Origin of the sequence: Thermoanaerobacter kivui, from assembly GCF_000763575.1 — a bacterium.
Lineage (GTDB): Bacteria > Bacillota > Thermoanaerobacteria > Thermoanaerobacterales > Thermoanaerobacteraceae > Thermoanaerobacter > Thermoanaerobacter kivui.
Window position 1 is genome coordinate 721,667 of sequence record NZ_CP009170.1, and the last position, 115,343, is coordinate 837,009.

The window sequence follows — 115,343 nt, forward strand, 5'->3', positions numbered from 1 at the left end:
TTTTATGTGCGCCCGGCATGGGCTAAAGCTTAAGCGGTGAAAGTCCGCTATGGGCATGGAATTAAACCTGTCAAAGGCAAAGGTGTCCATCGTGAGATGGAATCTGAAGGAAGCCGGCGGCAAAATCCCGGCCCGATGAACAAACCACATATGAGGCTGAATTGGAGTGGACGAGTTTGCATAACGAAACGAAGTCCAACACTGCCCGAACTCCAAGCAGTAAATGTGGCGGTATATGGGAGGAAAGTTATCGCTCTTACCCGGGAAGGTCTTTAAGATACGCTGTGGAAGAAACAGAATACATTTACAAGCGGAACATTTCTGGAGAACTTTTAGAAATTTATAAAAACAACATTTTGTTCAGGAAAACCTGAATTAAGGATTTTTAAAGAAATGTTAACCTTATAATAAATATAAGTTGACAATTAAGTTCGAAGTGAGTATAATTAGAGTAAGCAACAAATTATGGCAAAAACAAAAATAACCAAGCAAAGAAAATAAACCTATCAGGGGAGGAATGTATTTGTTTAGATTTTTAGAGAAGGAGCTGGAGTTACTAAAAGAGAGCTCACTTTATCGTCAGCTTCCTGGACCATTAGAGGAGTTTAATGGTTCCAGGGCAATCATCAACGGACAGGAAGTGCTTCTTTTTTCTTCCAATAATTACCTTGGCATGTCTCATCATCCCCGTGTTAAGGCTGCGACCCTAGAAGCTGTGGAAAGGTGGGGGACAGGAAGTGGAGGTTCTCGTTTGACTACTGGTAATTTTGTTTTGCACCGTCAATTAGAGGAGCGCATTGCACGATTTAAAAGCACGGAGGATGCTATTGTGTTTAGTTCTGGTTATCTGGCCAACTTGGGAGTGATTTCAGCCCTGGTGGGCCAAGGAGACCTGGTGCTCAGCGATGAGCTAAACCATGCCAGCATAATTGACGGCTGCCGCTTGAGCCGAGCCACAGTTAAAGTTTTCCGCCATAAGGATGTAGCCCATCTAAAGGATATTCTCCTGGCGGAACGTAACTCATACCGTAGGTGCCTTATCGTTACCGATGGTGTTTTTAGTATGGACGGGGATATAGCTCCTTTGCCCCAACTGTTGCAGTTGGCCGAGGAGTTCCAGTCCCTTCTCATGGTGGACGATGCCCATGCTACTGGGGTTTTGGGCAAGAGGGGGGCAGGAACAGTGGAACATTTTGGACTGGAAAATAAAAATATTATCCAAGTAGGTACATTAAGTAAAGCCCTTGGGAGTGAAGGTGGGTACGTAGCTGGCAATGTTATTTTAATTGATTATTTACGGAATCGTGCTCGCAGCTTTATTTTTTCTACTGCTCTTTCTCCACCGATAGTTGCTGCTGCTATAGCGGCCCTGGATGTCTTAGAAGAAGAGCTGTACCTCCTTGATCAGCTACACGCTAACGTCCGCCAATTTTACAAAGGCTTAAAAGAATTAGGCTTTGAGGTGTTACCCACGGAATCAGCTATTATTCCCCTGATGGTAGGGGAATCCCATCGGACACTGGCTCTTTCGTCAGCTCTGGCGGAAAAGGGTGTATTTGTGCCGGCCATTCGCCCGCCTACAGTACCGGAAGGCACTAGCCGTTTAAGGATTACTGTCATGGCTACCCACAAACCGGAAGATATTCAAAGGGCTTTAGAAGCTTTTTTATGGGCCGGGAAAAGGGTGGGACTCATTTAAAAAGTAGGGGAGGAGGTGAGACCAAATACATAAAACAAGAGGATCACTTAGGGAGGTAGTAAGAATTGCCTTACTGGCAACATTCATTATTGTTAGTGGCTCTTTTAAGTTACCCGGTATCATACCAGGTACCGAGTTTCAACTCTCGGCTCCTATTGCGGTAGCCATTGCTGCCAACTTTGGCTTTAAGCGCTATTTTTTAGCTGGGCTAGTGGCCAGCGTTGTTTTATACAGCATTGGGGTGCACAATTTCTTTAATGTGATAGTGTCCATAGTTTTTCGTTTGGTAGCTGGCGGTATCATTGCGATTTTAGGTCCCAGTTTCTTTGTGGTTACCATTGCTGGTCCCCTGGGTTCTGTAGCTGCCCGTCTGGTTCTTGCTGGCCTTTTGCACAAGGGGGTAAGTGTTTTGTTGGTTGCTGCTTTGCCTGGGATGTTCTACACGGCTTTAACGGCCTGGCCTTTAACCAGACTTATGGACAGAGTTAAGAAACAAATTAAGGGAGGGACTTTTTTTGGAGAAAGTGGTATATAGCGTCCGAATGAGGGCTGCCCAGGGAGCTCCCCACGAAAAAGGAGGGCGACACATATCGGGGGCGGAAAGGATTGTTTCTGCCCAGGAGGTAGCTTCTATTGTCCAGAAAATGTTCTTTCGTGCCAAAAACCATGCCCTGGGTGAACCTGATTTTATAAATATCAGCATCGAGCGCCTAGAGTTTTCTGAAATAAAGCAGATTGCTGCTTTGCCGCTTGTAACGGTAAAAGCTAATGACCATGGGCAAGCGCTTTTTTGTGCACGGCAGCTTCTTTTGGCTAGCGGGGTGGAAGAGCAGGTTATAGAAGAGGCTATAGAAATGCTTGCCCGAGGACCTTCGCCTGACGGGCGAAACATGAGAGGGGCGGTAATCATGGATGCCCAGAGTGGTCGGCGTCTGGAGCCCGACTCTTGGCGAGGTGTACGTGCCTCCCATATGGATTATACTCCACAGGCTGCTAAGCAGTTATCGTGTCTGCTAGAGCCGCTGGGGTTAGATCATTTCCGGGTCAAGGAAGCCCTGGCTCTGGCCTCTAAGGTTATCTGGAGCGGAACTCTGGCTGAAATATGTTGTTCGGATGACCCCCATTATACCACGGGTTACGTTTCTTCCCGGCGCCTGGGCTATGTGCGTATACCCCATTTAAAGCATCCCTCATTTAAAGGAGGGCGGGTGTTCTTTGTTCGTCTCAAGGATGTGAATCTTACGGAGTACATAACCAGGCTTGAGGAGGAACCAGTTTTGATAACTCAAATCAGCGCTGTGCGGGGTGTAAAAGATCTTACATCATTACTAGAGGAGGGACACCAATGGACTATGCCAGAAAGGGTTACTTCATAACCGGAACGGATACTGGCGTGGGAAAAACAGTAGTTACCGCTGGCCTGACGGGTGTTTTTCGCCACCATGGTATTGACGCCGTAGCTATCAAACCTGTGCAAACCGGGGCAGTTATCAAAAACGGGAAATTAATTCCCGAAGATGCGTTCTTCTATCGCCTGGCAGCTGACCTTCCCCAACCCATTGACCAATTAAACCTTTACCGCTTTGTTCCGGCGTTATCTCCTCACTTGGCAGCCAAACTTTGTGGGGAAAAGATAGAACCCGAAAAAGTAGTAGCTTTTTGCCGACAGACCCTTTTGTGCCACCAGTTGACTTTTATTGAGGGGGCTGGAGGACTGTGTGTGCCTCTTTCTGGCCCTAACTTTACCGTAGCTGATTTGGCCCGGGAACTTTCCTTACCCCTAATTGTAGTGGCCAGGACTGGTTTGGGAACCATTAATCATACAGTTCTCACGGTGGCTTATGCCAAAAGCCTCGAACTAGAAGTAGCGGGGATAGTTTTTAATGCCTTAGGGCAGCAGCAATTAGGTCCTGCCGAAAGTGACAATCTCGAAATTATTGCCCAGATGACCGGTGTACCGATCCTGGGTATCTTACCCCACCTGTCGAGGGTGAACGTGGAAGGTGGGGCTGTTGAAGGACTGCTGGAGGCGGTGGAAGAATCTGTTTCCTGGAGTCAGTTGGCTCCATGGCTTAAACCTAAAGCATAAACGATATGGAGGTGTTTCTATTGAGCAACTATGATCCTTCTCTTCTGGAACAATGGGACAAACAGTATGTTTGGCATCCTTTTACCCAAATGCAGCAATATCTCCGGGAAAAACCCCTGATCATTGAGCGGGGAGAGGGCAGTTACCTGATTGATGTAGAGGGGAACCGCTATTTGGACGGTGTATCCTCCCTTTGGGTTACTGTCCACGGCCATTGTCACCCGGAATTAAACCGAGCCATTAAGGAACAATTAGATAGCATCGCTCATTCAACCCTCTTAGGTATTGCCAATGTACCGTCTATCTTGTTGGCTAAGAAATTAGTGGAAATTACCCCGCCAGGATTAAATAAAGTTTTTTACTCTGATAATGGAGCTACAGCGGTGGAAATTGCCCTCAAGATGGCCTTTCAGTATTGGCAACAAAAGGACGGCGGTCGTTATCGTAGAAAAACCAAGTTTATATCTTTGGTCAATGCTTACCACGGAGACACTATTGGTTCAGTAAGTGTCGGGGGTATACCCCTTTTCCATAACATTTTCAAACCACTACTCTTTGAGTGTTTACACGCCCCTGCGCCATATTGTTACCGGTGCCCTTTGAGTTTAGAAAGGGAAAGTTGTAAGATGGCCTGTCTTAATCAGTTGGAAAGGTTGATGGAAGAGCACTGTGAGGAGGTTGCTGCCCTCATCATTGAGCCTTTAGTCCAAGGGGCGGCGGGCATGATCACTGCTCCGGATGGTTTCCTTCGCCGGGTGCGGGAATTGTGTTCAAAGTATAACATTCTGCTCATTGCCGACGAGGTAGCAGTAGGTTTTGGCCGTACAGGTCGTCTCTTTGCCTGCGAGCACGAAGATGTAACTCCCGACTTAATGTGCCTAGCTAAGGGTATTACTGGAGGATATCTTCCCTTAGCTGCTACCTTGGTCACCGATGAGATCTACAGAACCTTTTTAGGCGAGCCGGAGGAATGTAAGACTTTTTACCATGGACATACCTACACAGGTAATCCCTTAGCCTGCGCTGCGGCTTTGGCCAACATTGAGCTCTTTGAAAAAACAGACTTGTTAGCCTCTCTCCAATCTAAAATTGAACTTTTACGCCGGGGGCTAAATAAATTCTGGGATTTACCTCATGTAGGAGATATCCGTCAACGAGGTATGATGGTAGGTATTGAACTTGTGGTAGATAAAGAGACCAAAGAGCCTTATGACATCAAGGAGCAAATAGGTCACCGAGTTATCTTGGAGGCTCGTAAGAGAGGGCTCATCATTCGGCCCCTGGATAACATCATTGTTCTCATGCCTGTGTTGTCCATCTCTAAAGAAGAACTAAACCGCGTTCTAGAGATTGTTTATGAATCTATAGAGGCAGTAACTGGTAAATGAGAGGAGGAATGGGTGCATGGAAAAGAATCTGATGTGGAAGAAGATTAAAGAAAAGACTCTTCAAGGAGAAGGTATATCTCAAGAGGAAGCGTATTACCTGGCTAGCTGGCCAATGGAAAAATTAGGAGAGATTTTTTATCTTTCTCGCCAAGTTCGGGAACGCTTCGGAGGGAGAAATGTAGAACTATGTGCCATTATCAATGCCCGTTCGGGTTTATGTAGTGAAGATTGCCACTTTTGTGCTCAATCATCACGTTTTAAAACTGGTGTGGAAGTGTATCCCCTTATTGATGTAGAAAAAGCTTTAGAAAAAGCCCAGCGCATGGAAGCTGCTGGAGTAAAGCGTTTTGCTTTAGTTACCAGTGGTAAAGGCATCGGTGAAAGGGATTTTGAAAAGGTATTAGAAATCTACCAGGTTCTAAAAACTAAAACTCGCCTAAAGCTGTGTGCTTCTCTGGGGATTATTGACGAAGAGAAAGCTCGTCGTTTGAAGGAGGTGGGGGTTACTTCCTACCACCATAACTTAGAAACTGGACGAAGCTATTTTTCTAAGATTTGTACTACTCATACCTTTGAAGAGAGAGTGGCTACTATTCAAGCCGCCCGGAATGCGGGGCTAAATATATGCTCTGGAGGAATTATTGGATTGGGGGAAATTATGGAACATCGACTGGAAATGATTTTTGAGCTAAAGAAGCTGGGAGTGATGTCAGTGCCGGTGAACATTTTGAATCCCATTCCTGGTACACCTCTTGCTAATCAGGAACGTCTTTCAATAGAAGAAATTCTCAAAACCTTAATTCTTTTTCGCCTTATTATTCCGAGAGCTGTTTTTCGTTTATGCGGTGGTAGGGAGCGAGGGTTAGGAGAGAACCAAAAAGAAGCCTTAGTAATGGCTGTAAATGGCTTGATGGTTGGCAATTACCTTACTACTTGGGGCAACAGAATCCAAGAAGACTTGGATATGATCGCTGAGGTAGGTTTAAAGGTGTTAGTTTAATTTCTCTCTGCAAGAAGGATTAGAAAAAGTTGTTACAAGGAAATCCTGGTAAGTGACCAACACTCTAATTTGATAAATTTGAAATACAAGGTAATAGTAAAGACTTGTTATAGAAGTGATATATAGAGAGGAGTTTGAATGCAATACAGAAGAATAAATAACAGTGTAGTGTTGTAAAAGTCAATATATTTTGTACAAAAAGTGGCATATAATTTTGTACAAAAAATGTACTAAGATACATTAGAAGAACTGTTAAAATATTCAACTTTTGACTTTAATCTATATGAAGGCCCTTTTATTGATATAACATGCGAATAATGAAGTAATCTATCTGATATTGCGTTAGCTATTGTCGCTGATCCAAATACCTCTGCCCTATCATTACTTGGTAGCGGAGATAGATACTCCTTTTCTTTTTCCTTCCAATCTACCTGGGTTTGTTTCCCAGCAGGAGTTTCAAATCTTGGATGACCACTTGCCTTTTTAGTAGGTTTCAGTCCCTTTCTCTTTACATATTTGTTGAAATTAGAATATGTTCCAATATCATAATTTTTAGAAACAAAGTATTCGTATACTCCCTTTACCGTAACCCCCTTTATCTCAAGCTTTGCTTTTATTTCATCATAATATTTATCTAATTTGCTTGCTTATTTCTTGTTTTTGGTTTGCCTTCATATCCTTCATAATACTTTTTAACAAAATAATTATTTACTTCCTACTTGATTTATGCCATATTATTTATTTATCGAAAATTATTTTCTACATTCAAGCAGGATTTTTAAAATTTATAAAGAATATATAATGTATAGATAGGTGGTGTTGGGTATGGGAGAAAATGGGAATGTTTTAATTAAAGACTTAGAGAAAAAAGATAAAAAGATATTTTCTTTTTGGCTTCAAGATGTAAATGTAGTTAAGTTTTTGATTGATTTGTTTAAAATATCCCGAGAGAAAGACAATGTTTTAAATATACCATTTGGGAAAAACAGAAAGATGTTTGTGTTAGAAACCAAGGAAGGTTTTAAATTGGGATTTTGTGTGCTTTACGATATTGATTGGCAACAGAAGAAATGCAGTATGTATATTTATATTGAAAAAGGAGAAAATGTCAATCTTGAGACTGCTCAAGAAATAATCAATTCTCTGTTAAAAAAAACTGTTTTGAAGTACAATTTAAAGGATATTGAAGTTCATACAAAAGATGACGTTTTAGCTAAATGCTTTAACAATGTGGCGGACTTTAAAAAAGGAGAAGATGGATATAGCTTTAGAATAGCTTTAGATGAAATAAAACTTCCTGTAAATATGGCCCAATAGGGCCTTTTGATTTTGCGTTTTTTGTATTATAATTTATATTAAATTTGGCAGGTAGAGGTGTTTAGATGAATATACCAAATTTTCTTACACTGGTTAGATTTTTTCTTATACCGCTTTTTGTATACACTTTTTTTTATGTGCCTAATGGCAATACATATGCTGTGGCGATTTTTATATTGTCAGGAATTACAGACATTTTAGACGGATATATAGCGAGGCATTACAATCAAATAACTAAGATTGGGACTTTGCTTGACCCTCTTGTGGACAAACTTATGATACTTACTGTTCTCACGAGTCTGTGGTTTAAGGATATAATTCCTTTTTTCATCATTTTTATTTTGATGATAAAAGAGCTGTCAATGATAATAGGGGCGGCAATACTTTATAAAAAACAAGAAGTTGCCATCCCTGCTAATAAATACGGCAAGGCTGCAACAGCTTTCTTTTATGTTGCTATAATTTTTTCAATCTTTGAATGGCCCTATGGATTTACCTTGATGATTATAGCACTGCTGTTAGCTATTTTAGCCTTTTTTATCTATGCTTTTGAATTTTATAAAAGGAGCAGAAAAAATTAAACTTTTTATGGGAAAAAGTCGATATAAAAATAATATAACACATTTGGGGGGAGATACATTGAAAAAAGCTATAAAATTCAAAAAAAGACGTGATATAGATGCACTACTAAACCTAAAAAAACAGGTAAGACTCTCAAGCTTACAAACAAAATTGAGTTTAATGATTATAATTATTGTGATTTCATCTTTAGCATTGAGTGGGTACATATTTTAGATTTTCTTCTAAGGAAATCACTAATGCAACTTTGTCTAATATGGCTAATAGGGTTGGTTCAGTAAATAAAGAGTTAGCTCTTTATTTAGAAGGAGTTGCCAATAAACTCAATTATTTCGCAAAAGATGATTCTAATTTGATGATTAAAGGAAATACAGGAGAAGAAACAGCTGACCGCATAAATAACGTGCTCATTAAATTAAAAAATATGACTCCAGATGACGCTTTGATTTATTATGGGACAGCTGATAAGAAGATTTTCACATTTCCTCACGTGGATTTAAACCCTGATTTTGATCCCATTATGCAGTCGGCAGATAAAAGTATTGAGAAGCAAAAATCAAGCTGTAAAGGATACGCAAAATGCTTTTGGCGAATTTGAGAATTTTATAAACAGCATTTCTGAAATGATAAATAACATAAATTCCTTAATGAATAGCATGGAAAAGGAGAAAAACGAGATTGTTCAGTCGATGGAAAACATCTCTGGAATTTCAGAAGAAACGGCGGCTTCTACTGAGGAAGTAAGTGCTTCTACGGAAGAGCAGCTTTCAGCTGTGGAAGAACTTAAAGAATCTGCAAAGAATTTAGAAGAAGTGGCTTTAAAATTAGATGAAGCTGTGAAGATTTTTAAAATTTAAGATTTAGGAGCGCTTAGAAGCTTTTAAGCTTTTAAGCGCTTTTTTATGCTTAATTTTGTTTATAACATCTTGTATGATAAAATAGTTTATGCGTAATGGAGTCTCTATACCATAGGGGGGTGTTAATTATAAATACCAAGGATAAATTGCAAAAGTTAAAAGACTATATACATAATTTGGATAACGCATTGATTGCTTTTTCTGGAGGGGTAGATAGTACTTTTTTGGCTAAAATAAGTTACGATGTCTTAGGAGATAGGGTATTGGCTGTTACTGCTACTTTTCCAATGTATTCTAAAAGCGAATTAAAAGAAGCTATAGACATTGCTAAAAAAATAGGAATTCCCCACTTGGTTGTGGAGTTTAATGATATTCTTGAAATAGAAGAATTTAAAAAAAATCCTTTAAATAGGTGCTATATATGTAAATCCAATTTATTTTCGAAATTTAAAGCTATTGCTAAAGATAGAGGCCTAAATTACGTTTTGGAAGGGACAAATGCTGATGATGTGTCTGATTTTAGGCCGGGAAGAAGGGTTTTAAAAGAATTGGGAATTTTGAGCCCTTTGCTGGAATGTGGTATAAAGAAAGAAGAAATAAGAATTTTGTCAAAAGAGATGAATCTTCCAACTTGGGATAAGCCTTCTTACGCTTGTCTTGCTTCCAGAATTCCTTATGGTGAAGAGATAACTTATGATAAGCTTTCTATGATAGAAAAAGCAGAAGAGGGTTTGAGAGATTTAGGTTTTTCAGGATTTAGAGTGAGATACCATGGAGATGTTGCAAGGATTGAACTTCCAAAAGAGCAGATGGATGCAATATTTGAAAAGAGTGTAAGGGAGGAAATTGTAAAGAGGCTTAAAAATGCTGGGTTTAAGTATGTAGCACTGGATTTAGAAGGATACAGAACTGGTAGCTTAAATGAACCGCATGTGAGGGTGGTAAAAGATGTACAGTGAGAAAATATTACAAGTTTTAACACAGTTTAAACAAAATAAAATAACAACAGAAGAAGCATTGGAGGCTTTAAGAAAGCTCCCTTATGAGGATTTGGGTTTTGCAAAAATCGATTATCACAGGGAGATAAGAAAGGGATTTCCTGAAGTAATTTTTTGTGGGGGAAAGACTCCACAGCAAGTCAAAGAAATCGCTTTTAATATGTACAAAAATGGGAGCGATGTTTTAGGGACAAGAGCTTCCCACGAGCATTTTGAGGCGGTAAGAGAACTTTTAGAAAAAGCAGTGTATTATGAGACAGCGAGAATTATTTCTATAAGAAATACTCCTCCTAGAAAGACAAAGGGGATAATTGGAGTGGTGGCTGCCGGCACTTCTGATTTAGCGGTTGCTGAAGAAGCTGCAGTTACTGCAGAGCTCATGGGCAATACCGTAAAAAGGTTTTACGATGTAGGAGTTGCAGGTTTGCACAGGCTTTTGGATAAGATTGAGGAGATTAGGGAATGCCGCGTGATAATCGCAATTGCTGGCATGGAAGGGGCACTTCCTACTGTGTTAGGAGGTTTAGTGGGCTCCCCCATAATTGCTGTACCTACCAGCGTGGGATACGGTGCAAATTTTCACGGTTTGTCCGCTCTTTTGGCTATGCTTAACTCCTGCGCCAGTGGAGTGAGTGTTGTAAATATTGACAACGGTTTTGGAGCGGCGTATTCTGCCAGTTTGATAAATAAAATAGGGGAGGAAGGAAAGTGAAAGTAGTGTATTTTGATTGTTTTGCAGGAATTTCTGGCGATATGACTATTGCTTCACTATTATCTCATGTTGATGTTGGGGAATTTAAAGATAGATTAAAAGGAGTAGCTTTAACTAATTTTGATGTAGAAATAGGAGAAACACAGAAAAAAAGCATTAGTGCCAAGACATTTAAAGTGATATACGATGAGACCCATCACTATCATCACAGACATATGAAAGACATAAGAGAGATTATTGAAAAGAGCGACTTGGAAGATGAAGTAAAGAGGATGAGCATTGAAATGTTTGAAAATCTGGCAAAAGCAGAGGCAAAAGTGCATGGAAAATCTCCCGAAGAAGTGCATTTTCATGAGGTTGGAGTGGTAGACTCTATAGTGGATATAATAGGTACGGCGATACTTATAAACATGATAAAACCGGAGAGAATTATTTCTTCGCCGATTCCGATAAGTTCGGGATTTGTAATGAGCCAGCACGGTCTTATGCCTGTACCTGCTCCAGCGACAGCAGAGCTTTTAAAGGGAATACCTGTGTATCAAAGCGATGTAAAAGGTGAAATTGTGACTCCAACAGGTGCTGCTATTGTAAAAACTTTGGCAAATGAATTTGGCGGTATGCCCGATATGACGATAAATTCTGTTGGATATGGTGCTGGTACAAAGGATTTAGAGATACCAAATGTTTTGAGGACGTATGTAGGAGAGGAAGAAGTAAAAAAAAACCTGAGACATTGATGGTTTTGGAGACAAATATAGATGACATGAATCCAGAGTTTTATCAGTATTTGTTTGAACTGCTTTTTAAAAATGGAGCATTAGACGTGTTTTTGACTCCTATTATAATGAAAAAGCAAAGGCCGGGAACACTCCTGACTGTAATTTGTGAAAATGAAAATGCAGATAAATTAAAAGAGATAATATTTAGAGAAACTTCTACTTTTGGCATAAGATACTACGAAGCTTTAAGGCACAAGCTTGATAGAGATTTTTCAGTTGTGGATACTCCTTACGGGAAGATAAGAGTGAAAAAAGGCTATTTAAATGAAAAACTTATTAAGGCGTATCCTGAGTATGAGGATGTTAAAGCTATTGCTGAAAAGACTGGAATTTCAATTAGCGATATTTATAGAAATGTGATAAGACATATTGATTTGCTATTTTTTAAAGATTGAAAGCGGGGTTAACCCGCTTTTAATGTGAAATAAAAAGTGGTGCCTACTCCTTCTTGACTTTCTATTCCATATTTGCTGCCGTGCAATGTCAATATTTCTTTTACTATTGCAAGGCCAAGGCCTGTTCCTGATTTGTTTCCTTTGTAATATCTGTCAAATATGTGTTCCAAATCTTTTTGAGGGATGCCGCATCCTGTATCTGATATTTTAATTAAAACATTTTTATCCTGTGGTATTGCCTCTATTGAAAGAGTTCCTTTTTTTGTCATGCTCGCTATAGCGTTGCTTATTATATTTATAATGGCTCGCTTTATCATTTCTCTATCTGCCATTACTTTGAGTTTGAGATTGTTCACTTTTACATTGATATTTTTTTCCAAAATTTGAATTTCAAATATGTCTAAAATCTCAGAAATCAGTTTTTCTAAATCTATATTTTCTTCTTTTATCTCTACCATTCCTGACTGAAGTTTAGAAAGTTCTAATACATCGTCTACTAATTTAGACATTCTTTCTGTCTCTTTGATCATCGTATTTAAGTATTTTTCTCGCTTTTCTTTGTCATCTCCATAGTAGTCCAAAAGCATTTCAGAATATCCCCGTATAAGGCCAAGAGGTGTTTTTAAGTCATGGCTTATGTTTGCAATCAAATCTTTTCTGAATTTATCTGTAATAGACAGCTGCTTTACCATTGTGTTCATAGATTTTGCAAGGTCTCCTAATTCATCTTCTTCTTTGTAATTTATTTTGACATCTAAATTTCCAGAAGCGATTTGGTGAGCAGCGTTTTTTAGTATTTGTATGGGTCGAGTAAATTTTTTTGACATATAGACGGATATAGATAATATGGCAATTAGTGTGATGACAAAAATCCACCAAAAAACTTGCTTAAAAAGATTGACAGAATCGTTTATAGCGGCGATAGGAATGCTCATTATTAAAGTAGCGGGTTTTCCGTTATATAAAAAAGGTCTTATGATTGAAAGGTATTCTATGTGCAAAAAAGGGTGTTCATATTTTACCACTTTTACGCTGTCGCTGGGGCGCAAAAGTGCTTCAGGGATTCCGAAACCTCTGCCGTATCCTCTATTTCCAGCTATTATTATGTTGTTTTCAGAAATGGCAATGACTCGAGCATTTGACTTGTCAATGAGTTCACTCATTAGTCTTTCGTCATTATTGTTTATTGCTTCAACGATTTTTTCACTGTAACTTTTAAGCTGGTTTATTTTGTAATAAGAGTATATCTTATTAATAAAAACTACCTGTGTCAACCAAAACAGTGATAATATGATGCCTCCAATCAAAAGATAAGAGATAAAAAGTTTCTTTTGTATTCCCTTCAATTTATTCACCATCCAATTTATAACCTATCCCCCATACTGTTTTTATGAGTTTACGCTTTTCTCCTAATTTTTCTCTCAACTGTTTTATATGGGTATCAACTGTTCTTAAATCTCCATAAAAATCATATCCCCATACTTCATTAAGGCACTTTTCGCGGGATACAACTTTTCTTTTATTATCTATTAAGAGTTTTAAAAGGTCAAATTCTTTTGGCGTAAGGTCAATTTTTTCTCCATCAACCGTGACTTCTCTAGAACTTACATTTATAGAAATTCCTTCATATTCTGTTTTCCCATCTTCTTCTGAAGCTCCATAAGTTCTTGACAAAATTGCTTTAACTCGAGCAACTACTTCTTTAGGGCTAAAGGGTTTTACGACGTAGTCGTCTGCTCCTAATTCAAATCCTAAAAGTTTATCATATTCTTCTCCTCTTGCTGTTATCATCATTACGGGCACTTTTGACTTTTCTCTAATTGTTTTTAAAAGGCTCCACCCACTTATATCTGGAAGCATTATGTCTAAAAGAATTATGTCTATATCTTTATGATGATTATTAAAATATTCAAGCCCTATTTTGCCATTTTCAGCTATCAGTACTTCGTATCCATTATTTTCTAAATAAGTTTTTAAAATATCTCTCATTCCTTCTTCGTCTTCAATTACTAAAACTTTTTGCATAAAAAACCACCTCCCATCTCTAGTTTAATTATTTTTTAATCAGTTTACAATATTTAAAATTAAACTTCACACTTTTCTCACAAATTATATAAAATTACTTCAAACTATTTGGGTATCATAAAGAATGAAAAGGAAAAATTTAAAAGGAGGTATCCATATATGAAGAGAAACAAATGGTTAATAGTTTTAGCAGTTGTATTGGCTTTGGCAATTCCTTTGACAGTTTTTGCAGCAAATACTGATTCACCACTGACAAACAGCATAAAAGGTTTTTTTGGAATTGACACATCAAAGCTTACACCAGAGCAAGAGCAAATAATTACAGATTACAACAAAAAATAGCCGACCTTGAAAAAGAGTTTATAAACAAACTCTTATCAGAAGGGCTTATAACTCAACAACAAGCAGATAATATAATTAAAAACATTGATAGCAAAGTTACGAAAGCAAATCAAGACAATGTTCCCTTCTTTATTGGTGGTGTAAGAGGATTTGACAAAGGATTTTTTGGAATAGGCCGAATTGATACTTCAAAGCTCACAGAACAGCAAAAAGCAGCTTTAACAGAAATATACAAACAAATGGCAGCACTACAAAAGAATGTAGTAAATAAGTTGACATCAGAAGGATTATTGACTCAAGATCAAGCAAACAAAATCACAAGCAAAATAGATAATATTGTGGCTAATATAGATAAAAATGGATTTAGCAGTTTTAAAGGCCTATTTGAAGGAAAAGATGGATTAGGGTTTATCTTAAGAGAAGTTGATCCTTCTAAGCTTACAGAACAGCAAAAAACAGAGCTGATGAATTATTTTAAACAAATGGCGCAGTTACAAAAACAATTAGTTGATAAATTTGTAAGCTTTGGAGTTATTACTCAGGACCAAGGTAATACGATTAAAAATAGAATTGATACAATGGTGAAAAATATGGAACAAAACGGATTGCCTCAAGGATTTTTCAAACATTTTGAAGGAAGAAGAGGAGATTTTAAAGGTAAATGGCAAAATGAAAATTGGCAAACCAATACTGCTCCTCAATGATATAGTAACCCTCTCTAATTGAATTTTTTGAATAAAAAGAGATGGTTAAATGCCATCTCTTTTCTATTTTTTTTGCATAGTAGGAACCCTCATATTACTCTAAAAAAATGTTCACACATCCTTCACAAATCCAATATAGTTATCTCAAACTAAAGGGTTATTATATAAATGTAGCAAATAAAAAATCAAAAAAGGAGTGTGGTTTTAAATGAATCTCAAAAAGGTAGTAGCAGTAGTACTTACAGGAGGTATGCTTTTAAGTGGAATAGCTGCTTATGCAGCCACAACTGGCAATACAACTGGTTCTTCAACGCCACGTCAATATTCTACGACAGCACCAAGATATGGAATGAGTAGAAATGCAGATTTTCTTGCAAAACTGACTGGCAAGACGACAGATGAAATTTTAAGTGAACTACAAGCAGGGAAGACATTAGTCCAAATAGCAGAAGAGAATGGCATAACACTTGACAATCTGAAAAAAGCTTTAATTGAGCAAAAAGAAGGGGTTATAGACCAATTAGTCAAAGATGGGAAAATAACTCAGGATAGAGCTGACACAATCAAAAAAGCCATTGAAGACAGAATAAATTCCTGGGATGGAACATGTCAATATGGTAAAGGTTCAGGTGCTGGCTTAGGTCTTGGATTTGGAAAAACAGGATTAGGAGCAGGTTTTGGTGCTAAAGGAGCACATAAAGGAGTAGGTTATAGGGGAGGAAACTTTGGACCAACTGTTCAGCAGTAGGGAAAAAAGGCAAGGGTTTAACCTTGCCTTTTTTCATAGGACTCTACAATAGGCTTTAACTTTAAAGTGAGATACGAAGCGATACTTGCCTTGATTAAATCGCCAGGTATAAAAGGAAGTGCCCCGACTAAAATGGCTTTTTTAAATGGCATTCCTGTAACAAAAGAGAGCTGAGTTACTCCTAAAATATAAACAAAAATTATTGCAAATAAGAGATAGCTTATAAAAATATTAATAAAATTTGCTTTTTTATTTTTTAAAGTCAAAGAAATTAAAAAAGCTGCAAAGGGCCAACTTAAAATATATCCTCCTGTAGGTCCTACTAAAACATTAAAACCTCCTGTAAGTCCAGAAAAGACAGGTATTCCAATTGCACCTAAAAGGTCAAAAATAAGAAGGCTTAAAAATGCTGATGTAGGATTTAAAAGTCCTCCAGCTAACATTACTGCAAAAGTCTGTCCTGTGATAGGTACTGGAGAAAAAGGTAAGGGTATTTTTACAAAACCCATTATAAAAGTAATAGCAGCAAAAAGAGAAGCTAAAATCATGTCTTTAGTTTTTATCATATTTTTCCTCCTCATTGTATTATTACAACAATTATTATATTTTTTTTAAAAAGAATTGTCAACTATTTTTGTATAATGGTTAACAATTCTTTAAAAAGTGGCCCTCTTAAATTTTTAAGAGGGCCAGTAGAATTTTAACTATCGCCATCATCAAATTTTAAATCTGCCATATCATAAGTGAATTCCGCTAAACGAACATTTATGAAAATCGGTATATCAGTTCGCATTGCTAAAGCTATCGCATCACTAGGTCTTGAGTCTAATTTTATAACTCTATCCCCTTGTTTTATATAAAGCTCTGCATAATAAGTGTCATCTTTTAAATCAGTAATTACAACTTTTTCAGGTTTTCCTCCAAGTTCTTCAATAGCAGATTTTAAAAGGTCAGGGGTTAAAGGGCGAGGCGGTGTAATTCCTTGAAGAGGGATAGCTATGTTTTGAGCTTCCAGTGGACCTATGACTATAGGCAAAACTTTCTTTTCCTCTTCATCTGTCAATAGGACGGAGAAATTTCCTTCCACGTCCATCGTAATTGCCTTAACACGAAATTTTAACATTTTTTACACCTCGATTTAAAACATCTTCTTATTATCATTATATCATACTTATGCGAATTTAATCTGATTGTTTTTACACAGTCCGAGAACTCGATATAAATTCAAAATCGACACTTTCGTTCCAAAATAAACAAATTTTATAAATTAAGTGATATAATATAAAAAATGGGCGAAAAGTATGTTAAATTTTGTTTTAAGCCAAAAAATGGTAAAGTTGTTAAGGCACTTGCAAAGTCCATCAAAATACAGGAAGTGATAATTAATGAGGTGATGGCTGGTGCTGTCGCAACGGGTGCCGGACAATATACATTACAAGCAGGGATAGGTGGAGCAATTGCTGGTGGAATCAATTATTATTTTGAACATCCAATGCCAACCTACTTTTTTGTGATATATTAAAATTTTGATTTTTTCTATCAATCTTTTATTTTTTGTAAGATAATTTTGACGAAAAGTTAAGTAATAATTTGAGGAAATTGCATATAAAATAATTTTAAAAATATGCAATTTCCTCATAAATAAATTTTTAAAAACTATTAATATAAACTCTTGTGAATAATGTCAAATTTTGTTCCACTTTATAATCTAATTAAAAATGGAAATGGCAGGGTATTTGTTATAATTGATATGCTTATAAGCTGACTCATCTATAAATTATTTATTATCAGGGCTATTATACAATTTATTATAACTTTTAATTTTTATACTTGAGGAGAGAATGGATGTTATGAAAAATTCTGATAAAAAAAATTATTATGTTGTTGGTATAATTTCTGGAACACTTACTTATTGGTTAACTAAAAACATAAATTCTTATTTATCACTAGTTGTAGCTGTTTTAATTGGTTTTGGCGTAGGATATTTATATAGAATTATATCTGAATTTATCGAGAACAAAAAACATAAAAAATGATTTTTAAATAACAAAAATAGCGGAATAACTTTTGTAACGAGGCTTTTTATAACATATATTTAACAAAATCTTATAAGGACATAACTTCAGAAATATAAAATTTAAGGTGAAAAGTAAGTTGGCCCTTGAAAGAAGCAAATAGAAATTTAGAGGTGTAAAATAAATGAATTAAATAAAATGTAAAGCTTATGAGAAAGTTTTAAAACTTTCTCATAAGCTTTATTAAGTAAAAAAATAGAAACTTAAAAGGTGGTTAAATGTATAAAAATCAAGATTATTTATTAAAAAGTTTAATGGTATTGCTATTAGCAATAATTATGATAGATATCTATAAGAGTACTTTGATGAAGGATAATGCAATGTTTTCAAATATAATGGCTTTATGGATTTTATTTACTTCTTATATTGTCTATAGAAAATATAATAATAGTTTAACTCCTAAAATGGGTATTATTTTTGTTTCAATAATATCAATCACAAATTTATTATGCTATTTATTTCCTGATATAAATTATTCTTTTGCAGGAGAGATTATTTATCATATAGTTTTACTTATTGGATTGGGTTTATTAATTTATGCTTCATATAGCGATTTTAAAAACGTGTTTAACAAAAAGTGAATATAATCCGTAGTTAAGTCTATATAATTGTGTAAAAAGTTGAGACATTCCTCTTGTCTAAGATACATTAAATTATTATTGTAATTTTAATTTTTGATATTATTAGAGGGATAGTAAAAAATTAGGTAAAAAAGGGGAATAAAATACCATGAAAAATTTAAGTTATACAAATTTTTTTATTTTTGGTATGATTGTTGGGCTAGTTTCAGCTTTGTTAACAGAAAATATGAATTATTATTCACGAATGATAGTGTCAATATTAGTTGGGTTAAGTGTAGGTATTGTGTATAGAATTGTATACAATTTTTATTGGAGGCAAAAAAAGTCAAAATAAAAAGTTAAGTCTATATAATTAAAACTTGAATTCAGCAAGTGAATTTATAAAATACCCAAATAGAGCCATTTGAGGGCCAAATTAAGCGAAAATTTTTTACAAAAAATATATGGAGATTGCTCTTTTTCCTGATAAAATTTAATGTTAACTAATCATGCTTAACAAAGCACAACCATGGATGAAAATCTATTTTCGCATAAAATATAGGGAAAATAGAGTAATTCTTATAATAGTTAGGAATGGTAAGTACATTGTCTGGAAGGGAAATAAACAATAACCCTACATTTTCTTTAGCTTAGATTAAAAAAACGTGAAACTACAGAAAAATGTAGTAGACAACGAAAAAAATTTTATGCTAAATTAGAGGTAAGATATAGAAATGGATGTGAATTCAAGAAAAATTAAGAAAGAAAAGCGAGTTTCTTACATATTGCCATGCATGGCAGGTTAAAATAGATGAAAATCGCGCGATTGGAGTCAGAAAGGAGAGGAGGGAAAGGAATGGAAGCCGTAATACCAATGAATGAATTTATGGAATTGACAGAAGATGATTTAATAGTTGTTGATGGTGGAGATATAAAAGCTGCAGCTGAACACTATCTTGAAGGCCTTGCTGGAGTAGCATTAGGTGTAGAGATGATTGGGGCTTCAGTAAAACAAAAAAATGGGGTTAGAAGAGTTGGAGAAGTTGTAGGTGGCATTGGTGCAATATTGTCTGGTGTTTATTTAATGGGATACGGTGTCGTAGATCTTTTTAGATAATTCAAAAGAGGGGGATTTTTTACCCCCCTTCTATTAATGCAAAGGAGAGATATTTCATGTTAAAATTAAACAAAAATAATATTTTTAATATCATACTATTACTGGTATTTATTTTAATTATAATAAATATTTATAAAAGCATTTTAAAGAAAAATGATTTGTTTCCTTATATTGTATCACTTTGGATACTTTTTGCTTCTTATGTTTTACGGTATAAATTTAAAATGAAGTTTTCTTCAACTGCAGGTACAATTTTTGCTTCTATAATTAATATAACTCATATTATGTCATATGTATTTCCAGTAATATTTGAGAGATATTCTTTTATTAGTACAATATATATTATTTTATTAAGTGTTAGTTTATTTTTGATTTTTTACGGATCATATATAGATTTTAAGAATCCGCCCAAAAAAGATTTTAGCCAGTTATAGGCTATATAAATATCCAGAATGAATGATATAAAGAAAGACAGAGTTAAATCTATAATAATTGTGTAGGGATGTGAAAAATTAATAAAAATAATTATGACCAAAAGCTAAAATATGTATAACATACAATATATAGTAATTGGAATGACCAATCAAGCAGAAAGAAAGTGACAAGTGAAAAGAAAAGAACGAAAGAGGTGCCAAAGAAGGACATAAATATCCTGTAGAAGTCAAATGTTAAAAAATGGCCTGAACTAGATTCAGTGAAAATTAAGCCGATTGCATCAGACCACTAAGAGATTTAAACTCATCAAATTTACCCAGTTTAATAGCTACAATAGCGACAGTAAGCAAAGTAATATGGCCAAAAGTATTAACGTTGCTGACAGAATTAATATTTCTAACATAAGCCTTTTCAAAATCCAGAGCTTTAAATCTAAATTTATCTTTTTGATTCTACTCTTAGTCTATAGACAGCCTTAAAATATAGGGAGTCTCTATTAATAGAAGACCTATAATCAGAAGATATAATAACATACTTAGTACAGCCTCTATGCTTTTTGCCATTAAAATATTTAGGATGCTGAATAGGGCAAGCAGAGTCATCTTTAGAATTGCAGAACTTGCAAACAAATTTTTGCTTAATAAAACCATCAAAATATTGCTTGCCGTCTTTGAGCATTTTAATACCCGCTTCACAAACGATATAACCATCATCAGTCAGAGGGGGATTTTTAGAATTACGCTTGTTAAGAGGAATAAAACAATGACCATGGAGAGTATTTCTAACATAATTATAGAGTTTCTTAACGTCATAACCTTTATCAGCGATAAAATTAGTACCAGTCAGTTTAAACCAATTATTAGTATCAGCAAGTAAAGACAAAGCGACATCAAAATCAGGGACATCAGCAGGAGTAGTAGTTTCAGCGATAGGTAATCCAGAGATAGCATCAACAATAATATGATTTTTATAGCCCCAATAAAACTTATAACGTTTATTAGAAGAATCATTAGAAGCAGAATAAACGCCTAATTTACAATCCTTATCAGATTTAGGCTGATTATCTTTAGAGAATTTATTTTTAGAAAAAGACTTAGGGTTATTTAACTTAGTGTTAGCTTTAATAGGGGTAGAGTCCATGGAAATAAACTCACCAGAGATAATACCCATATTTTTGAGGATATTGACTTGATTTTGAAAGATAGTGGTTAAATAATCATGAGAGAACTCATTAATAAAACGGCGGAAAGTCCAATAAGAAGGAAGAGGTTTAAGGATGTTAAAGCCACAAAGATGAGCAATGATAAGATTATTGCGGAGATAATCTAAAAGGTCAGAAATTGTACCGAATCTTAAAGCTTAATAACAATAAAAGCTCTAAACATTGCATGATGAGAATAACCCTTACGGCCATGACTAGAGGAAGGGAATTCAGGTATTGAAGACAAGTCTAGATTTTTAAACATAGAAAAATAAAAGTCTATTTTAGACTGGAAGTAAAAAGTTCAGGTATATTTAAAAGTAATTGAAGCTGGTACATGTAGGATTTCCTCCTCCTTAAGAAATATTTTCATGCTGTATATATAATAATTCGACAAATGGGAGGAGAAATCCTACATAAAAGATAAAAAATTCAAGAGTGATAGAAAAAAAGTATGTCTCCAGAATCGCTTAAATGAAGGCTTTTGAATTTTGCACAAGTCTAGTATAACTTCATAAGGAGTTATCTTAATAAGAACCCTGCTATTAGCATACTTTGGAGCAGTAGAGTAAATATGTTTTCCACCATTTAGACTGAATTTCCCATAAGCATTGGTTTTGACTGTTACATACTCAGCCACATCAAAGGGGTTACTAGGTAATTTGAGCATGGCCTTTCTGTCTTCTCTGAAAAGTTCGGCATGAGTTCCTTCTTTCCGATAGTGTTCCCGTTCCATGTCCTCATCGCATAATCGTAAAAGTTCAACATTAAAGTCCTCTAACTTTTCAAACCGAGGAGGTGGCACTAGAAAGTTACGCCTGTGATACCCTACTTTGTTCTCTACATTTCCTTTCTCATGCCCGGCATTTGAATTGCAAAATGTAACTTCAAAACCGTAGTGCTGTTTAAACCTTAGAAATGCATCTGTAAGTTTTCTTTCACTATTTTTTAATAGCTTCACAATATTACTGGCATTATCAAACCACAGCTTATGCGGTACCCCACCGATATGTTCAAATATGTTTTTCAATCCCTGGAATAAACATTCCTGATTTTCTCCCTTGAAAAGCTGTGTATAACCTACATTGCTATAGGGGAATGATAGATTCAAATAAAATCCATGATACAATGTTCCATTCTCATAAAAATCAGCTTCACCAAAATCTACTTGAGCCTCCCCTGGTATATGTTCTAATGGTAAACGGCATGAGTTGTTTTGATACAGCTCTTTTTCTTCATAGCCACATATCCTGCTACAGTGCGATAAGAACAATTAAATTTATCACCATATTTTTCGCACAGCCTATCATAAACCCGTTTGGCAGTATGCCTTTGTTTTCTTCGGGCTTTTTTGTCTTCTTCAAGCCATTGATCTATATCTTCTTTGAAAGGCTCAAGTTTTGGAAATACCTTTTTCGCTTTGGTGTCAGTTGAAGCATTCCAGTCTTCCTGGTAAACATATTTGCGCACCGTTTTCCGGTCAACTTTAAATTTCCTTGCTATTTCACTGATATTTAACCCTTTAAAAAAGAACGCATTTCTGATATCATCTATTTGGGTCATTGTGAGCATCCTCCATTCCTCCCTTGCAGTTAAGAGTTTCCCTAACTACAAGGATAATGGTTTTTATGGGTGCCTGCAATGACCCTTTGCAAATCTGGGGATTTTTGAGTTGCAAAAGTGGGGATTTTTCTTTGCAACTTTGTCCATTTTTATTTTACAATAAACAAGCTAGCGCGGCCCTTGACAGAACCAATAGAAATTATGGAGGTAAAATAAATGGATGGTGTCAATTTTTTGATGGAAAAATTAAATAATTTTCCTGTAATTAAGGTTTCTTTGTTGTTTATACTAGTTGCTCTTGTAGTATTAAGCGGAATAAAAATAGGAGAAATAGTAGGAAAATTTGTATATTATATACTACACTAGATGTTTTAATAGCACAGTTAGTTGGGAAAGCACAGTAATATGGTGAAAGTATATACTTTCACCATATCAGTTTGTTGACAAAGCAAAATTTTAGCCCCTGTTTTCTTAGTACCGAAAGCAGGGGCTGTATATATCTGGATAAAATTTTCTTTAAAACTCCAAATAATGGATATTTTAACTTGGATTCGGCAAGTGAATTTATGAAATACCCAAATAGAGCCATTTGAGGGCTAAATTAAGCGAAAATTTTTTACAAAAAATATATGGAGATTCCCCTTTTTTTGATAAAATTTAAGTGACAAACAAAAACATTAACAGAAAGGAGAATCTCCATAGTATGAGTTTAACACTTAATCTTACAAAAGAAAAGGGGTTTTCAAAATATATTTTGCCAGCAACTTTTGATAATTTTACAGTATCAAACAATGTAACTTTCACCTATATCCAAGCATTTAAAGAAAAAATCGGCTTTAATAAAATTCTTTCAAGCATATTATCCTTTAAAAAAGCACCAAATGCTGTTTTTCAACCAGCCGAGATTATTGACTTTATGATTGATTCTGTAATTCAAGGGAATACCCGCTTTCTTCACATGGACCAACTAAGATATGCTAATGCATACACAGAAATTAAAGGACATAAAGTTCCCAGCGAAAAAGTATGCAGGGACTTAATTAAAGCCATGCCTGAAAGTTCTCTTGAAGAATTAAGACTTATTAACAAGACTTTGCTTTCCTTGCAATCTAAAGGAACGAAACATGAAGTCATTATGAATTTTGATGATACAGTTTGTACTATATTTGGAGAGCAGGAAGGTGCTTCAGTAGGTTATAATCTAAGGTACCATGGTCGACCATCTATCAGGCTATAGTAACGAACATTGAATACATGACACCTGAACAGATATTTCATGAATACAACCAACGCTGCGACATTGAAAACAAAATAGATGAACTAAAAGAAGGATTTGCTTTTTCAAAAAACAGTCAAAGAAACAAATTTTGCAACGAAATATTTTTGCTTATCAAAATGATCGCTTACAATCTCCACAATTGGTTCAAAAGGACTATCTTGCCAGAGTTTATGAGTCATCATGAGATAACCACAATAAGGCGAATATTATATAATGTACCTGGTAATCTTGTTGGGAAAGGACGTTATAGGCATATACGTTATCCTAATAATCCATTTCTTAAAACTGTGATAACATATATACGAAAAGCACTAATGGTATTTTTTAAAGGCAAAAAACATTTTTCTCAAATTATCACAACCTGATTAAAAAATTTTCTCACTTTCTGAGAACATTACAGCTAAGATATATTAATATCTGTTATTGATAATTTGGATTAATTGACGTATAATAGAGTAGAATGAAAGTAGTGAGAACTACTACTCTCATAAACTGATTTCATTTTGTGCCTGGTAAACTGCTTCTTTGGTAAGAATAGGGGGTTAATTTAAAATGTCAGAAAAACATGATTTATATTTTCAACCTGAACCTGGCTTTACCGCGGAAGAGGCTTATGAAGAGGCTTCTCGCTGTTTGAATTGTAAAATTCCTTCCTGTCAGAGAGCCTGCCCTTTAAAAGTAGATATCCCAGGCTTTATTAATGCCATTAAGGAAAAAGATCTGGAAACGGCTATGATGATTATTAGAGATCGTCATCCCTTGCCCGCTATGTGTGGTTATGCCTGCCCCAGCAGTAAATTTTGTGAAGGGCATTGTGCTTTGGCTAAAAAAGGCAAGCCTATTGCAATAGCCAAGCTAAAACGTTTTGTAGCTGATTGGGAATATGCTAACAGTATCAACGCTCAAAGATGGGCAAAACCTAGAGATGTTGCTGTTGTAGGAGGTGGACCGGCTGGAATCACTGCTGCCTATGAACTTTTGAAACTGGGGCATAGAGTGACCATTTTAGAAGCTAGTAATTTATTAGGAGGACTTTTAAGAAAGGCTTTGCCTGATTTTCGTTTGCCCAGGGAATTGGTGGATATTGAAGTTCAGAGGATAAAAAGATTTGGGGTTAGAGTAGAGACAGGAGAGATTTTGGGCAAAAACATCACCTTAAAAGATTTAAAACGTGTTTATGATGCAATTTTAATTGCCGGCGCCCCATATAAATCTAAAAAGTTAAATATTCCTGGAGAAGAACTACCTCAGGTATATTCCGGTATAGAATTTTTGATAAAACTTAAAAGTCTTCAATTGGATGAAGTGGATAAAATAAAGGTTGGTGAAAAGGTAGTTGTCATCGGTGGCGGGAATGTTAGTATAGACGTTGCGAGGTCATGTTTGCGCTTAGGAGCTAAGGAAGTGATAATTATTTATCGTAAAGGACCTGAAGAAATGCCTGCCTTAAAAAAAGAGGTAGATAAAGCTTTAGAAGAAGGAGCGAAAATCGTTTACTGGAGTACTCCGATTGAGATTAAAGGAGAGAATGGAAGGGTAACAGCAATAAACATTCAAAACCCTAATGGACAAGAAACTCTCCCGGTGGACGAAGTTTATGTAACTATTGGATACACCCCTAACCCTGAAAGCTTTAAAATTCCTGAATTAAAGCTGACAGAAAAAGGCTTAGTTGAAATAGATCCAAACACTTGTGAAACCTCCATCGAAGGGGTTTTTGCAGCTGGAGATGTAGCCTATGGTCCTTCCACTATTGCTGAGGCTATGGCTAGTGGCAAAAAGGCTGCTTGGGGTATCCATAAATATTTATCCCGAAAATAAAACACTAACAAAAAAGACAAAAAACAACAACTACTCCTAATGCCTCTAGCTTTTTGATGGACTGTTTCACAATTGCTTCTTTCTTGCGTTCTTCATAATAGGTTATTCCTAAGTCGCTATATGTTTCTTTTCGCTTCAATAAATAATGCACAATTGTAAGAATGCTATGGGCAACAGCAACTGCAGCGCGATTGGCTCCTCGCTGGGCAGCTATACGGTGATACTGCGCTGATAAATATGTATCTTTCGTGTGAGCAGCAGCTCTTGCAGCTTCTACTAACACAGACCGTAATTTTTCGTTCCCTTTTCGTGTTCTACCCGATTTTCTTTTCCCTACACTTTCATTTTACCTGGAGCTACCCCCGCCCAGGAGCAAAGATGAGCTGCAGAAGGAAATTGCTCCATGTCAAGTACCAATCTCAGCTATAATGTGTTTAGCTGTGCGTCTGCCCACTCCTGGAATAGTGTCTAAACGCTCCAGGTCCTCCTCAAAAGGGAGCATTCGCCTCTTTATCTCTTCATCCAATAAGGCTATTTGTTCATCGAGAAAATCTATATGTGCCAGCTGTGTCTTTAACATTAATCTTTGATGTGGCCCTATTAAACCATTTAAAGCTTTCTTTAGTTCTTCTTTCTTATTCTTTAATCGTTTCTGAGCCAATTCGGATAAAATGGCAGGATCTTCTTCTCCATTAATTATAGCTTCAATCATCGCACGTGATGATTTCCCCAGTATATCTGTAGTTACAGAAGCAAGTTTAATATTTGCTCCCTCTAATACTTTTTGCATCCGGTTTATTTCTCTGGCACGTTCTTCTATTAAGCTCCGTCGATATCTTATTAATTCCCGCAATTCCCTCTGCTCTCTTGAAGGTATATAACTGCCCTGCAGTAAACCATGCTGCAATAGCCCTGCAATTCACTCTGTCAATGGTAATGTAATATTTTATAGGCCCCTTTTTCATATACACCTTTATGAAAAACAAATGCAAATTCATTCCTTAATTTCTTCTATGAAGTTAGTCACAATATCAATATATTCGTTAACTAACTCTATAAGGGTTTTTATAATTGTCAAAAATTATTTTGTGGTTTATATCTTCATACTGGTGAACAATTCTATTTCTTACACCAGTAAAAGAGGCAAGCTGTTTTGAAACTTTGTTAGGTAAAATCTTTTTATCCCCAAGTATTATAAAAGATTCATAATAACTTTTAGGAGGTCTTAACCCTTTGTATTCTATAATTAAAGAATTTATATCCATGCAGGTTTCTATTATAAGCTGTACCAGTCTTTCACCAGTATAATAAATGAAGTAATTGCTTTTTATTGATAAATCGAGTTTAAGTTATAAATAGTTTTTGATATAGTTTTAAAATACGTTTGTTATGCGAGGGGAAGTACATGTTTTATGAGATAGATGGCATTTTTTACGACAAAGAAAAATTAAATGAATTTGTTAACAAATATAATCCATCATTAATCTTGATATTTGGCTCCTATGCAAGAGGAAGAGTACATGAATTGAGCGATTTAGATATTGGAATAAAATTTGATAAAAACATAGAAATGGCTTTGTATAGCTCAATATTAAAAGAGCTTGTAGAAATTTTCAATAGAGAGGATATTGATGTTGTAATTTTAAACTATGCTGATCCACTTTTGCGTTTTGAAATTATAAGTAGTTGCAAAGTGTTGTATCAGGCTTATCCTGAAGCATACCTAGATTTTTATTTGTATTCTGTCAAAGGTTATGATGATGTGAAAAGATTAAGAAAATTGGAAGAAAATTATTTAAAAAAGGGGATAAAAAATGAATTACAAAGATGTCATCCGCCGCAAATTAATAAGCCTCTCTAATTATGTAAAACAACTTCTGCCAATAACTGAATATACTTATGAGGAATACATAAAAGCCTTAATATTTCAAGTCCCATACCTTCTAAATTGCTCTTTGTACCGCTTCCAAAAAGTACGCTAAAAGGATTTGGCGTTGTATAATATTTTAACACAGGTTTGTCTTTTATGCCTGCCTCTTCCGCAGCAATATCTACTGCATCATAAAAATCTCCCAGTTTATCCACAAGACCAATTTTAAGGGCCTGCCTTCCTGTAAATATTCTTCCATCTGCTAATTCTTTTACTTTATCTATAGGCATTTTTCTTCCTTAAGACACAATCTCTAAAAACTGTTGAAAAGTGTCGTCTATTATCCCCTGCAATATTTTCTTTTCTTCAGGAGTCAAATCCCTTGTAGGAGAACCCATGTCTTTGTGAACGCCACTTTTTATAGTCACTTCTTTTAACCCCAATTTGTCGTAAAGCTCTTTATAATTGGTATACTGCATAATAACACCAATGCTTCCTGTTATTATAGCAGGGTTTGCCACTATTATGTCTCCTGCACATGCTGCCATATATCCCCCTGAAGCTGCAGTATCTCCCATTGAAACTATGACTTTTTTACCGGTTTCTTTTAATTTTTTAATCTCTTTGTAAATTTCTATTGATTTTGCAGCAGAACCACCTGGACTGTTTATTTTAATTATAACGGCTTTGACAGTGTTATCTTCTTGAGCTTTCCTTATCTGTTCAACTGGGTCATTTAAATTTTGCGGTATTCCCAATAAATTTGTTGTCTCTCCAATAATACCTTCAATTGTTATAACGCCTATTGTGTTGGAAGTCAATGGCACATTTTTGTTCTCTTGAGGCATTGTAAGAAAAATAGAGGCAATAGAAGTACCGATTATCAAGACAATCACAATTAGTCCTATTAAGGCTTTTTTACTCATTTTTTCTCCTCCCTCATTCTCCTTTATATAATCTCTCCACAAAGCTTTTTGCCATTAAATACACCACAATATTTAATGCGATAAACAAACCCTCTATTACCGAAGCAATTATCACTTTAGCATTAGCAAAGCCAAACTTTTCAAATAGCCCAATAATCGCAAACATACAACCTATCAAAAAAATCGTAACAATCATGCAAAAGCACATTTAAATTTCCCTTCATAGCCTTTTGAGGATTCTCCCATTCAAAGGAAGGCTTCATGGCGTCTATCAAAAGGCTTAGTATATTTACTGCGGAAATGCCTATAAGCATTAAAACAATCAGTATTACCATACTTAAAAGGTGTATTTTAAAAAGATACCAGCCCAATACATATATAGGAAGTATAATCACTATTGTAATAATTATACCAAAAATCCATTTTGCTTTTAACTGTAGTGCCGGCTCAACTGGCATCAACTTTGATATGTAAAACATTTTTCCTTCCCTTGAAAAGGAAGTAGATGAAAGGCTATTGCTTCCTGCTACAAAAAGCGAAAAAGCAAGTCCTATCATTGAAACCCAAAACCAGCCGTTAGGAGCTGACGTATAATTTGTGATATTTTCAAGTCCAATTTTTGTATTTTCTATAAAAGAAACAATGAATATAAAAGGAATTATTATAGCAACTGGCAGTACATTCATAGCATACACAGGTACTCTTGTAAAAAGCTTTCATTCTCTTAAAGGCAAAGCCTTTAATACGCTTGACTTTACTATACTCTTTTCAAGGAATATTTTCTTTCTTTTCGCTTCAACTTCCTGTCCTGAAATTACCGCTTTAAAATACATTTTTTGAGCAGAAACAACTAAAATACCTGTAAACAGTGCTGATACGGCAATAAACATCAAAAGATTCAAAAATCCTGACATAGTATTGTAGTCAGTCATAGAAACAGCTTCCCATAGAGCAGGAGGAAAACTTCTGGATATCATCTTTGCAATATTAACATTTTGCAAAATAAAACTGTCTATTGCCTGCTGTCCGCCATTCTGTGGCATTCTATTTATGACAAATTGTATCCCAAAGGAGAAAATTAACGCAAAAACACTCACTATAACTGTATATAAGTCCTTTTTCTTTCTTAAATTCACAAACCTCATCATTAAAACAGAGACAATTGCCGCAAGCGAAAGAGGTATTACAGGTGTAAATATGAATACAATAAATGAAACGAGGTAGTATAAAATTCCTGCCTGTGTGCCAATGCCGTAAATGAAAATTGCCGGCAGCATCAAAAATGCCAGTATCACATACTCATTTAACAAAATTATGCAATATTTTGACAAAAGTATTTTATAAGGTTGTATGGGAAGGGGTATTAAAATATTCGTGTCATCAGAAAAATAAAACACAGAAATAGTCCAAAAAAAGCCGAATACCAATGTCAAAAGCTGAGCTAAAAGAAGGACTGTCACAGGCATAAGCTGAGGCTGGTTAATTAACATGCTTGCTACATACATGCTGTTTAAATACATTATGTACATAAAAAGCAATGTTCCCCCGCCAACAGCCATTCCAAATAGAGCAAGCACTATTTCCCATAAATCTTTCTTTTTAACAAAATATTTATATCTCATTGCCGAAATGCCATAATAAACTTTCATTTGTGTTTTTAAAAGGGAGATAAACTCTTTCATTTTTCTGTCAACTCCAGGAATATTTTCTCTAAAGATTCCCATTCATGTTGGCTCTTTATCTCTTCCATAGTACCATAAGCTATAATTTTGCCTTTGTTTATTATCGCTATTTTATCGCACAGCCTTTCTGCAACTTCCAAGACGTGTGTTAAAAAAAAACACAGTAAAACCTGCTTTTGTATGTTCTGCCATAAGCTCTTTAAGTAAAAAGGCAGATTTTAGGTCCAGCCCTACCATGGGTTCATCCAAAATCCAAACAGAAGGATTGTGAATAAGTGCGGCTGTAATGAGGAGCTTTTGTTTCATTCCATGAGAATAACTTTGTATTAAGTCTCCAATGGCATTCTTTAGATCAAAAGCCTCCAAGAAATATTCAATCCTCTCTTTCCTGTCTTTTTCAGATACGCCGTATACATCTGCAATAAAATTGAGATATTCTATGCCTGTCAGTTTGTCATAAATATCAGGGCTGTCTGGAACATATCCTATGCGCTTTTTAACCTCTATAGGATTTTTGTCGATATCAATTCCGTCTACTTTAATTTCTCCCGTATCGTGAGACAGAAGACCTACTATCATTTTTATCGTAGTAGTTTTGACAGCACCGTTAGGACCTAAAAATCCAAATATTTCACCTGGATTTACAACAAGGTCAATGTTGTCGACAGCTTTTATTATATCATAAATTTGTTCAAAATTTGCCAATTAAATTAATAAATTTTATCATTTTTTCTTGTATTTTCAGCCAAAAGGTAGTATTAAAAAACTTTTAAACTTCATATTATTATTTTGAATTACATTAACAGGGAGGAGAGCTATTGGACACCAAAAAATATTAAAACCAATTCTCCTTTTACTAGCACTCATTTTTTTAACTTACTTTTCTATTTCCTTTTTCAATAAAACCATAGAGACAGTTGCAGACAATAAAGAAGAGATAAAAACTGTACTGGATGAATTTTTTAAAAGAAGAGGAAGTGTACTTTTAAGCGGCGACATAAGAGAAATAGAAGGTTTTTACGACAAGTCATCTACATACGGCAAATGGGCATTGGACCATGAAAGGAGGCGAATCGAATACGTTAAAGGATGGTCTGAAAAGAGAGATCTTAAGTTTACAGAAGCAGAGTCTTTTTACAGGATAAAAAGCGTAAAAGCTGGTGAAAACTCTATTTGGGTGTATCTTGTTGAGACGATGAAAATGGGATACGCTTACAACATAAAAAGCGATGTAATAAATTACATGGGATTAGGTATACGGCATTCCATACAGTTCGTAAAAGTTGATGGAAAATGGCTTATAAGAAGAGATTGGTATTATGACCCACTTGACGAAGACTCTGCCTATATAGACGCTACTCCCGCCGAAATACTTCCGATAGATATCATGTCCCTTTCGACTTAGGATGGGATAAGAGGGTAATTTATAGATTTATACATATAAATGATTAAAAGATAGAGAAAAAATCCTCTATCTTTCAGACTGTTGACAAAATATCGGGAACCCGTTATGATGAGAAGGGTTCCTTGTTTTTTTAACGGTACAAAGCAAAAGAGGAGAGGAGAAGAAAGATGTTATCAAAGAAACAGGATGCCAGACATCAAATAGAATTTGTAAGCATAGATCAGTTAGTTCCAAAAGATCACCTTTTAAGGAAGATAGAAAGAGTTATAGATTTTAGTTTCATATATGATTTAGTAAAAGAGAAATATTCCGAAGATCACGGCAGACCAAGCATAGACCCAGTAGTACTCATAAAAATACTTTTCATTCAATATCTTTTTGGTATACCATCGATGAGGAGGACAATAGCAGAAATAAAAACAAATGTAGCGTATAGATGGTTTTTAGGGTATGGGCTGACAGAAGAAATACCTCATTTTTCAACATTTAGTCAGAACTACATAAGAAGATTCAAGGGGACGGATATATTTGAAAAAATATTTACGAAAATTTTAGAAGAAGCAATAAAACATGGGCTAGTAAATGCAGAGGAAGTATTCATAGATTCAACCCATGTAAAAGCAAGTGCCAACAAGAAGAAATACACCAAAGAAATAGTAGAAAAAGAAGCCAGGACTTATCAAGAAAAACTAGAAGAAGAAATAAACAAGGATAGAGAGGCTCATGGCAAAAAGCCATTAAAGAAAATCAAGAAGATAAAGACGAAAGAAGTGAAAGTAAGCAAAACAGACCCGGATAGCGGAATGTTAAACAAAAACGGAAAAGAAAAAATCTTTGCATATTCTTTTCACACAGCCTGCGATAAAAACGGATTTGTATTAGGAGTAAAAGTTGAAGCTGCAAATGTACACGACAGTGTGATGTTTCAAGAAGTATTAGAAGAAGTTGAAAAGAGGGTAAGAAAACCGAAAGCAATAGCAGTAGACGCAGGCTATAAAAATCCGTACATATTAAAGACAATATTTGATAGACAAATAATACCATCAGTGCCGTATACAAGGCCAAAAACAAAAGATGGTTTCATGAAAAAACATGAATTTGTTTATGATGAATACTATGACTGTTACATATGCCCGCAGAATGAAATATTAACATATGTTACAACCAACAGAGAAGGATATAGAGAATACAAATCAAACCCAGAAAAATGTAAAAACTGTCCTCTAAGAGAAAAGTGTACCCAAAGTAAAGACTACACAAAGAGGATATTCAGGCACATATGGGAAGGATATGTAGAAGAAGCAGAACACCTAAGGCATACACCTTACTGTAAAGAAGTATATGAGAGAAGGAAAGAGACAATAGAGAGAGTATTTGCAGATTTAAAGGAGAAGCATGGTTTGCGATGGACGACGTTAAGAGGGAAGGAAAAATTGTCCATGCAAGCGATGCTTGTTTTTGCTGCCATGAATTTAAAGAAAATGGCCTTATGGTTATGGAGGAAGGGCAAAGGGCCCTTTGACATTTCAAAACTTTATTCATTATTTGGAGTTTTAAAGAAAATTTTATCCAGATATATACAGCCCCTGCTTTCGGTACTAAGAAAACAGGGGCTAAAATTTTGCTTTGTCAACAAACTGAAAGATAGAGAAAAAATCCTCTATCTTTAATTTTCTTTATCTGCTTCCTGAAGTTTTATAACATCTTCGTCTATAGAATTTTTGTCATGGTGATGCCTTACAATATCGACTATTCTCTCATTTAATCCAATTTCTTTACAAATTTGTGCACCATATTCTGCATGATTATAATACACTTTTAAAAAATATACATACCTTTTGATAAAATTACTCAAAAAAAAGGAATTTTATTCAAAATCACTGCTATGGCTTTTTTTGTAGGAGTAATTTTTGTTTTTATTTTTCCAATATCATGAAAAAGAGCCGCTTTTAAAAGGTCATATTCCTCTACCCTATATTTATCAATAAGATAATAACACACATCTAAAAAATGCCTTTTTTCATACACAGGCAATTTATTAAAGTATTCTAACTCTTTTTCATTTAAAAAACCCATTAAAAATTTATAATCTTCCTTATAAATTTTGGCCTTTTTCGCTTTAAAATATTGTTTTATCCTATTCATAAAATCACCTTTATTCTAATATTATTCCTTCTTTTTCAAGAGCCTCTAATACTTTATCTGACTTTATAGTATCAAAACAGGCATTTATGTCAATATAAAGTTCCCTATCTTCTTCCAATGGCTTAACATATTTTCTTACTAAATCATATATTACTTGTGTTCCTTTTCCTTTTTTAAAACCTTTCTTGAACTCCATTGCCTGTAAAGCTGCCATAAGTTCTATTGCTATAAACCCTAAAAAACCTTTTTCAGATATTACAGGAGTTACTCCATTTTACGTTAATTCTTTATCGCAATAAAACAAAAAACACGAGAGTTTTTTCTCTCGCGTTTTATTATTAAATTGTAAAATTTTTCTATCATTTTTTAACCCCATACTCAAAACTCTTAAAATTAAATTATAAACTATAGATGAGAAAATTTAATAACAAATATTACCATTAGATAGATACACTTTATCTAAGCCAATTTTAGTTGCTCAAAAATCTCATCGATAGGTATATTATTTTTAGCTTGATCATAGTTCCATTGAATACGCTGCTTTTGTACATCTTTACGAACTATAACTATTCCACAACCAAATTGACAATATTTATCACTTGAAACTGTACAATACAGGTATGTCAATGATATAAGACATAATAACCTATCTATTGATTTTGTAGAGCGTACTCGATATGTATTTAAGCCAAGGTTGTTCTTTGTCTGCCTGAAAAAAATCTCTATGGGTCACCTCTGACTGTAGTAATTTAGAATAGTCTCAGTATTTAGTTCAGTATCAGTGCATAAAAATGCATGTAGAGCTTTTTGATTTTTAAAAGCTTTTTCAGGCCAGCATATTAGAACTACAGCATTATCTATCCCATTTAAAGCACCTTCATAACGATATACCCAGTAATTAGAACCTTTCACTGTAACGAGGTGAACTTCGTTCTTATCAATATACTGGGCAAAGTCTTTTATCTGGATGCGAATCCCTTTGAGATATATAATGCGGTTGATTTTAAGCGCACCAATAAGATGATAGCCTTGCTTAAAGTGTGCATTAATTACTTTTTCATTTGCAAACCAGGAATCACAAAGACCATATGCTGGCCCTTTGGGTATCGGGAGTGTTGATACCATAATGTAGTATGGCAATACTATTCTGCCACAAGATATCACCATAGCAAGAAATTGATGGTCCCAAACCTGTTTTCCTTTTAAATGCGATTGATGAAATCCTGTTGCTTGAATAGGATGTTTAGCCTGTAACGAAGGTATCAAACAATGTAACTTTCACATACATACAAGCATTTAAAGAAAAAATCGGCTTTAATAAAATTCTTTCAAGCATATTATCCTTTAAAAAAGCACCAAATGCTGTTTTTCAACCAGCCGAGATTATTGACTTTATGATTGATTCTGTAATTCAAGGGAATACCCGCTTTCTTCACATGGACCAACTAAGATATGATAATGCATACACAGAAATTAAAGGGCATAAAGTTCCCAGCGAAAAAGTATGCAGAGACTTAATTAAAGCTTTGCCTGAAAGTTCTCTTGAAGAATTAAGACTTATTAACAAGACTTTGCTTTCCTTGCAATCTAAAGGAACGAAACGTGAAGTCATTATGAATTTTGATGATACAGTTTGTACTATATTTGGAGAGCAGGAAGGTGCTTCAGTAGGTTATAATCCAAGGTACCATGGTCGACCATCTATCAGGCTATAGTAACGAACATTGAATACATGACACCTGAAGAGATATTTCATGAATACAACCAACGCTGCGACATTGAAAACAAAATAGATGAACTAAAAGAAGGATTTGCTTTTTCAAAAAACAGTCAAAGAAACAAATTTTGCAACGAAATATTTTTGCTTATCAAAATGATCGCTTACAATCTCCATAATTGGTTCAAAAGGACTATTTTGCCAGAGTTTATGAGGCATCATGAGATAACCACAATAAGGCGAATATTATATAATGTACCTGGTAATCTTGTTGGGAAAGGACGTTATAGGCATATACGTTATCCTAATAATCCGTTTCTTAAAACTGTGATAACGTATATACGAAAAGCACTAATGGTATTTTGCTTAACATAGTAAACACATAGAATATACCAAAAAATATACCAAATGATAGAAACCGCCATATCAAGTAGACGGTTAGCTTTGCTATACCTTAAAAGAGTAAATTAACTGTAAAAAAGGATATAGCTTTTATTCTTTCAATGTAAATATGCAGTTATCAAAGTGCAAAACTTATAACAAAACACCTGTTTTTTTACATTCATGGAAATTGAATTTTTAATTTGCTTGCTACTTGCCGAATTCAAGTTTATATACCTGCTATTGTTGGATTTATTATGGGTGTTTTGGGATCAACTATTTATATTATAATTAGCAAAAATAATAAACGAAAGGGTTAAGTGTAAGATACTATATTATAAAAAGTTTAAATTAAAAATTATAGAGGCGAATAAAAGATGAAGGAAAAAGCAAGTAAGTTATTAATTATAATAACTGGCTTTGTTATTTCAGCGTGTGGTTTATTAAATCTTATTATACTGTCGGATTCCTCAAAAAAGATTTTTCTTATTGTGGGTCCTTTATTGATAGTTTGCGGAATAATTGCAATAATATTTGGATTTAACATACTAAAGAAAGGGAACAGTAGGAGAGTGTTGGAAAAGTTCCATCAAATTGGAGGATAAAGGTGCGATTCTGGGTGCCGAGCAAAGCCAGGTGCTAAAGAAGTGCTAAAGCGAATGTGGTACAATGTTTTTCCAAGGAAAAGCAAAGAGTTTTTGAGAGTTATTGCAAGTATTCTCTAAAATTAGGAAATTATCTTATTAACTTTCCGGGATGGGATCTAAAAATAGAAATGTTGATTTAGGTAATTTTTCTGAAAGAGGATTACAAGATATAACATCTGAGCAAGAACTTCAAGAAATAAATTGAGGTGCTTTGCCAATTCTTGCAGTGGCTGGGGCAGTAGCAGCAGTAGGAGGAGTAGTTTATCTAGGAATTCAAATTGGTGAATATGTAGGAAAAGCTATTTATTATGCTACACATCCATGATTTAAGCTATAATAAAAGTGAGAGGAGGCATAACAAAAAATGGAATTAATGAATGTTGTTGGATTTAATGAAATTTCTGAAAATGAATTGTATGATATTAACGGTGGAATAGCTCCTGTAGTTATAGCAGGTATTATAGTAGGGGGAGCTTTTGTGATAGGCTTAGGCATAGGAGCTTATGTAGGATATAAAGAAGCAGAAAGAGCAGATAGAAAATAGAAAGGTAGTATCTGTCAAGGGTAGAGGCTTTGCCCCAGCTAGCGCTGGCCCTTGACAGAACCAAATAGAAATTATGGAGAGGGTAAAATAAATGGATGGTGTCAATTTTTTGATGGAAAAATTAAATAAATTTCCTGTAATTAAGGTTTCTTTGTTGTTTATAATAGTTACTCTTGTAGTATTAAGCGGAATAAAAATAGGAGAAATAGTAGGAAAATTTGTATATTATCTACTACACTAGATGTTTTAATAGCACAGTTAGTTGGGAAAGCACAATAATGCAGTATGGTCTTAAAATACCTATCTCGAAAATAAGAGAAACTGCAGGAACAGATAAACAGGTTACAAGTGCATAATATAAAATTTAAGTGTTTTAAAATATTTCTAAATATTTTAAAACACTTAAAAATAGCTCTTTTACATAAAAAATAATGAAAAACCAAGTAAAAGAGAGGAAATGTAAGCAAATAATAGCAAGCAGGAGCTAATTCAAAAAAAAAAAAAAAAAGAACAGATAAAAATGAAGCTTTTTGAAGGTTGAACGTATTTACCAATAGAGGTAAACTATTCTTATAGAGAAACACATAAATAAAGAATTATCAGTTGAGCAAATTTTACATAAACATCTGGAATGGTCGTAATTTCTAAGTCATCAGTGCTGTTCATTATTTTTAATACTTATTTTGTAAAAAGATTTACCATGGTATTTTAAAATTTAGATGAAAATCGGCCGATTGTAGTCAAAAAGGAGAGGAGGGAATAAGATGGAAGCAGTATTACCAATGAATGGATTTATGGAATTGACAGAAGAGGACTTGATGATGATTGACGGTGGAAAAGGCTTTTTGCATGGTGCTGGATTTTGGATTGGTTTAATAGATATGGCAATAGATTTTGGCAATGGGGTTGTTGATGGTTTTAAAGATGGATTAAATGCTTGGAAGTGAGAAAGAAAGATTTTTTGAGAGGAGGTATAAAATGGATAGCGAATTTAAAGTTTTAAATGAAACGGAATTAAGAGATGTTAATGGTGGAGGTATACTATATTACATTGGGTATGCTGTTGGATATATAGGGGGAATGATATTTAATGCTCCTATTGATTATCCACCAGCTTCGATGAGCTCAAATACAGTTTGGGGTAGTGTTTTTAATCAAAATTAATAGTTTAGAAAATATCACAAGAGAAGGAAATATTCCTTCGCTTGTGATATCTAAAATATGAGTTACTACTTAGCTATCATTGCTGTTTTGCTATGGGGACTTGTACAGTGTCGTCTTTTTGGTGTTTTATTACATTCAGTGAACGCTGTACCAGTAATCATGACTCTGCTTTTTATATACAATTTATAAATTAGCTGGGTAGTAACAAATATAATAGATGAAATTATACTTAAACTTATTTTTGAGAAAATGGAGCGAATTATATGAATAAAGATAATCAAATTTTTGAGAATATAATTATATATTTAGGAATATATTTTCTTTGTTCACTATTAATTGCGGGAATTTTGATGGTATTTATAGGTAATATAGATTTTAATATAATGACTTTGTTATCGTCAATATTAACAATAGTATGTTTATTTTTACTTTTTAAAAATAGAAATATAAGCTTATACAGATATTGCTCATTCAAAAAAATAAAATTTAGTGAATTGATATTATTAATATTTATGGGTTTAATTTTTAACATGGTTTTAGAAATAATGAATTTTACATTAGAATTATACAAGCATTTTCCTGATTATTATAAGTACCAAGATTTTTATAACAAAATAGGGAATTATAAAGTAAATTTTCTAACAGTTTTTTTATCTGTTGTAATCATAGCACCAATAGTAGAAGAAATAATTTTTAGAGGTTTAATTTTTAATGAATTAAGAAAAGAATTATCAATTTATACGGCAATAATAATACAGTCAGCTATATTTGCTATAATTCATGGTTCATTATACCAAGGCTTTTATGCATTTTTACTAGGCATTTTTTTATCAGTTATGTATTATTTAACTGGATCAATTTGGGCTCCTATTATTATACATATATCTTCAAATTTAATTGGATTATTAGGAGGATTGTTTGATAATATAATTCATAATATGAATAAGATAGAATCAACATTTTATTTTTTTCTTGGCTGTATTTTATTAATTATAACAATTAAATTTTTTTATTCTCAAAGAAAAAAGTGCTATATGTAAAAATATGTTATTTAATTAATAATGATTTATATAAGATGAAAATATATTATAAATTATCGAGGTAATAAAATATGTCAATCTTCACTCATTTCATATGCATAAAACAACACGATATAAAAGATTGTGGTGCAGCATGTATTGCAACAATATCAAAGCAATATGGGCTTAATACCTATGTCAAAAATACGAGAAGCTGCAGGAACGGATAAACAAGGGACAAGTGTATATGGCTTGATAAAATCAGCCGAAAAGCTTGGCTTTACGGCAAAAGGAGTTAAAGCGAATAAATCGGAAGATATTTTTGGTTTATGACAATTATTAGTATACTAAAGTATACTTTTTGCAGAAAAATTTATTTAAAAAAATTAAAAATAGTATACTTTCGGATATTGAAAAAATGAACAATTTTATATTATTATAAAGAAAACGTAAATATGAAGATGCATGGACATATAGTCGGTACATAATTGTATGTTTTTTAAAACTTAAGTCAGAGGAAATTGCACTTAAAACAAACAATTAGGATAATTAATGTAAAATTAAGATAAATTAAGGAAACGTGAGCAAATTCAAAAAAAAAAAAAAAAAAAAAAACGGATAAAAATGGAGCCTTTTGAAGGTTGAACGTGTTTATCAATAGAGGTAAATTGTTCTTATAGAGAAACACATAAATAAAGAATTATCAGTTGAGCAAATTTTACATAAACATCTGGAATGGTCGTAATTTCTAAGTCATCAGTGCTGTTCATTATTTTTAATACTTATTTTGTAAAAAGATTTACCATGGTATTTTAAAATTTAGATGAAAATCGCGCGATTGGAGTCAGAAAGGAGAGGAGGGAATAAGATGGAGGTTGCATTATCAATGAATGAATTTATGGAATTGACAGAAGAAGATTTGATGGTTGTTGACGGCGGTGGACCAATGCTTGCTGCATATCCTGTTGATTGGAAAGGTTTATATAATGAGGTAGTTGGTGGGTTTCTAGGTGGAGCAGCTGGGGCTATAGCAACTGGTAATATAGAAAAAGCATTGGTATCAGGAATAGGGGGTGCAGTTGCTGGTGGAGTTAAATATTATGTTAAAAACCCATGGCCAACATACTTTTTCATGATATATTGAAGCTTTGCTTATAAAATTTTGTTAAAACTAAATATATCCATAACTATGTTATTTTAATTATATTAAAAAACTCCATGTAGTGAGAATAAGTATGAGGGTAATTACGTTAAATTCTCACTACATGGAGTTATCATTAAATAAATTAAGAATGTTAGTTGAAAAATATGTAAGTTTTTACTCAAAGATTCTTGCTTAAATTTTTTCTTGTTTTGTTTAGGATATTTATAAATAAGATTATGAGAGAAAATTTTTTATTTTGTTTAAGATACATTAAATTATTATTGTAATTTTAATTTTTGATATTATTAAAGGGATAATAAAAAATAAGTTAAAAAGGGGAATAAAATACTATGAAAAATTTAAGTTATATAAATTCTTTTATTTTTGGTATGATTGTTGGGCTAGTTTCAGTTTTGTTAACAGAAAATATGAATTTTTATTCACGAATGATAGTGTCAATATTAGTTGGGTTAAGTGTAGGTATTGTGTATAGAATTGTATACAATTTTTATTGGAGGCAAAAAAAGTCAAAATAAAAAGTTAAGTCTATATAATTAAAACTTGAATTCAGCAAGTGAATTTATAAAATACCCAAATAGAGCCATTTGAGGGCCAAATTAAGCGAAAATTTTTTACAAAAAATATATGGAGATTGCTCTTTTTCCTGATAAAATTTAATGTTAACTAATCATGCTTAACAAAGCACAACCATGGATGAAAATCTATTTTCGCATAAAATATAGGGAAAATAGAGTAATTCTTATAATAGTTAGGAATGGTAAGTACATTGTCTGGAAGGGAAATAAACAATAACCCTACATTTTCTTTAGCTTAGATTAAAAAAACGTGAAACTACAGAAAAATGTAGTAGACAACGAAAAAAATTTTATGCTAAATTAGAGGTAAGATATAGAAATGGATGTGAATTCAAGAAAAATTAAGAAAGAAAAGCGAGTTTCTTACATATTGCCATGCATGGCAGGTTAAAATAGATGAAAATCGTGCGATTGGAGTAAGAAAGGAGAGGAGGGAAAGGAATGGAAGCCGTAATACCAATGAATGAATTTATGGAATTGACAGAAGATGATTTAATAGTTGTTGATGGTGGAGTTGATTGGGCTGCTGTTGCAGCAGGTACAGGCATTGTATTAGGGGCTGCAGGTTTAGCGGTTAGTGCTGGACTTGCTTTTATACCTGTAGCTGTTATCTTAGGAGCTGGAACAGCAGGTGAAATTGCACTTGCGGGTTTGACAGTTGCTGCATCTGGTATAGGTGGTGCAACAATTGGCTATGGTTTTAGCCATTAATCTAATTGAACTTCGAGTTATCAGCAAGTTTATTTGCTGATAACTCGAAACTAAAGAAATGAGGTACGATAAAATGGGTTCTAAGAAAATGGAAAAACTATTGTTTTTTTTGACTTTTTTAATTTCTATAATTGCAGTTTTGTCTTCTTTGATATTTTTAATGAACTTATTGGTTTCAGGTAATATTGCTAATACAAATATTATAGTGGTAATAGCTTTGATATTTGATCCGTGTGTAATTTTAATACTTAATTATATAGTATACACTAAGAATTACAAGTATTCCCCGTTGAAACAACCTGATGAAGTGAAAGAAAAAATAATTATAGGATTTATCTGGGCAATTTCAATAGTAGTTTTGCTAACAATAGTTCTTGCTATTATTACAAATTTGAGTTTTTAGGTTTTTAAATAATGATTTTTAAATAACAAAAGTAGCGGAATAACTTTTGTAATTATGAGAACAATAAGTGCATTTAATAATGATTTTGATTATTCTATTAAAGAATGGAAGGAAAATAAAAAGCACCCTTATATTTTTCTATAGTTTGGAGTAAAAAAATACAAAAACTACAGAAAAACGTAGTAGTAGGTTTAGGAAAAACAAAAAAGAAAAGCGGGTTTTTTACATATCGTATAGTTGATAAAAAATTTGCCATGCATGGCAGTTTAAAATAAATAGGCGAAAGCTGTTGGTTTAAGTCAAGTTAAAAAGAAGGAGGGAGGAAGATGGAAGCTAGTTTAAACCAACCTAATTCTAATATGTTGTATTTAACTGAAGATGAGTTACAAAAAATAAATGGAGGCAATCCATGGGAAACTTTAGGGAAATTAGGTACTCTAATAGGAATAATTGATGCAGTGTATGATTTTGGGAAGGGATTTGTTGATGGTTTTAAGGCAGCTTATGCTCGGGACCGTGATAAGTAAAATATATAAATAATGAAATTAGAATGTTCATTTTTCGCGTTAAAGTGGGTATCAAACCGAAAAAAGGAGTGTGAAATAAATGAATACAATAAAAGAAGAAGAATTACTCACTATTAATGGAGGCGATAATGGTTTTTTTTCTAAAGTTGGTTTCGTAGCAGGATATTTAACTTATTATCTAATGAAGGGTGCTTCTTATACGCAACCCAGTGCTTTTGAAATAATGAAAAAATCAAGAGAAAAAGAAAGAAATAAAGAACTTTTACTACAGGGATTGGTATAAGAGAGTGTAGTTTTTTAATGACAAATAGGTTATAAGCAGCTTTCGCCTATTTTAAAAATTTTTGTCTAATAACTAATATAATCTAATTTGCACTATATCATTATAGTTTTATGAAAAAATTTAGAAAAGAATTATGTTATTTTTTGTATTTTATGAAAAAAGGAGTATTTTAATTGATGAGTATCAATAAAAAGATTCAAGATTACCTAAATAATGTTTCAGATTATTCTTATATTTTGATAATGGTGATGTTTACATGGATGGCAAATGTTTTGACAGGATTATATACTAATATTTTTAATATTCCTTTTAAGAGGCCGCAATTCGGTATGTCGCCAATATTGATGCTTATTTTAGTAGGAATAGTAGGACCAATAATAGAAACATACCTTTTTCAAGTTGTTTTAATTTATTTTTTAAAAAAAATAAATTATTTAAATAACAACAAAGCTTTGCTTGTAATTGTAGCTTCAATAATTTTTGGGATATTGCATAATTATAGTTCTGATTACATAATTTTTGGTTTCCTCTTAGGGGTGATTTTAAATTATTCGTATTTAATATATAAAAATAAAACTCTGAGTTCATTTATTATTGCTCTAACTATACATATCATTTATAATATACTAGTTCTACTAGTTTTTTATTTATAATAACAGTCCTCACAAAACAACTAGTGTTTAAAAGTTAGATCTAAATGTTTGAAAAACATGAAAAGTTAAAGGAGTATTTTAATGAATATATGTAAAAAAATTCATGACTATTTAAATAACCTTTCTGATTTATGTTATATTCTAATAATGATAATACTTTCATAATTTAATAGATAACTTAATGGTCTTGTATGCTAATATTTTCTAATATTGATTTTAGTGGACCTGAATTTAATATGTCACCAATATTAATGTTTATTTTAGTAGGAATAATAGGTCCAGTATTAGAAACATACCTTTTCCAAGTTGTTTTACTTTACTTTTTAAGCAAGATAAACTATTTAAATAATCACAAGGCCTTACTTATAATTGTGGCTTCAATAATCTTTGGAATATTACATAGCTATAGCTTATTTTACATGATTTCAACTTTTTTAGCGGTAGTAATTTTAAATTATTCATATTTGATTTATAGAAATAAAACCCTAAGTTCATTTGCGATTGTTTTATCTATTCCTAGTATTCACAATATAATAGATGTACTGCTCTTCATAATTACCAATAGAAATACGTTAATATTTAACTTGTAATCTTATGATTGATTTAATGATGTTAGTGATAATTTTATAAAAGGTGAGATATTATGAACATATTTAAGCGCTATGTATGCATTAAACAACATGACATAAAAGATTGTGGAGCTGCATGTCTTGCAACAATATCGAAACAGTATGGATTAAAAATACCAATATCAAAAATAAGAGAAGTTGCAGGGACAGACAAACAGGGCACAAGTGCTTACGGTTTAATAAAAGCAGCAGAGAAACTTGGTTTTACAGCTAAAGGAGTTAAAGCAAACAAACCCGAAGATATTTTTAATGAATTTCCACTTCCTGCAATAGCCCATGTGATTATTGACGGGAGATTACTTCATTATGTGGTAATACATAAGATAACTAAAAAAGAATTAATTATTGCTGACCCTGCAAAGGGAATCGTAAGATATACTCCTAAAGAATTTTTTAAAATATGGACAGGCGTACTCATTCTTATGGTGCCAACAGTTCAATTTAAAAAAGGTGATGAAACGCAAGGACTATTTTCAAGATTCTTTTCATTATTAAAACCTCAAAAAAGACTGATAGTACACATATTTTTTGTATCCCTAGTATTTACTATTTTAGGAATTATAGGCTCATTCTATTTCAAATTCTTAATGGACTCCATACTTCCAAATGGCTTAGTTAAAACTCTTAATATGTTCTCAATAGGAATTATTGTATTATACATTTTTAAAATTTTACTGAATGCCTTTAGAACGCAGTTACTTTTATATTTAAGCCAAAATATTGATATACCATTGATGCTTGGATACTACAACCATGTCATTGAATTGCCTATGAATTTCTTTGATACGCGGGAAGTAGGAGAAATAATATCTCGTTTTAATGATGCAGCAAGGATAAGGGAAGCTATATCAGGAGCGACTCTTACTGTAATGATAGATACGTTAATGGTTATAATAGGTGGTGCTATATTATATAGTCAAAACCACATGCTATTTGGTATAACCCTTGTTCCTGTTATTTTATATGCTATTATTGTCTGGGTATTTAACAATCCTTTAAAAAACATAAATAGAACAATGATGGAAAATAATGCAAAATTGACATCTTATCTTGTAGAATCATTAAACGGGATTGGAACTGTAAAAGCATTCAATGCAGAACGGAAGGTAAATTTTGAAACAGAAAAGAGATTTATAAAATTTATAAAAAGTGCTTTTAAAAATGGATGGATGAATAATTTACAATCCTCATTAAAAAGTGGAGTAAAAAGTGTATTTGGAATTGTTTTACTATGGGTTGGAGCCAATGAAGTAATACATGGCAGGTTGTCCATAGGTGAACTTTTAACCTTTAATGCTTTACTTGCTTACTTTTTAGAGCCTATAGAAAATCTTATAAATCTTCAACCCCAAATACAGACAGCCTTAGTTGCAGCAGACCGATTAGGTGAAATACTAGATTTAGAAATAGAAAAGAGCAAAAATGAAGATAAAAAGATCAATCCTGCATCATTAAGAGGAGATATAGACTTTGTAAATGTAACTTTTAGGTATGGAACAAGGCAGAAGGTTTTAGATGACATAACTTTACACATCTCTTCAGGAGAAAAAATAGCACTTGTTGGTGAAAGCGGTTCGGGTAAAACAACTCTGGTAAAGCTCCTAATGAGTTTTTATCAACCGGAGAAAGGCGAAATACTTATAAATGGATATAATATAAAAGATATAAATTTAGAAGTTCTAAGAGAAAAAATTGCGTACATATCACAGAATGCTTTTTTCTTTAATGGCACTATCAGAGAAAATCTTACTCTTGGATCAGATAATATAGAATTTGAAGAAATAATAGAGGCTTGTAAAAAAGCCCAGATTCATGATTTTATTAATAGTCTACCTTTACGATATGAAACTATGTTAGAAGAAAATGGTGCAAATTTGTCTGGTGGGCAAAAGCAAAGACTTGCAATAGCAAGAGCAATCTTGAAAAAGCCTGATATATTAATAATGGATGAAGCTACTAGTAATTTGGATAGTACTACCGAAAAAACAATACATGATATGATAGATGAATTCAGTAAAGATATTACTACTATAATAATTGCTCATAGATTAAGTACTATTATGAGAAGTGATACTATATATGTTATGGATAAAGGAAAAATCGTAGAAAGTGGTAGTCATGAAGAATTAATGAGATTAGGAGGAAAGTATTATGAATTATGGAAGGACCAAATTCCAATATCTAATTACGAACTTGGAGATGAAGAAGCAGCAGCTTCTAATTCGATAGGAGCGTGACCTTTGTGAGAGAGATAGTACAAAATATAGAAGAACTTACAGACAGCAGAGAACTTTTAGAATCCAAACCGCATCCTATTGCGAGTGTTTCTGTTTATATTTTATTGCTTCTTATTATATCTTTCTTGATATGGTCTTATTTTAGCGAGAAAGAAATAGTAGTTAAAGCAAACGGAATTATAAGACCTTACAAAGAATTTATCATCTCAAACAAAGTGACAGGCAATGTGGAGAAAATATATGTTACAGATGGTCAAAAAGTGAAAAAAGGAGATGTTTTATACGTAATAGAGCATAAAAACTTAGAATTACAAAAATCCATATTAGAAAAACAACTTGCTAATAAGATTAGTGAAGTAGAAAATTTAAAAAAATTAAAAAATAGTATTCAGGATGGAAAAAACTATTTTGATAAAAGTTCTGAGAATGAAATGTATTATTACTATAAGTATTTAGATTTTTACATAAATAAAAAAGCCATAGAAAGCCAACTTTACGGTATTAATGTTCAGGCACAGAATATAGATAACATATTGGAGAATTTAAAAAATTTAAAAAAATCCATAGACCAAAATGAAAATAAGATAAACAATGACACTTCTTATTACAACCAATTTGTTGATTATCAAATGAATATTAATCAGAGACAGGATAAAATTGAGCAATTGCAAAATGCCTTAACTCAAAAATATTATGATGCAGAAAATACAGTTCAAAATGCAAAAGATGACCTTATAAGTTATCAAAATCAATATATGCTTAGCCTCAAGTCAAATATCGAGCAGAATGAAGAAAAACTCAAGGAAATCAAAGCTAATTTGAATAATGTAAATGTAGAAAAATTCACAGCAGATACCATAGCTCAAATAGAAGATAATATCTACTCCGATGAAAAAGAAATAGAGAAATTAAAAGGAGAACTTCAGAATATAAATCTTGCAATTGAGGATTATATAATAAAGTCTCCAGCAAACGGCAAAATTGATATGATAACGAGTATAAAAGAAGGAGATTTAATACAAAGTGGATTAGAAATGGTTAAAATTATTCCAGATAATTCAGAATATATAGTAAAACTTTATATTCCTAACAAAGATATTGCAGATATAAAAGTTGGCCAAAAAATAAAATATCATATTTTAGCTTTGCCTTATCAAGAATACGGAGAGCTGTCAGGTGAAATAGTAAAATTAAGTATAGACTCGAGATTAGACAAACAAAGTGGGCTTAATTACTATGAAGCAGAGGCGACCATTGATAATAAACCTCTGTATAATCGTAAAGGAGAAAAGAAAAACATAAAGGTGGGCATGATAGTAGAAGCCCATGTTATTGGCCATAGGGAAAAAATGCTTTACTATCTTTTAGAACAACTCAATTTGAAAGATTAGTTGAGTTCCTTTAACCTGTAGGGAATTAACTGTTGACAATTCATGAGATTTTATATATATTATATATCAAATGGAATATGAGGCTATGAAAGAGAGGAGTAAGTGTATACTGGCTAAAGAGAGGGATATCCCATGGGCTGAAAGGATTCCCGCCAAAGGTACACTGAAGGTAGCTCTGGAGCCTGTAAACCGAAGTTTAGTAGGTTTAAACGGGTCTGCCCGTTATAGCTTGAGTGATAAATGAAGGTGGTACCGCGAAATGCCCTTTCGCCCTTTGTGGGTGAAAGGGTTTTAAAATTCTGTAGAAGGAGTGTGAGGAATGAAAGAGATAGCTAAAACCTACAATCCAAAGGAATTTGAAGATAGAATTTATGCTTTTTGGATGGAAAAAGGATATTTTACTCCTAAAATAGACCCTGAAAAACAGCCATTTACCATTGTTATACCGCCTCCAAACATAACAGGGCAATTGCACATGGGACATGCACTTGATAATACTTTGCAGGACATATTGATAAGATGGAAAAGAATGCAGGGTTATGCAGCTTTGTGGATACCTGGCTCAGACCATGCCAGCATTGCGACGGAGATAAAAGTTTTAGACACGATAAGAGAAGAAACGGGGCTCACAAAGGAAGAAATAGGAAGAGAAGAGTTTTTGAAAAGGGCATGGGCATGGAAGGACAAATACGAAAACCGTATTTTAAGCCAATTAAAAAAGTTGGGTTCTTCTTGTGATTGGATAAGGACACGCTTTACTATGGATGAAGTATGTTCAAGGGCGGTAAGAGAGGTTTTTGTTTCACTCTATGAAAAAGGGCTCATATACAGAGGTGATAGGATAATAAATTGGTGCCCAGACTGCAACACTGCTTTATCTGATGCGGAAGTGGAACATAAAGAGCAAAAAGGGCATTTGTGGTACATCAAATATCCCATAAAAGGGGAAGATGGATATGTAGTTATAGCTACTACAAGGCCAGAGACGATGCTGGGGGATGTAGCAGTTGCTGTAAATCCTGATGATAAAAGGTATAAGGATGTGGTAGGTAAGACTTTGATACTGCCACTTGTGGGAAGGGAGATACCTGTAATTGCTGACAGCTACGTTGATCCTTCATTTGGAACAGGTGCTGTTAAAGTTACACCTGCTCACGACCCAAATGACTTTGAGATGGGGACAAGACACAATCTTCCATTTATCAATATAATGAATGAGAATGCGATAATCAATGAAAATGGGGGAAAATATAAAGGGCTTGATAGATATGAGGCGAGAGAAAAGATAGTAGAAGACCTCAAAAATCTCGGACTACTTCTAAAAGTTGAAGACCACGTTCACAATGTGGGACATTGTTACAGGTGCGATACGGTAGTTGAACCTCTACTTTCCAAGCAGTGGTTTGTAAAAATGGAGCCCTTAGCAAAACCTGCTTTAGAAGTTGTAAAAGAAGGAAAAATTAAGTTTGTCCCTGAAAGATTCGAAAAAATATACACTAATTGGTTAGAAAACATAAAGGATTGGTGTATTTCCAGGCAATTATGGTGGGGACACAGAATTCCTGCCTGGTACTGCGATGACTGTGGTCATATAACTGTATCGCGTAAAGACCCGCAAAAATGTGAAGCGTGCGGAAGCATACACATACATCAAGACGAAGATGTATTAGATACTTGGTTTAGTTCTGCACTTTGGCCTTTCTCTACTATGGGTTGGCCAGAAGAAACAGAAGATTTAAGATATTTCTATCCGACAGATGTACTTGTTACGGGATATGACATAATTTTCTTCTGGGTTGCAAGAATGATTTTTATGAGTTTGGAATTTATGAAAGAAGTGCCATTTAAGCATGTTTTGATACATGGTTTAGTCAGGGATGCTCAAGGTAGAAAAATGAGCAAATCTCTTGGCAATGGAATAGACCCGTTAGAGGTTATTGAAAAGTATGGAGCAGATACTTTAAGGTTTACATTAGTTATAGGAAATGCTCCAGGAAACGATATGAGGTTTAGTCAGGACAAAGTTGAACTCAGCAGAAACTTTGCAAATAAATTGTGGAACGCTTCAAGATATGTGTTGCTGAATTTAACTGATAATGATACTAATCTTTATACAGAGGGGTTAACTATTGCTGATAAGTGGATTTTGACAAGGTATAACAATATAGTAAAAGAAGTGACAGAGAATTTAGAAAAATTTGAGTTAGGAATAGCCGCGACAAAGCTTTATGACTTTGTGTGGAGCAAATTTTGTGATTGGTATATAGAGCTTAGTAAACCTGTGCTATACAGTGATAACCTTGAAGCTAAAAAGGTTACAAAGTCTGTTTTAAGATATGTGCTTGACAATACTTTGAGGCTTTTGCACCCCTTTATGCCTTTTATAACTGAAGAAATATGGCAGAATTTACCTCATGAGGGCGAGAGCATAATGATTGCTGAATGGCCGAAATACAAAGAAGAACTGGATTTCACTGAAGAAGCGAAAAATGCTGAGATTATAATGGAAGCTATTAGGACCATTAGAAATTTAAGAGCAGAAGCAAATGTTTCCCCTTCTAAAAAAGCAAAAGTTATTGTGGCTGTTGAAAATGAAAATTATGTAAAGGTGTTTGAAGTGGGTACAAATTATATAATGAAACTTGCAGGTGCTAGCGAAGTTGTAATTGAAACAGATAAAAGTAAAATTCCTCATAAAGCTTTGAGTGGAGCAATAGAAGGAGGATTGGTGGTACTTCCACTTGAAGATTTAATAGACTTAGAAGAAGAGATAAAGAGGCTTAATGAAGAAAGACAAAAAGTGATAAGCGAAATTGAAAGAGCACAAGGGCTTTTAAATAATGAAAATTTCGTCAAAAAAGCGCCAGAAAAAGTAGTAAATGCAGAAAGAGAGAAATTAGAAAAATACACTGCAATGCTTAAAAACATAGAAGAAAGACTTAAGTTATTAAAGAGTTAACCTCTAGGGGTATTTGTATGTTATCTTTGTTTAAAAGGCCAAAAAAAGAGTCTCACCTGGTTATAAGAGAAGCTAAGATAAAAGATGCGAGGGGGATAATAAAGCTTTTAAGCAGTGTTGGAAGAGAAAAATTGTATATGGTGTCAGAGACATTTAACTGGTCTGAAGAGGAAGAAAAACAGCTTATAAAAAATTTAGACCGCAACAAAGATTTGATTTTGGTGGCAGACTACGGTGGAGAAATCATAGGCTGCCTTACTCTCTTTCGTTATTATGGAGGAAGGTCTCCTAAAGTACAACATGTAGGAGAAATAGGTATAAGTATAGACGCTCGATTTAGGAATGTAGGAATCGGGACAAAATTGTTTACGGAAGCTATTAATTGGGCAAAAAGCAAAGGTTATGAAAAACTTTGCCTCAGTGTTTTTAGTACAAATGAGGTGGCAATACACCTTTATAAAAAATTTGGCTTTGAAGAAGAGGGCAGAAGAAGGCGGCAGTTTAAAATTGGAGATGAGTATGTAGATGAAGTTTTAATGGGATTGTTTTTGTAAAATCAGTCTGTATAGGAGATGAGCTTGAATGAATTATGAAGAGGCGATTAACTACATACACGGTACTTACAAATTTGGCGTAAAATTAGGACTGGAAAATATAAAAAGATTATTAAGTTATATGGGAAATCCTCAAAAAAAACTTAAAATTATCCACGTTGCTGGTACAAATGGAAAAGGCTCTACATCAGCTTTTATAAGCAACATTTTGCAGCAGGCTGGGTACAAAGTAGCTTTATATACTTCGCCTTTCCTGGAAGAATTTGAAGAGAGAATGAGAATAAACGGAGAAAATATTTCCAAGGAAAAGTTGATTTATTATGTTGAATATATAAAGCCTATAATATCTCGCATGGTGGAGGAAGGATACAATCATCCGACGGAATTTGAAGTGGTAACTGCAATTGCTTTTAAATATTTTTATGATGAAAAAGTGGATTTTGTAGTGTTGGAAGTGGGGCTTGGGGGCAGATTTGATGCAACAAATGCTATAGATTCTTCTTTAGTTTCTGTCATAACGACTATTGATTATGACCACACAGACAGATTAGGGCATACTTTAGGAGAAATTGCTTATGAAAAAGCTGGAATCATCAAACAAAATGGAGTTGTCGTAAGTTTTTATCAACATCCTCAAGCGATGAAAGTTATCATGGAAGCATGTGAAGTGAGGAACGCATATTTGACTGTTCTTGAAAAAAGCAATGTGGTTATAAAAGAACAAAATGCAGATTTCCAAGTTTTTGACTATAAAAAACATAAAGATTTAAAAATCACTATACTGGGAGAACATCAGATTTATAATGCTGCTTTGGCGATAGAGGCTGTTAAAAAGTTAGAAATGTATGGATATAAAATAACAGAAGAAGATATAAAAAAAGGGCTTTATAAAGCGAAATGGGCAGGAAGATTGGAAGTCATGAGGAAACAGCCTTATGTGGTGATAGATGGAGCTCATAATCCTCAAGGAATTTCTGTGCTAAAAAATTCTTTAAAGCTATTTAATTACGACAGACTGATTCTTGTGGTAGGGATGCTTAAGGACAAGGACACTCAAAATATGCTTAATATAATTGTGCCAAAGGCGGATGTAATAATAACGACGATGCCAATAAGTGAAAGAGCTTATAGGGCAAGTGAACTTGCACAAAAGATAGATAAAGAAAACGTAATTCCAATTGAAAATATTGAAGAGGCGGTAAAATACGCCTTGGATATAGCTAAGGAAGAGGATATGGTGCTTTTTTGTGGGTCACTCTACATGATAGGTCATGTGAGATCATTACTTAAAAAGGTAATATTTAAGGGAGGGTTTTAATATAATGTAAGGTGTAAAGGACATAATAAGAAGGTGGTTGTTATGGAAATAAATAATACTACGTTGCTACAGGAGATAGATAAGGCACTAAAGGTTATGAAAGAAGCAGAGAGAAATTTGGAGATGATAGAAAATGACAACTACCTTAAGACGAAATTGGCGAGATTAAAATACGATTTTGCAAGGCAGGAGTATATAAGACTTTTGAGAATTGCCAAAGAACAAAAAATAAAGTACAACATGAATGAGCTGATGGAAAAAATAATAGACGCATGATAAAAGCAGTTTTGTTTTATCGAATTATTATAAGAATAATAGCTTATCTCAAAATTATTAATGTAGGCCTTATGTGAGAAATAATTAATTTTATTTCCACATAAGGCAATTTTCATCTTAACATTCATTCTGTTGCTACGCTCTAGCACAAAACTGTATAAAGACAAGTGTATAGTTCTTGTGTAATCATTTTAAATTAAAAACAAACATTAAGCGAAAAAAATTATTAATTAGTATTGACTTTGATTTATAATGAAAGTAAAATTATATTATAAACAATAAATATAAAAAAAGGAGTTGTGATAATATGAGTGATAATTACATTTATTCTGCTGAAAAAGTCATTGATGAACTTTCTCGAAAGCCTGGTTTTGTTGATACGGCTATAAAACGTTGGGAAAAGCGTGATCCAAAATGTGGTTTCGGCTACAAAGGTATTTGTTGTAGGTTGTGTTCTAATGGACCTTGTAGAATAACCCCAACTCAACCAGTAGGAATTTGTGGTGCCACTGCAGATACAATAGTTGCACGCAATCTTTTGAGAGCAATAGCGGCCGGTACTTCTTGTTATGTGCATCATTGTCGCAATGCGGCTAATACATTACTTTCCGTAGCTGAAGGTAAATCTTCTTATACTATTAAAGATGAAGAAAAGCTAAAAAAATATGCTAAAAAAATGGGTATAAATACTAACAAGGATATAAAAAGAATTGCTTATGAATTTGCTACAAGGGTTTTGAATGATCTTTCAAAGCCTTATACGGAAAAGGCTGAACTTGTTGAAAAATTATCTCTACCAGCAAGAGTTTCGACATGGAAAAGTCTTAACATAATGCCTGGTGGGGTGAATGAAGAAATTATTGCAGCTCTTACTAAAACTTCTACCAATTTGAATAGTGACCCTGTTGATATGGCAGTGCATTGTTTAAGACTTGGTATTATAACAGGTATATACGGTCTTGAATTAACTTGTATAATGCAGGATATATTGCTTGGAAGTCCAAAGATTGCTTCAACCTATTCTAATTTTGGTGTTATCGATCAGGGTTATATTAATCTTGCTACTATTGGAGGACATCAACAGGTTGTTTCAAATCGTATTTTGGAAATGGCGAGCAGCAAGGAATGGGTTAAGAAGGCTCAGGAAGCAGGTGCTAAAGGTTTTAAAATATATGGTGTAACCTGTGTTGGTCAGGATTATGAATTGAGATGTGCTTCCGATAAAAACAGTGCGTTTGGTGGATATGTCGGTAATAATTTCACACAAGAATATATTTTGGGTACAGGAGCGATTGACCTTGTATTTTCAGAGTTTAACTGTACTTTACCTGGTATTGAACCAATATGTAAAGAATACTTGGTAAAACAGATATGCCTTGATGATGTAGCCAAAAAAGTAGGGGCAGATCTCTATCAATTCCAGCCTGAAAAAGCTGATGAATATGCCGCTATTACTCTTGATGAAGCTATAAAAGCTTACAAAAATAGGCGCGGAAAGGTTAAAATAGATGTCCCAACTGAGAAAACCCCAGCTATGACAGGATTCACTGAAGACAGTATTAAAGGAGCTTTAGGTGGTTCATGGAAACTTCTCATTGATTTAATAGTTAAAGGCGATATAAAGGGTGTAGCAGGTGTTGTTGGTTGTTCTAATATGGCTGCAAAGGGTCATGGTATATATGGTGTTGAACTAACCAAAGAACTTATCAAAAGAGATATATTAGTGCTTGGCAACGGATGTGTAGGAGGAAATCTAGAAAATGCCGGACTTTACGGATTGGAAAGCATTGAACTGGCAGGTCCTAAGCTTAAAGAAGTATGCCGTAAATTAAACATACCTCCTGTTTTAAATATAGGTCCTTGTCTTTCTATAGGAAGAATTCATATAATAGCAGAGGAAATTGCTGAAGAATTAAAAGTGGATGTTCCCCAAATACCTGTAGTTGCTTCTGCACCACAATGGCTTGAAGAACAGGCTTTAGCCGACGGAACCTTCGGAGTTGTTCTTGGACTTGACCTGCTTTTGGGGACCCCACCGGCTGTAACGGGCAGCAACTTAATAACAGAACTTCTTACATCAAAATTAAAGGATATGGTAGGTGCACGGTTTATAATAGAAGCTGATCCAATTCTCGGAGCCGATGCTATGGAAAGTTCTATAATGGAAAGGCGCAAACTACTCAATATATAATTGAAAAATATGGGAGGAATAAAATATGGATGTCAAAAGCGGCACAAAATATATATTTGCTGATATAAAAAAATGTCTCGGATGCCGTTGCTGCGAACAAGCCTGTGCTGATGCTAATGGAAACCGACCATATTGGGAGCTTTTAGGGTCTGGAATTCCTTTAAGCCCAAATATAAATATTTTATATATTTTTCTACAGGATAAAAATTATCCTGTTATGGCTCAGGCAGTATGCCGACAATGTGAAGATGCTCCTTGTGTTAAAATATGTCCGGTAAAGGCTATAAGTGTAAATCCAGACGGTATAAAAGTAATTGATAAACAGCGTTGTATTGGATGCCACAGTTGCTCAATTGTATGTCCTTTTGGTGCAGTATATATTCCGGATAAACATGCCGTTGCGACAAAGTGTACACTTTGCATAGAAAGAAAAGGTGCGGAAGGGCAACCAGCCTGCGTAGAGGCGTGTCCAAACGGTGCTTTGCAATTAGTTGATACAAAAGAAATTGGACGGGAAAAAGTCAAAAAAATCGTTAGTGACACATTCTCAAATAAATAATAAAACTCCCCATCAAAGGGACTCCCCATAAGGTTTGTCAACAAACTAAAGCGGTCTTTTGACCGCTTAATTTATTGCTCAGGTATTTTGGTTTCTTCGTGAAAATCGCATTTAGAATCTTTAAAGGCAATGCAAAAGCCGCTACAATTATAGATGCATGTAATTGCATTACATTTCTTCATACATTTAAGAGGTATATTTGCTGGCTTTGAAGAGCGCATAAATGCTATTTCTAAATAATTCATAGTAATCGCCCTTTCTAGTTTGATAACTTTATTATAGACATAATTCATTTATCTGTGAAATGCGGGTTTTATTTCACTTATTGAAAAAAGAGAAAGAGTGTGGTAAAATGAATATTGCGTCGGGGCATGGCGCAGCGGTAGCGCGCGCGGTTCGGGACCGTGAGGTCGCAGGTTCAAATCCTGTTGCCCCGACCAGATATAGTAATCATGCAGGTTTTATGACTTATCAACAGGCTAAAAAACGTGTGGTTGCGAAGTAATTAAAATGTTTGAATAATGACAACAATATATCAGAAAGATAAGGCCACCCTAGTGTTAAAATTAACAAGAGGGTGGTCTTTTATAATTTCTTTATCACAAGTATGCCATTTTCCTTAGAAATTTCTAAATCATAAAACTTCCTGCAGGATTCTATAGTTGTTTTTATAAGTTTTTCCTGACCAGTTATTTCGAGTAAATGTATGGATTTAGATAAAGAGTCTTTGTATTCTTCTCTGCCTAGATTGTACTCTGCAATTGCTTTTCTAAAGTATAAAAGCCCCAAGCCACATAAAGTGTTATTTTTTGTACAGGTTTCTATGCCTAGATTTACATAATGTAAAGATTCTTCATAAAGAGAAAGAATATGATAATTATAAGATATGTTGTAATGAATTTTTATTTTTGTTTCCCATTCTTCTGGAGATAAATTTTCTAAACAGAATAAAAGCATTTTAAGGCTTTTTTCTACATTTTCTGTTTTTTTAATAATCAAAGCCATGTTCATTAAGATTCTAATTTCCATATCATTGTAAACAAAATCGGCATAATTAGAAAGAGAAAAATCAGGGATAGTGATTTTCATTGCCTCTTGGAGTTTTTCCATGGCTTTTCCATAATCTTCATTGATTGTTTTTTCAAAAACAGAAATTATATTGGTGAAGATTTTGCAGGATAGATTTATAATAAGGGGTTTGGGCATTTGAATAAAGAGTTAACAGAAAAAAATAGTGCAGCTGTTATGACGTATAAGAATTTGATAATTTTAGTTCAATATTCATCAACAAAAGAAGTGGATATAGGAGTAATGAATGATGTAATGATAGAATTGGAAAAAATATTGAGAAAGTTTTAGTATTAATGAAAGTTAAGTATGTTCCACCTTATAGAAAATGAAGATTTTTTACTAAATTTACGTTATAAATTTTTATTGACGTACGTTTTTATGTACGTTATAATTATCCACAGAGGTGATTTAAATGAAGACAATGCCTGTAACAAAAGTAAGGCAGAACATATATAAAATAATTGAGCAAGTAAGGGAAAACAGCGAACCAATCCAAATAACTTCTAGAAAAGGCAATGCAATTTTGATTGGGGATTTAAAAGGAAAATTTTCAAGAAGGATAAACATACAGCACAGGATAATATACGAAGTTTTGAAAGAAAAAATTGTAAAGGTTTATAAATGAGGATACACTATGAGTGAAAACAGGCAGGCTCAAAGCCGGTCTTTTTTGCATGTGTACTCTTATTTTTCTAACCCCTGGAGAAAGAGTTAAAAAAATAAGAAAAATGCTCAAAATGAAACAAAGAGGACTGCAATCTGAAAATATCACAAGAGGTTTTTTAAGCATGATTGAAAGTAACCGAACCACTATGAGCAGGGAAACGGCCTCTATCATTGCAGAGAAATTTAATAAAAGAGCTCGGGAACTTGGCATTGATTTATTGATTTAAATATAGATAGTGACTACCTTTTAATGACTCCTGCCCAAGAAGCAGAGTATTAAAGTGAATAAAATACATATAATTTACATTTTTTAGTGAGTAACCCCGATTCAAATCGGGTTGAATTTATGTAATTTAATGATATGATGAAAGTGGGAGGAAAATATTAGGGCGGGAAGTGATGGGAGATGAATGGAAGAGAAAAGATTATATTGAATATTTTAATTATGTTGTTGATACTTTGCTCCTACAGTGTAATGGCCTTTGAACAACTGGTTCCTTTAGGTGAAGTAGATCAGATAGTGCTTCATTCGATTGTTTTGCCTAGATAAATTGACAAGCCAGTGGGATGATAAAGGAATGTAGAAAATGTTCTTGTTGCTTTTTGAGGCATGTCATAAACAAAAATTTAAAGCCTTTATCAAGGTGACGGAATTTATTTTAATTTAGAGAATCAATGAAAACGGCTTTAAAACATTCATTAAAGTGTTTTCCAAATCTTTATGTAACAGTTGCTATAAGGTTTTATGACCTTCAAAAATTTTGGACTTATCTGACACAACAGGGTGTGATGCAGTGCAGCATTTCAGCGTGCAGATAATGTTATCAACTAGTTTGTATGCAGACCTATATTATTAAGGAAAACAAGGAGGAGTGAATAATATGTCAACGGTAAGAAAAAGCTTGGTAAAACACATTGTGTGGCTTCTAGCGGTAGCTGTTATTATCTACAGTATTGGAATTAAAAGTAATGTTGTTAAAGCAGTAGACAATGACCTTAAATATCAGGGGGAAATAACGAATTTTATTAAGCAATGGATTGTAAATAATTGGTCCTATTATTATCACGTAAATAATGTAGATGTTGAAATTGCTGATTTTAAAAAGTCTGGAGATAAAGTTGAAGGAATTGCTAAAGTATGTGTTACTAAAGTGTTGAAAGCACAGAAAGTTGGTGAATTACCGTACATCAAAGGAATGTTAAGAAAAATCAACATGGCTGATTATGATGTTCAACTTCAAAAAGAGTATAAAATCAATAAAGTACTGAGTGCTAATAGTGGCGTACTTACAAAAGAAAAAGCACAGAGAGTGGTGAAGATGTTAGATGATAGGTACTCAGAACTCAAAGAATATATTGGGGTTCCGGATGAATCGTATATGATATTAAAATTTGAGGCAGAACTCAGAGGAAGTAATATTGAGGAAAATGCGATAAAGTTATATGCAGAACAGATGAATACGTTTGTGCCGGCAGAGGAATTAATTCCAAAATCTCCTGCAGAATATGAAAATGCAGGATATAAAGAAATGGAGAGTAAATTAATTGAAGAAGGAACTTTTGCAGTAGCAGCTTTATATCCTTATTATGATAGGCTCAAAGCAAGAGATTATGCGAATACTTGGACCTCCAATGCAACTACTTATTGTCCTCATAATATTGCATTACAGGATATTGCTAAGTGGAATAATGCTAAATGGCCATATTATGATTGCTTCTGTCATAATGATTGTGCAGATTATGTTTCGCAAGCACTAAATGCTGGTGGTATACCTGTTGATCCAGGTAAATGGGAAAGATTAAAAGACAGTAGTAATAATTGGGCGTGGACATATGTTCCTGGTTTAAAAAATTATATGCTTAATCAAAAAGGATATTGGAAGAGATCGACATGGGAAAGTGCTGCAGCAGGTGGTGTTATTGTGATTCCAGATTCGCATGTAATGATGATTGTAAAAAACGATACTATTGAGAGGCTATTTAGCGCACATACTAATGATCGTTTAAAGTATCCATATGGAAAAAATACGACGTGGGAATATTATGTACTTTGGGAATAAGTTAGTTTAAGTATAGTAAGTTAGAGACGGGTTTTCTCCAATAAAGTGGGTAGTAAAGAGAAGACCCGTCTCTAATAAAATTTCTAAATTATTCAAACAGAATTAAATTTTAAAAGACAAGGAGTTGAAAGAATGGTAGTAAAAGAGCAAAAATTTAAACAAGTCTTGTCCTTCTTTATAACCTTTGTATTAACTTTTATAATGACCTGCGGTTGTTCTACTGAAGAGAAAAAAGAGAAGGTAAAATTGAATGGAAGTCCTTTTGCAATTCTTGAGGAGGAAGAAGGGGGAGTAAAAGCGAAGCTTTATTATTGGGACCTTGAACATAAGAAAATAAAAAATGAATCAAAAAATATATATACCATTCTTAAAAAAGATGTACCGAAAGAAATTCACAAGAAGTCTCCAATTTCATGGGATGGGAAAGGGCATTTGGTAATTCCCTCATATGCACAAGTTTCTCAGGAGTATCAAGGAAACGTCGAGAAAGTAGAAGTTCCTCTGCAAGAAAAAATAATTTGGGGGAAAGGTGTAAAACTAGTCAGTAAAGGAAAGGGCAAGTACATTTTGGTTTTTACTGAGAATGGTAGGAATAAAGAAATAGAGCTGGTTATTCCTCCACACTTTTTTAAAATGGATGATGGCAAAGAGTACAGCGTAGAGGAGTCAGGTACTATAGCAGGAATTACCAAAAATGGAAATGAGGTATTTATACTGTACTCGTGCTTTATACCAGGTACAGGGAAAATCTATGCAAAACTTTTCATAGCAAAATACGATCTTAAGGCAGAGAAAATAGAATGGGGAGAAGTAAAGATTCCAGAAGATGCAGAATTATCACCGGCGTTACCCCCTTTACCAGACAATACAACTTCTATTGAGAAAAGCTTTTTTATACCTACTCTCACAGTTCCTGCAGAAGTAGATATTGATACTATGAAACTTAAGCCAATCAACAATATTATAGAGTATCAGAAGAAATATGCTTCAGAAACATTGAAATCAGCCATGCCGGTTAATATAGAAATTTTGGGGAGCTATGAAAATATTTTATTTGTAGGCATTCAAATGGTGAAGCCCACCGAGCCTCCAGAACTCTATGTTTTTGCTTTAAGAGATGGGAAAATGATGGGCCTTTTGCACAGGACAGTGAAAGGGATAGAGCTAATAGACCAAGAAAATAAGGTAGTAGGAACATATGACATACCTAGAAACAGTAGTTTCGATGGAGGGAGGGATATAATTTTTCCAAATACAAGTGGAACAAATAGCATGATGGATTGAAAACTTAAAAAATTATTTGGATACCATAGTACTGGCTGTAACTTGAATTTGAGCATTTATGTTTTAAAGACATTTAAACGCGTATATATTCTTGAAAGATTTTATTGATTTTTTAATTTTGCGTGATACAAAACATTGTGTTTTCCATTAGAATCTAAAAATGCTCTTACAGGTTTAGAAATAATAAAAAGCTAGGGTATTTTTACAGTCTGTATAGATTTTGTAGAAATTCACAAGTTCCTTATCACAATCATACCATTTTCTTTAGTGATTTCTAAGTTATAAAGTTTTTTACAGGACTCTATGGTTATTTTTTTAAGCTTATCCTGACCAGTTATTTCAAATATATTTATAGATTTAATGAGGGAATCTTTGTATTCCTCTCTGCCAAGGTTAAGCTCTGCAATTGCTTTTCTGAAGAGTAAAAGTCCTAAGCCGCTTAAGGTATTATTTTTTACACAGGTTTCTATGCCTAGATTAGCGTAATAGAGTGACTTTTCGTAAATGGATAAAAGGTGATAAGTATATGAGATATTATAGTAAACTTTTATTTTAATTTCCCATTCTTCCTCTGACAACGCCTCAAGGCAGAAGAGCAACATTTCAAGGCCTTGCTGGCGTTTTTCCGTTTTTTCAAATACAAATATTAAAGCTATGTTCATTAAAATTCTGACTTCTAAGTCACTGTACACAAAATTAGCGTAGTTGTAAACAGAAAAATCAGGTATAGTTACTTTCATTGCTTTTTCAAGCTTTATTAAAGATGTGTGTGGGTCTTTATTTACTGCTTTTTCATAAATAGATTCGGAAAGAAGCAGAAGTTGGCGCAAAAATTTTGCATAATAAGGGCTCATTTTTTCTTCTTCAAGAGTTTTTAATTTTTCCATGTCTTCTTTTAACCCTTCAAAGTCTCCACTTTCAAGTTTATTCTCAATAGAGTTTTTTATTTTACAAAAAGTAGAGTAATCTTTAACTCTGTATTTGAGCAACACTTCATTTAGGTCTTTTTTGTAAAAATGAGAAAGCAAATCCAGGGTTTCCTGTTTGGGCATTACCTTGCCATTTTCAATTTTTCTTAAAGTATCTATGTTTATAAATGCTTGTTCAGCAACTTCGTTTTGAGTAAGCCTCAAGGACTTTCTTATGTTTTTCAATTCTTTCCCAAAGCCTTCCAGGTCGTAATAGAATCCATCCATTTTTTAACACCCCATGCAGATTCAAATCGGCTTGCAATTGTTTCCTTTACCATGTATTATATAATTAAGGAAGAGATATGTAAAGGGGGGATAGAATGAAAAAGAAATTGATGGTTATTTTCTTTATTGTCAATATCATATTTACATCTTTTCAATTCGCGTTTTCTCTAAATAGCGCATTAGCAGTGCCTTTTGATGAAAGCTTACCAAGTACGAAAGATGATAGAATTATATTGAAATCTCAAATAATTATTCCGACTCAATTAGGTTCTGACAGGGGAATAGGAGTAGAATATATAGCTCCAGATTACGGAACTGTAAAAATAGAAGATGTTTTAACAAAAGAAGCAGGATATTTTAATGGAACTCCAAGGAAAAGTTTTACCAACTTTGAAACTTTTAAATATGCTTCAATATTAATAATTAAGGCAGTGCCTGGTATTGGGGATATATTTAGAAGAGGAGAAGAAATTTATAATGCGCTAAAGGCTGTTTATACGGATTTGTCGAATATTGACCCTTATAAAAAGGTCGAAGCTGAAACGAAGTATACATATAGAGACTTTTATCACGATCTTTATGTCTGGGATTATAGCAAGACCTGGAAATATGTTGGTTATAGTTTAAGCAGATATTATTATAAGTATTATGGCATATGGTATTTCGATACAAAAATCGGAGAGTTTAGACATAAAGATGAACATTACACTCATCAAAATGGCTATCCTCCGGAGGTTATAGCAAAAGCTCCAAACTATATGAAATACAATATATTGAGTCAATTGGCATATGAAGCATGGAGGATGGGGAGAACGTATTATGAAACATATTAAGAAGATGATTTTTTTTCATATTCTTTTCTCCTTTTTATTTTTAACTGGATGCAGATATTTTGCCACTCCTTTTCTCCCAAGTGTTGATTTTGTAATAGAAAGAATAAATTCAGGGGAAAGCGAAATAGATTATGAAAAATACGTAAAAATCGAAATGTATAAATCTCGATTGCTTTTCGATCATACCACAGAGGAAGGTGGTCCAGATAATGAGTTATGCACTCTAATATACGGATTTAGAATATACAATATTTCCAATGAACCGATAAAATTAAACTATAAAAAATTTGTTCCTCCGGAATTAACTAAAATAATTATAGCTGGGATAGTGGATGAATTCTACCCTCCTCATAGATACTTGGAGTTGAACCCGGGAGAAAGAATATTTGATGAAGGAGGAGTATTGATGAAGCATTATAATAAACTTTCAGAAAAAGAAAAGGAGATATTCAATAAATATAAAGATACCCTTTATTTCGAGTTAAGGATCAATGGGAAGAGGGCTTATGTTAAAGTTTCTGCAGAATAAGTTAAATGTCACCTTCAGTGCATGATTGAACCAAGAGAAATGAAAAAATTGACCACCCCGTGGTGAAATACCCCTCCGATACTAGTTAGAAGATCTAGGGGAAATAAGTGATATGGAGTAGATATACGCCAAGCCCGAGTTCCTTTTAATCAACAAAATAAACTACTTCACACTTGACGGCATTGGTTCAAACTTTTTTCCAGCTAATAAGTGCCCGGCATGAAAAGGGGAGTACAATACTACCAGCAACGAAGGCTTTTGTAGCGTCAAACAAGAATATTAAGATTTCCTAAAAAATGGAGATCGCAGGTAGTAGTTGGCAAATTACAAGGAACAAAAGTAGCTGATCAATGGAAGTTATAGAGAATAATAAAGGAACTTTAACGAAAAAAGCGCACTTTACCCTTGCGGTAAAAAGACTGCTTTTAAATTCAGTCTAGTTTACCGTATAAACCTTAGAATCAGTTTGGCCCAACTATAGACCTTTTTACCATACTTATCTTTAATGGATACAAGCGCTTTACCGTTAAAAACCTTATGAGGCTTTAAGTAATCGTAGTATAGCTGATACAGCAAGGCATGGGCTATACAGCACCTTCAAAAGAACTAAAAGACTTATGGCGCTTGTAATGGGCCTTGTATGAACCGAAAAAAACTAAGCGGCATGGACTGCCACATCTCAAACCATCGCAAGCAGTAAAGCAGAAACAGTCTGTCTCAAAGAAAGCCCAAGACAATAAGTGAAGCGACTTTTAGCAAGGTTACAAGTAAAATTTTTTCTGGTTTTATCTTTGCTAAGAGCATAGCCGTAGAAAGGGCAGCGATAAGTAGGATGAAACTTTTTAGGTGCAGGCCTACCCGGAGCCCATTGGTGTTTACACACTTTACACTGGAGCTTTTGGAAGCCTTCAAGATCTTTACCGAAGCTATACAGGTAATCGGCAGGAGCGCCACAAACTGGGCACTTATCGATATCTACACTAAGTGGTTTTATACGTCTGACGGGAGAAATAGGCTTACCCTGTGCTTCAGCGTCAGCGAGGATTTTCCTGTAATCTTTTTTCTCCACAACGGGCAAAGGGTCCTTTAGAGGAGATAAGATTTTGTAATTTGCAGGTTGAAGGTCAGCAGGTGGTTTGATATCGACTTTAAAATGTTTAGCAGTGAAAAGGAAGAGTTTCAGTAAAAAATTTAATAAATGAGCGAAGAGGAAAACGGGTAGTGGTTGTCGAAACATTAGGTTGATGGTGATTGTTTTTGGCAACTACTACCTACGACACCAAGGGGAGGGAATCCTCCTTTTTCTCGAAAAAATTTTTATTCCAATGTTTTGGAGACTATAGATATGCGAATTTAAGGCTTTAATTTGACGTTACATGATGAAAATGGGGAGGTCAAAAAGTGAAAAATGTTAAAGTTATTTTGATAATTTTAATAATAGGTTTATTATGGGGCGGTGTATAAAAGGCGGTTCATGGCCTGGAGAAGCTTTGGGAAGGATGTTTATTACATTTCCTGTTTTTGGATGGTTTGCATTAATTGTCTTTACACTTTTAGGAGGAATTATTTTTGTTGCTCTACTTAGTTTAATTTCAAACTGGATGGCATATTTAATAGTGAAGCTTGCAAAAACAAAAATAAAGCCTTTTAATAAAGTTGCAACTCTTAAGAAAATTATAATGGTTGGTTTGTTATGGGGAATAACAGGAATTTTTGCTAGGGCTAGTATTGGGGATTTCCGTGGAGGATTTACATCTGAGAGTATTGGTGAAGAATTAATTAAATATGGTGGTTTTACTTGGCCTATGAGCCATGTAATTGGAACAATTATTCCAATATTATGGCCACCTGCAGGGGTGAGAGGCAGAATTATGTTACATGACTTTTTTACAGTACCCCTGAGGCACATTTCTCGCTTACCTTACTCAGTAGGGATAGATTTAGCTATATGGACGATTGGGCTGATAAGTTGGATAGTAATGGGGGGCAGAGGGCCAGGAGAAGCAATAGGGAAAATGTTTATTGCATATCCTTGCTTTGGAGTATTTGTATTTGTTATCTTTGTACTTTTGGGAGGAATCATAACTGCGGGATTGTTCTATTTAATAATGTGTGGAGTAGGTTATTTATTAAAAAAGCTGTCTAAAGCTACAGAATAAAATTTTAAAGAAAAAAACAACAAGCAAAGCACAACCATAGATGAAAATAAATTTTCAAGTTGCAAAAAATTCGCTTTTTGTTAAACTAAAATTAATAAGGAGAAAGGTTGATTTAGTTTTGATGGATTAATACCTTGGAAATTAACCTAATCTGATTACCTTTGAGCACAGCCAATTGTCGCCCCATATTGACTAATATGGGAACAGCACAGGTGTTAAGTTTCTTATTTTTCTCAGGTAATCAGCCCTGTAATAAATTTAACAGGAGTGAAGAAAATGGCGGATTTACTAGAAGTTTGCTGTGGATTAGGTGTTCACAAAGAAACAATAGCGGCTTGTTTGCTTAAAGGCTCTGTCAATGATGAAAAGCCGGAAAAACGATAAGATTTTCCACTTTATTAAAAAACCTTGAAAAATTAAAAACGATTGGTACGATTGCCTGGCTGAACGTAACAAGAATAAAGACTTATCAGTAAAACTTACAAAGTATACATAAAAGAAAATGAAAATGGCGTGATAAATGTAGTTAAAAGCTTTTTTAAGCGAAGGCACAAGTACATACAAGCAGTAAAGGACATTTCTTTTACTGTAAATCAAGGAGAAATACTTGGACTGATTGGTTTAAACGGTGCGGGGAAAACTACTACTATTAAACTGGTATCTGGAATTATTAAAGCAGATGAAGGTATTATAAGAGTACTGGGAGAAGACCCCTTTTTACGAAGCAAAGATTACAGGTTAAAAGAATGGTGATTTGATATAGCAGACAAAGGAAGCTAAAAAGTTTCCCAAAGGCATTCCTCTGCATATTATGAAACTATACTGGTATGTGGAGGGATGCCTTTTGTATTTATATGTAGCTAGTATGGGAGAAGATTTTGTTGATCGGATTGATTTGGAAAAACACTCAAGAGATTCTGTTAGAATAAAGTCTTATAACAATAAACATCTTCCATTAAATATCTATTCTAAATACCTCTGTGGACCTCATAGGTTGATTTTAGATGAAAATAGAAAGAAAATTTACACTCTAAACTGTTATGATAATTCAATCAGCGTAATAGATAAAGAAAAGTTTGAATTTGAAGGATCGTGGTATGTAGGGCTTTACCCTGTTTATGGAGTTTTGTATAATGGCAATATCTTTATTGTAAATGCAGATTCTAATTCTGTTACTGTTTTCGATATAGAGGGAAAGAGAGTTATAGGGCAGTTTAAAGTGGGGAACTACCCGCAAAAAATAATCTACAACAGCAAGTATAATCTGTTTTTTGTAAGCAATATGATTTCAGGAGATATTTTATTAATTGAACCGGAGAATTATACAATTTTGGATTTCATAATAACAGGACCTAATCCTACAGACATAATTTTTTCGGAAGATGAAGAGTATCTTTATGTAGCAAATAGCTATTTTGACTCCGGAGAGAATGGTAAAATTTCTATAATAGATTTAAGAGACTTTAAAATTGTGAAAGAGATAAATGCAGGAAAAGTCCCTATAAAAATTTACAAGGAGAATGATTTTCTGTACATCTTAAGTAGTTATTCAAATACCTTTTGCCGGGTTAGTCTTATTACAAAAGATAAAGAAGAAGTATACTGTGGGGAGGCTCCTTCAGATTTTTGTTTATATGACAACTACGCCTATGTAACTTATCTAGGAGACAATAAAATTTTTATTTTTGATTTATCAAATATGGAAAAGGTAGGGACTATAAAGACAAGAAAAGAGCCCCAAGGCCTTGTTATTGACCCGTGAGGACTTTTATTATGTATGCATATACGTCTTGAGATTTTTGTTTCCAATTATCGCAGATAAGTTTTGCCTGCTCGCTGTTTACTACATTTATATTTAGCTCAATCAAAACTATATCATTTTCTACGACTTTGCAATTAGCTATATATTGATTTTCGTCTTTTTTGTAATAAGTGGCTATATATTGAGATTCCTGTTTTATTTTTTCTTTGTTTAAAAGGATGTATTCGTCTATTTTTTGCCGTGTTTCAAAGGGGATTCTTGTGAAAAATAGTTTTAAAATGTTTATACCTTCTTCCGTAATAAAATATTTTTCTTCTTCTAATTTTATAAAGCCAGTTTCTATTAACTCGTCAAGGTATTGTCTTAAATAGAAATAGTTCATAAGTTTGTTATCTAAGATAATTTTGCTTATTTGCTCGTCTGTAATAGGCATATTTATTCTGTTTAAGATGTATAGTATAATTAACTTGTTTTCTGCTAATTCTTGTATTTCGTACGCCAAGTTACCACCTCGCATTATTACTACATGTGGTATATTTAAATTAATTCTATCACAAAATATACAATAATAAAAGAGAGTACACGAAATACTCTCTCAGTTTGTTGACAAAGTTAAAAAATATTCAAAGGAGATATTTTGCATCGTCGCTCCGATGTTCCAAAGCGACAAAACTAAAGCTCGACCTTCGGGCTCCGGCAGGGTACCGGGCACAATCGGCCTCCTTGCCTCAGGTGCCCGCCTTCGCCATCCATGGCTTCGGCCCTGCCTCCACCCTCGGTCTTGCTAAGTTTTGTTACCGCTTTGTAACAAGTCGCTCCTTATGCAAAATATCTCCTTTACGAAAGTTTGTCTACAGTCTGAGAGAGTATACGAAATACTCTCTTTTTCTCTTTCTATCTTTGCATGTATTCTGATTCGCTCCCTGCAGCACCTTGTGGGCCGCCTTGTGCAGGAGTAGAACCATATATACTAATGCCTCTTGCCATGGCAGATTCAGCAAAATGAACCATTCGTCTTAACATTTGTCCTCCTACTTTGCCGCAATCTCTACTACTTATATATCCCCAATAATCTTCAGAACCTTGCTTAACTGGAAGGCCAAGTTCTGATGCGATTTCGTATTTCATATTATCAAGGGCTTTGTGAGCCTCTGGTACCATTTTTGGACGATCGTTCCAACTACCTCTTGCCATTTAAATCCCTCCTTATTCTTTCTCATACTTAATTTGTGTAGGTGGATAAAAAATATACTTTGAAAAATTTTAAAAAAATATATTTTGTTGTGCTAAAATATTTATATGCAAAAATTTTACTAAAAGGGTTGATAGAGATGGAGAAACAAAAAATTTTAGAGCAAAAAATAAGGGAATGGGGAGCGTCTTTAGTAGGTTTTTCAAATCTTACAGGTATCCTTCCCGATACTCTTTCAGATATTCCGTATGCCATTGCAGTTGTAATAAAATTAGCGGATAGAATAGTGGATGAAATTGAGAATAAGCCTACTCACACTTATTATCACCATTACCGTTCTGTAAATACGCTAATTGACCAGATAACCTTAAGGACGGGTCTTCTTCTTGAAGAATGGGGCTATAAAGCATTAGCTGTTCCTGCGTCTCAATCGATTGCTGATTTGGGAGAATATAGAGGACTTTTTCCACATAAAACTGCTGCTACAAGAGCAGGGCTTGGTTGGATAGGGAAAAATGGGCTTCTTGTGACTGAAAAATATGGACCAAGAGTGAGATTAGGAACAGTTCTAACAAATATGCCTTTTGAAACCGGAACCCCCATTACTGAAAGTAAATGTGGCAGCTGTAAATTATGTGTAGATGCCTGTCCTGCTATGGCACTTTATGGTACTCTATGGAAAGAGGGAATGCCGAGAGAAGAAATAGTTGACGCAAGAGCTTGTAGCGAATACATGAATAAAAAATTTAAACACATTGGAAGAGGCTATGTCTGCGGTATTTGTATGGAAGTGTGTCCTTACGGAAGGAAAAAATCTGTTGACAGGTTAAAAGGTTTTTGATAAAATGAAATCAAACAACCAAAACGTTTTGGAAAAGGTGGATATTAAATGGCTGTTACAATAAAAGATATAGCGAAATATGCGGGTGTATCTGTTACAACGGTTTCGAGAGCTTTAAACGGATATCCGGATGTAAGCGAGGAAACACGTGAAAGAATTAAAAAAATAGCGGAACAACTTAATTATACTCCAAACTCCATTGCAAGAGGACTTGTCACAAATAAGACCCACACAGTTGGCTTGATTGTTTCTGAATTAATAAAACCTGGGGCGTATCATCCTTTCTTCCTCGAAGTGCTTGCAGGTATAAAAGCAGGATTAAAAAAAGATAAATATGACCTTATACTTTTTACTGTAGACCCGGAAAGCCAAGATGCCACTTCCTATGAGAAGCTTTGCAATGACAGAAAAGTGGAAGGGGCTATTGTAGAAGGTTTAAGATTGAGTGATCCTTACATTGAAGAAATAAAGAGAACACAAATTCCCACTGTTCTGATTGATATACCGATACTGACTGATAAAGTGGGATATGTAAGTTCGGATAACGTTCAGGCGGCTTTTGAAGCTACAAGTTATCTTATAAAGTTAGGACATAGAAATATTGGATTTATAAATGGGCATAATGATGCGGCTGTAAGCTTTGAAAGGTTAGAAGGTTATAAAAAAGCTCTTGAAAAAAATAATATACCTTACAAAGAGGAATATGTAGTTTTTGATGATTTTACTCAAGAAGGTGGATATAATTCTTTTAAGACGTTAGTTTTTGAACATCCGGAAATAACTGCTGTTTTCCATGCTTCTGATTTGATGGCAATAGGGTCTTTCAAAGCAGCAAAAGACTTAGGAATGAAAGTGCCTGATGACATCTCTATTGTAGGTTTTGACGATATTGAACTTGCATCCCTTATTACTCCTGGACTTACTACTATAAGACAAGATACTTTTAAGATGGGATATAATGCAGCAAAACATCTTTTATCTATTATAAAAGGGGAAAAGCCTCAGCATATATTAATACCTCATAAGCTTGTAATTAGAGATTCAGCTAGAAAGATATAATTTTTTTTAAAAAGTACCCAAAACGTTTCGGATAAAATTTTTAGCAGGAATCAGGAGGTATATAAGTGGTAAAGCACATGTTTTTAGAGGATGTAAACAATTTAATAAGTGATGACAAATGGCTTATTTTCCAAAATGAGTATAATACAGAGGTAAATCCTCGATATGAGACCCTTTTTACACTTACAAATGGTTACATGGGCGTAAGAGGTACTTTTGAGGAAGGAAGCGAGGGAGAAAAGCCGGGAAATTTTATTGCAGGAATTTTTGACAAGTCAGATGCGCAGGTTAGAGAAATAGTAAATGCTCAAAATTGGTTGAGAATAAAGTTGTATGTTGAAGGTGAAGAATTAAGTTTGGATAAATGCCAGTTGATAGAATTTAAAAGAATTCTTGATATGAAAAAAGGTATTCTATTTAGGAGTATGTTGATAAAAGACAGCAAAGATAGAATTACTCGAATTGAGGGATACAGGTTTATAAGCCGTAGCGACCTTCATCGTTCTGCAATTAAGCTATTTGTAACACCTGTAAATTACAGTGGTGTTGTAGGTATAGAGAGCATTATTGATGGGACTGTTTTAAATTCAGCAGATAGCCCAAAGCATAGGGTAAAGCATTTGAAAGTGACTGACAATAGCAGTTTAAATAAAAGCGGAGTTTATCTTGAAACAGCAACTATTGACGATGATATTCGCATTGCAACAGGTAGTGCAGTGAGGTTATATCATTATGAGGATAAAGAGAAAAATAACATAGCTAAATTTAAGAGATTTTTGCCTTTAGGTGAAATGAGTATTGAATACTTTGAGTTTGATGGCACAGAGAACAAAACAGTAGTAATTGACAAATTTATTATAACCTATACCTCAAGAGACGTAAAAAAAGGCCTATTAAAGAGTACGGTGGAAAAAGAACTCTTTGCTTTTGCTGGAGAAGGTATTGACAAAGAGTTGCAGAGACATATTGAGGTATATGAAGAACTATGGTCTGTTGCAGATATAAATATTGAAGGGGATGAAGAAGCAGATAAAGCTTTGAGGTTTAATATTTTTCATCTTATGAGTTCTGTCAATGAAAATGACCCCATGGTAAGTATTGCTGCAAAGGCCCTTCATGGTGAGGGATACAAAGGCCATGTCTTTTGGGATACAGAAATATTTATGCTTCCGTTTTTCATATATGTGCATCCAAAAGCGGCAAAGACACTTTTGATGTACAGGTACAATATGCTGGATGCAGCGAGAAAAAATGCGGCTTTAAACGGGTATAAGGGAGCACAATACCCTTGGGAATCTGCAGATACAGGAGAGGAAGAGACACCTAAATGGGGATTTGATTACATGGGAAACCCTGTAAGGATATGGACGGGTGATTTAGAGCATCATATAACTGCTGATATAGCTTTTGCAGTGTGGGAGTATTTTAGAGCGACAGAGGATATTGAGTTTATGTTGAATTACGGTGCAGAAGTCATTTTTGAGACTGCAAGGTTTTGGGTATCTAGATGTGAATATGTAAAAGAATTAGACAGGTATAAAATAAACAATGTCATAGGTCCTGATGAATTTCATGAGCATGTTGATAATAATGCTTATACTAATTACCTTGCAAAATGGAATATTAAAAAGGGACTTGAACTAATCAATATGTTAAAAGAAAAATACCCTGAACATTATCATGCTATATCAAACAAGATATGTTTGACAAATGAGGAAATGGAAAAGTGGAAAGAAGTTGAAGAAAAAATATATATACCTTATGACAAAGACAAAAAGCTGATAGAACAATTTGAAGGCTATTTTGATAAAAAAGATTATGTTATTGATAAATTTGATGAAAACAATATGCCTATATGGCCTGAAGGTGTTGATATAACAAAATTGGGTGATACCCAGCTTATTAAACAGGCTGATGTTGTTATGTTAATGCTTTTGTTAGGTGAGGAATTTGACGAAGAAACGAAAAGAATCAATTACGAATATTATGAAAAGCGGACTATGCACAAGTCTTCTTTAGGTCCAAGTATGTATGCCATTATGGGTTTAAAAGTTGGGGACCACAAAAACGCGTACCAATCTTTTATGAGAAGTGCCAACGTTGACCTTGTGGACAATCAGGGTAACACTAAAGAAGGTTTGCATGCTGCATCTGCTGGTGGTACATGGCAAGTAGCTGTTTTTGGATTTGGCGGAATGGAAATTGACAAAGAAGAGATATTAAATATAAATCCGTGGCTGCCAGAAAAATGGGATAAACTTTCCTATAAAGTATTCTGGAAAGGCAATTTAATTGAGGTAATTGTTACAAAACAGGAAGTGACAGTAAAAAAATTAAAAGGAAAAGGAAATATAAAAGTAAAGGTAAAAGGGAAAGAGCTGACAATAGAATAGTCAAAAAGGTATAGGCAGGTGGATAACCTGCTATACCTTAAAATAAATTGATTATGTTTTAAGGGGGGATAAGTGGAGTTAGAGTAAAATTTTAAGTTCTCAATCAGATATTTTACTATAAAATTGTGAAAGGGGAAAGTGGTAATGAGTAAAAAACTTTTAAGCATCTTTGTATTGACGATCTTTGTATTAGCTACTGTTTTAGCTGGTTGTTCATCCAGTAAAAATAATACTTCCAGTGCCAATGAGACAAATACACAAAAACAAGAGACAGCAAAACCAGTTACTATAAAATTAGGCATGTGGTCTTCATCTCCAGCAGAAAAGAAGATAGTGGATGACCAAATAGCTAAGTTTAAAGAAAAATATCCAAATATAGATGTGCAAATTGAGACAATTGTGGGAGATTACATGCAAAAATTACAAACAGAACTGGCGTCAAATACAGCACCAGACATATTCTATCTTGACAGCATGCCGGCACCACAGCTTATGTCTTCAGGAGTTTTAGAGCCATTAGATGATTATATTAAGAAATACAATGTGGATGTAAATGATTTCGAGCCAGCATTGCTTTCCGCTTTTCAGTGGGAGGGAAAAACTTATGGTTTACCAAAGGATTTCAATACTCTAGCTTTGTTTTACAACAAAGACATGTTTAAAGCGGCTGGAATAAATGAGCCTCCAAAAACATGGGAGGAATTAAGAGATGTAGCTAAAAAGTTGACAAAAGACGGTGTCAAAGGTTTGGTTTTATCAGCAGACCTTGCAAGATTTGATGCTTTTATAAATCAAAATGGCGGTTCAGTATATCAAGATGGAAAAGTTACTTTAAATCTGCCAGAGAATGCACAAGCTCTTGATTTTTATGTAGGCCTCATTACAAAAGACAAAGTTGCTGACACACCACAAAACATGGGAGAAGGCTGGAATGGAGATGCTTTTGCTGCTAAAAAAGCTGCAATGGCAATAGAAGGTGGCTGGATGATACCATTCCTCAAAGAAAAAGCTCCTGATTTAAACTATGGTATAGCAGAGCTTCCAGCAGGAAAGCAAAAATCTACAATGGCTTTCACTGTTGCATATGTGATGAATAAAAACAGCAAACATAAAGATGAAGCCTTTAAACTTATTGAATTTTTAACCGGTAAAGAAGGACAGCAATTTGTAGTAGATTCAGGCCTTGCACTTCCATCGAGAAAGTCTATGCAAGAAGGATTTAAGGAGAAATATCCTGAAAGAGCTGCCTTTGTAGATGGTGCTTCTTATGCGGTACCATGGCAATTCGGTTTGTATGGCACAAAGGTAGTAGATGCGGCTAATAAAGCCTGTGAAGCATTAATAATGAAGCAAATAAGTAGTGCTCAGCAAGCTCTTGACAACGCACAAAAGGAAGTTGGACAATAATTTAAGTAAGCAGCACCTTACTAAAATAAGGTGCTGCAATTATGATTTTTTAAGGTTGAAGGGAAGGATGTATTTATGGAAGCTAAAATGACTATGAAAAAGAGGTATTTATACGAAGCTTTGTCAGGGTATGCTTTTGCGTTGCCTTTTATTGCTTCAATATCTATTTTTTTGATAGGACCATTAATTTATGCTTTTATTATAAGTTTTAAAGAATTTTTTTTAAATCCTGAAGCAAGCCGATGGGTTGGATTTACAAATTATACAAAATTATTCAGTGACCCAACGGTTAAAAGAGCTCTTTTAAATACAACACTTTATTCTTTAGGAGTAGTACCAACACAGCTAATTATTGCCTTAATACTAGCATTAATTGTAAATTCGGATATTAAAGGTAAAACATTTTTTAGAGTTGCCTATTATATACCAACTGTTACATCCACAGTTGCAGTTTCTGTAATATTTTTATATCTATTTAAAGCAGATGGTTTAGTTAATGCTTTGTTAGCTAAATTTGGCATACAAGGGCCTACTTGGTTCAATGACGTCAGGTTTGCGCTTCCTTCTATCATGATGATGGCAATATGGTCTTCTGTAGGTAATTACATGGTGATTTTTCTTGCAGGATTACAAGATATACCATCAGAATTGTACGAGGCTGCAGAAGTAGATGGGGCTAATAAATTTCAAAGATTTTTCAAGATTACTCTTCCAATGTTGCGGCCAATAGTGTTTTTTAATCTAGTAATGTCATTAATTGGTACTTTCCAGGTTTTTGACCAAGCCTATGTAGTATCGCAAGGGACTGGTGGGCCTCTTGATGCTACAATGACAGTCGTGCTGAATATATATAGGACAGGATTTAGAGATTTTAACATGGGTTACGCTTCAGCTATGGCTTTTGTATTATTTGTAATAATCTTGATATTGACTCTTATACAGCGAAAGCTTTTCAAAGAAGAAACCTATTAGGAGGTGGCAATAGATGAAAAAGGTGTTGCGGTTTTTATTTTATACCGTTGTTGTAGGATATGCAGTAATTACACTTGGCCCTTTTATTTGGTCTATAATAACATCTCTAAAACCCACCAGTGAATTAAATACTTTTGTTGTAAATATAAAGCATTTAACTTTAGATAACTATAAAATGATAATCACAAAATTTCCCTTTTTGAGATGGTTTATAAATAGTGCTATAGTTGCAGCTATAGTGACGTTTGGAAATATGCTGTTTAATTCTATGGCAGGGTATGCACTTGCAAGAATAAATTTTCCTGGAAGAAATTTATTGTTTATGGTTGTGCTTGCTCTCATGATGGTGCCAGGACAGGTAGTGATGGTGCCGACTTATATCCTTCTCAGCAAATTAGGCTGGGTAAACACTTACATGGGTCTTACAATTCCGTTTTTGACCAGCAATTTTGGAATATTTTTAATGAGGCAATTTTTCTTATCTCTTCCCAAAGAGTTAGAAGAAGCAGCTACAATTGACGGTTTGTCACGATTTGGGATTTTCTTTAAAATAGTTTTGCCTTTGTCTAAACCTGCTCTTGCAACTCAATTCATTTTTATGTTTACTGGCAATTGGAATAGTTTCTTGTGGCCTAGCCTCTTGACGTCTAGTGATGATATGTATACACTGCCGGTAGGACTTAATTCCTTTTACGGGCAGTATTATCAATTTTGGAACCAGGTAATGGCAGGAGCTATACTTTTGACATTACCGACTATATTAATATTCTTAATATTCCAGAGATATTTTGTAAAAGGAATATCTACAACGGGATTAAAATAAACGTAACGAAGGAGGAATAAAATGGCAAGATATTGTGGAGTGATTTTTGATTTAGATGGTGTTATTACAGATACTGCAAGATACCACTATTTGGCATGGAAAAAGCTTGCTGATGAGTTAGGAATATATTTTGATGAAGTTATCAATGAGAGGCTAAAAGGTGTAAGTCGTTTAGAATCTTTAGAGATAATTTTAGAAAAAAGTGATAAAAAATATTCTCAAGAAGAAAAAGAATATTATGCAAATAAGAAGAATGAGTACTATAAAGAGATGATAAAAAAGATCACGCCTGAGGATTTATTGCCTGGAGTGGAGAGATTTATTGAGGAACTTAAAAAAAGAGGTATTAAAACGGCAATTGCTTCTGTCAGTAAAAACGCTTTTACTGTTGTTGAAAATTTAAAAATAAGAGATAAGTTTGACTATATAGTGGATGCAAATGAAATTAAGCATGGAAAACCTGACCCTGAGATATTTTTAAACGCAGCAGAGCATCTTGGCATTTCTCCTGAAAAGTGTATTGGAATAGAAGATTCTGCTGCGGGCATCACTGCAATAAAAAGAGCAGGAATGTTTGCAGTAGGAGTGGGCAATCCTGAAACGGTGAAAGAAGCAGACTTAATTTTAAAGGATTTAAGTGAAGCGGATAAAATATTAGAATTGCTGTAGTGTGGAAATATTCCCCTGTATTTGGATGTCATTTCTCAAATTAATTTAGCCTAAAACCGACAGTGTAAAATTTCTGTAGGAAAATGACGTTAAAGTTCTTCAATGATAAGTTTATCTAAAACCATCTCCTACAGTATCTTTACACTATCAGTTGACGAATACAGATTGAATTTTTGCTTGTTTGTTGTTATAATTAAAATTAAGAACAACTAAGACATTTATCATAGCTTCTTAGCAAAGTTTGCAAAATCGAATATTGGGGGGAGCTGAGCGGGGCAAAAGCTCGGCTGAGAGTAGGCACTTAAAAAAATCCCTGTGCCTTGACCCTTTGAACCTGCTTCGGGTAATGCCGGCGAAGGGAGAGAAAGAAGATGAAGCCTTTAATGCAATATTCCGGCATTAAAGGCTTTTTTGTTTAAGTTGATACAAAAATCGGTGTTTTTAAATTTAAAACCACAAGCCGCCGGTAAAAGCGGCTTTTTTATTTTGGATTTTTAGGGGTGATCAAAGTTGATAAAGGTAAATGACAAAGAGATGGATTTTAATGGCAGTGTAAAAGAGCTTTTGCTTTCATTAGGTCTTAATCTGAATGCGTGCGCTGTGCTGGTAAATGGGGAGATTGTAAAAAGAGAAAGCTGGGAAGATTTTCGGCTAAAGGATGGGGATTTTGTTGAGATTGTCAGCTTTGTTGGTGGTGGTTAAAAAAACAAATTGGTTTTAAATATTGCTTTGATAAACATAGAATTTCAAATAAGGAGTGGGAAAGATGTTTAAAATAGGCGGAAGAATTCTAAAGTCAAGGCTTTTTGTTGGAACAGGGAAGCTTCCTGATTACTCACTTATTGAGAAAATGTATAGCGAGGCTAAAGTCGAGGTTTTTGCGGTGGCAGTGAGGAGAATAGGACCAAACACAAAGCATACCAAAAATGTCTTAGAGTATATTCCAAAGGATGCAATCACCATGGTAAACACATCAGGGGCTATGAATCACAAAGAGGCAGTAAAGATTGCGCAGATAGGAAGGGAGCTGACATCATCAGATTGGGTTAAAGTGGAGATTGAAAAGGATACAAAATATCTTTTCCCTGACAACTACGAAACCTTAAAGGCGTGTGAAATCCTTGTTAAAGAAGGGTTTAAGGTCTTTCCGTATATTTATCCTGACCTGAATATAGCAAAAGAGCTTGAGCAAATTGGGGTTGAGGCGGTCATGCCACTTGGCTCGCCAATCGGCACGAACAAAGGGATTGGCTGTGAAGTATTGTTAAAACCTATTATAAACGAAGTTAAAATTCCTGTGATAATCGATGCAGGCATAGGAAGGCCATCCCATGCAGCACATGCAATGGAGCTTGGTGCAGATGCTGTTTTGATAAACACAGCAATTGCGACCTCGTCTGACCCGGTGAAAATGGCGGTTGCCTTTTCAAAAGCGGTTGAAGCAGGAAGGCTGGCTTTTGAGGTTGGGCTTTTGAAGGAATATGAGTATGCACAGGCTTCATCGCCACTTGACGAATTTATCAAAGGCTAAAAATTTTGGATTTTCAAGAAGGTGTTTTAAAGATGATGGAGTATTTAAAAGAAGCCCTTGAAGTTTACAGCCAATATGAAAACTACATTCCCTCATTTGATGAGGCAAGAGAGATTCTGATAAAGGAGTTTCTGGATAAGTCCGACCTTGTAAAGCTTTTAAACATTGAGGATGAAAGACTAATCAGGATAATGGCTAAAAAAGCCAAGAAATTGACAGAGGCAAACTTTGGCAAGGTGATTATGCTCTTTGCTCCCCTTTATATATCAAACTTTTGCCAAAATGGCTGTACCTATTGCGGATTTTCAAATTTGAAAAACTGCCCTCGTGAGAGACTTGAGAGAGAGCAGATGGAGATTGAGATGAAAAGTCTCAAAGACGAAGGGATTGACTCTGTGATAATTCTAACAGGCGAAGACAGGGTAAATTCGGATTTTGAATATATAAAAAGCGCATGCTCTGTTGCAGTAGACTACTTTTCTGAGGTTTCAATTGAGGTATACCCGCTTTTGGAAAATGAATATGAAGAGCTTGCAAAGATAGGAGTTGTTGGCATAACAATCTATCAGGAAACTTATCAAAAGGATGACTACGAAAAGCTTCATCTTTTTGGACCAAAAAAAGATTATGAGTTTAGACTTCTCACACCAGAAAGAGCACTCAAGACTGGCTTTCACGAAGCGTGTGTTGGCCCACTTTTGGGCCTTTCTCATCCCGAAAAAGATGCTTTTTGTGCAATCTTGCATGCCGAGTATTTGATGAATAAATTCCCCAAAGCCGAGATTTCTCTATCCTTTCCTCGCTTTAGGGATGCCAATACAGGTTTTAAACCAAGCTATTTGGTATCTGATAAAGAATATATAAAGTTTTTGCTGGCTGCAAGGATATATTTGCCAAGGGTTGGGATTGTGATTTCAACAAGGGAGAGAGCGGCTTTGCGTGATGCTTTAATGGATATTTGCATAACAAAGATGTCTGCAGGCTCTAAAACAACTGTCGGTGGTTATGCAACTTCAAAGGATGAAAAACTTGGACAGTTTGAAATAGACGATTCAAGAAGTGTCAGCGAAATTGTAAATGTAATAATTCAAAAAGGACTAAGACCAGAGTTTACAAACTGGGTAAAAGGTGTGGGCAAATTATGAGCTTGTTTGAGCTTATGCTAAGAAATTACTTTGATGAAAAAATGCTTGAAAAACTTGGAAAAGTAATGGTTTTGATTATTGGCTGTGGTGGTCTTGGTTCGAACATTGCAGCTATGCTTGTGAGATGTGGAATAAAAAATCTTACCATAGTTGACTTTGACAAGGTTGACATATCAAATTTAAATAGGCAAAACTATTTCTTCTACCAAGCTGGGCAAAATAAAGTCTCTGCACTTTCTCAAATTCTTACAAAGATAAATCCATATATTAGCATAAAGACTCTAAATACCAAGGTTGATGAGTCAAACATAGATAAGATTATTGCAGAATATGATGTAATTGTTGAAGCGGTTGACGATGAATGTACTAAAGCCTTGATATTTGGCAAAGCATTAGAGCACAGCAAAAAAGTGGTTTTAGCATCTGGCATTGCAGGCTTTGGCGATTGTGAGAACATCAAGGTCAAGCGGGGCAAAGGTTTTGCGATAGTTGGTGATTTTTCCACTTCAGAAAAGGATAAAAAGCCATATGCGCCAAAAGTGCTTGCGGTGGCAGCAATTCAAGCAGATGAAGTTTTAAGGATGGTGAGTGAGCTTGACAAAGAATGAAAAATTAAGGCTTTTTCAAGACTATAACATCTATTGCTTGACAGCCGAGAAATTTTCAAAAGGCCGTAGCAATATTGAGGTTGTGAAAGATATGCTTGAATCTGGAATAAAGATTATTCAATACAGAGAAAAGTATAAAACTTTAAAAGAGAAATATCATGAATGTTTGAAGATTAGAAAAATGACCAAAGAATTTGGTGCAATCTTGATTGTGAACGACCATGTGGACCTTTGCATGATGGTTGGTGCAGATGGAGTTCATATAGGGCAGAATGATTATCCAATAAAAGAGGTGAGAAAACTCCTTGGTGATGAGTATATAATCGGTGTGACAGCTCATACAAAAGAGCAAATCAAAGAAGCTGAAAGCAATGCTGACTATGTTGGTGTTGCTCCGATATTTCAAAGCTTTACAAAGGATAATCCTTTGCCTCCTATCGGGCTTGAGATGGTAAAGTGGACGGCTGAAAATTGCAAGCTCCCATTTGTTGCAATAGGTGGGATAAAAGAAGGAAATCTAAAAAGTGTTTTGGATATGGGTGCAAAGTGCGTATCGCTAGTGACAGAGATTGTTGGCGCAGATGATATTAAAAATAAAATCAAAAAACTACAGGAAATAATGATGTCTAAAAAGGCTGAGTTTTAAATTTCTCAAAAACAATAAAAGGAGTGAAGATTGTAATCATTGATTTTAAAACTGTCTTTACAACATCTCGGCCTGTTAAAGAAAAACCTGCTTTATATCTCACTAATGCTTCTCTACAAGCAAGAGAAGCTCCATCTCTTTACATAATATATAAACTTTCTTTTTATTGATTTTTATACCAACATCACTTAATTTTTGCTCGCTTTTTTTAACAGTTTGGACAACTTTTAGAGGGTTAAAAAAATTGTCTATACAGTCGATGCTTGTTTTTGCATGTATGAATTTAAAGAAATTAGCGACATGGTTATGGAAAAAAGATAGGGGACCCTCACTCTTATTTCATTATATTTATCAAATTATAGTTAAAAACAACGAAAACCTCACTTTTTGTATTAGTTAAAAGTGGGGTTTGTCTTCAAACTGAATATTCTCCTATGTTTGGGGAATAATTTTTTTGTAAAAAACTCTTGCATTTTTAAAAAGGTAGTAATATAATATAACTGTAAGCGGTTACAGTAAATTGAGAAAAGGGTGTCAAAATGGCGACAATAGACGATGTAGCAAAATTAGCAGGAGTTTCTATTGCAACTGTTTCGAGAGTTTTTAATAATAGCCCTTTGGTAAGTGAAAAAGCAAGGCAAAAAGTTTTAAAAGCTGCAGAAGAGCTGGGATACAAACCCAGTATGCCAGCCAGAAGCCTGGCGATGAAGAAGACAAACACTATAGGGCTAATTGTGCCTGATATATCAAACCCTTACTATGCAGAAGTAGTAAGAGGTATTGAAGATGTCTGCAATATTTATAAATACAATATTACTTTGTGCAATGCAGACAATAAAAGAGAAAAAGAATTTCAATATATAGAAATGCTAAAAAATCGGTGGGTTGATGGAATAATATTTCACTGTGACTATTTTTCTGAAGAGCATTATGAAGTCTTTAAAAATGACAATATAAAGGTGGTACTTGCAGGAAGAACAACAAAGTTTGATGTGCCTTATGTAGGGATTGATAATTTTAAAGCGGCTTATGATGCAGTGAATTATTTGATATCATTAGGCCACAAGAGGATTGGAATTATTCATGGCCCTCTTGATGACATGAAAGAGACAATAGATAGCGTAGACAGGCTAAAAGGGTATAAGCAAGCTCTTATTGATAATGGCTTACCAATTTATGATAAATTTATTAAAGAAGCAAATTTTAAGTATAAAGGCGGATATAATGCGGCGATGGAAATGCTAAAAGGCGAAATGAGACCTACTGCTATTTTTGCGATAAGTGATATTATGGCAATGGGAGCAATAAATGCGGTGTTTGACAGTGGACTTTCATGTCCTGAAGATATTTCTGTGATGGGCTTTGATAATATTGACTTGTCAGAAGCTACAAGGCCTTCTCTTACGACTGTATCACAGCCTATGTATGAAATAGGGGCTGTTGCAGCTAGAATGCTTATAAAAATGTTAAATGGGGAAGAAATTGATGATTATCAAATAATTTTAAAACACAAAATTGTGTTAAGAAATTCTTGTATATCTCCAAAAGATTAAATTTTGTTTTATTTTTTAAATTGTAAGCGCTTACAGTTTTAAGCATGAAAAGCGCATCATTCAAACTATTACTTTAAGTTTTCAAGACCAGTATACTAAAGCATTCACATTGGCAAATTATAAAGAGATTATAGGAAAAACAGAATTTAAAAATGCTTTTTTCAATACCATAGCTCTTACATTTATAAGTCTCACTTTGGAAATGACTGCAGGCCTCGTCATTGCGCTTATTTTAAAAAGGAATTTTAAAGGAAAAGAGCTTTTGAGGTCTTTGATGTTGGTTCCTATGGGAGTTCCTACTCTTGTGTCAGGTGTTGCGATGACCTATATTTTTGGGTTGTATGGTTATTTTAATGCGCTTTTGCAAAAACTACACATTATTGAAATGCCTATAGATTGGGCAAGTGGTGGTTTTAAGACATTACTTATGGTTTCTGTAGCGGATATGTGGAAAGTTACTCCGATGGTCATACTTTTGCTTTTGGCTGGTCTTGAAAGTATACCAGATGAAGTTTATGAAGCTTCCAATATTGACGGGGCAACTGCGTGGCAAACTTTTAAATATGTGACATTGCCACTTTTAAAGCCCTCTATAACGATGGCCTTGATATTAAGAGCGATAGATGCTTTTAGAATATTTGAACTTGTACTTGTTCTTGCAGGCCGTGCTACTCCTGTTATTTCTACCTTTGCGTATGATGAGTATAACAATTATGCAAATGCCTATACATCCGCAGCAGCATCTACAATATTGCTTTTAATGATAGCGGTATTTATAGTGAGCTACTTAAAAATAGCTGGTACTAAGGAGGAACAATGATGAGAAAAATAGATATTAGTGAAAAGATTTCAAATACAGCGTATATTCCAATAGCTATAATAGCGGCAATATTCATGATTATACCAGTATATATACTTTTTATAACTTCTTTTGCAGTGCCAAGTGATATATTAAAGCCTCATCCAGACTTTTTCATCACTCGCTTTACTTTGGACCATTGGAAAGACAAATATATGGCCTCCTTTTAAAAAAAGTTTTGTAGTGGCAACAATGACTACTATCATCGCAATTATAATAGCTGCTTCAGCGGCTTATGTTATAGCGAGGATGCCATCGAAAGTAAAATACGCAGTAGTATTATCACTGTTTTTTACAAGGATATTTCCTGATGTAGGTATTGCTCTTCCGATAGCAGTTGAGTTTATAAAATTAAATTTAATGGACACTTATTTAGGATTAGTTATGGCACACCTTATTGTAAATTTACCTTTTGCAGCATGGATATTGGTTGGAACTTTTGAGACAATACCAAAGGACTTATTCTCCTGACTCAAAGAAAGCTGACTGGAATACACCTGTAGAATATCTTGCAAAAGAGAGCGTATATTTGGTTCAAAATTGGCCGTACACTGCAAACGTTCTTGTAGAGCAGTATGGAAAAAAGAACATTTTGTCATCTCACGGATGGACAGGTCCGGTTAAAGAGTCCCACGTTTTGGGAGGAAAAGTTATAGGAATACCAACTGGTGCACCTAATAAAGAGATGGCTATAAAGTTTATGGAATACCTTATGAGTAAAGAAGTTCAAGAGAAACTTGTCACTAAATTAGGATGGCCATCAATGAGAAGCGATGCTTATGGTAAAGTTGCAGATTGGCAGAAGCCATATTTTGAGGCTATAAATGAGGTATTAAAACATGCAGAACCAAGGCCAAACCTTGTATACTGGGCTGATGTGGATAAGGCTATAAATGGAGCATTGAGAGAAATAATATTTGAAGGCAAAGATATCAAGACAACTCTTGATAAATATCACAACATGATAGAAGAAGCTAAGAAAGCTGCAGAAAGCAAGTAAATGTTTTAAATTGTTTTTAGTCGGAAACGACTTTGTTTCCGACCAAAATTTTGAATTAAAGTAAGAGTGGAGGATGGATATGGCCAACAAAACGAAGAAACCAATTTACCCTTTTGAAGATTGGGTTATAAGAGAGACGCAGTTTAGCATAGATACTAACTACAGAAATGAAACTATTTTTGCTTTAGCAAATGGATATATTGGAATGAGAGGAACTTTTGAAGAAGGATATTCAGGGCCTAAAAATACTTCTTTTAATGGGACGTATATCAATGGGTTTTATGAAATACACGATATAGTTTACCCTGAAGGGGGATATGGTTTTGCAAAAATAGGTCAGACAATGTTAAATGTGGCTGATAGTAAAATAATAAAATTGTATGTAGATGGGGAACAGTTTGATTTACTAAAAGGGAAAATCCTATTTTATGAGAGAGTACTTGACATGAAGAAGGGGGTTGTAGAAAGAAAAGTAAAATGGGAATCCCCTACAGGAAAAGTTTTAGAGGTAAAAATAAAGAGAATTGTATCATTAAATAGGCAACATTTAGCGGCAATTTCTTTTACTGTGGAACCTGTAAATTTTAGCGGAAAAATTAGATTTATTTCCGCTATTGACGGAAATGTTTCAAATATAAATGATAGTGAAGATGTAAGAGTAGGGTCAAATTTAAAAGGAAAGGTTTTAAAGACGATAGATAAAGGTGTAGAGGGTTTAAAAGGGTGGATTGTTCAAAAGACGCAAAAGAGCAATTTCTCCTATGTTTGCGCGATAGACAATGTATTAGTGAGAGATAGTAAATATGAAGTCTCAAATAGTTTAGAAGAAGATGGAGTAAAAGTAATTGTAGATCTAGAGGCTGAAAAAGGCACCTCATACACATTGAATAAATTTATTTCCTATTACACTTCAAAGGATTTTGATGAAAATAAATTGGTTGCTCTTGCTTTAGAAGAAATAGAAAAAGCCAAAAATGACGGCTTTGAAACGATAGAAAAGGAGCAGGAAGAATTTTTGAATTCTTTTTGGAAAAATGCTGATGTAATCATAGAAGGAGATAAAGCTCTGCAGCAAGGCATACGCTTTAATGAATTTCATCTACTTCAATCTGTCGGGAGAGATGGAAAGACAAACATTGCAGCAAAAGGGCTGACTGGAGAAGGTTATGAAGGTCATTATTTTTGGGATTCTGATATTTATATAATGCCTTTCTTTCTTTATACAAAGCCCGAAATTGCAAAAGCTTTGGTAATGTACAGGTATAATCTTTTGGATGCAGCAAGATCCAGGGCAAAGGAATTAGGTCACAAAGGAGCTTTGTATCCTTGGAGAACGATAGATGGGCCTGAATGTTCTGCATACTTTCCAGCTGGTACGGCACAGTATCACATAAATGCTGATATAGTTTATGCTTTAAAAAGATATGTGGAGGCTACAAATGATTTGGACTTTCTCTATGACTATGGCTGTGAAATATTATTTGAAACTGCAAGATTTTGGGAAGATTTAGGAGCGTATATTCCTCTTAAGGGCAATAGATTCTGCATAAACTGTGTCACTGGTCCGGATGAGTATACGGCATTAGTCGACAATAACGCTTATACCAATTACATAGCAAAAATGAATTTGGAATATGCCTATGATATTGCAAATAAAATGAAAAAAGAAGTGCCTGAGAAATACCAAAAAATTGCTTCTAAGTTAAATCTAAAAGATCAAGAAATTAATGCGTGGAAAAAAGCTGTTGACAATATGTACCTTCCTTATTCAAAAGAACTTGATATTATACCACAGGATGACAGTTTTTTGTATAAAGAAAGGATAACAGTGGATGAAATACCACAAGATCAATTTCCACTTTTGTTGCACTGGCATTACCTAGATATTTATAGATATCAAATATGTAAACAGCCTGATGTGTTGCTTTTGATGTTTTTACAGAGAGAAAAATTTACTAAAGATGAACTTAAAAAGAATTACGATTATTATGAACCTATTACCACTCACGACTCCTCCTTGTCGCCAGCTATATTTAGCATACTAGCCAATGAAATAGGATATACTGACAAAGCTTATAAATACTTTATGATGACTGCAAGAATGGATTTGGACGACTACAATGACAATGTTAAGGACGGAATTCACGCTGCTTCTATGGCAGGGACATGGAGCGCAGTTGTGAATGGTTTTGGTGGAATGAGGGTTTATACAAATGAACTGCATTTTGAGCCGAGATTGCCAAAAGAATGGAATTTGCTTTCTTTTAATGTGAGATACAAAGGGAGAAAAATAAATGTCAAATTAACCAAAGAAAATGTTGTGTTTGCATTATTAGAAGGAGAGCCTATAGAAATCTACTGCTTTGACGAAAAAATTTTACTTGAAAAAGGAGAAAATAAAGTAGAAAGTCGCAATAATTAAAGAAGTATAGAGCCAATCGGCACCATACTTCTTTAATTATTTTATATGTCGTTATTTGAAAGGGTGAGTGAACCGCCGCCCGTACTTAAATCAAGGTAATAATTTCCACTGCCTCTATATGAATATACTCTGATATAATAGGTTCCCGTTTGTGTTGGAGTATATGTTATTGTCTCCTGCCTTTGTGTTCCAGTGGAACTTTTAACAAGAGTACCAGTTGGGTCATAGAGATATATATCGAAATCAGGGTTATAGTTTGCCCAATCAGGTATTATGAAAGTTATTGCAATAGGGTATGATGTGTCTGTCACGTTAAATGTCCAAATGTCACTGTAACGAGACCCAGGGAGTGAATCTTTAGCATAATAGTGGTTTGGTACAGATATATTAGTTCCTGTGAAATTTCCAGCTGTTTTAATTGCTTCATATGCATCCAATCTTCCTGCACCATAGTCAATGTTTTTGCTTGGAGGTCCCCAACTTTTTGCAGTAGTCATTATTATGTTTTTTACATCAAGTGGTGCAAGGCTTATATTTGCATTGAGCATAAGGGCTACTGTACCTGCTACAAAAGGTGTTGCCATGCTTGTACCACTGTATGTCACATAACCATTTATAGAGTTTGCTTTTGCGGCGGTTATATTATATCCGGGTGCTGCAATGTCAGGTTTTATCCTTCCGTCAGCTGTGGGGCCACGGCTGGAGAAACTTGCAAGGTTAAATCCAAGTTCTCCTACATCCGCCATTGCTGCAACGGTTATGGCTTTTTCTGCTGCACCAGGTGATCCTATGGTGTACCTTGCAGGGCCTGAATTTCCAGCTGCAACTACTACTACAATTCCGCTATCTACGGCGCTGTTTACTGCTAATGAGGTAGAGTCAGTTCCATCAGAACTTGTAGAAGTGCCGAGGCTTAAATTTATAACTTTGATTCCGTATACATCTTTGTTTTGAACAGCCCAATCAATTCCTGCCGTTACAGTGCTCATACTTCCGCTTCCATTTGAATCGAGTACTTTTATTCCTACCAAAGCTGCACCAGGAGCAACACCTGTATAAAGGCTGTTCCCTGTCCCAGTGCCTGCCGCAATGCTTGCTACATGAGTTCCATGTCCATTATCATCGTAAGGGGTAGTTTTACCGTTTACAAAATCTTGCCATCCTATTATTTTGCCACCAGCAAGGTCAACATGGGATCCATCAATACCTGTATCAATAACTGCTATTACTATATCATTCTTGGAGTAAGAGGAAGGATTACCATCTTTGTCTCCAGTTACGCCAAAGTCACTTCTCGCTTTTGTAACGCCAAACCATTTTGTTGCAGTGTCTAATGTCGCATATACAGGCTCGTCATACTCAATTTGCTTTACTATATCTAATTTTGACAAAGCGTTTATTTGTCCTTTAGTTAAAGTAGCAGCAACTCCTGGAATAATTTTGTATTTATGCTTTATATTAAACTTTCCAATGGATTTAGAAATATTTAATAGTTCGTTATCATCTATGTTTTTGTTGAAGGTTATTATGACAGGGAATTCCGCACTGTCAGGCTTATCAGTAAGCTTTGCTTCCAGGTTATCAAAGATTTTGTTTTTGTTAGAATCTTGCATCAAAATTTTTTGAATTTGAGGCGAGTAATTTTTTGTTGGAGAGTCGCCAGATAAGTTTGTTAAGTTGGGCTGCGCTTTGACTAATACTCCACTTAGCGACATTAAAGCTACAATTAACACAAAAGCCAGTAAAGCTTTTAATGTTTGTCGGTTCTTCATTTTTTCTTCCTCCTTAAAAATTTAATATTTTTTAAAATTTAAGTCAGCCCTTCTAGTTGCTAAGTGAAACTTTGCTTTTCCTTATTCATCATCTCCTTTCTGTAACATTTTTCTACAATAAAACTTAAGCAACTTTTATGCCAGTTTATTGTATATAGACAAAACCTATAAAAGTTTTTGAAATGTATAATTTTTTATACACATTTTTATACATTTAAAAAAATAATGTAGTTGGTGCTAAAAATAAAACCATTATACTATAAAAATTTTCCAGTGTATAACGTTTTGCTTATATAAAAAAATTTGCAAAGAAAAGAATAGATTAATAATTTGACGAATTATGTAGAAAAAATCTTTTTTTAAAAAAGAAGGAAAATTTGTATTTGTATCGAAATAATAATATATGGGAAATTAAATAAATTTTGTCGAAAAAAGCAAACTCGTCGAAAGGCGGGGACGCAAAGCCACGGGTCTAATGCAATAGTTTTGCTATGATAGCCGGGCTGCCAACTATAATGTAGGAACTCCTGCCTTTGAGCGGGAGTTTTATTAATTGATAAAGTGGTGTGTCGTATGACTAACAAAGAGAAAATTTATAACATTATTTTGGAAAAAAGTGAAGATTTTAAAATTGAAGATTTTTTGATTGACAGAAAGGGTGGAATTACCACAGAAGAAATAGCAAAACTGTTAAAAATCGCACGGCCTAACGTGTCTTCAATTTTGAATCTTCTTGTAAAAGAAAAGAAAGTTGTGAAAATAATTTCAAAACCTGTGTATTATGTCGAAAAAAATAAATTAGAAAAGGTTTTAGGGGAAGAAGTCAAAGAAAAATTAATATTGGAAGAGTTGATTAATTTTGCGACTTTTAAAAAAGAAAAAAAGCTGTGTGCTTTTGAAGATATTGTTGGGTATAACGGTAGCATTAAAGAACAAATAGAACAAGCTAAGGCAGCAGTATTGTATCCTCCCTATGGACTTCATACTCTTATCATTGGACCACCTGGTTGTGGTAAGTCTTATTTAGCGGAAACCATGTATAAATTTAGCCTTCAACACGGTAGGAAAGGACCTTTTGAAGTGCTAAACTGCGCAGACTACTATAATAATCCTCAGCTTCTCATGTCACATTTATTTGGTCATGTTAAAGGAGCCTATACTGGAGCTGATGTAGATAAGATAGGATTAGTAGAAAAAGCTAATAAAGGGATATTATTTCTTGATGAAGTTCATAGATTACCTCCAGAGGGGCAAGAGATGCTATTTTACCTTATTGACAAGGGAGTATATCGGAGATTAGGGGATACTGTTGAAAGAACAGCTAATTTGATGATTATAGCAGCTACTACAGAGAAACCTGGTTCTTTTTTAAAAACTTTTATGAGAAGAATACCTGTCGTCATCCAACTCCCCTCTTTTGAGGAAAGGCCTCTTAATGAAAAGGTGGAAATATTGACAGGACTGTTTAAAGAAGAGGCGAAGCGCTTGAATTTGAATATCATTGTACATCCTGAAATAATTTCTACAATTTTGTCTATTAATTATGAAGGTAATATTGGAGAGTTGAAATCGTTTATTCAACAACTTTGTTCAAAAGCTTTTTTAAGGTATTATGGGTTAACAGCAAATTTACTAAAAATTGATTCAACTCTTTTACCTGAAGATTACTTATTAAAGTTGAGTGTGCATGCAATTTTTGATAAATTTTTAATCATTTCGTCTGATTTTAGAGAATGGAAAATAGATAAATATGATTTTTATGAGTTGATAGCGGCGAAATATCACGAATTAAAGAAAAGTGGTTTGGATGGAGCAGTGCTTAAAGAACAATTAAATAATTATATGAATAATTTCTTAAAAAACCTTTTGAACGGCAATTTTATCTAAAAGTGGAAAGGTTCTATAGATTAGTATATCTAAGAATATATCACTATAATATATCATTCTGGAGATATTTTTAATTAACGGAGAATTATCGGGAAATACGAAAGATGACAATATTGATAGAAGAGTTTATAATTGTAATCGAATTAACTCCTGCTATCGCGCAACAATAGAAAGGAGGTAGGTAACAGTTGAAGATAGTCATGCAAAGTGGTATAATTTTAATTGGGTGATAACAAATGTTACTAAGCATGCAAAAAGTAAAGGAAATGTACTCAATTAGTCGAAGAACACTTATAAACTGGGAAAAGGAAGGATTAATAACACCTGTGAGAACTCCAAAAGGCATCAGAAGGTATAAAAAAGAAGATATAGAGGAGTTATTAGGCATGCTGGAAGAAAAACCAAAACCTAAAGTGAGTGTCCACAAAGAAACAAGAAGAATATCTTAAGAATCAAATTAGAAGGCTTGAAGAATACGCTAATTCCAAAGGATGGCAGTATGAAGTCATACATGAGATAGCAAGTGGGGTAAATGAAAATAGAAGAGGCTTATTAAAGCTTTTGAACAAGATAAAAAGAGGAGAAGTTGAAAAAGTTGTAATAGAATATCCTGATAGACTAGCGAGATTTGGCTTTGAATATCTCAAATTTTTCATGGAAAGTTTTGGGGTAGAGCTTATAGTTTTAAACGGGAAAGAAAACGAAGAAGATACAAATAAAGAGCTAGCAGAAGACTTAATAGCAATAGTAACATCTTTCGCAGCAAGAATTTACGGGCAAAGGGGCAAAAAACATGATAGTGATACAGGCTAAACTCATTTTTCCAAATCAACAAGACAAACAAATAGTATTAGATCTTCTGAGAAGATGGTCATCCTGCGTAAGATACGCATACAAAAGGCTTCTAGAAGGTTATGATAGAAAAACATTAAAAAGAGACCTTCAGGGAATATTTGACTTAAACTCAAGATATGTAGATGATGCAATAATGAAAGCAAGGAGTACACTGGAATCTGCGAAAGAACTAGGTAAAAGTCCAAGAAAAGTCATTTTTGGCGGGAAAAAACTGTTTAGAAAACTTCAAAAACATCATTTAAATGGTAAAGCATATAAAAAATTAAAAATTAGGTGGCAGGAGAAAAGAAAAGGAAATCTCTATTCAAGAGGGGATAAAAGCAAAAAAGGAAATCTCAACACAAGAATAGAAGTAAGAAAAAACGGCACTTTCTTAAGGATAAATGTAGGGGAAAGAAAATATGTATACGCCAAAATAGAAGCAGGCTACAAAAAGAATAAAAAAAGAAAAGAACTCCTGCAGGAAATTGCCCAATCAAACATACCATACTCTGTAGAACTAAAACTCAAAAATGGCAGCATATGCGCCTATTTTGCCATTGAAGAAGAATATCCAGAAATAAAAATAACAAAAGAAAAAGGAATCATAGGAATAGATGTGAACGCATATCCGGACAACATATCATGGGCAGAGGTAGATGAAAAAGGAAATCTAATAAGCTATAGCAGTATACCGATGCCGGAACTTGCAAGCGGCAATTCAGATAAAAGAGAGTATTTCAGATGGCAGTATGCTCATGAGATAGTAAAGATAGCAAAAGAAAAAAGAAAAGCAATAGTAATTGAAAAATTAGACATAAAAAACAAAGGAGAAAAAGGAGACTTTTCAGGCAAAAAGTCAAGGAGAATAAGACATAACTTTAGCTACAAATCCCTTTTAAAAAAGATAAAAATTTTAGCAAAAAAGGAAGGGATAGAAGTAATAGAAGTCAATCCTTCTTACACCTCAATAATAGGCATGTTAAAATATGCGCCGCAGTACATGATAACAAAAGACATAGCAGCAGCTTACGTAATAGCAAGAAGAGGATTAGGCAGAGAAGAAAAGATACCAGACAATTATATAAAGTTTCTTAACGCACTAACTATAGATGAATTAGAAGAATTAAAAAAGCATGTAAAGAAAACAGTCAGGAACAAGCAGTTGAAGAAAAAACACTTAAAAGAGATAAAGAAAGCGGTAGAATTTCTACAAAGCCTTGAGAGTGAGCCAGGAAGGGTACTAAAACCTCTGGATGGAACAAGTTTTAGTGCCCATGATTTCTGGCAAGTTCTCAAGGTAGCGGTGGTAACTCCACTCTCCCCTGAGAAGGTGCCAAGAGACTTCTCTGCCCTAAAAAAGCTGTTAATTCAGGGCAAGTGGGGAGACCCATAAAGGCGCGAGTTCCTGCTTCTTGGGGCAGGGGCTATGGCTTTCCCAAAAACCGCCTGCTGGGGCTGGGAAAGTCTGAAGGGCGGACTACAAATACCCCAGCTACCAAACTGCACAGTCTTGCACAGTTTGGGTAACCAGGAAACTGATGATGAAGAATAAAATTTTGAAAATTGCTGTAGCATATTTAATGATATTTATAATGATATTTGGAGGAATTACTTCGGCGTACGCTTACGACAAAATCCACGTTGTTTCAAAAGGTGAATCGTTATATTTAATAGCTAAGTGGTATGGCAGTGATGTAAATAGCATAAAAGAGGCAAATGGGAATTGGAGCGACTTAATATATCCGGGTGAAAAATTGGTTGTGCCAGTAAATGAAAATAGCGCTTATTACAATTATTTTGTGGACAGGTATCTAATTGCAAAAATGATTTACGCTGAAGCTCGAGGAGAAAGCTTTGAAGGTCAGGTAGCTGTAGGTGCGGTGATTTTAAATAGAGTAAAAAGTGGTATTTTCCCTAACACTGTGGCAGGAGTTATATATCAGCCAGATGCTTTTGAATCTGTGGCAAACGGAGAATTTTTCAATCATGAACCTGACCTTACAGCTTTTAAAGCGGCAGATGCAGCTTTAGCCGGATGGGACCCAACAGGAGGAGCGTTGTATTTCTTCAATCCAGCTACTTCAACTTCTTGGTGGATATGGACAAGGACAATTACAAATGTAATCGGACACCACTGGTTTGGAATATAGGAAGGCATGATGCCTTCCTATATTTCATATAATTGGCATTATAATAATTAATGTTTAAGAAAACACTAAAAATAGCACTCAAAAATGGGAGCTGATCCTATGAAAAATATTCTAATCGGTGGCAGCAGAGGGAAAACCACAATTTCAAAATTTATATTCCATTGTGTTAATCCAAAAGAAGCTTATATACAAGAGTTTACGGAACAAAACAAAAAAGTTGACATTTTAATTATTTCTAATATTTGCGAGAAAGATGATTTTAAGAAATTAAAAAATTATGTTGCTAAGAATTTGGCTAACAACATCATAATTAATGCGGATGATAAAAATGTAAACAAGCTTTTTATGGAGGACATAAATTCCACTCTTATAACATGTGGCATGAATCCCAAGTCCTCTATCACTGCTTCTTCTATAGTATATGAAGAAGGCGGTTATAAGTTTAACTATTGTGTCCAAAGGTCTTTTTTTAATTTAAGAGGTGAATTGATAGAGCCCATGGAAATACCTGTTGAAATAAAAATGTATGGACAGTATAATATATATAACTCGTTGTTTGTAATAACCGTTTTATTGCTTTTAGGCTATGAAATTGAGGATATAAAAAATGCTATTAAGGGCTTTAAAAATGATGGCAATTTTGAAATACTGTACGATGGTAATTTTAAAGTGATGTTTCACTATGCTCGTAAACAAGTAGATTTTATTAATGCTTTTAATGCTCTTTGTGATGTTTCTTATGAAAACTTATATCTTTTGTTGAGAAGAGAGGATAAAGAAATGTTAAAAAGTGTTTTAGAAAGCAACAAAGATTTATTGAATATTAAAGAAATTATTGATATAGATGAAAATAACTTTTATTCTTATGATCGCTATATTGAAGATATTGGAGAAAATGGTTTGTTTTTAGCGATAGGGAACTTTAAAGAAGGTTTTAGCAAAACTTTTTTAAATTACATCCATAACCTGTCATAAATACCTTCCGAGTTTAATATATATTCTTAGAAGGTACACATGATGGAAGGGGAGAGTGAACACATGGCAGGGAACTTTTTGGAAAACAATGCAGTTGTAGTAGTGGGAAAGATATTTACAGATTTCGAATACAGCCATGAGTTATATGGGGAGCAGTTTTTTAATTTTATTTTAGAAGTGCCAAGGCTGAGCGAAACTAAGGATTATCTTCCGATTACTATTTCTAACAGGTTATTTGAAGGTATGAATTTACAAGTGGGAACAAGGGTAAAAATTGAGGGGCAATTGAGGTCATACAATAGAAAATCTCCAGAAGAAGGGAAAAATAAGCTGATTTTGACCATATTTGCCCGAGACATAATGGTATTGCCAGAAGATGAAATAGTAAAGAATCCGAATGAAATTTTTTTAGATGGCTTTATTTGCAAAAAACCTGTTTATAGAACAACTCCCTTTGGAAGAGAGATAACTGATTTGCTTATTGCTGTAAATAGGCCTTATAACAAATCCGACTACATACCTGTTATAGCATGGGGGAGGAACGCTAGATTTTCTGAAAAATTAGAAGTAGGAGATCGAATACGGTTATGGGGAAGAGTACAGAGCAGGGAATACCAGAAAAAGATTAACGATGAAGTGGTTACAAAAATCGCTTATGAGGTTTCTATTACGAGGATGGAAGTAGTTGAAAAGGAAACCCAAAAGAGTTAGAATGAAATTAACAGAAGATAAAAGGGGGGATAAGTTTTGGAAAGAGGACTTATACAAGTTTATACTGGAGATGGTAAAGGAAAGACTACAGCTTCTATTGGGCTTGGCATAAGGGCAGTGGGCAGAGGCTTTAAAGTTTATATGGTGCAGTTTTTAAAAGAAACAGATACAGGAGAACTTCATACACTTAAGAATATTGAAAATTTTAAAGTTTTTAGGTTTCAATCTTCAGATAAATTCTTTTGGACGTTAAATGAAGAAGAGAAAAAAGTTCTTGCAAAAGAAATGAAAAAGGCTTATGAATTTGTTGTAGATGTGTTGGAAAACAAAAAATGCGATGTGCTTATTTTAGATGAGATAATGGCAGCTATACATAGTAAGATGTACACTGTGGAGGATGTACTAAAATTAATAGAAATAAAACCCAAAGAGATAGAACTTGTTTTGACGGGTAGAAGTGCTCCTCAAGAAATTATTGAAAAAGCAGACTTGGTTACAGAGATGAAAGCGATTAAACATCCTTTTGAAAGGGGAATACCGGCGAGATACGGAATAGAATATTAAAAACACCCGACAAAATCGGGTGTTTTAATTAACCTCTTAAGTCCTCCATGAGTTTTGTCTTTTCACGGGTTTTGTCGCCTACTATTTTTACAATTTTTGCCGGAACTCCTGCGACTACTGTGTTAGGTGGTACATCTTCTGTCACAACTGATCCTGCTGCAACAACAGCGCCATGACCTACTCTTACTCCTTCTAATATAACTGCATTTGCCCCGACAAGTACGTTATCTTCAAGCACAACTGGTACACTGCTGGGGGGTTCTAACACTCCTGCTATGACAGCTCCAGCTCCTACATGGACGTTTTTGCCTATAATTCCTCTGGCTCCTATTACTGCGTTCATGTCTATCATAGAGTTTTCACCAATTTCTGCACCTATGTTTATTACTGCACCCATCATTATCACAGCGTTTTTGCCTATTTTTACTTTATCTCTAATTATTGCACCTGGTTCTATTCTTGCATCAAGATGCTTAATATCCAGCAAAGGAATTGCAGAATTTCTGCGATCATACTCTAAGCGATAATGTTTTATTTTATCTTTATTTGCTTCAATCAATTTTTCGACGACGTACAATTCACCAAAGACGACTTTAAAGTTGTCACAGCCATATACTTCCAATTCTTCGGTTTCTTCAATCTCTATATTCCCTTGTATGTAAGCCCTAACAGGTGTGGATTTTTTTGCTTCTTTGATGTATCTTGCAATTTCATAAGGGGTTGTCAAGTTATCATTTGTGTTCAAATACTATCATCCTTTCTTTACAAGGTCTTCCATGTTGTATAATCCAGGGTTTTGATTTATTATGAATTTTGCAGCTTTTAAAGCGCCATAACCAAAAATTTCGCGGGATTGGGCAGAGTGACTTATGGTGATTACTTCATCGTGACCTGCAAAAATGACTTGGTGCTCACCTACAATTGTGCCGCCCCTTACTGCGTGTATCCCTAGTTCGTTTGGTTTTCTCTGTTCAGTTTTGGTATGACGTCCATATACGTATTCTTTTTTATCATTTAGTACTTGGTTTATGGCATCGGCGATCATCAAAGCAGTACCACTTGGGGCATCTTTTTTCATGTTGTGATGCTTTTCTATTATTTCTATGTCAAAGTCTTGCTGTAAGATTTTTGCAGCTTCTTTTACGAGGTTTATAAGTATATTTACTCCAAGTGACATATTTGCAGATTTAAAAATCGGTATTTCTTTTGATGCTTCTTCTATAACTTTTAATTCTTCTTCACTGAGTCCTGTTGTAGCTATGACTACAGGAAGTTTCTTTTGAGCGGCGGCTTTGACCATATCAGGCACAGCTTCATGGTATGAAAAGTCAATTACTACATCTGCTTCTTCTTTTACTTCTTTTAAATCGCTGTAAACAGGAAAATCGAGAGGAGAAGTGTTTTTATCTACTCCTGCTACGACTTTGAAATCGGGACTTTCTGCTGCCAATTTTGCTATGACTTTTCCCATTTTTCCATTGCAACCGTGAATTATTATTTTAATCATTAATGAGCCTCCTTCAATAAACCATATTTTGCAAGAACAGATTTCAAATATTCTAAGTTTTTATCACTCATTTCAACCAATGGGAGACGCAAAGGTCCTACATTGAATCCCATTAAGTTCATAGCAGTCTTTACAGGTATAGGATTTGTTTCTATGAAAAGAGCTCTGTTTAATGGATTAAGTTCTAACTGCATGTCTCTTGCTTTTTCAATATCTCCGTTTAAGTAAGCGATTGTCATTTCATGTATTTTTGCAGGAATTATGTTTGCTGTAACAGATATTACGCCCAGCCCTCCTAAAGACATTATTGGTATTACTTGGTCGTCATTTCCTGAGTATATTTCAAAAGATTTACCCATAATGCGGGCAATTTCAGCTACCTGTACGATGTCACCGCTGGCTTCTTTTACACCTACTACATTGTCTACATGTTTACTTATTTCAAGGAAGGTTTCAGGCTGCATATTGAGGGAGGTTCTGCTGGGAACATTATAGACGATAATAGGTATATCTACATGCCTTGCTATTTCGGTAAAGTGAGCCACTAATCCTTTTTGTGTCGTTTTGTTGTAATAAGGTGTTATAACTAAAAGAGCATCAGCGCCTACAGATTGAGCGTACTCACTCATTTCAACAGCGTGGGCGGTGTTGTTAGAACCAGTCCCTGCAATTACCGGTATTCTTCCGGCAACTTTCTCTACTGTAAATTTAATTGCCGCTTGTTGCTCTTCTTGTGTCATTGTGGAGGCTTCACCAGTGGTACCACATATGATGATAGCATCAGTTCCTTCTTTTATATGCCATTCTATAAGCTCGCCAAGCTTTTCGAAATTTACACCTTTTTCGTTAAAAGGGGTGACAATGGCGACGCCCGAACCTTTAAAAACAGGCATAATTATTCTCCTTTCACATATTTTTGATTAAAAGTTCTGCTATTTGAACAGCGTTTGTAGCCGCTCCTTTTCTTATGTTGTCGGCTACAATCCACATGTTCAGACCGCTGTAAACTGTTTCATCTCTTCTTATTCTGCCGACAAAAACTTTGTCTCGCCCTGAGGCATAGGTTGCAAGGGGATAAATGTTGTTTTGTGGGTCGTCTTCTACAACAACGCCTGGGGCATTTTTTAAAATTTCTATTAATTCTTTCATTTCATAAGGTCTTGCAAATTCTACGTTGACAGACTCACTGTGAGAGTTTGCAACAGGTACTCTTACTGTTGTTGGAGATACCTTTATTGAACTATCTCCCATGATCTTCTTGGTTTCGTTTATCATCTTTAATTCTTCTTTTGTGTATCCGTTTGGTGTAAAGGAGTCTATGTGTGGAATGCAGTTATTTGCAATAGGGTGAGGGAATACTTGGCATGGTTCTCCTCTTAAGCTTCTTTCAAGGTCATCTACGCCTTTTTTGCCTGCTCCGGATACTGCTTGATAAGTTGATACAACTATTCTCTTTATTTTATATTTGTCGTGAAGCGGTTTTAAAGGAACTACCATTTGAATGGTAGAGCAATTTGGATTTGCTATTATTCCTTTGTGCCATGAAATGTCCTCCGGATTTACTTCAGGGACAACCAAAGGTACGTTTTCGTCCATTCTCCAAGCGCTGGAATTATCTATAACTACTATTCCATGAGATGCTGCTATTGGCGCAAAGTGTTTACTTATAGTTGCACCAGCGGAAAAAAGAGCGATTTGAATGTCTCTTTTAAAGCTTTCTTCAGTAAGTTCTTCTACAATGTATTCATTACCTCTAAATGTGATTTTTTGTCCTGCAGATTTTGAAGAAGCAAATAGATAAAGTTGGTCAACAGGGAAATTTCTGTCTTCCATTACTTTAAGAAAAGTCCTTCCTACCATTCCGGTAGCTCCTACAATTGCTACATTAACTCCCATTATTTATCCTCCTCTAAAAAATAACAAGATTTCAATTGTACCCTGCATTAAAGTATGTTTATTTAATTTAAAATATATCATTATTATTATATGAAGTCAATAAAATAAGGATTACAAATGTACAAAAAGCCCAAAAAGTACAAAAACTACTTTTTAGGCTTTGAGGTTTTTTCAAGAGATTTTATGTCTTGAAGAAGTACGTCAGCTTTTATTTTAATTAAAACTTTGTTTTGGGATTTTACTGCTTTTTCAAGTTCTGAAAGCCCTGCTTCAAATTTATCAGCAGAATTTTTAGCCTCTTTAGGAAGCTTTGGCTTTAAAGTTTTCCACACAGAATTCATATCTATTATATCTTTTGAGACTTCATCCCATTTTTGGACCTCGCTTTTAAAACTTATATCCTGTGCATAAAATTTTAATCTTTTTATATCAGTAGGTGTCTCTGTTTGAAAGAGGTCTTCTAAATCAGGGATGTATTTATATACGTTATTTGCACTTATTAATACATCAATTTTCGATTTTTTGTTTGTTGTTATAGTAAAATCGTTTATGGCTGCACTCATGCTGTTTATTAAATTTAATTTTGCACCTGCTTTGACGGCAATGGGATTTAATGAATTCCAATTTATATGAATATCTTTTGTTAATTTATCAACCTGCTCCCACGATTTTTCTTCTGGGGTTTTTTGAGTAATTTGTTTTGATTTGTTTTTATCTTTTTCTTTTTTCTCGTCTTTTTTGTCTTTTTGGGCGTTTTGTGCTGTTTGCGTTTTTTCTTTTATCTTTTGAACTTCTTTTATTATTTTTTCTATATCTTCTTCTATTTTGGATAGTTCCTTTGGCAATTCTGTTTTTTGACTCGTTTGGGGCTTTTTTTGAGGTTTATTTTGTTGTTTATTTTTACAACCGGATAAACTAAATAAAAGTAAGAAAATAAGGAGGGCACATACTATTTTAGAGTATTTTTTCACACTATCACCTCAAAAATAGTATGTCCATCCTAAATTTTAGTATGCTAGTTATGCTTCCTTTTCTATTAATTGGTCTTTGTACTGCAGCATATATAAATTGTAATATAAGCCTTACATTGACATCCCCATTATTTTCATTCGCCAAATAAATCTAAAAGCAAATACCAAAATAGCTATACCTATTATCCAAAACGAATACGTTAATAGTACTTTTGGAGTTAAATCTTTACTTTTAAATAAATCAGTTACTGAACCTAGTAAATGGGGAACTATCATTTGAAGCAAGTCTACTGCTAATAAAAAAATTATACCTATTATGTAATCCCACTTGTGCTTTTTTATAAATGGAATAACTATTGTAAAACTTTTCATAAAATCCCCCCTGAAACTACAGACAGGCATAATTATTTTTGGATATAATATAATTATAACGTAAACATTTAAAATTTCAAAAAAGGAAGGAGGTGTTAAAATGTGGAATTATAAACTCAAAAAAATATCTGTTTTGTCAGTTTTTAAATTTACTTTGATTTACGGGATTGTGATAGGCCTAATTCTGGGACTCATTGGTGGTTTATTTGGTGGACTTTTTGCAAACAGCTTTGGAGCTTTTGGTGCAGGAATAATTGGTGGCCTCATTGGCGGAATAGTTTATGGCATAATTTTTTCTATAGTTAGTGCTTTTGGAGCATGGCTTTTCAACGTAGTTTCTGGTTGGATTGATGGCATTGACATACTAGTAGAGAAAAAATAGCAAAAAATTATTAAAACTATATTGCACTGTGAAAAAAATGTGATATAATATTTCTTAGTTAAAATTTAATAATAATTTATAGGGAAGGCAAGGGCGTCTTCAAATGGGTATTGGCACCCTATTTGAGTGCGCCCTTAATTTATTAGAGGAGGAAGATTATGGGTAAAAAATATAGCAAAGAGGATGTTTTAAAACTGGCAAATGAGTATGGAGTGGAATATGTACATCTTCAATTCAGTGACATCTTTGGAGTCATGAAAAATGTTTCTATCCCAGTAGAAGAACTAAATAAAGCTCTCAACAATGAAATTATGTTTGACGGATCTTCAATTGACGGATTTGTGAGAATCGAAGAATCAGACATGTATTTAAGGCCGGATCCTGATACGTTTGTGATCTTCCCATGGAGGACAAACTCTGGTGTAGAGGCAAGACTCATATGTGATATTTACAATTACGATGGAACTCCCTTTGAAGGAGACCCTCGCTATGTTTTAAAAAGAAATTTAGAAGAGGCGAAGAAATTAGGTTATCAATTTAATGTAGGGCCTGAATGCGAGTTTTATCTCTTTTTGACGGATGAAAAGGGTAATCTTACAACAATAACTCAAGATAATGCAAGCTATTTTGATATGGCACCTGTAGATTTAGGAGAAAGCGCAAGAAAAGAAATGGTATCCACTCTTAAGCAACTAGGGTTTCAAATTGAAGCATCTCATCATGAAGTAGGACCAGGACAACATGAGATAGATTTCAAATATGACGATGCATTAACTACTGCTGACAATGTGATGACTTTTAAAATGGTGGTAAGAATAATTGCTCAAAAACATGGGTTACACGCCACCTTTATGCCAAAACCAGTTTTTGGCATTGCGGGTTCTGGAATGCATATGAACATGTCACTTACAAAAGATGGTAAAAATGCTTTTTATGACCTTTCTGACCCTATAGGGCTAAGTAAAGTATGTTATAACTATATAGGAGGAATTATAAAACATGCAAAAGCTATGACAGCTATTACTAACCCTATTGTTAATTCTTATAAACGCCTAGTTTCAGGCTATGAAGCTCCTGTAAATATTGCTTGGTCTGCAAGAAACAGAAGTCCTTTAATACGAATTCCTGCCAAAAGAGGAGAATCTACAAGGATAGAACTTAGAAGTCCTGATCCAACCAGCAATCCTTATCTTGCTTTGGCTGTTGCATTGGCAGCAGGATTAGATGGTATAAAGAATAATATAACACCGCCACCACCTGTAAATGCAAATATATACCATATGAATAAAGAAGAATTAGAAAACTTAGGAATTGAAAGACTGCCAGGCTCTTTAGAAGAAGCTTTAAACGAGTTAGAAAAGGATGAAGTTATAAAAGAAGCATTAGGCGATCATGTGTATACAAAATTCTTGGAGGCTAAAAGAGCAGAATGGGATGAGTACAAAATATACGTTACTCAATGGGAATTAGATCAATATCTATCTAAATTCTAAGTTAAATTAGAGGTGTCTCGATGAGCCAATGGCGAATTGTTTTGGCAGACAGCAGCGATTTGTCTCGGCAGTTCATAAAGAATGTGTTATTAGCGAATGGACACTTGGTTTATGAAGCGAGAGATGGCGGAAGTGCTATAAGGCTTTGTCGCGCTCTCGCTCCTGATTTAGTTATAGCGGATTTGAATCTTACTAACATGAATGGTTTTGAAATTGGACGCATTATAAATGAAGCAGATATAGCCCCTGTAATTTTGATGACACCTACTCTTTCAAGAGATTTTATCGAAGAAGTAAGAAAATACTCTGTATTTTCTTATCTATTAAAACCTATAGACAGAACGGTGCTTTTAGCGACAGTGGAATTTGTCATAGAAAATTACAAAAAATTTAGAAGTATGAAAGAAGAAATTCAAAAATTAAAGCATGAACTTGAAGCGAGAAAAAAGATTGAAAAAGCAAAAGGGTATATTATGAAAGCTAAAGGATTGAGTGAGGATGAGGCTTATAAAACTATGAGGAAGATGAGCATGGATTTGTCTATTCCAATGGAGATAATAGCTGACATGATTTTAAAAGAGTATCAAGAATATAAGACGTAAAATCGCCTCAGTTTGTTGACAAACTTTTTACGTATAAATTAAAGTCTCCAGCTTTATATTAAAGTGCAGGCTCACGTATCTAAGTCGTGTCTATGGCTCGTTTTGGGCAGTAGGATGCACTTTATGCATAAAAGCGGAGACTTTTTAAAAGTGACTTTGTCTAAAGTCTAAGGCGTTTTCGCGCCTTTTATTCTTCAAACATGCCTTTTTTAACTGATTTCTTCTCATTTATCATGAATCTTCCCTTTGCAATGACAGAGTGAATGTTTAAGTTATTGTCTAATATTACAATGTCTCCGTCTGACTTTTCTTTGATACAGCCTTTATTAGGATACAGATTTAATACTTTTGCTACATTTTCTGTTATTATCTTAATTGCTTGTTCTATTGGCAGTATCCCTTCCACTATAACTTCTCTTAAATCGCGGTATAGAGTTTGTGCACTTCCCACCATAACCTTTACCAATCGCTTATTTTCATCAAATACAGGAATGCTACCATTGCTATCAGAGCTCATAGTGACTTTTTCTATAGGTAATTTGTTTTCTACGATTTTTTTAATTGCTTCTTTTGGTGTTAAAGCAGTTTTTGTGTGGGCGTCCGGCTTTATATCAGAAGTAAGGTCAATTACGCCACCCATTTCTATAAATTTCAATCCTTGCTCAAAAAGGTGTCCTATTCTGTTTATATGAGTCGGGACAAATTGCGTAATAGGTATTTCTGTATTTTTTACTATCTCAAAAATAGGAGTGAGCCCTCTTATCCCATCTCCAACGTGGAGGTGAACTACTCCGGGCTTATTGCCTAAAAGTCCACCGACTCTCGCTTCTGCAGCAAGTTTTGTCAAGTCTTCAATAGTTGGTTGTGCAGACCTGTGGTCTGAAATGGCTATTTCGCCAGTTCCTATAACTTTATCTATTAAAACTAAATCAGATCTTACACTTCCTGTTAAAGTTCGAGTGGGAAGTTCATAAGCTCCTGTGTAAATGTATGTAGTTATGCCTTCTTGTTCTAATGCTCGCGCTTTTGCAAGAAGTGAGGCCATGCTTCGGGTTATTCCATCAGCTCCTAAAAGGCCTACGACTGTGGTAATGCCGCCTTTTATAATGTCAGAAAGCTTTATTTCTGGAGTTCTTGTGATAGGTCCTCCTTCTCCGCCGCCTCCTGCTATGTGTACATGTTGGTCAATAAAACCGGGAACTACAATGAAGCCTTTTAAATCTACTGTTTCTACATTGCCAAACTCATTGGTGGCTTTTATTTCATCTGCGATTTTTAGTATTTTACCGTTGCATATCAGTATGTCTTTTCTTCCCAAAGGTTCAGGAGAGTACACTTCTCCACCTTTTAAAAGCAAAAACATAGTTTCACCTCGCCAAATTTCTTTTTAATATTTTTTTACCTACATCCATTATAATACATTTGATATTTAAAAAGAATTTTTGTTGTGATAATGGTATAATAATTGTAACGATACAATTCTGTGGGGTGTTAGTATGAATAAAATAACGATTGATAAGAATAAAAATATACCTTTGTACATGCAAGTCTACAGCCAAATAAAGAGGTTTATAGAAAACGGCAGTCTCCCAGGAGGTTACAAACTTCCCACAATAAGAAGTCTTGCAAAAGAGCTGGGTGTAAATAACATTACCATAATAAATGCTTATAAACTTTTGGAGCAAAACGGTTATGTATATACCAAAGTAGGAAGTGGAACTTATGTTTGTGAAGATATAAAAAAAGACGATGAAATGGAGGAAAACATTAAATCATTGGACCAAGGGCAGTTTGCCCTGCGAAAAGGTATGATAAATTTTGCTTCTTCTTCTCCTAACCCTGAACTTTTTCCTGTAGAAGATTTTAGGGAATTAATTAACAGGGTATTGAAAAGAGATGGAGGATATGCTTTTGAGTATCAAGACACAAAAGGATATAAACCTCTTAGGGAATCTGTCAAAGAATTTGTAAAAAAAGACCAAATATTTACCTCTATAGACAATATACAAATAATATCGGGAGGACAGCAAGGGATAGATGTTGTATCCAAAGCTCTTATAAATTTCGAGGATGCCATAATTGCTGAAAGACCGACTTATTCGTGGGCTTTGGCTTCTTTTGAGTCCCGCGGAGCAGAAATATTAGAAGTGGAATTGCAAAAGGATGGGATAGACTTGGAAGAATTAGAAGATAAACTAAAAAAATTTAAGCCCAGATTTATATATGTAATACCCAATTTTCATAATCCTACAGGGATTACCTACAGTGAAGAAAAAAAGAAAAAATTGATTAGTTTAGCAGAAAAGTACGAAACTTATGTGGTGGAAGATGACTTTGCCAGCGAACTTAGCTTTACAAAAGAAAAAACATTGCCTCTTAAGGCATATGACAAACACGACAGAGTGATTTACATAAAAAGTTTTTCTAAAGTATATATGCCAGGGTTGAGACTTGGTTTTATAATTGCTCCTGAGAGATTTGTGAGTTCTTTTTTAAAAGCTAAATACGTATCAGACCTTTCTACATCGGGACTCATGCAGAGGGCTTTTGATTTGTATTTAAGAGAAAATATCTGGGTGAAACATGTTGAAAGTATAAAACAGGTAATGTATGAAAGATTTAGTGAGATGGGAAGGCGTCTTGAAAACCTTAAAAACTACACAGAGTTTGAACATCCCAAAGGAGGGTTTTATTTTTGGTTAAAGCTTAAAAATAATCTTTCTGCTAAAAGTTTGTACTCAAAGTGTTTGGACAGAAATTTAATGATAGTACCTGGCGATATATTCTTTATGGGTAAAAAAGAAAATAGCTTTGTAAGGCTGAGTTTTGCTTCTTGTGAGGTGAAGGAAATAGCAAAGGGCATTGAAATATTAGGAGAAATTTTAAAAGGATATTTTGATGAAAACAACAATGTGTATGTGCCAATAATTTAAGAAAGGCCGCATGGCCGGCCTTTTTTAAATTATTTTTTTTGTTCGTCATTTTTAACAGGATTGCTTTGAGGAGATTTTAACATTTTACATTTGCCGTCAAAAATGGCTCCATCTTCTATTATCAAGTTTTGAACTTCTATATCGCCGGAAAGTTTTCCTGTAGAAGTAAGTTGCAATTGTCCTTTTGCAAATATGTTTCCTTTTACTTCACCGGAAAGAATGATGTTATCTGTAGTTATATTGGCTTCTACTTTAGCTGATTCGCCTATTATGATGTTGCCTTTTGTCTCTATTTGGCCAGTGAAATTACCATCTATTCTGAGGGTACCTTGTGATTTAATGGTGCCTTCAAAAGTTGAATTTTTGCCTATGACAGTGTCTATTTTGTCTGGGTTAACTTCCAAAACTTGCTCTTTCCTTTGAAACATATCAATTCCCCTTTGCAAGATAGTTCATTGGATTTACAGGGTTGCCATTTACCCTAACTTCAAAGTGAACATGGGGCCCAGTGCTTCTTCCAGTATTTCCTGATTTTGCAATTATATCTCCTCTTTTCACAGTTTGGCCCACTTTGACGATGATTTGTGAATTGTGTCCATAAACCGACTGAATACCATATCCGTGGTCTATTATTACAGCTTTTCCGTATCCTGAAAGCCAACCTGCGTATGTAACTACTCCTTTTCCTGCAGCTCTTACTGGAGTACCAACTGAGACTGCTATATCAATTCCTGGATGAAATTCAGTGCCATATCCGTAAGGTGACTTTCTCGTTCCAAAAGGAGAAGTGATGGTACCCTGTACTGGATAGGTACTGGGTATTGATTCGAGGTAATCCAGTCTTGCTGCTACCTTTGAAATGAGGTCTTTTAAATCTTGTGTTTTTTGATCTATTTCTGAAGTGAGCTGTGCTGTTGTTTCATTGTCATAGGTAATGCTGCCTTCATTTCTGGCATCTCTTGAAAGGCCACCACGGCTGGTAGTTGGAGTTGACAATCCTACCATTCGCCTTACCTTTTCTTCAAGTTCATTTAAACTCTTAATTTTTTCGTTGACTAATTGTGCGTTTTTATCGAGCGTGGCAATTTTTTTGTCTTGTTCTTCTTTAATTGACGTCAATTGTGCAATTTTTTCATCTTTTTCTCTGATTACAGTATATAAATAAGAGGTGGTTTTTCCAAAATACACTAAAGAAAGTGTAGCAGCCAGAAATATTGAAAAAGTTATTATCGCCGTCGTTTTTATAAGGGGAATAGAAACCCGTGTGAGCACCTTCCCAACGGCAACCTTAAGCGGCGCCGTCGTTTTTATAAGGGGAATAGAAACCCTAAAGCTTTTGATTTGGTGGTTTGAGTCGGGAATTATCATTATGTTTAAATATTTCTCTTTTTTCTTTTTTTTCATTTAATACCCCCACCCTTAAAAAAATGGACAACTATATCTATTCTATACAAAGGTATGAAAATCCTTCTTGAAACTTAAATTTTAAATTTTAACAATTTTAAAACAAATCATTTTGTTTATCGTTTGTGATATAATCGAAATATAATCTGGTGAAATCGAGGTGGAATATGAAAAAGGGAATTATTTTAGGAATTGTTATGGGAATAATAGCTATAGTGTCAAATATTATTGTAAATGGTTTTTACACCTCTTTTGTATATTACAGCAACTATCTTTTTTTGGCAGGTACAGCAGTGGGATTATTAGGAGGAATATTGTACATATCTTATTGGATAAATGACTTGAAGACAGTTAAAAAAATTTACTACCACGAAGAATTGCCTGAAAAAAGAAAAGAAATAGAATTTATGGAAAGATGGGGAAGTTATCTTGTCATTGCTATGATTGTGATGTGGCTTTTGTCTTTAGTTTTTGTATTAGTAGGAGAGATGTTTACAAGTATAAAATAACTGCTGTGGAGAATACTATTTGGTAAAGGGAATCAGGAGGTGTTGTGATGGGGAAAAAGGTAGCAGTGGAAAGCCAGCTTTCTAATATTAAAAATTATTTAAAAGAAAGAGGATATGAAGTTGTGGAATTGGAGGAATACCTTTTGAGCAAAAACAATTTTAATGCCTATGATGCTGTTGTCATTACAGGCCAAAGTAGAAATATGTTGGGGATGGATGATATTTCAACGAAAGCTGCTGTGATAGATGCGACAGGTATGACACCTTTTGATGTAGAGGAAAGGATAAAAAGATTGTAGGTGGTGGTTTTGTGGTAAGTGTTGAACAATTGAGGACAGTTGGAAAGAATTGCAAGGACTTTGAATTAGACCAGTCCCTTTATGCTAATAATTTTTCTATGTCTATTGCTAATGGAGATAGAAGCTGTGAAATATGTCGCCATTGGGATGTCAATAGAAAAATTTGCAGAATAGGTGTTTTTGATGATGTGTTATCAAGTCTTGACCAAAGTTAAAAATTTAAGGTTTGGAAGGATTTTTTAAAACTTTGTTAAATATTATAATATATACAAGTAAAATGAAATTTTTTGTGTGTGGTAAATACATTAAACCTCTCAATGAGGACAGAGAGCTTTATATTGACATGAAGATATGTTTTGATATTATAAAAAAGGCGAGTTGTTAGATGCGCTTGAAAAAGAGGGAATACTGTTAGATTAAAAGGTGATTTTGTGAATAGAGTATTGCAGTATTTCAAGTCTTTGACTGCTGGCATTTATGATAGGGATTATGAATTTTTAAAGAAATTTTTAACCAAAAGAGAGTTAGAGTATTTTAATAGGCTTCCTGTCTATGAAAAAAGGCATTCTTTGGATGTGTGTTATACTCTCATGGATAAATATAAGGTAAAAGATGAGGAACTTTTAAAAGCTGCCCTTTTTCATGACATAGGCAAAATAAAGGTTAAAATAACCCCTGATAAAAAAGCAATTGCTGTGTTGATAAAAAAGATACCACCTTTGGCAAGATATCTTGAAAAGCGTTTGTATTTTTTACAAGTGTATTATAACCATGCAGAATATAGTGGAGAAATTTGCAAAGAAATTGGATTAAGCGATAAAGTAATATATATTGTCAAGCACCACCACGACAAAAATGTAAAGGATGAAGATGTAATAAAACTTCAAAGGGCAGATAAAGAAAATTAAAGATAGAGATTTTTCTCTATCTCAGACTGTAGACAAAGTCCTTTCGCTTCTCTCAGGCTTCTGCTGCGCACCTCCTCAGGATGACCCATGAAAGAAAGCGAATTCAGAAGCTGCTCAAAACGAGCCTTAGGCACGACTTAGATACGTGAGCCTGCACTTTAATATAAAGCAAGAGACTTTAAATTACTCACAAAAAGGTTTGTCAACAAACTGAGATAGAGAGGCTTTCTCTATCTTTAATCATTTATATGTATGAATCTGTAAATTACCCTTTTGTCCCACCCTAAATCGAAGGGGACATGGTATCTATCAGAAGTGTGAGTGTTTACAACAGGGATTCCTATGGAGTCAAAGCCTGTCACTACTCCAAAGTGAACTATTTCTCCCTTTTCTTCATAGCAAATAAGGTCTCCTTTTTCAATTTCTCTTATTGCCCCTTTTGGATGTTGTTCGGTGGGTTGTACCATGTCTAAATAATAGCCCTTTGCAATTAATTTTCCTTTTCCTGTATAAATGAGATAATTAAAAAGTGCCGGCGCTTGTGCCCAAGCAGTAGAAGAGTCTTTTCCATTAAAATTCCATACGTAGTCCATTGGAAGGCCTCCACCTTCATGTAGCACTTGTGATGCAAAATTTGTGCAGTCTCCTCCAAGACCATTGTAATCTCTGTATTTTTTGTTGTACTCGTAGTTGTTGCCACTTCCCCATGCGGCTCCTGCATATTTATCTGCATAGGCTACTGCTCCTTCTCTGTCGTACTTTCCTTTCTTTTTAGGTTTTGATTCTTCTTCGGTGACAGGTTTTGAACTGGCAGGGGTAATTTCAGGGATTATACCTTCGGCGGGGCTGACATCTATAAAAGCAGAGTCTTCGTCAAGGGGGTCATAATACCAATCTCTTCTTATAAGCCATTTTCCATCAACTTTTACGAGCTGTATGGAATGCCGTATACCTAATCCCATGTAATTTATTACATCGCTTTTTATGTTGTAAGCGTATCCCATTTTCATAGTTTCCACAAGATACACCCAAATAGAGTTTTCACCAGCTTTTACGCTTTTTATCCTGTAAAAAGACTCTGCTTCTGTAAACTTAAGATCTCTCTTTTCAGACCATCCTTTAACGTATTCGATTCGCCTCCTTTCATGGTCCAATGCCCATTTGCCGTATGTAGATGACTTGTCGTAAAAACCTTCTATTTCTCTTATGTCGCCGCTTAAAAGTACACTTCCTCTTCTTTTAAAAAATTCATCCAGTACAGTTTTTATCTCTTCTTTATTGTCTGCAACTGTCTCTATGGTTTTATTGAAAAAGGAAATAGAAAAGTAAGTTAAAAAAATGAGTGCTAGTAAAAGGAGAATTGGTTTGTAATATTTTTTGGTGTCCAATAGCTCTCCTCCCTGTTAATGTAATTCAAAATAATAATATGAAGTTTAAAAGTTTTTTAATACTACCTTTTGGCTGAAAATACAAGAAAAAATGATAAAATTTAATAAATTTATTGGCAAATTTTGAACGAAATTATGTTATAATAAAAAAAGTGATAGGGTGGAGGTGTAAAACTTGATAGAATTAAAAGGCGTTTCAAAATCTTACAATAAAGGTAAAATAAAAGCTGTTGACAACATTGACCTTGTTGTAAATCCCGGTGAAATATTTGGATTTTTAGGTCCTAACGGTGCTGGCAAAACTACTACGATAAAAATGATAGTAGGTCTTCTGTCTCACGATACAGGAGAAATTAAAGTAGACGGAATTGATATCGACAAAAATCCTATAGAGGTTAAAAAGCGCATAGGATATGTTCCAGACAGCCCTGATATTTATGACAAACTGACAGGCATAGAATATCTCAATTTTATTGCAGATGTGTATGGCGTATCTGAAAAAGACAGGAAAGAGAGGATTGAATATTTCTTGGAGGCTTTTGATCTAAAGAATGCCATTGGAGACTTAATACAAAGTTATTCTCATGGAATGAAACAAAAGCTCCTCATTACAGCCGCACTTATTCACAATCCTTCTGTTTGGATTTTGGATGAACCCATGGTAGGGCTGGACCCAAAATCTGCCTTTTTACTTAAAGAGCTTATGGCAGAACATACAAAAGCAGGTTTTACTGTGTTTTTTTCAACACACGTCTTGGAAGTTGCAGAAAGGCTGTGCGATAAAATAGCGATAATAAACAAAGGCAAAATTATAGCCTGTGGAACAATGGAAGAAATAAAAAGCCAACACGAAAGGGAATCCTTAGAAAAAATATTCTTGGAGTTGACAGAAAAATGAGGGAGTTTTTATCGCTTTTAAGAACACAAATGAAAGTTTATTATAGCATTTCGGCAATGAGATATAAATATTTTGTTAAAAAGAAAGATTTATGGGAAATAGTGCTTGCTCTATTTGGAATGGCTGTTGGCGGGGGAACATTGCTTTTTATGTACATAATGTATTTAAACAGCATGTATGCAGCAAGCATGTTAATTAACCAGCCTCAGCTTATGCCTGTGACAGTCCTTCTTTTAGCTCAGCTTTTGACATTGGTATTCGGCTTTTTTTGGACTATTTCTGTGTTTTATTTTTCTGATGATATAAATATTTTGCTTCCTCTTCCTATACAGCCTTATAAAATAGTTTTGTCAAAATATAGCATAATTTTATTGAATGAATATGTTACATTGGCATTTTTAATGCTACCAGCAATCTTTATATATGGCATTGGCACGCAGGCAGGAATTTTATACTATCTCGTTTCATTTATTGTATTTATATTTACACCTATTATACCTCTTTCTATTGCGGCAATTGCTTCTGTTTTAATTATGAGATTTGTAAATTTGAAAAGGAAAAAGGACTTGTATACAGTTATAGTGAGTATATTAGCGCTAATTTTCTTCTTTACAATACAATTTTTTATCAATCGGATTCCTCAAAATGGAGAACAACAGGCAATAGAAAATTTTATTTTGCAAAATGCTAACCTTGCAAAGATGATATCTAGAAGTTTCCCTCCTGCTTTATGGGGAGCAGTTTCTATGACGAATTATAATACTTTGTCAGGGTTTTTAAATCTTTTGATGTTTATCGCTGTATCAATAATATTTACAGCCGTTTTGGCTGTTTCTGCTCAAAAAATGTACTTAAAAGCTGTAATTTCAGGGCAAGAGGTTGAAGCAAAAAGAAAAGAAGTTTCATTGAAAAAAGAAATAGTGAGGTCCAGCCTATTGAAGGCATTGCTGGTAAGGGAATGGAAGCTTTTTATAAGAGTTCCTGTATATGCTATGAATGTGTTGCCTGTGGCTATAATAATTCCCTTTGTATTTCTTGTTTCTTTTGTGGGGAATCCACAAATTGGGCTTGAAATGGCTATAAAATACACCTCAGCTCCTGACGGCTGGTTTTGGGTTTCGATGATAGGGCTTTTCTTTTCTCTTTTTGTAGCAGGAAGTAACAGCCTTTCCTCTACTTCCTTCTCTAGGGAAGGAAAAATGTTTTACATATCAAAGTTGATGCCAGTTGAGCCGGCACTACAGTTAAAAGCAAAATGGATTTTTGGTATAATTATTACAATAGTGATTATACTTCCTACATATGTATTGGGCTGGTATCTTTTTAAAATACACCTTTTAAGTATGGTAATACTGATTGTTTTAATGCTTATAGGCATTTCCGCAGTAAATATACTAAGCCTTTTGATAGACGCCATGAAGCCTTCCTTTGAATGGGAGAATCCTCAAAAGGCTATGAAGGGGAATTTAAATGTGCTTTTGAGTCTTATACTGACTACTATTTTGATAGGGTGCATTGTTGGAATTGTGTTGTTACTAAAGAAATTATATGTTTCTGAAATAATAATAACTTTAATAATAGGGATTTTGCTCATTTTGTTAAACTTAGGTGTTTATTTATTGGCAAAAAGTGCTGTAAAAAAGCTGTACAAAGGAGAATGAAGGAGGAAGAAAAAAATGAGTAAAAAAGCGTTAATAGGATTAATTTTTATAGTCTTGATAATTAGTACTGTTATTGCTTCCATTTTTCTTACAATGCCCCAAGAGAATAAAAGTGTGCCATCGGTTTCAAACACAATAGGTGTTATAACAATTGAAGGAGTTATAGGGGAGACAAACATATTGGGGATTCCACAAGTCACAGGGGATCCAGTCGAGCAGATAAGAAAAGCTCAAGAGGATAGTACTGTAAAGGCAGTTGTTGTCAAGATAAATAGTCCAGGAGGTTCTGCAGCAAAATCTGTAGAAATATACACAGAGCTTAAAAGGTTAAAAGAAACAGGGAAAAAAGTGATAATTTCAATGGGGGATGCGGCTGCGTCAGGAGGATACATGGCAGCTTGTGGCGGAGATATAATAGTGGCAAATCCTGCCACAATAACAGGAAGTATTGGAGTTATAATGCAGTATACAAATTATGAAGGGCTTTACAATAAGTTGGGATTAAAAGAGATAACAATAAAGAGCGGTCCTTATAAAGATATGGGTTCTCCTACCAGAGATTTAACTCCGGAAGAAAAGAAAATATTACAAGGAGTCATAGATGATACTTATGAGCAGTTTGTAGAGATTGTATCTGAAGGGAGAAAGATGCCTATAGACAAAGTAAAAGAATTAGCAGATGGCAGGATATTCACAGGAAGGCAGGCACTTAAAGTTGGTCTTGTGGATAAATTAGGGGATTTCTACGATGCTGTAGATATCGCTGCAAAAGAGGCTGGCATACAGGGCAAACCTGTGTTAAAATATTACACAACTCCAAACCCTTTGAGTATACTTTTTGGAAGCGGGGCAAAGAGCAATTTAGAAGGTACGGGACTTGAGATATTAAGGCTTTTGTTTATTGATAAATGGAGTTTAAATTACAAGTAAAGATGAGTTTGTTATGTGGGGGTAAAGTTTATGTTTTATGAAATAGATGGTGTCTTTTATGACAAAGAAAAATTAAGTGAGTTTGTGAAAGAATACGATGTATCTTTAATCTTGATATTTGGTGGTTATGCAAGAGGAAAGGCAAATTAATTGAGTGACTTAGATATTGGAATAAAATTTACTAAAAAGATAGATATGAATTTGTATAATTCAATATTAAGAGATCTTCTTATAGAAATTTTTAAAAGAGATGAGATTGATGTTGTTATTTTAAATTATGCAGATCCTCTTTTGCGCTTTGAAATCATAAGCAATTGCAAGATTTTATATGAGGCGCATTCTGAAGCTTATATAAATTAAACTCAAAACAAGGATAACAGGAAATCTAAGAGAAGTCAGGATAATTCCAAAAGGAAGTATTTATGTCGTTGAAATAGTTTATGAAAAAGAAATAGCTGAGATAAAAAGACTTCCAAAGGGAATAGCGAGCATAGATTTAGGGCTTAATAACTTTGCAACTTAACTTTGGAAGAATCTTTAATTTCACAATGATAAGAATCAATTTCTAGGGACAGAGATTTCGAGGTTACCCAGAGGAGTTGCAAGTTTTCTATCATAGAATCCATTGCCCTTATCGTTAGCATTATTGGAAAGATAGATACTACGTTCAGATAGCACGAGTAATTCTTCTAATAATTTTTTTAAAGCAGGGCGAGAAGGATCTTCTTTTTCACAATATTTATTCAAAACTTTTTCAATAGCCATACTTTTTACTGTTTCATACATGATACATCAGACACAATTTTATTTTAACACCCGCAGGATATTATCGGAGAAAGCAAATGGCAGATTAGAAGACTATACAAAGCAATGGCATTTAAGACAAGAAGAAATAAAAAGGATAATACTGTCGGCAAAGCAGGAGGAAAAAAGAAAGTACAAAGAAGAAGACATAGAAGAATGGTTAAGAGTTTCATTACCGATATTAGAAGGTCCATTTGCGGGCAAGTCATGGATAAAATACGTTTTAAAGGAATTAACACGAGCAAATGGTTTAGCAGTAGGTATTTGAAGAAGGAGTATAGTTCCATTATTTTACATTTAAAACCACACAGAAATCGAGGTTGAGGTTGTAGATTCGAGGAATTTTTTCTTTTTTCTTTATCTGCTCAAATACAATATAAAAGGTGGTAAAATTGCCTGGATAATGGAAGGTAAAAAAGTTTTTGAAGGTATACCCACCATTGAACAACTTGAACAAATTTTGCAGGCGCATTAAAGTATTATTTCAAGGGATTTTTCAAATTAATGAAAGAATTTCCACAAAAATGCTGACAGATGATAGTGCAAAATTTAAGAGGAGGTATATATATGGTAACAGCATTAGTTGTAATTTTAGTACTTATTCTGTTATTGCCATTTGTGGTAAAACAAGTAGAACACAATCTGGAATATTTTTTATTTACAATGGGAATTATATCTGTAATTGTGTCAAAACAATTTAGTGCAGAATTGTTTTTCCATATTTTCAAAAATCCACTCATTTACTATATAACTTTGGCAGTTTTGATTGCAGGGTTAATTTTTACATTATTAAAAGAAAAATTGAAAATAGGTGTTGAAAAAGTTGCAGATAAAATATCTTTGAGGCTTTTCGCATTCATTATAATCGTGATACTTGGGCTCATGTCAAGCATTATTACAGCAATAATTGCCTCTTTGGTTTTGGTTGAAGTCGTAAACTACTTGCCTCTTACTAGAAAAAACAAAATAAATTTGATTGTCATTGCTTGTTTCTCCATAGGCCTTGGTGCTGCTTTAACACCTGTAGGGGAGCCACTGGCTACTATTGTTGTATCCAAGTTACATGCCGACTTTTTTTATCTTGCACGATTAATAGGTATTGATATAATAATTGCAATTTTAGCTCTTGGATTAATAGGAACATTTTTTGCAAAAAGAGAAAGCGGGATAGGTGAGCCTACAGAAGATGTTGAGGC

The 115,343-nt window shown here is 34.3% G+C and carries 113 protein-coding genes, 1 tRNA gene, 24 pseudogenes, 2 riboswitches and 1 other annotated feature (1 of these 141 cut by a window edge); of the genes and pseudogenes, 102 read left to right on the forward strand and 36 right to left on the reverse strand.

The genetic code is table 11. The annotated features are described in order from the left end of the window. Positions 1-36: 36 nt before the first annotated feature. The 7 genes from TKV_RS03565 to bioB all read left to right on the forward strand — a co-directional run bounded on the left by TKV_RS03565 (position 37) and on the right by bioB (position 6,176). The gene (locus tag TKV_RS03565; RefSeq protein WP_148307244.1) at positions 37-276 is read left to right on the forward strand and encodes a hypothetical protein; all 240 of its coding nucleotides are present in this window, start codon (positions 37-39) and stop codon (positions 274-276) included. Positions 277-523: 247 nt separating this feature from the next. Further along, a complete protein-coding gene (gene bioF, locus TKV_RS03570; protein ID WP_049684776.1) occupies positions 524-1,699 on the forward strand; it encodes an 8-amino-7-oxononanoate synthase in 1,176 nt (391 codons plus the stop codon). A 265-nt stretch (positions 1,700-1,964) separates the two neighbouring features. Continuing rightward, positions 1,965-2,234 (forward strand): hypothetical protein, encoded by a 270-nt coding sequence (locus tag TKV_RS13230; RefSeq protein ID WP_236617336.1) that lies wholly within the window; start codon positions 1,965-1,967, stop codon positions 2,232-2,234. Further along, entirely contained in the window at positions 2,224-3,075 is an 852-nt protein-coding gene (locus tag TKV_RS03580; protein WP_236617453.1) for a 6-carboxyhexanoate--CoA ligase, read from the forward strand. Before TKV_RS13230 ends, TKV_RS03580 begins: the two co-directional genes overlap by 11 nt. Next, positions 3,045-3,788 (forward strand): dethiobiotin synthase, encoded by a 744-nt coding sequence (bioD, locus tag TKV_RS03585; protein WP_049684778.1) that lies wholly within the window; start codon positions 3,045-3,047, stop codon positions 3,786-3,788. The genes TKV_RS03580 and bioD overlap by 31 nt, the downstream gene beginning before the upstream one ends. A gap of 20 nt (positions 3,789-3,808) precedes the next feature. After that, complete coding sequence (bioA, locus tag TKV_RS03590) at positions 3,809-5,176, forward strand: adenosylmethionine--8-amino-7-oxononanoate transaminase (protein WP_201769487.1); 1,368 nt, start codon at positions 3,809-3,811, stop codon at positions 5,174-5,176. Between the two features lie 16 nt (positions 5,177-5,192). Beyond that, complete coding sequence (gene bioB / locus TKV_RS03595; RefSeq protein WP_049684780.1) at positions 5,193-6,176, forward strand: biotin synthase BioB; 984 nt, start codon at positions 5,193-5,195, stop codon at positions 6,174-6,176. A gap of 230 nt (positions 6,177-6,406) precedes the next feature. Here bioB and TKV_RS13355 read toward each other — a convergent pair. Further along, positions 6,407-6,553, reverse strand: a pseudogene (locus TKV_RS13355) (ATP-binding protein); the annotation flags it as partial. Positions 6,554-6,583: 30 nt separating this feature from the next. Continuing rightward, a pseudogene (locus TKV_RS12280) lies at positions 6,584-6,873 on the reverse strand (IS21 family transposase); the annotation flags it as partial. 128 nt (positions 6,874-7,001) lie between these two features. Here TKV_RS12280 and TKV_RS03600 point away from each other — a divergent pair. The 8 genes from TKV_RS03600 (at position 7,002) to larC2 (ending at position 11,813) form a co-directional block, all read left to right on the forward strand. Then, the gene (locus TKV_RS03600) at positions 7,002-7,493 is read left to right on the forward strand and encodes a hypothetical protein (RefSeq protein ID WP_049684781.1); all 492 of its coding nucleotides are present in this window, start codon (positions 7,002-7,004) and stop codon (positions 7,491-7,493) included. Between the two features lie 65 nt (positions 7,494-7,558). After that, a complete protein-coding gene (pgsA, locus tag TKV_RS03605; protein WP_049684782.1) occupies positions 7,559-8,074 on the forward strand; it encodes a CDP-diacylglycerol--glycerol-3-phosphate 3-phosphatidyltransferase in 516 nt (171 codons plus the stop codon). 254 nt (positions 8,075-8,328) lie between these two features. Further along, entirely contained in the window at positions 8,329-8,670 is a 342-nt protein-coding gene (locus TKV_RS13360; protein WP_049684784.1) for a hypothetical protein, read from the forward strand. A 25-nt stretch (positions 8,671-8,695) separates the two neighbouring features. Then, complete coding sequence (locus TKV_RS13365; protein ID WP_236617339.1) at positions 8,696-8,929, forward strand: hypothetical protein; 234 nt, start codon at positions 8,696-8,698, stop codon at positions 8,927-8,929. Between the two features lie 128 nt (positions 8,930-9,057). Further along, positions 9,058-9,888 carry an ATP-dependent sacrificial sulfur transferase LarE gene (larE, locus tag TKV_RS03625; protein WP_236617454.1) on the forward strand — a complete coding sequence of 277 codons (831 nt, stop codon included), beginning with the start codon at positions 9,058-9,060 and terminating at the stop codon, positions 9,886-9,888. Beyond that, complete coding sequence (gene larB, locus TKV_RS03630) at positions 9,878-10,639, forward strand: nickel pincer cofactor biosynthesis protein LarB (protein ID WP_049684787.1); 762 nt, start codon at positions 9,878-9,880, stop codon at positions 10,637-10,639. Before larE ends, larB begins: the two co-directional genes overlap by 11 nt. Beyond that, entirely contained in the window at positions 10,636-11,376 is a 741-nt protein-coding gene (gene larC, locus TKV_RS14100) for a nickel pincer cofactor biosynthesis protein LarC (RefSeq protein WP_029687627.1), read from the forward strand. Before larB ends, larC begins: the two co-directional genes overlap by 4 nt. Continuing rightward, entirely contained in the window at positions 11,376-11,813 is a 438-nt protein-coding gene (gene larC2 / locus TKV_RS14105) for a nickel pincer cofactor biosynthesis protein LarC2 (RefSeq protein ID WP_029687625.1), read from the forward strand. The genes larC and larC2 overlap by 1 nt, the downstream gene beginning before the upstream one ends. Positions 11,814-11,821: 8 nt before the next feature. Here the strand turns inward: larC2 and TKV_RS03645 are convergent, their stop codons facing one another. Together TKV_RS03645 and TKV_RS03650 are read right to left on the reverse strand one after the other, a co-directional pair. Further along, positions 11,822-13,159: a sensor histidine kinase gene (locus tag TKV_RS03645; RefSeq protein ID WP_173402347.1), complete on the reverse strand. Its 1,338-nt coding sequence runs from the start codon at positions 13,157-13,159 to the stop codon at positions 11,822-11,824. Between the two features lies 1 nt (position 13,160). Beyond that, positions 13,161-13,838: a response regulator transcription factor gene (locus TKV_RS03650; protein WP_049684789.1), complete on the reverse strand. Its 678-nt coding sequence runs from the start codon at positions 13,836-13,838 to the stop codon at positions 13,161-13,163. Positions 13,839-13,997: 159 nt separating this feature from the next. Here TKV_RS03650 and TKV_RS13930 point away from each other — a divergent pair. Beyond that, positions 13,998-14,884, forward strand: a pseudogene (locus TKV_RS13930) (DUF2680 domain-containing protein). A 208-nt stretch (positions 14,885-15,092) separates the two neighbouring features. Beyond that, positions 15,093-15,632, forward strand: a complete 540-nt coding sequence (locus TKV_RS03660; RefSeq protein ID WP_049684790.1) for a DUF2680 domain-containing protein — start codon at positions 15,093-15,095, stop codon at positions 15,630-15,632. A 17-nt stretch (positions 15,633-15,649) separates the two neighbouring features. On the opposite strand, the gene TKV_RS03665 is transcribed toward TKV_RS03660, so the two are convergent. Continuing rightward, positions 15,650-16,198, reverse strand: coding sequence for a biotin transporter BioY (locus TKV_RS03665; protein WP_049684791.1), 549 nt, complete (start codon positions 16,196-16,198; stop codon positions 15,650-15,652). A 134-nt stretch (positions 16,199-16,332) separates the two neighbouring features. Then, positions 16,333-16,755: a bifunctional nuclease family protein gene (locus tag TKV_RS03670; RefSeq protein ID WP_029687617.1), complete on the reverse strand. Its 423-nt coding sequence runs from the start codon at positions 16,753-16,755 to the stop codon at positions 16,333-16,335. 165 nt (positions 16,756-16,920) lie between these two features. Between TKV_RS03670 and TKV_RS03675 the strand changes: the two genes are divergently transcribed. From TKV_RS03675 to TKV_RS03695, 4 genes are all read left to right on the forward strand, one after another. Continuing rightward, complete coding sequence (locus TKV_RS03675) at positions 16,921-17,154, forward strand: hypothetical protein (RefSeq protein ID WP_049684792.1); 234 nt, start codon at positions 16,921-16,923, stop codon at positions 17,152-17,154. A gap of 328 nt (positions 17,155-17,482) precedes the next feature. Continuing rightward, positions 17,483-17,668 carry a hypothetical protein gene (locus TKV_RS03680; protein WP_148307245.1) on the forward strand — a complete coding sequence of 62 codons (186 nt, stop codon included), beginning with the start codon at positions 17,483-17,485 and terminating at the stop codon, positions 17,666-17,668. 257 nt (positions 17,669-17,925) lie between these two features. Then, entirely contained in the window at positions 17,926-18,288 is a 363-nt protein-coding gene (locus TKV_RS03685) for a hypothetical protein (RefSeq protein ID WP_049684794.1), read from the forward strand. Positions 18,289-19,123: 835 nt separating this feature from the next. Then, a complete protein-coding gene (locus TKV_RS03695; RefSeq protein WP_148307246.1) occupies positions 19,124-19,384 on the forward strand; it encodes a hypothetical protein in 261 nt (86 codons plus the stop codon). Between the two features lie 701 nt (positions 19,385-20,085). Here the strand turns inward: TKV_RS03695 and TKV_RS03705 are convergent. Together TKV_RS03705 and istA are read right to left on the reverse strand one after the other, a co-directional pair. Next, positions 20,086-21,359 (reverse strand): annotated as a pseudogene (locus tag TKV_RS03705) (transposase). 160 nt (positions 21,360-21,519) lie between these two features. Next, a pseudogene (gene istA, locus TKV_RS03710) lies at positions 21,520-22,583 on the reverse strand (IS21 family transposase); the annotation flags it as partial. Positions 22,584-22,799: 216 nt separating this feature from the next. Between istA and TKV_RS13135 the strand changes: the two are divergent. The 3 genes and pseudogenes from TKV_RS13135 (at position 22,800) to TKV_RS03720 (ending at position 25,683) form a co-directional block, all read left to right on the forward strand. Then, positions 22,800-22,949 carry a hypothetical protein gene (locus TKV_RS13135; protein WP_173402325.1) on the forward strand — a complete coding sequence of 50 codons (150 nt, stop codon included), beginning with the start codon at positions 22,800-22,802 and terminating at the stop codon, positions 22,947-22,949. Positions 22,950-23,286: 337 nt separating this feature from the next. Then, positions 23,287-24,227, forward strand: a pseudogene (locus TKV_RS03715) (transposase). Positions 24,228-24,414: 187 nt separating this feature from the next. Beyond that, complete coding sequence (locus TKV_RS03720) at positions 24,415-25,683, forward strand: NAD(P)-dependent oxidoreductase (protein ID WP_049684798.1); 1,269 nt, start codon at positions 24,415-24,417, stop codon at positions 25,681-25,683. A gap of 4 nt (positions 25,684-25,687) precedes the next feature. Here the strand turns inward: TKV_RS03720 and TKV_RS03725 are convergent. Together TKV_RS03725 and hepT are read right to left on the reverse strand one after the other, a co-directional pair. Continuing rightward, positions 25,688-26,602: pseudogene (locus tag TKV_RS03725) on the reverse strand (IS110 family RNA-guided transposase); the annotation flags it as partial. Between the two features lie 124 nt (positions 26,603-26,726). Continuing rightward, complete coding sequence (gene hepT, locus TKV_RS03730) at positions 26,727-27,014, reverse strand: type VII toxin-antitoxin system HepT family RNase toxin (RefSeq protein ID WP_322785817.1); 288 nt, start codon at positions 27,012-27,014, stop codon at positions 26,727-26,729. A gap of 74 nt (positions 27,015-27,088) precedes the next feature. Between hepT and mntA the strand changes: the two genes are divergently transcribed. Next, positions 27,089-27,544, forward strand: coding sequence for a type VII toxin-antitoxin system MntA family adenylyltransferase antitoxin (gene mntA, locus TKV_RS03735; RefSeq protein WP_029688037.1), 456 nt, complete (start codon positions 27,089-27,091; stop codon positions 27,542-27,544). Here mntA and sppA (TKV_RS03740) read toward each other — a convergent pair. From sppA (TKV_RS03740) to TKV_RS03750, 6 genes and pseudogenes are all read right to left on the reverse strand, one after another. After that, positions 27,541-28,479 (reverse strand): annotated as a pseudogene (sppA, locus tag TKV_RS03740) (signal peptide peptidase SppA). The gene mntA and the pseudogene sppA (TKV_RS03740) overlap by 4 nt on opposite strands. Before the next feature lie 13 nt (positions 28,480-28,492). After that, positions 28,493-28,645, reverse strand: coding sequence for a hypothetical protein (locus tag TKV_RS13390; RefSeq protein WP_236617368.1), 153 nt, complete (start codon positions 28,643-28,645; stop codon positions 28,493-28,495). Next, entirely contained in the window at positions 28,620-29,165 is a 546-nt protein-coding gene (locus TKV_RS13395) for a putative ABC transporter permease subunit (RefSeq protein WP_236617376.1), read from the reverse strand. Before TKV_RS13395 ends, TKV_RS13390 begins: the two co-directional genes overlap by 26 nt. A gap of 30 nt (positions 29,166-29,195) precedes the next feature. After that, complete coding sequence (locus tag TKV_RS13400; RefSeq protein ID WP_236617378.1) at positions 29,196-30,203, reverse strand: putative ABC transporter permease subunit; 1,008 nt, start codon at positions 30,201-30,203, stop codon at positions 29,196-29,198. Continuing rightward, positions 30,158-30,301 carry a hypothetical protein gene (locus TKV_RS14245; RefSeq protein WP_236617386.1) on the reverse strand — a complete coding sequence of 48 codons (144 nt, stop codon included), beginning with the start codon at positions 30,299-30,301 and terminating at the stop codon, positions 30,158-30,160. Before TKV_RS14245 ends, TKV_RS13400 begins: the two co-directional genes overlap by 46 nt. Then, the gene (locus tag TKV_RS03750; protein WP_236617405.1) at positions 30,273-30,866 is read right to left on the reverse strand and encodes an ABC transporter ATP-binding protein; all 594 of its coding nucleotides are present in this window, start codon (positions 30,864-30,866) and stop codon (positions 30,273-30,275) included. Before TKV_RS03750 ends, TKV_RS14245 begins: the two co-directional genes overlap by 29 nt. Before the next feature lie 113 nt (positions 30,867-30,979). Here TKV_RS03750 and TKV_RS03755 point away from each other — a divergent pair. Continuing rightward, positions 30,980-31,539, forward strand: a pseudogene (locus TKV_RS03755) (amidase domain-containing protein); the annotation flags it as partial. A 194-nt stretch (positions 31,540-31,733) separates the two neighbouring features. Continuing rightward, positions 31,734-33,236, forward strand: a complete 1,503-nt coding sequence (locus TKV_RS03760; protein ID WP_049684799.1) for an IS1182-like element ISTte1 family transposase — start codon at positions 31,734-31,736, stop codon at positions 33,234-33,236. Here TKV_RS03760 and TKV_RS13935 read toward each other — a convergent pair. The 3 pseudogenes from TKV_RS13935 to TKV_RS03775 all read right to left on the reverse strand — a co-directional run. Next, positions 33,233-33,711: pseudogene (locus TKV_RS13935) on the reverse strand (HDIG domain-containing metalloprotein). The gene TKV_RS03760 and the pseudogene TKV_RS13935 overlap by 4 nt on opposite strands. Before the next feature lie 10 nt (positions 33,712-33,721). Next, positions 33,722-33,940 (reverse strand): annotated as a pseudogene (locus tag TKV_RS03770) (histidine ammonia-lyase); the annotation flags it as partial. A gap of 230 nt (positions 33,941-34,170) precedes the next feature. After that, positions 34,171-34,974: pseudogene (locus TKV_RS03775) on the reverse strand (transposase); the annotation flags it as partial. Here TKV_RS03775 and TKV_RS12290 point away from each other — a divergent pair. From TKV_RS12290 to TKV_RS03885, 24 genes and pseudogenes are all read left to right on the forward strand, one after another. Continuing rightward, positions 34,971-35,803 (forward strand): annotated as a pseudogene (locus TKV_RS12290) (transposase); the annotation flags it as partial. The pseudogenes TKV_RS03775 and TKV_RS12290 sit on opposite strands and share 4 nt — an antisense overlap. A gap of 383 nt (positions 35,804-36,186) precedes the next feature. Then, positions 36,187-36,414: a hypothetical protein gene (locus tag TKV_RS03785; protein WP_049684801.1), complete on the forward strand. Its 228-nt coding sequence runs from the start codon at positions 36,187-36,189 to the stop codon at positions 36,412-36,414. Between the two features lie 406 nt (positions 36,415-36,820). Continuing rightward, complete coding sequence (locus tag TKV_RS03790) at positions 36,821-37,000, forward strand: class IIb bacteriocin, lactobin A/cerein 7B family (protein ID WP_003870880.1); 180 nt, start codon at positions 36,821-36,823, stop codon at positions 36,998-37,000. A 91-nt stretch (positions 37,001-37,091) separates the two neighbouring features. After that, a complete protein-coding gene (locus TKV_RS13140; protein WP_173402326.1) occupies positions 37,092-37,241 on the forward strand; it encodes a hypothetical protein in 150 nt (49 codons plus the stop codon). 523 nt (positions 37,242-37,764) lie between these two features. Then, a complete protein-coding gene (locus TKV_RS03795) occupies positions 37,765-37,947 on the forward strand; it encodes a lactococcin G-beta/enterocin 1071B family bacteriocin (protein WP_049684802.1) in 183 nt (60 codons plus the stop codon). A gap of 31 nt (positions 37,948-37,978) precedes the next feature. Beyond that, the gene (locus TKV_RS03800; RefSeq protein WP_236617414.1) at positions 37,979-38,164 is read left to right on the forward strand and encodes a hypothetical protein; all 186 of its coding nucleotides are present in this window, start codon (positions 37,979-37,981) and stop codon (positions 38,162-38,164) included. A 263-nt stretch (positions 38,165-38,427) separates the two neighbouring features. Further along, on the forward strand, positions 38,428-39,204 hold the full coding sequence (locus TKV_RS03805; protein WP_049684804.1) for a CPBP family intramembrane glutamic endopeptidase: 777 nt from the start codon (positions 38,428-38,430) through the stop codon (positions 39,202-39,204). A 126-nt stretch (positions 39,205-39,330) separates the two neighbouring features. Beyond that, positions 39,331-39,516, forward strand: coding sequence for a cysteine peptidase family C39 domain-containing protein (locus TKV_RS12295; protein ID WP_236617415.1), 186 nt, complete (start codon positions 39,331-39,333; stop codon positions 39,514-39,516). Between the two features lie 535 nt (positions 39,517-40,051). Continuing rightward, positions 40,052-40,327, forward strand: a complete 276-nt coding sequence (locus TKV_RS03810) for a Blp family class II bacteriocin (protein ID WP_049684805.1) — start codon at positions 40,052-40,054, stop codon at positions 40,325-40,327. Between the two features lie 1,037 nt (positions 40,328-41,364). Continuing rightward, positions 41,365-41,634: a hypothetical protein gene (locus tag TKV_RS13180; RefSeq protein ID WP_049684807.1), complete on the forward strand. Its 270-nt coding sequence runs from the start codon at positions 41,365-41,367 to the stop codon at positions 41,632-41,634. Positions 41,635-41,707: 73 nt separating this feature from the next. Next, positions 41,708-42,037, forward strand: coding sequence for a hypothetical protein (locus tag TKV_RS03825; RefSeq protein ID WP_049684808.1), 330 nt, complete (start codon positions 41,708-41,710; stop codon positions 42,035-42,037). A 326-nt stretch (positions 42,038-42,363) separates the two neighbouring features. Continuing rightward, positions 42,364-42,564, forward strand: coding sequence for a lactococcin G-beta/enterocin 1071B family bacteriocin (locus TKV_RS03830; protein WP_049684809.1), 201 nt, complete (start codon positions 42,364-42,366; stop codon positions 42,562-42,564). A 79-nt stretch (positions 42,565-42,643) separates the two neighbouring features. Beyond that, complete coding sequence (locus TKV_RS03835) at positions 42,644-42,847, forward strand: lactococcin G-alpha/enterocin 1071A family bacteriocin (protein ID WP_049684810.1); 204 nt, start codon at positions 42,644-42,646, stop codon at positions 42,845-42,847. A 176-nt stretch (positions 42,848-43,023) separates the two neighbouring features. Continuing rightward, on the forward strand, positions 43,024-43,500 hold the full coding sequence (locus TKV_RS03840; protein ID WP_049684811.1) for a CPBP family intramembrane glutamic endopeptidase: 477 nt from the start codon (positions 43,024-43,026) through the stop codon (positions 43,498-43,500). 251 nt (positions 43,501-43,751) lie between these two features. Next, a complete protein-coding gene (locus TKV_RS14110) occupies positions 43,752-44,090 on the forward strand; it encodes a CPBP family glutamic-type intramembrane protease (RefSeq protein ID WP_407702006.1) in 339 nt (112 codons plus the stop codon). 53 nt (positions 44,091-44,143) lie between these two features. Next, positions 44,144-46,366, forward strand: coding sequence for a peptidase domain-containing ABC transporter (locus TKV_RS03845; protein WP_049684812.1), 2,223 nt, complete (start codon positions 44,144-44,146; stop codon positions 46,364-46,366). A 5-nt stretch (positions 46,367-46,371) separates the two neighbouring features. Beyond that, positions 46,372-47,757, forward strand: coding sequence for an HlyD family efflux transporter periplasmic adaptor subunit (locus TKV_RS03850; protein ID WP_049684813.1), 1,386 nt, complete (start codon positions 46,372-46,374; stop codon positions 47,755-47,757). A 76-nt stretch (positions 47,758-47,833) separates the two neighbouring features. After that, positions 47,834-48,035, forward strand: a binding site (T-box leader). Positions 48,036-48,076: 41 nt separating this feature from the next. Beyond that, positions 48,077-50,716, forward strand: coding sequence for a valine--tRNA ligase (locus tag TKV_RS03855; protein ID WP_049684814.1), 2,640 nt, complete (start codon positions 48,077-48,079; stop codon positions 50,714-50,716). Positions 50,717-50,733: 17 nt separating this feature from the next. Further along, positions 50,734-51,270 carry a GNAT family N-acetyltransferase gene (locus TKV_RS03860; protein WP_049684815.1) on the forward strand — a complete coding sequence of 179 codons (537 nt, stop codon included), beginning with the start codon at positions 50,734-50,736 and terminating at the stop codon, positions 51,268-51,270. 28 nt (positions 51,271-51,298) lie between these two features. Continuing rightward, positions 51,299-52,588 (forward strand): bifunctional folylpolyglutamate synthase/dihydrofolate synthase, encoded by a 1,290-nt coding sequence (locus TKV_RS03865; RefSeq protein WP_049684816.1) that lies wholly within the window; start codon positions 51,299-51,301, stop codon positions 52,586-52,588. A 42-nt stretch (positions 52,589-52,630) separates the two neighbouring features. Next, positions 52,631-52,864: a hypothetical protein gene (locus TKV_RS03870; RefSeq protein ID WP_049684817.1), complete on the forward strand. Its 234-nt coding sequence runs from the start codon at positions 52,631-52,633 to the stop codon at positions 52,862-52,864. 307 nt (positions 52,865-53,171) lie between these two features. Beyond that, on the forward strand, positions 53,172-55,055 hold the full coding sequence (gene cooS / locus TKV_RS03875; protein WP_049684818.1) for an anaerobic carbon-monoxide dehydrogenase catalytic subunit: 1,884 nt from the start codon (positions 53,172-53,174) through the stop codon (positions 55,053-55,055). 25 nt (positions 55,056-55,080) lie between these two features. Further along, positions 55,081-55,614: a 4Fe-4S dicluster domain-containing protein gene (locus tag TKV_RS03880; protein WP_049684819.1), complete on the forward strand. Its 534-nt coding sequence runs from the start codon at positions 55,081-55,083 to the stop codon at positions 55,612-55,614. Positions 55,615-55,979: 365 nt separating this feature from the next. Next, positions 55,980-56,054: transfer RNA gene (locus TKV_RS03885), tRNA-Pro, on the forward strand. Between the two features lie 145 nt (positions 56,055-56,199). Here TKV_RS03885 and TKV_RS03890 read toward each other — a convergent pair. Then, positions 56,200-56,766 (reverse strand): annotated as a pseudogene (locus TKV_RS03890) (transcriptional regulator); the annotation flags it as partial. A gap of 54 nt (positions 56,767-56,820) precedes the next feature. Between TKV_RS03890 and TKV_RS12745 the strand changes: the two are divergent. From TKV_RS12745 to TKV_RS03915, 5 genes and pseudogenes are all read left to right on the forward strand, one after another. After that, positions 56,821-56,973 carry a hypothetical protein gene (locus TKV_RS12745; RefSeq protein WP_175574658.1) on the forward strand — a complete coding sequence of 51 codons (153 nt, stop codon included), beginning with the start codon at positions 56,821-56,823 and terminating at the stop codon, positions 56,971-56,973. 124 nt (positions 56,974-57,097) lie between these two features. Then, complete coding sequence (locus TKV_RS03900) at positions 57,098-57,310, forward strand: type II toxin-antitoxin system Phd/YefM family antitoxin (RefSeq protein ID WP_049684820.1); 213 nt, start codon at positions 57,098-57,100, stop codon at positions 57,308-57,310. 49 nt (positions 57,311-57,359) lie between these two features. Then, positions 57,360-57,628: pseudogene (locus TKV_RS03905) on the forward strand (helix-turn-helix domain-containing protein); the annotation flags it as partial. 604 nt (positions 57,629-58,232) lie between these two features. Then, positions 58,233-59,411 carry an amidase domain-containing protein gene (locus TKV_RS03910; protein ID WP_049684822.1) on the forward strand — a complete coding sequence of 393 codons (1,179 nt, stop codon included), beginning with the start codon at positions 58,233-58,235 and terminating at the stop codon, positions 59,409-59,411. Positions 59,412-59,543: 132 nt separating this feature from the next. Further along, the gene (locus TKV_RS03915; protein ID WP_049684823.1) at positions 59,544-60,695 is read left to right on the forward strand and encodes a hypothetical protein; all 1,152 of its coding nucleotides are present in this window, start codon (positions 59,544-59,546) and stop codon (positions 60,693-60,695) included. A gap of 230 nt (positions 60,696-60,925) precedes the next feature. Here the strand turns inward: TKV_RS03915 and TKV_RS03920 are convergent, their stop codons facing one another. Further along, a complete protein-coding gene (locus tag TKV_RS03920) occupies positions 60,926-61,891 on the reverse strand; it encodes a helix-turn-helix domain-containing protein (RefSeq protein WP_049684824.1) in 966 nt (321 codons plus the stop codon). A 95-nt stretch (positions 61,892-61,986) separates the two neighbouring features. Between TKV_RS03920 and TKV_RS03925 the strand changes: the two genes are divergently transcribed. Both TKV_RS03925 and TKV_RS03930 read left to right on the forward strand, forming a co-directional pair. Beyond that, positions 61,987-62,724: a hypothetical protein gene (locus TKV_RS03925; protein ID WP_049684825.1), complete on the forward strand. Its 738-nt coding sequence runs from the start codon at positions 61,987-61,989 to the stop codon at positions 62,722-62,724. After that, positions 62,711-63,253: a hypothetical protein gene (locus tag TKV_RS03930; protein ID WP_049684826.1), complete on the forward strand. Its 543-nt coding sequence runs from the start codon at positions 62,711-62,713 to the stop codon at positions 63,251-63,253. Before TKV_RS03925 ends, TKV_RS03930 begins: the two co-directional genes overlap by 14 nt. Before the next feature lie 441 nt (positions 63,254-63,694). Here the strand turns inward: TKV_RS03930 and TKV_RS03935 are convergent. After that, positions 63,695-64,490 (reverse strand): annotated as a pseudogene (locus tag TKV_RS03935) (hypothetical protein). A 211-nt stretch (positions 64,491-64,701) separates the two neighbouring features. On the opposite strand from TKV_RS03935, the gene TKV_RS03940 reads away from it, so the two are divergent. The 4 genes and pseudogenes from TKV_RS03940 (at position 64,702) to TKV_RS03950 (ending at position 67,174) form a co-directional block, all read left to right on the forward strand. Continuing rightward, positions 64,702-65,412, forward strand: a complete 711-nt coding sequence (locus TKV_RS03940) for a hypothetical protein (RefSeq protein WP_049684828.1) — start codon at positions 64,702-64,704, stop codon at positions 65,410-65,412. A gap of 276 nt (positions 65,413-65,688) precedes the next feature. Continuing rightward, a pseudogene (locus TKV_RS14115) lies at positions 65,689-65,858 on the forward strand (IS110 family transposase); the annotation flags it as partial. Between the two features lie 22 nt (positions 65,859-65,880). Then, positions 65,881-66,156, forward strand: a pseudogene (locus TKV_RS03945) (ATP-binding cassette domain-containing protein); the annotation flags it as partial. 100 nt (positions 66,157-66,256) lie between these two features. Then, positions 66,257-67,174 (forward strand): YncE family protein, encoded by a 918-nt coding sequence (locus TKV_RS03950; RefSeq protein ID WP_049684830.1) that lies wholly within the window; start codon positions 66,257-66,259, stop codon positions 67,172-67,174. Here the strand turns inward: TKV_RS03950 and TKV_RS03955 are convergent. Both TKV_RS03955 and TKV_RS03960 read right to left on the reverse strand, forming a co-directional pair. Continuing rightward, positions 67,161-67,676 (reverse strand): DUF4364 family protein, encoded by a 516-nt coding sequence (locus TKV_RS03955; RefSeq protein WP_003867000.1) that lies wholly within the window; start codon positions 67,674-67,676, stop codon positions 67,161-67,163. The two genes, TKV_RS03950 and TKV_RS03955, sit on opposite strands and share 14 nt — an antisense overlap. A 392-nt stretch (positions 67,677-68,068) precedes the next feature. Further along, entirely contained in the window at positions 68,069-68,368 is a 300-nt protein-coding gene (locus TKV_RS03960; protein ID WP_003866999.1) for an alpha/beta-type small acid-soluble spore protein, read from the reverse strand. Between the two features lie 137 nt (positions 68,369-68,505). Here TKV_RS03960 and TKV_RS03965 point away from each other — a divergent pair, with 137 nt between their 5' ends. From TKV_RS03965 to TKV_RS04045, 19 genes and pseudogenes are all read left to right on the forward strand, one after another. After that, entirely contained in the window at positions 68,506-69,207 is a 702-nt protein-coding gene (locus tag TKV_RS03965) for a 4Fe-4S double cluster binding domain-containing protein (protein WP_049686201.1), read from the forward strand. 48 nt (positions 69,208-69,255) lie between these two features. Next, complete coding sequence (locus tag TKV_RS03970) at positions 69,256-70,266, forward strand: LacI family DNA-binding transcriptional regulator (protein ID WP_009052649.1); 1,011 nt, start codon at positions 69,256-69,258, stop codon at positions 70,264-70,266. A gap of 65 nt (positions 70,267-70,331) precedes the next feature. Continuing rightward, complete coding sequence (locus TKV_RS03975; protein WP_049684831.1) at positions 70,332-72,659, forward strand: glycoside hydrolase family 65 protein; 2,328 nt, start codon at positions 70,332-70,334, stop codon at positions 72,657-72,659. Between the two features lie 144 nt (positions 72,660-72,803). Then, entirely contained in the window at positions 72,804-74,066 is a 1,263-nt protein-coding gene (locus TKV_RS03980; RefSeq protein ID WP_049684832.1) for an ABC transporter substrate-binding protein, read from the forward strand. Positions 74,067-74,141: 75 nt separating this feature from the next. Then, entirely contained in the window at positions 74,142-75,038 is an 897-nt protein-coding gene (locus TKV_RS03985) for a carbohydrate ABC transporter permease (RefSeq protein ID WP_049684833.1), read from the forward strand. A gap of 13 nt (positions 75,039-75,051) precedes the next feature. Further along, positions 75,052-75,861: a carbohydrate ABC transporter permease gene (locus TKV_RS03990; RefSeq protein WP_003866993.1), complete on the forward strand. Its 810-nt coding sequence runs from the start codon at positions 75,052-75,054 to the stop codon at positions 75,859-75,861. 21 nt (positions 75,862-75,882) lie between these two features. Next, positions 75,883-76,530, forward strand: a complete 648-nt coding sequence (pgmB, locus tag TKV_RS03995; RefSeq protein WP_003866992.1) for a beta-phosphoglucomutase — start codon at positions 75,883-75,885, stop codon at positions 76,528-76,530. A 249-nt stretch (positions 76,531-76,779) separates the two neighbouring features. Further along, positions 76,780-76,908, forward strand: a riboswitch (TPP riboswitch). 132 nt (positions 76,909-77,040) lie between these two features. Then, positions 77,041-77,232 carry a sulfur carrier protein ThiS gene (gene thiS / locus TKV_RS04000; RefSeq protein WP_084574176.1) on the forward strand — a complete coding sequence of 64 codons (192 nt, stop codon included), beginning with the start codon at positions 77,041-77,043 and terminating at the stop codon, positions 77,230-77,232. 64 nt (positions 77,233-77,296) lie between these two features. Further along, positions 77,297-78,061 carry a thiazole synthase gene (locus tag TKV_RS04005; RefSeq protein ID WP_049684834.1) on the forward strand — a complete coding sequence of 255 codons (765 nt, stop codon included), beginning with the start codon at positions 77,297-77,299 and terminating at the stop codon, positions 78,059-78,061. 32 nt (positions 78,062-78,093) lie between these two features. After that, positions 78,094-79,206: a 2-iminoacetate synthase ThiH gene (thiH, locus tag TKV_RS04010; protein WP_049684835.1), complete on the forward strand. Its 1,113-nt coding sequence runs from the start codon at positions 78,094-78,096 to the stop codon at positions 79,204-79,206. Beyond that, positions 79,203-79,814 (forward strand): sulfur carrier protein ThiS adenylyltransferase ThiF, encoded by a 612-nt coding sequence (thiF, locus tag TKV_RS04015; protein ID WP_049684836.1) that lies wholly within the window; start codon positions 79,203-79,205, stop codon positions 79,812-79,814. The genes thiH and thiF overlap by 4 nt, the downstream gene beginning before the upstream one ends. Further along, positions 79,795-80,460: a thiamine phosphate synthase gene (gene thiE / locus TKV_RS04020; RefSeq protein WP_049684837.1), complete on the forward strand. Its 666-nt coding sequence runs from the start codon at positions 79,795-79,797 to the stop codon at positions 80,458-80,460. The genes thiF and thiE overlap by 20 nt, the downstream gene beginning before the upstream one ends. Before the next feature lie 23 nt (positions 80,461-80,483). Next, complete coding sequence (locus tag TKV_RS13000) at positions 80,484-80,630, forward strand: hypothetical protein (RefSeq protein ID WP_158506594.1); 147 nt, start codon at positions 80,484-80,486, stop codon at positions 80,628-80,630. A 47-nt stretch (positions 80,631-80,677) separates the two neighbouring features. Further along, positions 80,678-80,860, forward strand: a pseudogene (locus tag TKV_RS14120) (IS5/IS1182 family transposase); the annotation flags it as partial. Between the two features lie 139 nt (positions 80,861-80,999). Further along, positions 81,000-82,013, forward strand: coding sequence for a LacI family DNA-binding transcriptional regulator (locus tag TKV_RS04025; RefSeq protein WP_049684838.1), 1,014 nt, complete (start codon positions 81,000-81,002; stop codon positions 82,011-82,013). 19 nt (positions 82,014-82,032) lie between these two features. After that, the gene (locus TKV_RS04030) at positions 82,033-82,833 is read left to right on the forward strand and encodes a carbohydrate ABC transporter permease (protein WP_049684839.1); all 801 of its coding nucleotides are present in this window, start codon (positions 82,033-82,035) and stop codon (positions 82,831-82,833) included. Then, positions 82,833-83,334 (forward strand): annotated as a pseudogene (locus TKV_RS13940) (carbohydrate ABC transporter permease); the annotation flags it as partial. The gene TKV_RS04030 and the pseudogene TKV_RS13940, both read left to right, overlap by 1 nt. Continuing rightward, positions 83,330-83,872 (forward strand): annotated as a pseudogene (locus TKV_RS04040) (extracellular solute-binding protein); the annotation flags it as partial. The pseudogenes TKV_RS13940 and TKV_RS04040, both read left to right, overlap by 5 nt. A gap of 79 nt (positions 83,873-83,951) precedes the next feature. After that, positions 83,952-86,294, forward strand: a complete 2,343-nt coding sequence (locus TKV_RS04045) for a glycoside hydrolase family 65 protein (protein ID WP_049684840.1) — start codon at positions 83,952-83,954, stop codon at positions 86,292-86,294. A 41-nt stretch (positions 86,295-86,335) separates the two neighbouring features. Here TKV_RS04045 and TKV_RS04050 read toward each other — a convergent pair whose 3' ends face one another. Next, complete coding sequence (locus TKV_RS04050; RefSeq protein ID WP_049684841.1) at positions 86,336-88,066, reverse strand: S8 family serine peptidase; 1,731 nt, start codon at positions 88,064-88,066, stop codon at positions 86,336-86,338. Between the two features lie 423 nt (positions 88,067-88,489). After that, positions 88,490-88,577: riboswitch (cyclic di-GMP riboswitch) on the forward strand. Between the two features lie 62 nt (positions 88,578-88,639). Between TKV_RS04050 and TKV_RS04055 the strand changes: the two genes are divergently transcribed. The 7 genes and pseudogenes from TKV_RS04055 to TKV_RS04090 all read left to right on the forward strand — a co-directional run bounded on the left by TKV_RS04055 (position 88,640) and on the right by TKV_RS04090 (position 95,190). Beyond that, positions 88,640-89,953: a sigma 54-interacting transcriptional regulator gene (locus TKV_RS04055; protein ID WP_049684842.1), complete on the forward strand. Its 1,314-nt coding sequence runs from the start codon at positions 88,640-88,642 to the stop codon at positions 89,951-89,953. Between the two features lie 236 nt (positions 89,954-90,189). Continuing rightward, a pseudogene (locus TKV_RS04065) lies at positions 90,190-90,766 on the forward strand (IS607 family transposase). Further along, positions 90,747-92,183 (forward strand): IS200/IS605 family accessory protein TnpB-related protein, encoded by a 1,437-nt coding sequence (locus TKV_RS04070; RefSeq protein WP_049684845.1) that lies wholly within the window; start codon positions 90,747-90,749, stop codon positions 92,181-92,183. The pseudogene TKV_RS04065 and the gene TKV_RS04070 overlap by 20 nt, the downstream one beginning before the upstream one ends. Positions 92,184-92,331: 148 nt before the next feature. Next, positions 92,332-92,940 carry a cell wall hydrolase gene (locus tag TKV_RS04075; RefSeq protein WP_049684846.1) on the forward strand — a complete coding sequence of 203 codons (609 nt, stop codon included), beginning with the start codon at positions 92,332-92,334 and terminating at the stop codon, positions 92,938-92,940. Positions 92,941-93,039: 99 nt separating this feature from the next. After that, positions 93,040-93,915, forward strand: coding sequence for a Mur ligase family protein (locus tag TKV_RS12305; RefSeq protein ID WP_084574178.1), 876 nt, complete (start codon positions 93,040-93,042; stop codon positions 93,913-93,915). Positions 93,916-93,978: 63 nt separating this feature from the next. Further along, on the forward strand, positions 93,979-94,626 hold the full coding sequence (locus TKV_RS04085) for a single-stranded DNA-binding protein (protein ID WP_049686205.1): 648 nt from the start codon (positions 93,979-93,981) through the stop codon (positions 94,624-94,626). 36 nt (positions 94,627-94,662) lie between these two features. Next, positions 94,663-95,190 carry a cob(I)yrinic acid a,c-diamide adenosyltransferase gene (locus TKV_RS04090; protein WP_049684847.1) on the forward strand — a complete coding sequence of 176 codons (528 nt, stop codon included), beginning with the start codon at positions 94,663-94,665 and terminating at the stop codon, positions 95,188-95,190. Positions 95,191-95,218: 28 nt separating this feature from the next. Here the strand turns inward: TKV_RS04090 and dapD are convergent, their stop codons facing one another. The 6 genes and pseudogenes from dapD to TKV_RS04120 all read right to left on the reverse strand — a co-directional run. Beyond that, a complete protein-coding gene (dapD, locus tag TKV_RS04095) occupies positions 95,219-95,935 on the reverse strand; it encodes a 2,3,4,5-tetrahydropyridine-2,6-dicarboxylate N-acetyltransferase (RefSeq protein WP_049684848.1) in 717 nt (238 codons plus the stop codon). A gap of 6 nt (positions 95,936-95,941) precedes the next feature. Continuing rightward, on the reverse strand, positions 95,942-96,697 hold the full coding sequence (gene dapB / locus TKV_RS04100) for a 4-hydroxy-tetrahydrodipicolinate reductase (protein WP_049684849.1): 756 nt from the start codon (positions 96,695-96,697) through the stop codon (positions 95,942-95,944). After that, a complete protein-coding gene (gene dapA / locus TKV_RS04105) occupies positions 96,697-97,590 on the reverse strand; it encodes a 4-hydroxy-tetrahydrodipicolinate synthase (protein ID WP_049684850.1) in 894 nt (297 codons plus the stop codon). Before dapA ends, dapB begins: the two co-directional genes overlap by 1 nt. Before the next feature lie 13 nt (positions 97,591-97,603). Then, positions 97,604-98,593, reverse strand: a complete 990-nt coding sequence (locus tag TKV_RS04110; RefSeq protein WP_049684851.1) for an aspartate-semialdehyde dehydrogenase — start codon at positions 98,591-98,593, stop codon at positions 97,604-97,606. Between the two features lie 146 nt (positions 98,594-98,739). Continuing rightward, the gene (locus TKV_RS04115) at positions 98,740-99,564 is read right to left on the reverse strand and encodes a hypothetical protein (RefSeq protein WP_049684852.1); all 825 of its coding nucleotides are present in this window, start codon (positions 99,562-99,564) and stop codon (positions 98,740-98,742) included. A gap of 117 nt (positions 99,565-99,681) precedes the next feature. Beyond that, positions 99,682-99,936, reverse strand: a pseudogene (locus TKV_RS04120) (ABC transporter ATP-binding protein); the annotation flags it as partial. Between the two features lie 100 nt (positions 99,937-100,036). On the opposite strand from TKV_RS04120, the gene TKV_RS04125 reads away from it, so the two are divergent. The 3 genes from TKV_RS04125 (at position 100,037) to TKV_RS04135 (ending at position 102,413) form a co-directional block, all read left to right on the forward strand. After that, on the forward strand, positions 100,037-100,318 hold the full coding sequence (locus TKV_RS04125) for a hypothetical protein (RefSeq protein ID WP_003870304.1): 282 nt from the start codon (positions 100,037-100,039) through the stop codon (positions 100,316-100,318). Between the two features lie 158 nt (positions 100,319-100,476). Beyond that, a complete protein-coding gene (gene glnA / locus TKV_RS04130) occupies positions 100,477-101,811 on the forward strand; it encodes a type I glutamate--ammonia ligase (protein WP_049684854.1) in 1,335 nt (444 codons plus the stop codon). Positions 101,812-101,831: 20 nt separating this feature from the next. After that, positions 101,832-102,413 carry an ANTAR domain-containing response regulator gene (locus TKV_RS04135; protein WP_049684855.1) on the forward strand — a complete coding sequence of 194 codons (582 nt, stop codon included), beginning with the start codon at positions 101,832-101,834 and terminating at the stop codon, positions 102,411-102,413. 187 nt (positions 102,414-102,600) lie between these two features. On the opposite strand, the gene iadA is transcribed toward TKV_RS04135, so the two are convergent. Further along, the gene (iadA, locus tag TKV_RS04140; RefSeq protein WP_049684856.1) at positions 102,601-103,776 is read right to left on the reverse strand and encodes a beta-aspartyl-peptidase; all 1,176 of its coding nucleotides are present in this window, start codon (positions 103,774-103,776) and stop codon (positions 102,601-102,603) included. A gap of 133 nt (positions 103,777-103,909) precedes the next feature. Between iadA and pdxR the strand changes: the two genes are divergently transcribed. Continuing rightward, the gene (gene pdxR, locus TKV_RS04145; protein WP_049684857.1) at positions 103,910-105,346 is read left to right on the forward strand and encodes a MocR-like pyridoxine biosynthesis transcription factor PdxR; all 1,437 of its coding nucleotides are present in this window, start codon (positions 103,910-103,912) and stop codon (positions 105,344-105,346) included. 29 nt (positions 105,347-105,375) lie between these two features. Here the strand turns inward: pdxR and TKV_RS04150 are convergent, their stop codons facing one another. Further along, positions 105,376-105,774, reverse strand: a complete 399-nt coding sequence (locus TKV_RS04150) for a bactofilin family protein (protein ID WP_049684858.1) — start codon at positions 105,772-105,774, stop codon at positions 105,376-105,378. Between the two features lies 1 nt (position 105,775). Next, positions 105,776-106,750: a M23 family metallopeptidase gene (locus TKV_RS04155; protein WP_049684859.1), complete on the reverse strand. Its 975-nt coding sequence runs from the start codon at positions 106,748-106,750 to the stop codon at positions 105,776-105,778. A gap of 167 nt (positions 106,751-106,917) precedes the next feature. Between TKV_RS04155 and TKV_RS04160 the strand changes: the two genes are divergently transcribed. From TKV_RS04160 to TKV_RS04175, 4 genes are all read left to right on the forward strand, one after another. Beyond that, on the forward strand, positions 106,918-107,259 hold the full coding sequence (locus tag TKV_RS04160) for a MotA/TolQ/ExbB proton channel family protein (RefSeq protein ID WP_049684860.1): 342 nt from the start codon (positions 106,918-106,920) through the stop codon (positions 107,257-107,259). Between the two features lie 47 nt (positions 107,260-107,306). After that, on the forward strand, positions 107,307-107,558 hold the full coding sequence (locus tag TKV_RS04165) for a YkuS family protein (RefSeq protein WP_049684861.1): 252 nt from the start codon (positions 107,307-107,309) through the stop codon (positions 107,556-107,558). Positions 107,559-107,569: 11 nt separating this feature from the next. Further along, positions 107,570-107,773 (forward strand): hypothetical protein, encoded by a 204-nt coding sequence (locus TKV_RS04170; RefSeq protein ID WP_049684862.1) that lies wholly within the window; start codon positions 107,570-107,572, stop codon positions 107,771-107,773. A 216-nt stretch (positions 107,774-107,989) separates the two neighbouring features. Further along, positions 107,990-108,466 (forward strand): HDIG domain-containing metalloprotein, encoded by a 477-nt coding sequence (locus tag TKV_RS04175; protein ID WP_049684863.1) that lies wholly within the window; start codon positions 107,990-107,992, stop codon positions 108,464-108,466. Positions 108,467-108,702: 236 nt separating this feature from the next. On the opposite strand, the gene TKV_RS04180 is transcribed toward TKV_RS04175, so the two are convergent. Further along, the gene (locus TKV_RS04180) at positions 108,703-109,854 is read right to left on the reverse strand and encodes an amidase domain-containing protein (RefSeq protein ID WP_049684864.1); all 1,152 of its coding nucleotides are present in this window, start codon (positions 109,852-109,854) and stop codon (positions 108,703-108,705) included. A 175-nt stretch (positions 109,855-110,029) separates the two neighbouring features. Here TKV_RS04180 and TKV_RS04185 point away from each other — a divergent pair, with 175 nt between their 5' ends. From TKV_RS04185 to TKV_RS13430, 4 genes are all read left to right on the forward strand, one after another. After that, entirely contained in the window at positions 110,030-110,752 is a 723-nt protein-coding gene (locus tag TKV_RS04185) for an ABC transporter ATP-binding protein (RefSeq protein WP_049684865.1), read from the forward strand. Further along, the gene (locus TKV_RS04190) at positions 110,749-112,413 is read left to right on the forward strand and encodes a putative ABC transporter permease subunit (RefSeq protein ID WP_049684866.1); all 1,665 of its coding nucleotides are present in this window, start codon (positions 110,749-110,751) and stop codon (positions 112,411-112,413) included. The genes TKV_RS04185 and TKV_RS04190 overlap by 4 nt, the downstream gene beginning before the upstream one ends. A gap of 15 nt (positions 112,414-112,428) precedes the next feature. After that, complete coding sequence (gene sppA / locus TKV_RS04195) at positions 112,429-113,343, forward strand: signal peptide peptidase SppA (RefSeq protein WP_049684867.1); 915 nt, start codon at positions 112,429-112,431, stop codon at positions 113,341-113,343. Between the two features lie 150 nt (positions 113,344-113,493). Beyond that, on the forward strand, positions 113,494-113,703 hold the full coding sequence (locus tag TKV_RS13430) for a nucleotidyltransferase domain-containing protein (protein ID WP_268870102.1): 210 nt from the start codon (positions 113,494-113,496) through the stop codon (positions 113,701-113,703). Positions 113,704-113,907: 204 nt separating this feature from the next. On the opposite strand, the pseudogene TKV_RS04205 reads toward TKV_RS13430, so the two are convergent. Further along, a pseudogene (locus TKV_RS04205) lies at positions 113,908-114,129 on the reverse strand (IS256 family transposase); the annotation flags it as partial. Between TKV_RS04205 and TKV_RS04210 the strand changes: the two are divergent. After that, positions 114,128-114,415: a hypothetical protein gene (locus TKV_RS04210; RefSeq protein WP_049684869.1), complete on the forward strand. Its 288-nt coding sequence runs from the start codon at positions 114,128-114,130 to the stop codon at positions 114,413-114,415. The pseudogene TKV_RS04205 and the gene TKV_RS04210 overlap by 2 nt on opposite strands. Positions 114,416-114,714: 299 nt before the next feature. Then, positions 114,715-115,343, forward strand: the 5' portion of a protein-coding gene (locus TKV_RS04215; protein WP_049684870.1) for a DUF1646 domain-containing protein. Its footprint extends 394 nt past the window's final position; the window shows 629 of its 1,023 coding nt (coding positions 1-629); it begins with the start codon at positions 114,715-114,717; its stop codon lies beyond the right edge, outside the window.

What these genes read in the sequence shown, in the direction of transcription:
- bioD (WP_049684778.1), top strand. Translation starts at nt 3,045, where the DNA reads ATGGACTATGCCAGAAAGGGTTACTTCATAACCGGAACGGATACTGGC.
- bioB (WP_049684780.1), top strand. Translation starts at nt 5,193, where the DNA reads ATGGAAAAGAATCTGATGTGGAAGAAGATTAAAGAAAAGACTCTTCAA.
- TKV_RS03600 (WP_049684781.1), top strand. Translation starts at nt 7,002, where the DNA reads ATGGGAGAAAATGGGAATGTTTTAATTAAAGACTTAGAGAAAAAAGAT.
- pgsA (WP_049684782.1), top strand. Translation starts at nt 7,559, where the DNA reads ATGAATATACCAAATTTTCTTACACTGGTTAGATTTTTTCTTATACCG.
- TKV_RS13360 (WP_049684784.1), top strand. Translation starts at nt 8,329, where the DNA reads ATGGCTAATAGGGTTGGTTCAGTAAATAAAGAGTTAGCTCTTTATTTA.
- TKV_RS13365 (WP_236617339.1), top strand. Translation starts at nt 8,696, where the DNA reads ATGATAAATAACATAAATTCCTTAATGAATAGCATGGAAAAGGAGAAA.
- larB (WP_049684787.1), top strand. Translation starts at nt 9,878, where the DNA reads ATGTACAGTGAGAAAATATTACAAGTTTTAACACAGTTTAAACAAAAT.
- larC2 (WP_029687625.1), top strand. Translation starts at nt 11,376, where the DNA reads ATGGTTTTGGAGACAAATATAGATGACATGAATCCAGAGTTTTATCAG.
- TKV_RS03650 (WP_049684789.1), bottom strand. Translation starts at nt 13,838, where the DNA reads ATGCAAAAAGTTTTAGTAATTGAAGACGAAGAAGGAATGAGAGATATT.
- TKV_RS03660 (WP_049684790.1), top strand. Translation starts at nt 15,093, where the DNA reads ATGAATCTCAAAAAGGTAGTAGCAGTAGTACTTACAGGAGGTATGCTT.
- TKV_RS03665 (WP_049684791.1), bottom strand. Translation starts at nt 16,198, where the DNA reads ATGATAAAAACTAAAGACATGATTTTAGCTTCTCTTTTTGCTGCTATT.
- TKV_RS03670 (WP_029687617.1), bottom strand. Translation starts at nt 16,755, where the DNA reads ATGTTAAAATTTCGTGTTAAGGCAATTACGATGGACGTGGAAGGAAAT.
- TKV_RS03675 (WP_049684792.1), top strand. Translation starts at nt 16,921, where the DNA reads ATGGGCGAAAAGTATGTTAAATTTTGTTTTAAGCCAAAAAATGGTAAA.
- TKV_RS03680 (WP_148307245.1), top strand. Translation starts at nt 17,483, where the DNA reads ATGAAAAATTCTGATAAAAAAAATTATTATGTTGTTGGTATAATTTCT.
- TKV_RS03685 (WP_049684794.1), top strand. Translation starts at nt 17,926, where the DNA reads ATGTATAAAAATCAAGATTATTTATTAAAAAGTTTAATGGTATTGCTA.
- TKV_RS03695 (WP_148307246.1), top strand. Translation starts at nt 19,124, where the DNA reads ATGGAAGCCGTAATACCAATGAATGAATTTATGGAATTGACAGAAGAT.
- TKV_RS13135 (WP_173402325.1), top strand. Translation starts at nt 22,800, where the DNA reads ATGGATGGTGTCAATTTTTTGATGGAAAAATTAAATAATTTTCCTGTA.
- TKV_RS03720 (WP_049684798.1), top strand. Translation starts at nt 24,415, where the DNA reads ATGTCAGAAAAACATGATTTATATTTTCAACCTGAACCTGGCTTTACC.
- mntA (WP_029688037.1), top strand. Translation starts at nt 27,089, where the DNA reads ATGTTTTATGAGATAGATGGCATTTTTTACGACAAAGAAAAATTAAAT.
- TKV_RS13390 (WP_236617368.1), bottom strand. Translation starts at nt 28,645, where the DNA reads ATGTTTGCGATTATTGGGCTATTTGAAAAGTTTGGCTTTGCTAATGCT.
- TKV_RS13395 (WP_236617376.1), bottom strand. Translation starts at nt 29,165, where the DNA reads ATGAATGTACTGCCAGTTGCTATAATAATTCCTTTTATATTCATTGTT.
- TKV_RS13400 (WP_236617378.1), bottom strand. Translation starts at nt 30,203, where the DNA reads ATGGGAATCTTTAGAGAAAATATTCCTGGAGTTGACAGAAAAATGAAA.
- TKV_RS03760 (WP_049684799.1), top strand. Translation starts at nt 31,734, where the DNA reads ATGTTATCAAAGAAACAGGATGCCAGACATCAAATAGAATTTGTAAGC.
- TKV_RS03785 (WP_049684801.1), top strand. Translation starts at nt 36,187, where the DNA reads ATGAAGGAAAAAGCAAGTAAGTTATTAATTATAATAACTGGCTTTGTT.
- TKV_RS03790 (WP_003870880.1), top strand. Translation starts at nt 36,821, where the DNA reads ATGGAATTAATGAATGTTGTTGGATTTAATGAAATTTCTGAAAATGAA.
- TKV_RS13140 (WP_173402326.1), top strand. Translation starts at nt 37,092, where the DNA reads ATGGATGGTGTCAATTTTTTGATGGAAAAATTAAATAAATTTCCTGTA.
- TKV_RS03795 (WP_049684802.1), top strand. Translation starts at nt 37,765, where the DNA reads ATGGAAGCAGTATTACCAATGAATGGATTTATGGAATTGACAGAAGAG.
- TKV_RS03800 (WP_236617414.1), top strand. Translation starts at nt 37,979, where the DNA reads ATGGATAGCGAATTTAAAGTTTTAAATGAAACGGAATTAAGAGATGTT.
- TKV_RS03805 (WP_049684804.1), top strand. Translation starts at nt 38,428, where the DNA reads ATGAATAAAGATAATCAAATTTTTGAGAATATAATTATATATTTAGGA.
- TKV_RS03810 (WP_049684805.1), top strand. Translation starts at nt 40,052, where the DNA reads ATGGAGGTTGCATTATCAATGAATGAATTTATGGAATTGACAGAAGAA.
- TKV_RS13180 (WP_049684807.1), top strand. Translation starts at nt 41,365, where the DNA reads ATGGAAGCCGTAATACCAATGAATGAATTTATGGAATTGACAGAAGAT.
- TKV_RS03825 (WP_049684808.1), top strand. Translation starts at nt 41,708, where the DNA reads ATGGGTTCTAAGAAAATGGAAAAACTATTGTTTTTTTTGACTTTTTTA.
- TKV_RS03830 (WP_049684809.1), top strand. Translation starts at nt 42,364, where the DNA reads ATGGAAGCTAGTTTAAACCAACCTAATTCTAATATGTTGTATTTAACT.
- TKV_RS03835 (WP_049684810.1), top strand. Translation starts at nt 42,644, where the DNA reads ATGAATACAATAAAAGAAGAAGAATTACTCACTATTAATGGAGGCGAT.
- TKV_RS03840 (WP_049684811.1), top strand. Translation starts at nt 43,024, where the DNA reads ATGAGTATCAATAAAAAGATTCAAGATTACCTAAATAATGTTTCAGAT.
- TKV_RS14110 (WP_407702006.1), top strand. Translation starts at nt 43,752, where the DNA reads ATGTTTATTTTAGTAGGAATAATAGGTCCAGTATTAGAAACATACCTT.
- TKV_RS03845 (WP_049684812.1), top strand. Translation starts at nt 44,144, where the DNA reads ATGAACATATTTAAGCGCTATGTATGCATTAAACAACATGACATAAAA.
- TKV_RS03855 (WP_049684814.1), top strand. Translation starts at nt 48,077, where the DNA reads ATGAAAGAGATAGCTAAAACCTACAATCCAAAGGAATTTGAAGATAGA.
- TKV_RS03860 (WP_049684815.1), top strand. Translation starts at nt 50,734, where the DNA reads ATGTTATCTTTGTTTAAAAGGCCAAAAAAAGAGTCTCACCTGGTTATA.
- TKV_RS03865 (WP_049684816.1), top strand. Translation starts at nt 51,299, where the DNA reads ATGAATTATGAAGAGGCGATTAACTACATACACGGTACTTACAAATTT.
- TKV_RS03870 (WP_049684817.1), top strand. Translation starts at nt 52,631, where the DNA reads ATGGAAATAAATAATACTACGTTGCTACAGGAGATAGATAAGGCACTA.
- cooS (WP_049684818.1), top strand. Translation starts at nt 53,172, where the DNA reads ATGAGTGATAATTACATTTATTCTGCTGAAAAAGTCATTGATGAACTT.
- TKV_RS03880 (WP_049684819.1), top strand. Translation starts at nt 55,081, where the DNA reads ATGGATGTCAAAAGCGGCACAAAATATATATTTGCTGATATAAAAAAA.
- TKV_RS03900 (WP_049684820.1), top strand. Translation starts at nt 57,098, where the DNA reads ATGAAGACAATGCCTGTAACAAAAGTAAGGCAGAACATATATAAAATA.
- TKV_RS03910 (WP_049684822.1), top strand. Translation starts at nt 58,233, where the DNA reads ATGTCAACGGTAAGAAAAAGCTTGGTAAAACACATTGTGTGGCTTCTA.
- TKV_RS03915 (WP_049684823.1), top strand. Translation starts at nt 59,544, where the DNA reads ATGGTAGTAAAAGAGCAAAAATTTAAACAAGTCTTGTCCTTCTTTATA.
- TKV_RS03920 (WP_049684824.1), bottom strand. Translation starts at nt 61,891, where the DNA reads ATGGATGGATTCTATTACGACCTGGAAGGCTTTGGGAAAGAATTGAAA.
- TKV_RS03925 (WP_049684825.1), top strand. Translation starts at nt 61,987, where the DNA reads ATGAAAAAGAAATTGATGGTTATTTTCTTTATTGTCAATATCATATTT.
- TKV_RS03930 (WP_049684826.1), top strand. Translation starts at nt 62,711, where the DNA reads ATGAAACATATTAAGAAGATGATTTTTTTTCATATTCTTTTCTCCTTT.
- TKV_RS03940 (WP_049684828.1), top strand. Translation starts at nt 64,702, where the DNA reads ATGGGGCGGTGTATAAAAGGCGGTTCATGGCCTGGAGAAGCTTTGGGA.
- TKV_RS03960 (WP_003866999.1), bottom strand. Translation starts at nt 68,368, where the DNA reads ATGGCAAGAGGTAGTTGGAACGATCGTCCAAAAATGGTACCAGAGGCT.
- TKV_RS03965 (WP_049686201.1), top strand. Translation starts at nt 68,506, where the DNA reads ATGGAGAAACAAAAAATTTTAGAGCAAAAAATAAGGGAATGGGGAGCG.
- TKV_RS03970 (WP_009052649.1), top strand. Translation starts at nt 69,256, where the DNA reads ATGGCTGTTACAATAAAAGATATAGCGAAATATGCGGGTGTATCTGTT.
- TKV_RS03980 (WP_049684832.1), top strand. Translation starts at nt 72,804, where the DNA reads ATGAGTAAAAAACTTTTAAGCATCTTTGTATTGACGATCTTTGTATTA.
- TKV_RS03985 (WP_049684833.1), top strand. Translation starts at nt 74,142, where the DNA reads ATGGAAGCTAAAATGACTATGAAAAAGAGGTATTTATACGAAGCTTTG.
- TKV_RS03990 (WP_003866993.1), top strand. Translation starts at nt 75,052, where the DNA reads ATGAAAAAGGTGTTGCGGTTTTTATTTTATACCGTTGTTGTAGGATAT.
- pgmB (WP_003866992.1), top strand. Translation starts at nt 75,883, where the DNA reads ATGGCAAGATATTGTGGAGTGATTTTTGATTTAGATGGTGTTATTACA.
- TKV_RS04005 (WP_049684834.1), top strand. Translation starts at nt 77,297, where the DNA reads ATGTTTAAAATAGGCGGAAGAATTCTAAAGTCAAGGCTTTTTGTTGGA.
- thiH (WP_049684835.1), top strand. Translation starts at nt 78,094, where the DNA reads ATGATGGAGTATTTAAAAGAAGCCCTTGAAGTTTACAGCCAATATGAA.
- thiF (WP_049684836.1), top strand. Translation starts at nt 79,203, where the DNA reads ATGAGCTTGTTTGAGCTTATGCTAAGAAATTACTTTGATGAAAAAATG.
- TKV_RS04025 (WP_049684838.1), top strand. Translation starts at nt 81,000, where the DNA reads ATGGCGACAATAGACGATGTAGCAAAATTAGCAGGAGTTTCTATTGCA.
- TKV_RS04045 (WP_049684840.1), top strand. Translation starts at nt 83,952, where the DNA reads ATGGCCAACAAAACGAAGAAACCAATTTACCCTTTTGAAGATTGGGTT.
- TKV_RS04050 (WP_049684841.1), bottom strand. Translation starts at nt 88,066, where the DNA reads ATGAAGAACCGACAAACATTAAAAGCTTTACTGGCTTTTGTGTTAATT.
- TKV_RS04055 (WP_049684842.1), top strand. Translation starts at nt 88,640, where the DNA reads ATGACTAACAAAGAGAAAATTTATAACATTATTTTGGAAAAAAGTGAA.
- TKV_RS04070 (WP_049684845.1), top strand. Translation starts at nt 90,747, where the DNA reads ATGATAGTGATACAGGCTAAACTCATTTTTCCAAATCAACAAGACAAA.
- TKV_RS04075 (WP_049684846.1), top strand. Translation starts at nt 92,332, where the DNA reads ATGAAGAATAAAATTTTGAAAATTGCTGTAGCATATTTAATGATATTT.
- TKV_RS12305 (WP_084574178.1), top strand. Translation starts at nt 93,040, where the DNA reads ATGAAAAATATTCTAATCGGTGGCAGCAGAGGGAAAACCACAATTTCA.
- TKV_RS04085 (WP_049686205.1), top strand. Translation starts at nt 93,979, where the DNA reads ATGGCAGGGAACTTTTTGGAAAACAATGCAGTTGTAGTAGTGGGAAAG.
- dapB (WP_049684849.1), bottom strand. Translation starts at nt 96,697, where the DNA reads ATGATTAAAATAATAATTCACGGTTGCAATGGAAAAATGGGAAAAGTC.
- dapA (WP_049684850.1), bottom strand. Translation starts at nt 97,590, where the DNA reads ATGCCTGTTTTTAAAGGTTCGGGCGTCGCCATTGTCACCCCTTTTAAC.
- TKV_RS04110 (WP_049684851.1), bottom strand. Translation starts at nt 98,593, where the DNA reads ATGGGAGTTAATGTAGCAATTGTAGGAGCTACCGGAATGGTAGGAAGG.
- TKV_RS04125 (WP_003870304.1), top strand. Translation starts at nt 100,037, where the DNA reads ATGTGGAATTATAAACTCAAAAAAATATCTGTTTTGTCAGTTTTTAAA.
- glnA (WP_049684854.1), top strand. Translation starts at nt 100,477, where the DNA reads ATGGGTAAAAAATATAGCAAAGAGGATGTTTTAAAACTGGCAAATGAG.
- TKV_RS04135 (WP_049684855.1), top strand. Translation starts at nt 101,832, where the DNA reads ATGAGCCAATGGCGAATTGTTTTGGCAGACAGCAGCGATTTGTCTCGG.
- iadA (WP_049684856.1), bottom strand. Translation starts at nt 103,776, where the DNA reads ATGTTTTTGCTTTTAAAAGGTGGAGAAGTGTACTCTCCTGAACCTTTG.
- pdxR (WP_049684857.1), top strand. Translation starts at nt 103,910, where the DNA reads ATGAATAAAATAACGATTGATAAGAATAAAAATATACCTTTGTACATG.
- TKV_RS04150 (WP_049684858.1), bottom strand. Translation starts at nt 105,774, where the DNA reads ATGTTTCAAAGGAAAGAGCAAGTTTTGGAAGTTAACCCAGACAAAATA.
- TKV_RS04155 (WP_049684859.1), bottom strand. Translation starts at nt 106,750, where the DNA reads ATGAAAAAAAAGAAAAAAGAGAAATATTTAAACATAATGATAATTCCC.
- TKV_RS04160 (WP_049684860.1), top strand. Translation starts at nt 106,918, where the DNA reads ATGAAAAAGGGAATTATTTTAGGAATTGTTATGGGAATAATAGCTATA.
- TKV_RS04165 (WP_049684861.1), top strand. Translation starts at nt 107,307, where the DNA reads ATGGGGAAAAAGGTAGCAGTGGAAAGCCAGCTTTCTAATATTAAAAAT.
- TKV_RS04190 (WP_049684866.1), top strand. Translation starts at nt 110,749, where the DNA reads ATGAGGGAGTTTTTATCGCTTTTAAGAACACAAATGAAAGTTTATTAT.
- sppA (WP_049684867.1), top strand. Translation starts at nt 112,429, where the DNA reads ATGAGTAAAAAAGCGTTAATAGGATTAATTTTTATAGTCTTGATAATT.
- TKV_RS04210 (WP_049684869.1), top strand. Translation starts at nt 114,128, where the DNA reads ATGATACATCAGACACAATTTTATTTTAACACCCGCAGGATATTATCG.